Here is a 104506-nt window from a genome sequence, read left to right as displayed (position 1 = left end):
AGGTGATTATAAACGATTTGGCACCAAAAAGCTCAGCTTTTGAGTGATTATTTGAAACAGATTATTCTTTCTGTTGTTATATCTAAATTCCATTTCTTTTAAATAAAGGGGGAAGTGTTGCTTGGAGACACCATGGAACTTTGCCAGCCGTTGTTTTGCAAAGCTCCAAAAGCCTTCAAGGCCATTAATATACACTTTCCCTGTTGCGAACCGTTTCCCATGATCTACTCTCAAATGACGATAGCCACAGAACATCAAGGCATCATAACCTCTGAATTTATCGGTGTAAACGACGGAGCCTCTGCGGACCATTTTCACAGTCTCGTTCAGCAGACTGTCGGCGGTAACATTGCTCACCACCGATACTGTCACTCTACCGTGTCGCTCGAGGATACCGAAGACAGGTATCTTGCCTGCAGCTCCTCGACCACGTCTTCCTTTACGTCTTCCGCCGAAGTACGATTCATCGATCTCGACTTCTCCAGAAAGCCAGAAATCGTTGTCAGAAGCCGCCAGGGCCATCCGTATGACTTGGCAAGCTTTGTGGGCTGTCGGGTAGCTCAATCCGGTCTGCTGTGCAATCTTACGAGCCGATACTTCCAGTTCAAAGAGCTTAATGACCCACAACCATCATCTATTCGTAAAGTCATGAAAGCGATTACCACATCGTTTGCAGCGGTATCTGCCATCACTAATTCGATATATTTTATAGCTACGACAATCGCTGCAAAAAACATGGCCGTTTTTCCAGCAAATTTTCTTGAAATATTTTCGAGCTCTACGCTCGCTTTTCCCTATAGATTCGAAGGTTATTAAGGTCATAGTACAAGATAGTTATTGTACCAAACCTTTTATAATTACCCTTCTCTATTAAATAATAATATGCTTTATATTCCTCTCATGACAACTTCCATTCACAAATGTTATAATAATTGGTCAATCATCATAAGCATAGCCATCATTTTGAAATAATAAAATCAATCAAAGATACAAATCGTTATGGCCTATCTCGAAATCGTCGAGGGCGAGGGCAGGGGAAAAACGGTGCGGCTTTCCGCCGAGACCTCCATCGGCAGGACCGCTGAAAACGGCCTGTGCATCCCGGACTCGAACGTGAGCAGGCAGCACGCCGTGGTCCGCAGGAAGGAGAATTATTTCGTCATCGTGGACCTCGGCTCTGCAAACGGCACGATCGTTAACAAACGCGGCCTGCACCGCCACGTGCCCCAGCCGCTGTACGAGGGCGACGAGGTGGTCATCGGCCCGGCGCGCATGCTGTTCCGCTCCGAGGGACACGACCCGCTCGCCGTCAAGAAGAAAAGCCTGTCCGGCACCGCGACCGTCGCCCTGGGCGGCCAGAGGCGGCCGGGCTTCGCGGGCCTGTCCATGATCGTCACGCCCGAGACCGAGGCACTGTCGGTGAGCGCGACCATGGACGCGTCGCTCGGGTCGCTTGTCATGCGCGAAAGCGCAAAGGCCTCGCAGAAAGACCTGCTCGACGCGGTCCGGCGGCTGCAAGCAATGGTCAAGGTGTCGCAGGACCTCGGCGCGCTGGAGAAACCGGGCGCGCTGCTCGACAAGATCATGAGCAGCATCTTCGACATGTTCCCGCACGCCGACCGCGCCTTCATCATGCTGCGCGACAAGGCGACGGGCGAGCTCGCGCCGGCGCTCGGCCGCTCGCGCGACGCGTCCGCGCCGCAGGGCGAGTTTCCAGTGAGCCGCACCATCATCAACGCCGTCGTGGAGAAAAAACAATCGATATTGTCGTCGGACGCGCAGAAGGACGGCAGGTTCGCCGCGGGGCTGTCCATTGTCAATCTGTCAATCCGTTCCCTCATGTGCGCGCCGTTTGTTTGCAAAGATGAGCTTCTGGGCGTGATCAGCCTCGACACCATGTCGAGCCTGCGCGCCTTCACGAGCGACGACCTTGCCATGCTCACGAGCATCGCAGGCCAGGCCGCCGTGGCCATCAAGAACGCCGAGCTGTACACCGCGGTGGAAAAGGAAACGCAGGTGCGCACGCAGCTGTCGCGCTATCTGTCGCCCGACGTGGTGGAAGGCGTGATCGACGGCACGGTGCCGCTCACCCTCGGCGGCGAGCGCAAGCGCGGCACGGTGCTGTTCTGCGACATCGTGGGGTTCACGGCCCTGGCCGAGAACATGTCGGCGCTTGACGTTGTGGAACTGCTCAACCGGTATTTCCGCATCACCACCGACATCATCACCAAACACCGCGGCACCCTGCACAAGTTCGGCGGCGACATGATCATGGCGTTCTGGAACGTGATGTTTTCTGACGACAACGCGCAGGAGAACGCGCTGCGCGCCAGCATCGAGATGCAGGCCGCGGTGTGGAAGTTCGGGTGCGAGCTCGCGTCAGCGAACCAGCAGCCGATCCACGTGGGCATCGGGTGCAACACCGGCGAGTTCGCGGGCGGCAACATCGGCGGCGAGGACCGCATGGAATACACCATCATCGGCGACAACGTGAACCTGGCCAACCGTATCGAGTCCCTCGCGTCGCGCTGGCAGGTTTTCGCGGCCCAGCAGACCTGGGAGCCTGCCTCACACTACTGCACCGCGGTCGAGCTTCCGCCGGCGCTTGTCAAAGGGAAATCAACACCCATCAAGGTGTATTCGATACGCGGCATCCAAAGCGGCGGCGACATGCTTCTCACCATACCGGTAAGGATTGCACGGCCGGATAAGGGTGGCAAAGTGGACGGCCTGCTTACCAGTTACAGCAAGGAGCGCAAAGAACTTCTTTTGTGCCTGCCGTCAAACGCACAGACTGCGAAAGGGGATAAGCTTGCGTGTGAATTCGATCTGCCTGAGATGAAAAAGGGAATGGCCCTTGCCGCCGAGGTGGCAAGCGCGGAAGACCCGCAGCAGGACATGCCGCATTGCAAAAGCGTAGTGCTGGGGAATATTGACGGAGCGGAAGCAGTGGCGTTTTTCGGGCCCGGGTCGCTCGTGGAGTCGGGGAAGAGCTGGGGGGAGATGGGAAGGCATTGAAAAAATAGAGGGCTTGTAAAGTTGAAAAGATTAGATGGTATAAGTATTGACAAGAGATCAATTGGTTAAGATATAAATAATATAATTGACAAAGGATTCGCTATATGTCAAAAAAGCGAACTTCAAGAAAAAAATCAAGAGATCATAAGACCTTTGGAAGCTGGACTATTAGCTGTGGTGAATTAATAGCCAAACAAGGCAGGCCGGGAAAAAAAGACCAGACGATTTTTAAAGCATTCGGTGAAAAAATTCCCTGGAATACAGTTAATTGGATAAAACATATACTTCAGGAAAACAAACTTGGAACAGAGGGAATTTATATAGCCCATGATTCTATGGGTATACCTAGATATATTGGCCGAGGTGCAATATTTAGTCGCCTTGCAGCCAGGTTTAAGGCGCATCCAATTTAGCTTCAATATTTTTCATTTTATGTCGTTCGCCAAAAAACAAAGGAGCGCGAGATTGAAACTTTATTGATTAGAAATGCTGGATCATTATTAGAATACAACGAAAAAAAGAAACGTGGTGGATTAAAAGTTGGTAGCGTGTTAGATTATGAAGCAGGAACATTTTACTTTGAACGGCAGAAAAAGAAAGGTCGTAAATAAGAATTGAAGAGTAACTGTAATAAAATTTAGTAAATAAAACAAGGAAATAAATTATGGATACTCCTATTGACAATGTGGTACGACAATATTTTAAGTATGTTTTTCTTGATGTGGTAAGTTTTAGTACTAGAAGTGCAGAAGCTCAATCGGCAATTGTCACACAATTAAATTCAATTGTGAAAGAATCGATAGATACAAATCAGGACCATGTTGGGACAAATCTGATTCCCACCGGTGATGGTATGTGCATAGCGTTGTTTGCGCCGAATTTGCAATATGATTCTCATATACAAGTTGCTTTGCAAATTCTAGCATTGTTAGAGGAATACAATTTGTCCGAGAAGAACGAAATGAGACAATTTAAGGTTCGTATTGGAATTCATCAAAATACTGACATTTTCGTCACAGATGTTAATGGTAGGGACAATATTGCGGGAGCCGGGATAAACTTGGCATCGCGAATTGTGGATAAGGCTGATGGATGCCAAATCTTAGTGAGCCATACTGTGCACGAGGAACTTCAGCCAAGCGAAAAATATAGGAATAGATTTAAGAAATTTGATGCAATTGGTAAACATGGCATTCAATTTTCAATTTATCAATATGTTGATACCTCTTGCTTGGGACTTAACTGCGCTATACCTATCGAATTCATTCCTGAAGAAAAAGTAGAGCCTAAGTTATCGTTAATTGCAGCATATTATTTCGCTCATGCAATTAAAGAGAAAGATTTCATTTTGCGAATGTTTCAAAAAGACGTAAATATGTATGCGGCAACGGTTTTATTGTGGTTTCTGTCGCAAGATTCATTAGAAAAACGAGAGGCTACAGATCTGGATCCGTTTGAACCTAAAATTTATGGTGAAGGTAAAAAAAACCTGGATGAGGTGATACAATATTACAGCAATTTACAATTTTATTTAATATCAGAATTTTCAAATTTCGTCGAAATGAAAATAAATAAATACCCAGGTTGCTTTTCCAGTTCTACCTATGGATATTTGCCATTATTCCTAAGTCAAAAAGGGAAAGAAAAATTAAAATCAGATTGGCCTGATATTTATGATGAATTTAAGATAACCTAGCATTATTTGTCGAGTAGGATATTTTTTGATCGTTCTGGCTTATCTTACAAAATATAATTACCCCTTTTCTTATTTTTTGCGTTAGGTGGACCGAAGGGTGAGCAAAAGCGAATTGCCGGCCGACCCTTCGCCGAAGGCGACTTCGGGCGGTCCGGCAACGAGGCCGAAGGCCGAGCCCGGAGGGAGACCGACCCCATGGTGGGGCAATGAGCCCCTCCATGGGGGTAACGCCCAACTCTTCTCTTTTTCTATTTGTTAATTATCTTCCCACCGTTATAAACGCGGCCAGCCCAAACATCACCAGCGCCAGCAGCATCTTGGTGATCACCATGTGCCGCTGCTGGAACGAGGAGAGCCTTTTCCACTTGAGGCCGTAGGCGGTCGCGGTGAGAACGATGAGCAGGGGAAGCACGAACAGGAAATTGTAAATCACGAGCAGGATCCATCCCGCGAGCCTGAACCCGAAGGTGTGGGTCATTGCCATGATCGTGGGCAGGTAGATCTTCGCGGTGCACGCGCCTTCGAGCAGGGTTACGAGAAAGCCGGTAATGATGGCGCCGACCACGATCTTGTTGGTGGACAGGTTGCCGCGGATCACGGTGTGGATCAGCATCTTCACGCTCTTGGGGAGCTGCACCTTCATCTCGCTCGTGTCCTGGGTGCGCCAGTAATGCCACGCGTCCCATATGGAAAGCAGCGCCACCCACAGGGCGACGCCGACCGCGACGACGCGGATGGCGAGCGAGAACCAGTAGAACTTGTCCATGAGCGACAGGATACGGAACGCGCCGAGCCCGAGCAGGAAATAGGTGAGAAAGGTGACTCCGGCGAACGCAAGTCCGATCTTGAGCACGTCGTTGCGCTTGCGGTTCTGCGTGCCCAGGAACGAAATGAGGAATATCATTGACGCGATGGCACAGGGGTTCACGCCGTCAACAAAGCCGATGGCGAACAGGCCGACAAACGACCAGGTCTTCATCCGGTCCTTGATCATGGCGGCCGCGCTCAGCGTGTCGATGGTGCTGTCGCCGTAGGCGTGGGCGTAGCCCCATTTTTCCGGTTTGGCAAGATATGCCTCGATGATCCGCCGTCCGTCCTTCATGATGTCGTCGTATCCGACAAGCGCGGTGTCGGGGAAGAAAAGCTCCTGCGGCGCGGTCTTGGCCACATGGTACCCTTTTTCCATGGCCGTGAGGATGTTCAGGTCTTTTTCCACCTCGATGTCGCGGTAGGTGACGGTCAGCTTGCCGGCATACTGCTTCTCGAGCGGCTTGAGCAGCGTTGTCTTGATTTCCGCGCACTCGCCGCAGGTTGCCGAGCCGAAAAAGGTGAGGCGGAGTGATTTCTGTGTGGATGAAGTTGGCTGACTAAAAATTAATGTTGACAGGAAAAGAACCGTCGCGGCGGATCGTCCGGCAATAGATAAGACGTGTGTGGCGGATGAATTTTTCATGATGATTCTGTCCATTAATAGAGCAGGAAAATATACCTCATACTTTAAGATTTGGCAATTTGAGTGTTTTATCATTTTGTTTTTCAATCGATTGAAAAAATGTTACCCTCTATTATTAGAAGGAGAAAACGGAAAAAGGTTGTTGGAATAATTGAGCTGCTCGATGGCGCCACGCAGGCATCTTGACAATAAGGAATGACGCCGCCGCGTTATTTTTTCGCCCTTCATGGTTCACTTCCACAAGCTATGTGCAAACGAGCCCACCACGAACGGCTTACTCAGCAGACCAATAAGAGAATTGGAAATTGGAAGAACGTCCGGCCGGAGACCGCTGACTGCTGAAAGCTTACCTTCTTTTCATATCAAGTAAAATCAAAAAATTAATTGGATGGCTATTCTTTAATAAATATCCCTTCCACCGCATCCCCCGCGAACGCGATCTTCTTCTTGCACAAAAAATATTCTCTCGCCCAGAAAAGCGGGATCTCCCGGCAGTCCGCGATGCGGGCCTGCTCGTCGATAACGTCGTTGAACCAAATGCTCGAGAGCCTCAGCCGCTCGCTTTGGTCGAACATGGCGCTTTTGGGAACCCAGCCCACGCAAATGCCGTAGTCTTTGCTTGCGAGCGCGGCCTCGTATTCCTCCTGCGTCGCTGCCTTCAGCGCGCATTGGATGCCGCCGCGCGTCAGGTCTGCAACGATTTTTTCGGCAACGATGTCGGAAACCGGATCGTCCGAACGGTACAGCACGGAACAAGGAGCGCTTTGCTTCGGTGGTTGCGGTACGGCCGGCACCGCGGCCGGGGCGGCGCTGTCGCTTTCGATCGCCGTGATCACGCCGCCCTCTGCCTTGACGAAATTCACGAACATGTCGCGACCGTCAATGGCCTTGCGCACGGCCTGTCGCAATTCCTTCGGCTCGAGGTTGCACGAAACAAAGTAGCGGTCTTCGGCGGACACGATCAGGTTCGACTGCTCAAGCGCCTTGCGCCGGGCAAAGTCGAGGTCCTTGAGGGAAAAAAGCGACATGATGTCGTAGTTGCCTACCGAATACGAAAGGATGGGATTGGCGTCCTTGCCGAGCTTGAGGACGCAGGTCGAAAGATACCCCTTGGTCCCGGGAAAACGGCTGTTGGGTGCAAGGATCACGGTGCCCGCATTGTCGCTCTTCACCGCGTATGGGCCCATCTTGAATGACGCGGGCAGTGCGCGCGGCGTGCACATCCGTGCGAGCGCGAGCGGGTCGGCCGGGTCAAAATGAAGCGAAATGGTTTTTTGGTCAACCACCTGGAACCCGGCGATGATGGCCTCCTGGCCATGAATGAACCCGGACAGTCCCTTTACATTACGGAAAAGCGCGGTGCCTTCTGCGGGGTGCCTCTTCACGAACGCGGACCATGCATTGACGCAATCGAACGAGGTGAGCGCCTTGCCGGCGCTGTTTGCCGCCTTGTCGCCGAGGACAAGGGTGATCTCCCGGTCCGAAACGCTTTTCACCTGGAAATATCCCGCTGTCTCCTTGCCGCGAGTGATGGGACAGGCATCATTGTTAAATGGATAGCAGGAAATGAGAGCGGACATGTTCTGGTCAACAAATCCGCGCTGCAGGTACATGGTGACGCTGCCGCCGATCCGCGGTTCGATTTTTTCCTCTTTTACCGGCGCGGGAATCGCCTTGAGCGTCTCGGCAGGGGCGACTTTGGCCTCGCTCGGGCAGGGGTTGTACGAAGATAGTTGCAGTTTGAAAAACCTGTTCTGCACAAGCGTGTCGCGTTTGAACGGGTAGTCCTTGAGCAATTTTTCCAGGGAATTCGAAAACCGTTTCCGTTCGAGTGAATCCTGAAACGAAACGACATACGCCGTGGTGTCGCCCTTTTCCACCTTCACGATGTCGTGACCCTGGGTGAGAGTCATCGTCTGTTTGGTGACCTGCTTGACGCATGACACTAATACAAGCGCCGTGAGGGGGAGAATGATTTGGACTAGTTTGTTCATATAATGCCTCGGATCGGTCATCATTGAAAATATATTTTTGGGATGGAAAATGCTGTTTGATATTCTAGTATAAAAAGGTGGGCGTTACCCTGCGCGGCGGGGTCGGCCGTCTTTCCGGTCCACCCCTTCGGGTCGGGCTGCCCGGCACGAGCCGCTTCACGGGGCGTCCGGGCAGCACCGCGCTCCGGCGACGGCCTCCAGTCCTGCCTAACGCGGTGGAGTTCGCGTTAGTCAACAATTTCAGTGGCGCCGGTCGTGAATTGCAAATGATTTTTTTTAAACAACCGTCGCCCGCGGGTGCGCCCAAAATGCAGTTTTCAGCAGTCAGCAGCCAGAGATCAGGCAGTCAACTAAAATATTGTTGGAGGGCGGTTGTTGAAAAAGGGCAAGGTTGACGGATGCCTATACAATACGTCTTCCTTCCACCGTGTAAACTCTCTATTACCACTATCGGACCGACAGCCACTCGAATGACCGCCGGCCAATGAAGTCCCGGCGCCAAAGAGGGGGTGTGGGTGCAGATCACCGGAGCCGCGCTGTTTCGACACGCGCTACTAAAGTGCCTGCTACTCGACAACCGCGCGGCGACGGAAGCTGCACCCCAGGGGGAGCCTTCCCCCGCATGTGGAATTTTATTATTATCAAGCAATATTCAAAACCTATTTTTAACCTTAACAACAAAATCATTTCATTTCTCAATCCCATCCCGCATGGCAAAGAACAAAAAAAATCCGCCCCGCAAGAAAAGGTCCCTGTTAAAAAGTCTGCTCTATTTTCTTATCGGCCTCACCATCCTCGTTGTTGCGGCCGCCTGTCCCGCCTACCGCATCGGCGAATACTTTTTCAACCGCTATTTCAACGAGTGGGGCAGAAAGCTCGTCAACCTGGAGCAGCGCGGCCTGCTTTCGCGCAAGCTCGGGGCCGCCTGGCAGGACGTTCTCAAGGACGAGGCCATGGAGCAGGCCGCGGGCAAGCTGCTCGGCGCCGACACCGCGGCGAAGAAGAACGCCGCGCTCGTGGTGGACGGCGTGTTTGTCAACGACTACCCGTCGCTGTCGGTCATCGCGCGGCTCAACGCGGTGCAGAACTACGCCAACGAGATCCGCATCGCGGACCGCAGGGACCGCGACATCGCGCGCATACGCACCAACCATACGCGCGCGAAGATAATCGAGTTTCCCCGCACCTTCGTGAACGCGCTGGTCGCGGCAGAGGACGCCGGGTTCTGGAAGAACAAGGAGGGCGTGGAATACGCGAGCATCGTGCGCGCGGCCGCGGGCGGCATTCTCCATAGCCTTATCTCGCTGAGGCCGCGCGCGCCGCGCGGGACCTCCACCATCACCCAGCAGGTGGCCAAGCTCTTCATCTCCAGCGTCGACGAGGCGGGCCACCGCGTGGCCGGCAAGACCATGGACCGAAAGCTGCGGGAGATGCGGCTCGCCAACGCCCTGCGGCAGGTTTACAAACCGGAAGAGATCCTCGAGGTGTACGTGAACCACTGCATCGCGAGCGACAACGGCCTCATCGGGTGCAGGGACATCGCGCGGGCGCTGTTCGAAAAGGACCTCAAGGACCTTTCCGACGCGCAGTGCGTATATCTTGCGCGCATGGTGAAGTGGGGCCGCAACGTGAAACCCAAGATCGCCCGCCAGTGCGCGCTTGACATGCCGCGCATCGGCAAGGCCATGGGCTGGGACGCGGCCAGGCAGAAAAAAGTGCTTGCCGAGGTGCAGGCGCTCACGTTTAAAAAACCGCGGCAGGTGCAGACCGATTTCGGCGCGCTCGTCGACTGCGCGAACGAATACTGGCTCTCGGTGCTCACGCGAAACGGCGCATCGGCGGAGCAGCTCGAGCAGATGAACATCGTGGATCCCAACTCGCTGATCCGCAAGAAGGGCAACCTCTTCATCCGGCTCACGCTCGACCTGCCGCTGCAGCAGGAGCTTGAGCGGCTGGTCAAAGCCCGCGGCTACGGTCCCGACACCGTAGTGATGATGGGAGGCAAGCCCATTCTTGTCACCGGGCAATACTACGCCTACAGCATCATGGATTCCAAAGAGGGCAGGCTGCTCGCGTATTGTTCGAAGGACAAGATCGGCTCGCGGCTGTCGGGACTGCTGCGCAACAGGACGCCCAACGGATCGTCAACGGCAAAGCCGATCTTCAACGCGCTGAATTTCGACCTCGGGACGTTTTCGCCGTACGCGAAATGGAACGACAGCCTCGAGGTGGCCGAGAACGTGCCGTGGCAGCGCAGGTTCCGCGTCAACAGCGAGGGAAAAATCACGGGCGTCACCTTCACGCACAGCGCGGTGAAGAACCGCGGCTACGAGGTGCACAACCACGGAGACGTGTTCGAGGGGTGCCAGTACGTGTTCGACCAGCTCAACGCGTCGAACAACATCCTCGGCGTGGAGACCGTGTACCGGCTCAACCGAACCCTGTTTTCGCTCGACGGCGGCATCAGCAAGGAGGCGTTCCCGCTTGTCCAGTACTTCTACCGCATCGGCGCGTTCGACCGCATCCGGGACGAGCTGCACCTCACGGCCGTGACCGGCGTGCGCGTGTACAAGGAGCTCGCGCGCATCGTGGGCGCCGGCGTCGACTCGGCCGTTTCGGGCCAGAAGCGCGTCCCGATTTCCGACAGCCTGTATTCGGTGGCGCTCGGCACGCTCGAGCTCACGCTCTACGAGCAGATGCACCTGTTCAACGTGCTGTACAACAACGACCTCATCGAGCGGCCGGCAGACCACCCGTCGCTCATCCTCGACAACATCGTGCTCAACGGCGACACCATGGTCATGCGGGACACGATCAAGCGGTATCATCCGTTCGCCGACCCCAACAACCTGCGGCCCACCTACCTGGGGCTGCACAAGCGGCTCGTGACCAATGACGGGCTCGACGCGTTCGACCTGGCGCCCGGCGACACCGCGGGACTTGACAAGAAGGACACATTCGACCGCGCCGTGCTCCCCCTCGAGGGACCGGTGTCGTACATCGCGAAGAGCGGCACCACCGACGACGTGATCAAGCCGTTCGACGCGGCCGCGAAGAGCGGCAGGAAAACAAACTACGGGCTGTGGAACGCGGTGCTGCGGCTCGATCTTTCCAGACTTGCGGCCGGGAAGAACGATCCCGACGTGCGCGACGTCACCGTGTCGTGCATCGGCGAGTGCAATGAGAAATACACGGGCGTGCGCGACGGAAAGACGCTCCATAAATTCCTCACAAAGGGCCTGATGCTGCGCGCGGGCGTGCAGAACCCCAAGGGGTATTTCACGCGCTACGAGGCGTACCTCAGGCGCACGACGCCCAAGGACTCGACAGAGTGCGGAGCAGTAAAAGTTGCTGAAAAGGAAAAGCCGAAGAACCCGTTCGAACAGTTTTTATCAATTTTTAAGAAGAAACCGGACACGACAACAGTGAAGGCTGTGGCGCCAGTAAAGGTGGATTCGGGCGGACCGGTGACGACGGGGAAGCAGGACTAAAAAATATATTAGAATTGGGCGTTCCCCCTTGTGAAGGGACTTGAGTCCCTTCACAAGGGGTCGGTTCTCCTTCCGGGCTCGGCCATTCGGCCTCATTGCCGGACCGCCCGAATCGCCTGCGGCGGGGTCGGCCGACAATTCGCTCTTGCTCACCACTTCAGTCGCCCCTAACGCGTCGGCGGACTTCCGATATGTAAAACGTCCGCCTTGACTCCGATCGGGCAGATGGTTGCGGCCGAAAAGATTTATTAATGCTATTATTATTTTATCCTCATTGCAGTATTTATTAAATTGTGAGGCATCTTTGGGGAATTCAAAAAAAGAATATCTTTTTCACCTGCTTATCATCATGACGGGTATTTTCTTTTTTATTCCCTTCCTCGGCAACGCCTATCTCTTCGACTGGGACGAATTAAATTTCGCCGAGGCTGCGCGCGAGATGCTCGTGACCGGAAACTTTTTGCAGGTGCAGATCGATTTCCGTCCGTTTTTCGAAAAGCCGCCCCTGTTTTTCTGGCTCCAGGCGCTTTCCATGTCGCTGTTCGGCGTGGGGGAGTTCGCGGCGCGGTTTGTTAATGCCCTGGCAGGGATTCTCACACTGCTGGCAGTTTACCGGATAGGAAAAAAGATTTTTGACAGGACCTTCGGCCTGCTCTGGGCGGGCGCGTTTCTCGGATCTTTTTTGCCGCATTTGTTTTTCAAGTCGGGCATCATCGATCCGGTCTTCAACCTTTTCATTTTCCTAGGCATCTACTTCATTTTTACAAGCGAGAAAACGGAGAAAAGCAAAAGCCTCGTCGGCCCGCTCGCGCTCGCGGGCGCGTTTCTCGGACTCGCAACGCTCACCAAAGGGCCTGTTGCGATTCTCGTTGCGTCATTGTGCATGGTTGTTTATTGGATCATGCTGCGGTTCCGGCCGTATCTGTCATGGAAAGGCGTGATCGCCTGCGCAGCGGCCTGCGCCGCAGTGTCGCTGGCCTGGTACGGCGCGGAGACACTCACGCACGGGCCGGGATTCGTCACCGAATTCGTCAAATATCAAATGAGACTCTTGACAACCGGCGACGCAGGCCACGGCCGGCCGTTCTGGTTCCATTTCGTGGTGCTTCTGTTCGGGTGCTTTCCCGCGTCGTTTCTGGCGGTCAGGGCTTTCCGTCCGTCAAGGGCCGATCCCGATGCGCAAAAAAGATTCACCCGGTGGATGCTCGTACTGTTCTGGGTGGTACTGATCATTTTCTCAATCGTAAAGACAAAAACCGTTCTCTATTCGTCGCTGTGTTACTTTCCCGTCACCTTTCTCGCCGCATACCATCTGCACGCGGTGCTGACTGGAAAATTCACCTGGAACCGCTGGCTCACGGTTTCCCTCGCGGTTTTCGGCCTGACGGTCGCGGTCGTGATCGCGGCTTTCCCTGTTGTCATGATGCACACCAAATGGCTTATCCCGCATGTGACCGACCGGTTCGCGCAGGAATGCCTTACCTATCCCGGCCATTGGTCGTATGGGGAAACGGCCGTGGGGCTAGGATACGCCGCCGCGGTTGTTGCCGCCGTTATCCTTGTGACCCGAAAAAAATTTGGTGCGGGCTTTGCAGTGCTTATCCTGGCATCCGCCCTGTGCCTGCAAGCGGCCATGATTCTGTTTGTCCCCAAAGTTGAGAACTACGCGGGCGCCGGGCCGGTGCGGTTTTACAAAAGCCTGCAGGGAAAAGACGTGTACGCCAAGTCGCTGTTCAAGAGCTATGCCGACCTGTTTTATACCAAAAAACTGGCCGGCGGAAATCCCAACGGCAGCGACGTTGAATGGCTGTTAAACGGCGCCATTGACAAACCGGCATATCTCGTGTGCAGGATAGACAAGGCGCCGCAGTACCGGAAGATGCCGCAATTAAAGGAGATCAAGGCGGAGTACGGGTTTGTGTATTTTATGAGGGAGAAGGTGCCGGCAATGTTTGCGCCATAAGATATGCCATGAAAACTAGGATTCAAAAATGGGGACATGATTTTGCACTGGTGATTCCAAAGTCCTTTGCCTTGAAATATCATCTTTCAGAAAATGCAAAGGTTGATGTGATATTTAATGGGTGCGACTTCGAAATCAAACCATTGTCATTAAAGAAATATTCACTTTACGGCCTTCTAAGGCAGGTAAAAAAAGTAATCTTCACAGGGAAATTGATATTGGAATGCCTATCGGCAGAGAAACATTATGACAAAAAGCCCGCATCGAAAATAATCTAAGAAAAAATCATTTGCCGGAAGAATGAAACATTTTGACGGCAGAATGGTCCACAATCTTAATGACTCTCGGCCTCCGGATATCCCACCGTCTGCGCGAAAATGATCCTTTTCTCCGCCGGCAGATTGAGCGCTTTTGTCAGGCCGGCGCGGTCAACCGACCCTCGCACCACCGTGCCCAGCCCCTCCGACGCGCAGAACAGATAAACGTTCTGGCTGATGAAGGCCACGTCCGCGCCCATGTACAGCTGCCTTTCATCGGCAGCGCCGCCCTTCATTTTCGCGGTGTCGGCCGTGAACACCAGGTTGAGCGGCGCGGATACCACGAACTTCTGGGAGCCGGTGAGTTTGCGCAAATCACCTTTTGCGATCACCTTCAGCTTGTTGGCCTTGGCATCGTACAGGTAGGCGCCGTCCTCCATTATTGCGTAAATGTCAACTTCCTGCCAGTTTCTCGTGGAGGGCGCGGTGCGCTTTCCGGAATCGGGCCGGTTGATGCCGAACGCGGCCCACAAAAGGTCGGACACCGTCTGCACCGGCAATTTTTTCGCGCCAAAGGAGCGCTGCGACTGCCGCAACTTGAGCGCCTGCATGAGGGGCTTCCCGCCGGTCACATTGGGCGCGGGCAGGGAAATGTCGGAAAGGTCCTGGGCGGCGGATAAGAATGAAAGGACGATCACCAACATTGATGAAATAGCTATTGTTGATTTGACGCTGGTCATACCGATTGCTCCTTTGCAGAGATTGTTAAGCTTGTTTATGAAATGGATAAAAAAAATAATTCCACCGTCATATAAGCGCAACAAAAGCGGTAAATCACCTTTAGGCGTGAAACCGTCCTATAAATGGAAGGCACCTTCAAACACAATAGCGGAGTCCTTTTGGAGAGCGCCGCTGAATTTCTGTCAACCCTTGTTTAAAAGACGCTCAGCTTTCCACCGAACGGCATGGGTTGCATCTGTCAATATTCATTTACAATCCCCACTTCCTCATCCTGTACCCGATCGCCACCCCCAGCACCCCCAGCCCGTATTTCACGCTCCTCGCAAACCCTATCGACGACGCTTCCTTGAAGTACTTGGTCGGACAGGTCACCTCCGCGATCTTGAACCCCGCAAAACAAATCTGCGCCAGCATCTGGTTGTCAAACACGAAATCGTCGGAGTTCGCCATGAAATTGATGCGCTCCAGCACCTCGCGCGAAAACGCGCGGTACCCGGTGTGGTATTCAGAAAGCTTCTGTCCCATGAGCACGTTCTGGACGAGCGTGAGCAGACGGTTCGAGATGTATTTGTAAAGGGGCATGCCGCCGCGGCGCGCGCCGCCGCCCAGGATGCGCGAGCCGAGCACCACGGGGTAGAGGCCGTTTGCAATGATGCTCGCCATGGCCGTGATGAGTTTTGGCGTGTACTGGTAGTCGGGGTGGAGCATGATGACGATGTCGGCGCCGAGCTCAAGGGCTTTTGTATAGCAGGTCTTCTGGTTGCCGCCGTAGCCTCGGTTTTTTTCGTGCCTGATCACGTGCCTGATGCCGATGCGTTCGGCGAGCTCGATGGTGTGGTCCCTGCTCGCGTCATCAACGAGGATGACGTCGTCAACGACGTCCTTCGGGATTTCGTCGTAGGTGCTCTGCAGGGTCTTTTCCGCGTTGAAGGCGGGAAGCACCACCACCACTTTCTTATTGAGGATCATGGTCCTCCCGTCCGGCAACGAACCTGCCGGCGGGTCTCTTGCGATTAGGGAAAAACAATCTTGTCAGCAGGGGCTCCAGTTTTTCCTGAACGGCCGTCCCTGTTTTATTGTATGCGAAATATGCAAGCGTGATCATGGTGATGCCGAGCAGTCCGCCGAACGCCGTGTCGAGCGGGAAATGCACGCCCGCATACACGCGCGCATAGGCCACCAGGAACGCGGGAACAAAGGCGAGCCAGAACCATCCGCCGAAGAAAAAAGCGAGCACAGCCGCGGCGCAGAACGCGGTATTGGCGTGGCCCGACGGAAACGACCGGGTGGCCAGCGGCTCTCCCACCACATGGACGGTGTAGAGTCCGTTGTGTGAGCCGGGGCACGTTACGCGGTGGGTCACGAAATACCCGATGGGCCGCGGCCGCTGCGCGGCGTTTTTTATTTGGGTGTTGATCGTGCTTGACAAAATGAAACCAGCGGCGGCGAAAATGAAAAAGGCCAGGAATTTTTTACGCGGGACCTTGAGCAGCGAAATCGCAACAAGGATGGGGGTCGCCACCCAGCCGCTGCCGAGCCAGGAAATTGCCGGGAAGAAACCGTCCCAGAACGCCGAATGATGGGAATTGATGATGCAGAAAAGATTGTGGTCGAGGGTGAGGAGAAAAGCCGTCATGTTATTTTTCCAGAACAATATAGGTGATCAGAACGCCGTAGAACACGCCGCCAAGGCACAGAACATAGGGGTTCAGCGACCGGGCGGTTTTTACCCATGCAAGAACGATGAGCGCCGACAAAAGGGCGCACCCGGCCGACACCAGCGTCGCGCCCCGAAGGCGCCATTCGGTGAACAGCATTCCGAACACGATGGGGAAGCAGCTCTGGAACACCATGGCGCCCGTGATGTTGCCGAGCGCGAGCGTGTCTTTGCCTTTTCCCACCCATATGATGGAATTGAGTTTTTCCGGAAGCTCGGTGGCAATGGGCGTGATGATGAGTGACAGGATGAGCGCGGGTACGCCGAGGGAAACAGACAACGCCTGGACATAGACCACGAAATAATGCGCCCCAACAACGAGCAGGACAAGGCTCACGGCCAGCTGCACAATGATTAAAAACAGCGTTGGGCGCAGGCGGAAAATTCCCGAAATGTAAAGATTATCTTTTGTCTCTATTTCATCGTTCTTGCTTTTAATGGTCCACCGCAGATAAAGGGGGTATGACGCGAGCAGGGCAAGCCCCACCATCGCCTTCAAAACCGCGTGCTCATGAAAAAAGGTAGTGCCGATGGCGATGCTGTAATAGATCAGGAAAAAGGTGAGGTCGCGCTCAAGATTTTTAATGTCCGCGGTCATTTCCGGAGTGCGTTTGCCGAGAAGCGCATAGATCAGGACCGCCGAGCCGGCGACGAAAAACGCGAGCGTGCCGAGCATGAACGGCGCCCCGGCGATGGCGCCGATGCCCACGTCTTTGGCGGCTTTTCCGCCGGTGAAAAGAATGGCAATGATGGGGATGACGGTTTCGGGAAGCGCGGTTCCTATGGCGGCAAGGATGCTTCCCACGATCCCCTGGTGTAAATTGAGCGATTTGCCGAAAAGCTCGATCGCGTTGACGAAAATGATGCAGCAGAAGAGGATGAGAAGGAGGCTTGCAGCCAGGAAGACGATTTGAAGGGCCATTGCCGCGTTCCCGCTCCTTTTTCCACGAAGCCATTTATTCGCCCGCAAAACCGGGGACAGCTTGACGGGATGTCAACATCGCTTCAATAAAATATACTCTGTTTTGTCCCCGGTTACTTTATTTTCCCCTGATACCTCATTTATTATTTTTTGTTTTCCAGAAGCCGAACGCACAACATTAATTATATATACCAAAATGTAAAACATGAAAGGAACATGGGCGTTGGAAACAGCGGAAATCATTGCAAAGGCCCGGGAATACATCAGGTTCGAAAAAGACCCGTTTTTTAAAAAACAGGTTGAAGACCTGCTTGCCAGAAAAGACTATGCCGAGCTCTCGGACCGGTTTTACACCGAGCTTGAGTTCGGAACGGGCGGCATACGCGGCGTGATCGGCGGCGGGTACAACAGGCTCAACTCGTTCATCATCCAGAAGACGACCCAGGGGCTCGCCAATTACATCAAAAAGGCCGTGCCTGCCGAAAAAGCCTCGGTCGCAATCGCCTACGATTCGCGCAGGTTTTCCCCGGAGTTCGCGCTTGACGCGGCGCGCGTGCTGTGCGCCAACGGCATAACAACGCACCTGTACACGTCGCTGCGCTCGACGCCCCAACTGTCGTTTACCGTCCGTAAACTTTCGGCCACCGCGGGCATCGTGATCACGGCGAGCCACAACCCGCCCGAATACAACGGCTACAAGGTGTACTGGACCGATGGCGGGCAGATCATCGCCCCGCACGACACCGGCATCGTGAAGCTGGTGAGGGCGGTGGCGGGGGATGAAATCCTTCTCGTGACGAAAGACGAAGCGCTTGAAAAGGGCCTTCTCAAGATGATCGACCGGGACGTCGACGAGGCGTTCATCGCCATGGTCAAGGCCTGCGTGCTGCGGCCCGCGCTGGTGAAGGCGCAGGGAAATCAGCTGAAAGTGGTCTACACGCCGCTCCACGGCACCGGCGCCATGCCGGTGGAGAAGGCGCTGGCCGATGCGGGCATAAAAGTGGTCTTTGTCAAGGAACAGAAGGAGCCCGACGGCGATTTCCCCACCGTGGCGGTTCCCAACCCCGAGGAGGCGTCGGCCATGAAGCTGGCGCTCGACCTTGCGAAAAAGGAAAAAGCCCACCTGGTGCTCGCCACCGACCCGGACGCCGACCGTCTGGGCATCGCGGTGCCGGCCGCCGGCGGCTATCTCCTGCTCACCGGCAACCAGCTCGGCGTGCTGCTGCTCGACTACATCCTTTCCGCGCGGCAGGAGCTGGGCACGCTGCCGGTCCGCGGCGCGTTTGTCAAGTCCATCGTGACCACCGAGCTCGGCAGGCTCATCGCCGAAGACCACGGCATAGAGTGCCACGACATCCTCACCGGGTTCAAGTTCATCGCCGAGAAAATGCGCCAGTTCGAGACACAGACAAACGGGCCGTCGTACCTGTTCGGCACCGAAGAAAGCTACGGCTATCTCGTGAACACGAGTGTGCGCGACAAGGACGCGGTGTCGGCCGCGGTGATGACCGCGGAAATGGCGCTGTACCATGTATCGCAAGGGCGCTCCCTGCTCGACCGGCTCAACCAGTTGTACGAAAAATACGGCTATTTCGAGGAGACGCAGGTGTCACGGTATTTCAAGGGCGAGTCGGGGCTCGCGGTCATGAACGGCCTCATGGAGCGGCTGCGCATGGCGCCGCCCGCGAAGCTCGGCGGCCTGGCAGTTGCAACGGTAAAGGACTACCTCGACGGCACCTCGCTTGACATGAAGGACAAAACAAAAAAGAAGGCCATCGCGCTCCCCTCGTCAAACGTGCTGCAGTTCGTGTGCGGCGACGGCAGCATCATCACGGCGCGGCCGTCGGGCACGGAGCCGAAAATCAAGTTCTACGCCTCGTGCCGGGGGGAGCCGGGCGCGCCCCTTGACCGGGGCCGCGCCGCGGTAAAGGCGAAAATCGAGGCGATCCGGAAGGAGATCACCACCCTAGTCGACGGAGGGACCTGATGCCGGACACAAAAAAAATAAAAATAAACACGCCGGCCGGGCACGACCAGCCCGTGCCGCCGCCCCCGGACCAGTTCATCGGCGCCGCCATCGGCAACTGCCGCGTCATTGAAAAAATCAACGAGGGCGGCACGGCCTTCATTTACAAGGCGCACAACATCCCCTTTGATCTTGACAGGGTGGTAAAGGTCCTCAAGCCGTCGCTTGCCGACGAGGAGGATTTTTTCGCCCGCTTCCGCCAGGAGGCGCAGCTCACGGCGCGGCTCGACCATCCCAACATCCTGCGCGTGTTCGACACCGGCGAGGTGGGAGGCCATTTCTACATCGAAATGGAATACCTTGCCGGCCAGACCCTGCGCGACTACATGCGCGCGAACCCGAAGATCAGCGAGCGCGAGGTGCTCAACATCGCCCTGCAGGTCGCGCGCGCGCTCGACTATGCGCACCACGCGGAGATTTCCGGGCCGTCGGGCGAGGTGATCCACGGCATCCTGCACCGCGACATCAAGCCGGAAAACATCATGATCACGCCGGCAAAGCAGGTCAAGCTCATGGACTTCGGCGCGGCAAAGCCGCTCAGCATCACGAGCAGCACCATGCAGGGCATGATCGTGGGCACCTTCCACTATATGTCGCCGGAGCAGCTCGCGGGCGGAGCGCTTGACATCCGGAGCGACTTTTTCTCCCTGGGCATCGTGATGTACGAGCTCGTCACGGGACGGAAGCCCTTTACAGGAGAGAACCTCACCGCCCTCATCAAGAAGATCAGCGAGTGCAACTACACGCCGGTCAACAAGGTCCGGCCGTCGGTTTCGTCGCTCACCGAGGAGCTCATCGACAAGCTGCTGTCGAAGAACGCGGACCACCGGCCCGGCACCGCACATGAGATCATCGACGACCTGCAGGCGAGCCTCCAGTCGCTGACGAACTGGGGCATCGGCAGGCGGCTCATGGTGCCCTTCTCGTTCAGAAGAAGTTTCAGCGCCATTGCGTTCGTCTTGTCGCTGGCTGCCCTCATCCTGTCGCTCGTCGCCCTGCGACGCATGCACACCATCGAAAGCGCCGCGCCGCATTACACCGAATCGCCCGCGGCCGGGCTGCTTGACCGCGGGAAAATCATGGAGCGCAACAGCCGCTGGGAGGACGCGGAGGGCGTGTATCGGCTCGTGCCGCCGATGGAAAAGGGCGGGCTCGCCAATGAATATCTCGAAGCGCAGATCAGGCTCGCCGCAATTTACCTCAAGCAGGAGCGCCAGTACGACAAGGCGAGGAAAACCCTCGAGCACCTGCGGGCGCACTATTCCGACCCGGCCATCGACGCGTACCTCGGCGAAACCTACCACATGCTCGGCATGTTCGACGACGCAAAGGCAAGGCTCGACGCGGCGCTCGCGTCGCAGGCCGGCTCCGTGGTGCCGTTCACCGCCGACTTCAAGCGCGAGATATTGTTTTACCAGGCGTCAACGCTTGACAAAAAAGCAGCGCTTGACAGTTACGCACAGGCCGAACTCATCGAGGCGGTGAAGGCGTGGAACTATTTCATTGAGTTTTCAGGATGTTCCTCGAAGACCGCCGATGAACAGTGCCAAATTGCTAAAAAGCGTTTGAATGAGCTGGGGAAAATAGACCGCCAGCGGAGAAAATAGACAAACACAAAAAATAAAAACGTGGGCGTTCCCCCGCTTCGCGGGGTCGGCCGTCCTTCCGGTCCACCCCTTCGGGTGCTTCTCCCTCGTCAGGGATTTCCAAGGGTCACAAGGGTCGTCGTCCTTCGGCTCGGGCTGCCGGCCCTTATATGCCTGTCGGCGAGGGGACGGGCACCACCGCGCTCCAGCGCGGCCTCCAGTCCCGCCTAACGCCGGGCATAAAACAATTTCCGGTTTTGGTTTTTTTTCTCCGCCATCAGCGCCGGGGTGTGGGGGTGGAGCCCCCACAACATCAATAGAAAGTAAGAGAAATAGATTTCCCTTTGTAAAATTCAACGTAGCGTAAAAAGATATATTCATTATATGAAAATAGTATCCATTTTAAATCGCAAAGGCGGAGTCGGAAAAACCACCTTCACCGGCTGCACCGCGCAGGCGCTGTCGCTCGTGGGCTTCAAGGTGCTCGCGATCGATAACGACAGCCAGCACAACCTTTCGGCAATGCTGGGCGCGGGCGTGTGCTCGCCGGGCATCCGCGACGTGTACCGCGTGCCCGCGCACGAGGCGGCCGGCGTGTTCCTGCGCTGCGTGCGCTCCACGGAGCTTGCCGGCCTGCACGTGGTGACGTCGTCGCAGGCGCTGTGCGACGCCGACGTTGCCGACGTGCACGGCCTGCGCCGTTGTCTTGACGCATGCGACCTCGGCCGCTTCTACGATTTCGTCCTCATCGACAACGCGCCCGGCATGGGCCGGCTGCAGATCTCCTCGGTGTACGCCTGCGGCGAGATCTTCGTACCCGTTGAACTCAGGCAGTTCGCGGTGGACGGCGTCGTCGAAATGGAGAAAATGCTCTCGCAGGAACATCCCGGGGGCGGCAGGATCACAAAGATAATCCCCAATTTCTACCGCGACACGCTGCGCCAGAACAGCTTTCTCGCCGCGCTGCGCAGGCTGTTCCCCGGCAGGGTCACGGCCACGCCCATTCCCGATGATTCCGTGTTCGACGAGCTCGTCACCGAGAACAAGATCCTCTTCCTGCACCGCCTCGCCTCGCGCGGCGCGGCATATTACCTCAAGCTCATCCATGAGCTGTTCGACCTGGACGAGAAAAAAGTGTGGGAAGTCATGCTTGACAAGAGGGATGAGCGGAAGAGCGAGGAGGCGCGGGAGAGGTATTTGTCAAGGCAGTTAAACGGTAACTAAAAATAATTTTGATGGGGGGAAAGTATCCCCCTCGCTCCGGCCCGGTCGCGCTCCACATCATATCCTTCGAACCCGTTTCCGGAAAAGCACGCTACCGGTCCTCCGCTATCCCCTCCTGGGTGCAGCCAGGTACCGCCCGATTCAAGTCCTAACCATCCGCCGGGAGCACCCTTCGCCGAAGGCGACTTCGGGCGGTCCGGCAACGAGGCGAATAGCGGGGCCCGGAAGAAGGAACGGTGCCGTGACCGGCAGGCGCCATGATTATTAAGGTGTTATGAGATAGGCTGACTTTCCCCGCAAAAAGTCTTTTATTTTTAAACTTTAAAAACACTTTCAGCGACCATAAATAATGCAGGGATGGGGTTTCTGTTTAATAATCGATTAATCCCTGTAAAATGGTGGATAGGGCCGCTTGAAAACAGGCGGCCCTTTTTTTATCCAGCCTTGATGATAAAGGTTGAAAAAGTCCCTTTTTTTAGGTAAATTACTAAGGGGGCTGGGCAGTTCCTTATTCCTATTATAAAGGGAGGCATTTGATGAAAACCGCGCGTAGGGGAAGTGTACTGCTTTTAACCGCTTTAATGTTTTTTTTCCTACCGGGTTATGGCAAGGAGAATGCGGCAACCATCGTCACGCCCAAAAAAGGCATTGCGGCCGCAAAGTACGGCCCGGCCAATCTGGCGCTTGCCGATGCGAGCTGGTATTATGACTGGGGCAGCAGCCCGCATTCAGGTTCCGTGCCCGCAGGCTATCAGCCGATGGAATTCGTGCCCATGCTCTGGGGAACGAACTTCGTGACCGACCAGGCCGTCAGCGCCTTGACAACAGGGAAAAACAACGGCACGTACCATTACCTGCTCGGCTTCAACGAGCCCGACCTGGGCAGCCAGGCCAACATGACCGTGGCGCAGGCCATCAGCCTGTGGCCGAAGCTGATCTCGACCGGGCTCATCCTCGGCAGCCCGGCGCCGTCGAGCCCGGGCACGTGGCTCGACGATTTCATGTCGCAGGCCGCCGCGAACAATTACCGCGTCGATTTCATCTGCCTCCATTACTACGCGCCGCCCAACGCCGCCAACGCGGTGTCGGCGCTCAAGACGTTCCTCACCAACGCCTACAACAAATACCAGAAGCCGATCTGGCTCACCGAATTCGGGGCGCCCGACTGCAAAACGCTTGGCTGGTGCGGCAGCAACGCGGCCGCGCTCACGCAGGCGCAGGTGGACACGTTCGTGCCGCAGGTCATCGCCATGCTTGAAGACCTCTCCTTTGTCCAGCGGTACGCCTGGTTCGTGGACGCATCGCAGGCCGGGTTCGAGTTGTCGGCCCTGTTCACCAGCGCGGGCGCGCTCTCGCAGACCGGCATCGATTTCCGCGACGCGCACGGCAGTTCCACGGTGCAGTGGGGCCGCGTTGTTTCGGGCACCTGCCTCACGCCGTATGTTTTCTACAGCAGGGCGGACGGCAGGCTCGCGTTCAGGCTGCCGCCGACCGCCACGCAGTACCGGGTGTCTGTTTCAGATGCGTCAGGACGCTTCATGTACGGAGCAAGCGGCATAGGCTCGGGCGAGCAGATCATTCCCCAAAATAAAGGGAATTGGTCAGGCGGCGTTTATGTGGGAAGAGTGGACGCGCTGGGGCTGGTGAGGACGGAGCGGATTGTGGTGTGGTAAGAAAGAGTTGGAGCGTTAATGCGTTAGAACGTTACTACCTTGATGAGTTGAGAAAAGACGTGTCATTGCGAGGAGTTCTTTGCGACGAAGCAATCCCTGTTGAGATTAAAACAAGATTCACCGCAGAAGCGCAGAGAAAAGGTGGAGCGTTTGAGCGTTAACGCTTGACGCGGATGTGAATCAGTGAAAATGTCGGCGGGCTGGTACCATAGTATCAGCCTTTTTTATTTCCACGAACTCACTTCATCAAACAAGTCCCCCAACCTCGGAATATTCTTCACAAACTCCTTCACCGAAATGGTGTTGTCTTTATCACACAATGCCTTTTCCGGGTTCGGATGGATCTCAAAGAACAGCCCGTCAACGCCCATGCACACGGCAGCTCGCGCGAGCGGCAGCGCGAGGTCGCGGTTTCCCGACGAGCGCCCCCTGCCGCCGCCCGGCGTCTGCACGCTGTGCGTGGCGTCGAAAATCACGGGCGCGCCGAGCCTTTTCAAAACGGGGATTCCCGCAAAGTCAACCACGAGCCTGTTGTAGCCGAACACGGTGCCGCGCTCGGTGATCCACGCCTTCCTGCCGGCCTTTTCGAGCGAGTATTTCATGTCGGCCGGCGCCATGAACTGGCCCTTCTTGACATTAACGAACTTGCCGGTCTTCGCCGCTGCGACGAGCAGGTCGGTCTGCCTGCATAAAAAGGCCGGGATCTGCAGGATGTCCGCCACGTCGGCGGCTTCGGCCGCCTGCTGCGGAGAATGGATGTCGGTGAGGACCGGAAGGCCGGTTTTCAATTTAACCTTTTCGAGAATCTTGAGCCCGCGTTTCATTCCCAGTCCCCTGAACGACGACCGGGACGTGCGGTTCGCCTTGTCGTAGGACGCCTTGAAAATGATGACGGCATTTTCCTTCGCGGCCGCTGCGGCGAGCGTTTCGGCGATGCCCAGGCACAGGCCCTCTGATTCGATCACGCAGGGGCCAGCGATGAAGAAAAGGCTTTTCCTGCCGGGCTTTTTTGTTGAAAAAGGATAGATATTGAGATTCGGCATGGTGATTTCTTTCTGATTGTTTTGCTGAGAAGAAAATAGCAAAAGGGGAGGGGAAAAGGAAGCGCCCGGGTTTTATTAGGATAAAATGAGGAGGGATATGCGATATGGGCGCGTTACCTTAAAATTCCCCGCGACCGTATTTATAGAACGCACACCCCCATTATTTATCTGCCTTAATTAACGTTCTTCATGATGCTCCTCGTGGTGTCTGAAATGGGTGTCATGGGGATAGCGTTCCCGCGGCAAGCGTATCCATGGCCCTCCCCTTGATCTTGCATAGAACCAGACGCCCCCGTTGTACCAATAGACATAGTCGCCTTGATAGTAATAACCGTCGGGATCCACCTCAACAATCTCCGGAAGCGCAGGCACGATCACTACATGCCCCCTTCGACCGACAAAACCCACGGCGCAATTCAGGAACAAGACGCCGCAAACAAGGGCGATAACGGCTTTTTTGATCATAGGACCTCCTTATTTTTGATACCATAAGAATTCAGCAATAATTGTACCTACTTTGGGTAATCATGTTGGGCGGCTTGGGCTTGCCGCCTCCAAAATCTATTTTTTGGTGACTCGCAAAATGCCTTAACTCAACTATCAACTCAAACGTGCAAAAAGAGAATCGTATGCAACATTTTATGCTCCGCCTTCCACCCTTCCCGCTTCAATAAAAACTGGAATGATTTCTTCGATTCTCATTCTCGGCACCTCCAATTCCGGCAAATCGCCGCTGGGCGATTACATTCAGGAAAAATTCTCCACGCCCGAAAAACGGTATTTCCATTTTGACTTCGGCGGTCAGTTAAGGCGGGTGATTGACGAACCGGGATATGCGGGACTTACCAAGAGTGAGAGTGAATACGTCGAATCAGTGATGAAAGGACAGCTCATTGACAAAGCGCATCTGCCGGTTGCGAGAAAAATATTCAGGCATTTTGTCCAGGCGATAAAATTAAATCCAAGGAATGATATGCTTGTTCTCAATGGATTTCCAAGAAGCATTGTTCAAGCTGATTTTCTGAAAGAGATAAATGTGGCTGTGGAAAAAGTGGTCTATCTTGATTGCCCGGCATCAGTTGCCTTGGCACGCAAGAAAAATGCTGAAGCGGGAAAGGGATTTGAGGACCGGGGCAAACGGCAAGACAGCGAGATGGAAATCTTCAATAAAAAGATCGCGTCGTTTGAATACGAGACCTATCCGCTCGTGGAATATTTCGGCAGGAAGAAGGTGGAAATCCTTGTTGTCAAGGTGGGGGAGAATACCGGGCCGGGGGAAATGGCGGAGCGGATTATCACCACCTAGTTCATGAAAGCCCTCCTTTGGCTGATGTCACCCCGAGCCTGTCGAAGGGTCTCATAAATAAAAAACGGTTCGACAAGCTTTAGTCAAGTACTTTTCCATCCATATGATACGTGATGGCGCATGCCGTCGTCTATAATTTTTTCAAAGTTTCTTGATTATTCGTAATTCGCCTTCAATTTCCATGAGGTGAATGAGGAAGCACAAAGTTTAAAGCAGGGTTTCGCCCCTGCGCTTGGTTTGGAAAAATAGCGGATGACTTTCCGCGCCAGGGGCGACCGGAGGCCGTCGCAAGAGCGCGGTGCTGCCCGGCCCTCGCCGTCAGGCCGGTGCCCTGCCCGGCAGGCGCCAATAATTTCTATATTTTTCTTGATTATTTTATTCAGAAAAAAATCACAAAGTATCCATCAACCTGCATCCCTAAAACTTGACTGCCGCTTCAGTGTGAAAGTATATTTTCACACCTTCTTTGGAAAGCAATAACCCTGAAATTTCACCGTACTCCTTTGACATAAAAAGAAAAGACAACCAAACATAACATATACCTTTTCACAATTAAAATTGGAGGATTTTCATGGCACTTAAAGTTGGCATCAACGGGTTCGGCCGCATCGGAAGGCTCGTGTACCAGGCGATCGCGGACCAGGGGATTCTGGGCAAGGAAATCGACGTCGTTGCCGTGGTCGATGTCACCACCGACGCGAAATACTTCGCTTACCAGATGAAATACGACTCCGTGCACGGCCATTTCAAACACGACATCAAGACTGAGAAAAGCGCTCCCACGGCGGAAGCGGACGACGTCTTTGTCGTGAACGGTTTCAAGACAAAGTGCATCATGGCCACCAAGACGCCGGCCGAGCTTCCGTGGAAGGCGCTGGGCGTCGAATGGGTCATCGAGTCCACCGGCCTGTTCACCGATTCCGAAAAGGCAAAAGGCCACCTTGCGGCGGGCGCGAAGAAGGTCATTATTTCGGCCCCCGGCAAAGGCGAGGTCAAGACCCTGCTCATGGGCGTGAACGAGAACGAATACGATCCCGCCAAGCACAACATCGTGTCCAACGCCTCGTGCACGACCAACTGCCTCGCTCCGCTGGTGCACGTGCTCATCAAGGAGGGTATCGGCATCGAGACCGGTCTGATGACCACGATCCATGCCACGACTGCGACGCAGAAGACCGTTGACGGCCCGTCCAAGAAGGACTGGCGCGGCGGCCGCGCGGCCTCGATCAACATCATTCCCTCGAGCACGGGCGCCGCGAAGGCGGTGGGCGAGGTGCTCCCCTCCACAAAAGGCAAGCTCACGGGCATGTCGTTTCGCATTCCCACGGTCGATGTCTCGGTCGTGGACCTCACGTTCCGCTCGGCGCGCGATTCGTCCATCGAGGAAATCGACGCCGCGATGAAGAAAGCGTCGGAGACCTACCTCAAGGGGTACCTGGGCTATTGCAACGAGGAACTGGTCTCCACCGATTTCATCCACGATGCCCGTTCGTCCATCTACGACTCGCTCGCAACTGTCAAGAACAACCTGAAGGGCGAGAAGCGCTTCTTCAAGGTCGTGTCGTGGTATGACAACGAGTGGGGCTATTCGAACCGGGTGATCGACCTCATCAAGTTCATGGCGAAGAAGAAGTAATTTTTCAAAGTAACAGGTGAGTTGTTGATAAAAGCCAGTGGCGGTGTCCCCGCCGCTGGCTTGTTTTAGTAGAAAAAAATCACCGCAAAGCCGCAAAGAACACAAAGAGGAATAAAATGAATAATGGATTTCTTTGCGACCTTTGCGTCTTTGCGGTGGAGTATTGATTTTCTTGGCAAGGAGAAGCATTATGGCAATTTCTAAAAAGACCATCCGCGACATTGACGTAAAAGGAAAACGCGTGCTCATGCGCGTGGATTTCAACGTTCCCATGAAGGACGGCGTTGTGCAGGACGACACGCGCATCAAGGCGGCGCTGCCGTCGATCAAGTACGTGCTCGAACAGGGCTGCAAGAGCCTGGTGCTCATGTCCCATCTGGGCGACCCGAAAAAAGACGCGAAGAAGGCGAAGGAAAAGGCGGAGAAGGACGGCAAACCGTTTGACGAAAAGAAATTCATCGACGGCAAGTGCAGGATGAAGCCCGTGGCCGAGTATCTTGCCAAGCTGCTCGGCAAAGAGGTGAAGTTCGCGCCCGCGTGCATGGGGCCCGAGACCGAGGCGATTGTCAAGGCGCTGCCCCAGGGCGGCATCTGCATGCTCGAGAACACGCGCTTCCACAAGGAAGAGACCTCCAAGGAGGAGTCCGAGCGCGAAGTACTGGCGGCCGCGCTCGCCACGTACGGCGACGTGTACGTGAACGACGCGTTCGGCACGGCGCACCGGCCGCATGCGTCGACCGAGACCGTTGCGCACCATCTGCCCGCGGTTGCAGGGTTCCTCATGGAAAAGGAGCTCGAATACCTTCAGGAAAAAATCGTGAAGAACCCGGCAAAACCGTTTGTCGCGGTGATCGGCGGCGCAAAGGTGTCGAGCAAGATCGCGGTGCTCGAAAGCCTGCTTAACAAAGTGAACAAACTGATCATCGGGGGCGGCATGACCTACACCTTCTTGAAGGCCAAGGGCGTTTCGGTGGGCAAGTCGCTGGTCGAGGACGACATGGTGGAAACCGCAAAGGGCATTCTTGACAGGGCGGCGGAAAAGAAAACCGAGCTTCTGCTCCCCGCGGACCATGTGGTGACGCAGGAATTTTCTGCCGACGCGGTGTCGAAGGCGTCGGCGGGCGAGGCGATCGAAGACGGTTGGCTCGGCATGGACATCGGGCCGAAATCAATTGAGAAATTCAAGGCGGCCATTGCGGGCGCGAAGACCGTGTTCTGGAACGGGCCCATGGGCGTTTTCGAGTTTCCGAAATTCGCCGAAGGCACCAAGGCCATCGCCCAGGCGCTTGCGTCGCTTAAGGGCGCCACGACCGTCATCGGCGGCGGCGACTCGGTGTCGGCGGTCAATAAAATGGGCCTGTCGGCGAAGATGTCCCACATCTCCACAGGCGGCGGCGCGTCGCTCGAGCTCGTGGAAGGCAAGGAGCTGCCCGGCGTGAAAGCTTTGCTCGACCGGTAGATTTAAAGGACGAATCGCTGCCGTCATTCCCACGGAAGCGGGAATCCATTTTGTTTTCATTTAGGAAGCCTGGACTCCTGCTTTCGCGGGAGTGACACATTATAGAAAATCGTAAATATACACGGGTTACCATAACATATTTTATTTGCCCTAAGGAGAATGTGGTCATGGCACGAAAAAAATTCATTGCCGGCAACTGGAAAATGAATACCACGCTTGACGAGGCGAAGGCGCTCGCAAAAGGCATCGTGGCGAAAATGGGCGCGGAAACGGACGTGGACATCGCCGTATGCCCGCCGTACGTCAGCCTCAAGACGGTTTCCGAAATTGTCAAGGGCACCTCGGTAAAGCTCGGCGCCCAGGACGTGCACTGGGAGGCTAAGGGCGCGTTCACCGGCAAGGTGAGCTGCGCCATGCTCAGGAGCGTGGGCGTGGAATACGTGATCATCGGCCATTCGGAGCAGCGCCAGTATTTCCACGAGACCGACGAGACCGTGAACAAGAAGGTGAAGGCGGCGCTCGCCGCCGGGCTCCTGCCCATCGTCTGCGTGGGCGAGACGCTTGAACAACGTAAAACAGGGAAGCTGTTCTCGGTGGTGGAGACGCAGATCAAGGGCGCCTTTGCGGGCGTCGCCAAGGCCGACGCGCTCAAATGCACCATCGCCTACGAACCGGTGTGGGCCATCGGGACCGGAGAGGTGGCGACACCGGACCAGGCCAACGAAATGCATGTTTTCATTCGCAAGCAGGTTTCCGGGATGCATGATACCGATACCGCCGGCGCAATCCGTATTCAGTACGGCGGCAGCATGAAACCGGACAACGCAAAGGCGCTGCTCGCGCTTTCCGACGTCGACGGTGGGCTTATCGGCGGCGCGGCGCTGAAGGCTGACGATTTTTTGGGGATTGTAAAACCTAAATAATTTTGCAAGAGGTAGTCACAGTATGTCGTGGATTTTCGGAATTCTTATTGCGCTGTTCGTGATCGTGTGCGTCTTTCTGTGCATGATTATTCTGATCCAGTCCGACAAGGGCGGCGGGATATCGGGCACGCTCGGCGGCGGCTTCTCCAGCGCGACGAGCCTGCTGGGCGCGGGCGATACGGCCAACATCCTCACCAGGGCGACGGCGATCTCGGCCGGAATTTTTCTGGGACTGTGCCTGATCATGTCGATATTCGTTTCGCATCCCTCGCAAAGCCAGATCAAGTCCGCGCTCAAGGAGCGCGCCGAGAAGCAGGGCTCGTATTCGCCGTCGTCCGTGCTGCAGGGACAGCAGGGACTTCCGGTCGGAAACCAGGGACAGGGTGAAGCCGGTCCCCAGGGTATGCCCGTCCCTCAGGGCCTGCCCCAGGGCGCGACGCCGAAAGCCCCTGGCCCGACAACGCAGCCGGCACCGGCATTGCCGGCGCCCGCCCCGTCAAGGGGAAAAGGCAAGTAGCACGTGGTAATGCGGTCGTGGTGGAACTGGTAGACACGCATGTTTGAGGGGCATGTGGGAGCAATCCTGTGTCGGTTCGATTCCGACCGACCGCACCATTCTTTTATCCATGCTCTCGTTTTTGGTTTTTCCACTATTTATTTTTTCCATCCAGTCCAATCCGCGTAAGAATTTTCAAATAAAAACTTTGCCCTACGAGCGGATGATATTTTATTCTAACAGGTAAATGCCGGTTGAATCCATTTATTATGACGGGCAAATAAATTCAGGAGTGGTGCTTGACTTATGCCAGGCGTCAGGTGGACCGGAGGGTGCGCCAGAGCGCATTGTCACTTCGTTCCCCGAGGTAAGGTAGTTGCGCTTCGCGCTTTATTATGTCGTTTGCCTCATGCCGGCCGACCCCGCGAAGCAGGGGAACGCCCAGCCTTTTTTGATTTTGCCAATTTTTATTTTTATCAAAAGGGAGTTTCCATGACGACAATCAAGTATTTGCTTGCGGGATCGGTCGCGGCGATCATTCTGTCAACAATCGCCTGCACAAAAACCTCCACCGGCCCGGACACCGGCGGCACCACCGTAAAAGATATCGACGGGAATATTTACACAGCAGTAAAGATAGGCAACCAGGTCTGGACCGCGGAAAATCTGCGGACGACCGCCTACAACGACGGGACGCCGATCCCTCACGCTCCGCTTTTGTCAACGTGGGCGACGCTGTCCACGCCCGCGTACGCATCCTACAACAACACGACCGACGCCGACAGCATCAAGAAATTCGGCCTGCTTTACAACTGGTACACCGTCGGCACGGGCAGGCTCGCGCCCGCGGGATGGCACGTGCCCACGAGCGCGGAATGGGACACCCTGCGGAATTACCTGGTCGCGCACGGATACAACTGGGACGGGTCGGACACGGGCAACGGGATAGGGAAGTCCCTTGCGGCAAAGACGGATTGGAACGCGGCAACCGATTCCGGGGACGTCGGCTGGAACACGGCGGCCAACGACGGCAGCGGCTTTTCTGGCCTTCCGGCGGGCATCCGCTTCTACGACGTTGACTTTAAAAGCATCGGTCAGATGGGGTATTGGTGGACCGCCACGGCGGAGGACGTCGCGCATTCCGATTACCGGATGCTCAGCAGCTCCCATGACTATCTCGACAGTTACCTCATCCTCGACAACACGGGCCTCTCGGTGCGGCTGGTGAAGGACTGACCCATAATTAATTCTTGCTTGATAAAGCGGCACGTTTAACCCTGCCGGATGTCGAGGGCTTTTCCGCAAGGAGATTTACCGATGCGACTCGTGGGGCTCGATAAGGAAATAATGGCGGCATGCAGCATCCTCGTTGTTGGACTATCGTTTGCAACGTGCACGAATTCACCGGTGCGCAGTGCGCCGGCCGCCTTGATCGACCTGCATGTCGCGGCTCCCGCCCCAGGCTGGGTTGAGTCTGCGGGCGCGTTTCAGGAATTCGGGGACACCGACGTATACAACCTCCTTTATGACTCGGTTTATTTGATGAACAACGCCGTCAGGAACGGTTTTCACACCTCGTATGAAAACGCGGCGGAGACGACCACGGTGAACGTTGTTATCATTGACTACGGGACCGCCGCCGATGCATTTGCGGTCTGGGACACTCTCAAACACTCGCGGGCAGACATGAATCACCCGGTGACCATGCCGGATTTCTCGGCGTCCGCAGAGGGATCGCAGACATACAACGGACTCGTGGTGTACTCCTGTTTCGGACGGTTTTATTTCCAGTTGACATTTAATAATTATCCGGACCCGAACAGGGCGGTCGCGGACGCGGAGGCGTTTCTGGGAAAGTACAAGGCGATTGCCGAAAAATAAGAGTGGAACGCCGTTCCGATAAAAAAACCCGTCCGGAACGGGTTTTTTTATGTGCATTTTAAAAAGCGCTGCTAATACTTGGCCACCCGGCGCTGTACCGTTTGTCGGTCAAGCGTCAGCCGTGCGACATATGTTCCTTTCGCCATACTGCCTTCGTCCAGGGTGAAATCGTGGCTGCCGCTTGAAATTGCTCCGGCGTGCAGCACCTTGACGCATTTCCCATGAAGATCATAGATTGACAAGTGCGTCATGGACGATCCTTCCGGCGCAAAGACCCTGAATGTTATTGCTCCCGCTCCGCTTCTGAAACAGCTGAGCAGCTGTTTGCTTTCAGGACCATGATTGCTTTTTGCAACAACCCCCGTGTTCACCGCGCTCACGCTCCTGTGGGCTCCCGGCAGATACTGATCGCCGTCGCCGATGACGGTAAAAACGTATTTTCCGCTGACGAGCGCCAGCTGATCCTGCGTGAGGACCGCGGTCGCCGAATCCTGGCCCGGGGGAATGGTCACGGTCCCGCGCGCCTGTTTCATCAATGACGCGTTGTTCTCGGCCGCATCGACGTTATACACCACGTCGAGGCTTGAGGAGGTGGAACCGCCTTTCCTCGTCACGATGAACTCGTTGGCGTTCGAGGAAGCCGCGACCTCCACCTGGACAAGCGCGGGCAGAATCCCTTTCGCGATCTTCAGTTGCACGGGATTGAACCGCGTGACGAGCACGTTGATCCCGTAGTCCGAGAAGCTTGCGAAATAGAAATTGCCGTTGTTGTCCCACGAATCGTAGCCGATCCAGTATTTTTGGGCGCCCGCCTGAGCGTCAAGATCGCCGGTCGCGCACAGCGTGTTGATCACCTTGCCCGAGGCGATGTCGTACTCCACGATGGTGTTGTTGCCGCTGTAGATTTTCTTCGAATTCGGCGACACCTGGAAAATCCAGTTCGGGTCGTTGGGAAACGGCCTTCCGAGCGACGTCCACGCCGCGGCGGAATCATCGAACCTGAACGTGTTGCCCTTATTGTCCTCCACGTAGCAGGTTTTTCTGTCCCGCGTCCATTGCCCCATCTCAAAGGCGTTGAGGTTGAGTTTCCAATCCGTCAAATCGCCGAAGGTGTTCGTTGACGGCTCGTAGTAGTGGACATGGTTGTAGATGTTCGGGTCCGAGCCCGGCGACCAGTATTCGCTGCCGGCCGTAAAGTAGAGCCTGCCGCGCGAATCCACGAACATGAACCGGTTGGTGTAAATGTACTGCGTGAACGTGGCGGGGCGGCCCACGGTGAACTCCAGGTTTTTCGCGACGTCGTAATACACGATGTCGACCGTGGGGATCACCGCGCCGTACACGCGGTTGTTCTTGGGATCGGGCGCCAGCGTGACCACCTGGAGGTGCGGCGCACCCACGCCGCCCGGGTTGTTCACGCTCATGTCGGAGAACGTGTTCTGGGCCACGTCGTAGGCGTACACGTGGTAGCCGCGCGTTGACAGATACGCATCGCTGATGTCGGAGCGGTCGAGCGAGAACACGTAGACCCTGCCGTTGTGGAACGTGGGCCGGTCGTGGAACTTCTGGCACGTTTCGCCGCTGTCCCAGTTGTTGACCGCCTCGGACGCTGCGGCCGCGTCGCCGAGGTAGCGGAGCGTGTCGTCGCTCATGTAAATGCGGTACAGGGCCGAGTTGGTGGTGTGGTCCATGCCGCCCACGTAAATGTCGCCGTCGGGCGCGTTCCCGATCGAATGCCAGCACGCGTGCGGCCGCATGCCGTCGGGCGTGTTAGGCAGCTGCCAGGTGCGCACCCACGGGTATTTTCCCACATAGCCGCCGGTCTGGGGAACGCCAAGGCAGGAGAGGGCCGTGCCGGCGGAAAGGACGAAACACCAAACGAAAGAAATCCTCTGATTCGCCATGATTCCCCCTTGCGGGAACGGTAAGGAAAATCGGACATTTCGTTAATACAGAACGATTCTCTTGCTCATGGACAAACCGCCGGTCTTTACTTCCGCGATAAAGCCGCCGCTGATCGCAATGCCGCCGCCGGCGCGCTTTTTGAGCGGGAACTCGTACACGCCCGCGCCGAGATGCCTGTTGAGCAGCGTGGTGACGAGCTTTCCGGTCAAATCATAAATGCTGAGCTGGGTCAAAGAGGCCCTCGCGATGTTCAGCCGCACGACCGTGGCGCCGGAAGGGTTCCGGAACGTTTCCATGAGCGCCTTGTCCGCCGGTCCCGTTCCCTGCGGCCGGACCCGGATGGCGGTCAACTGCAGCGGCACCAGGCGGCTGCTTCCCGCAAGGTAGTTGTCGCCGTCGTACTCTACCGAGAAAACAAGGCTGGAAATTCCCGCAATGCCCTGGAATTGCGTTTTGTCAACCGTCACGTCGGCGGAGGCGGCGCCGGCGGAAATCGTCGCGCTGCCGTAGGTCTTCAGGAGCTGATTGTTGTTAGAGTCGGAACCCGTCAATTCGTAAATGACTTTCAGGCTGCCCGTGGTGGCGCCAGTGCGGGTGACCATCACGTCGCCGTTCGGACCGGGTGCGGCGGTCACCGTCACCAGCTCGGGCAGCAGGCCCTTTGCCACCTTGATCTTCACGGGATTGAGGCGCACCATAAGGGTGCCGGCGCCGTCGTCCATGGAGAAATCGGCCACGTAGAAATTACCGGTACGGTCCCAGGAATCGTAGCCGGTCATGAAATCGTATGTCGCCTTGTTGTCGCACTCGGTAATGGTGACGATCTGGCGCGAGGTCTTGGCCGCGAGGTCGAATTCGAAAATCGCGCGGGGCTCGTTCAGACCGTTCTCATTGTCGCAGCGGCCGACGTACAGCTTGTCGCCGTCGGGGGCGACTTCCAGCGTCCACACCTTTTGCACCGGGTTGATGCCGGTTGTTCCCAGGTAGGTCCACGTGGGGCCGCTGTCGGTGAAACAGTACAGGTGCCCGTGGTCGTCGGACCCGTACCATTTCGTGTGCTCCCTGTTCCATCCGCCGCACTCCATGGCGTTGGCGCCCTGGAGCTGAAAATTGGGCAGCTCGCCGAACCCGCTTGCGGGATCGTAATACCACACATGGTTGAAGGTGCTCACCGGCTCGCCCATGTTCCATTGCGCCCGGTCGTTTCCCGCGGTGATGTACAACCTGCTGCGCGAATCCACCCACTGGACGCGGTCGCTGTAAAGGTATGGGGGCGTGGTCCATTGCGAGGGCCGGCCGAGCACCGTGGTCACTTTTTTGGCGATGTCGTAGCTCACTTCCTTGACTTCCGGGATCGTGTTGCCGTACATCACGTTTTTCTTGGGGTCGGGCTGGATGCAGATCAGCTGCAGATGCGGGGCGCCGATGCCGTTGGGCTCGCTGACGCTGAGGTCGCTGAAGGTGTTGGCGGCGGTGTCGTAGCAGTACCAGTGGAACCCGCGCGTTGACAAGAAGGCATTATCGAGCGTCGAGCGGTCCAGCGACGCCACGTAGACTTTTCCATTGAAGAAAATGGGGCGGTCGTGGAACTTCTGGCAGGTTTCCCCGGTCTGCCAGTTGTTCACCGCCTGCGAGGCCGCGCGCGCGTCGCCGAGGTAGCGCAGGGTGTCGTCTTTCTGGTAAAGCCGGTAGAGCATGGAATTGGTGGCATGGTCTTGGCCCGAAATGTAAATGTCGCCGTCCGGAGATGAACCGATACAATGCCATGCCTGGTCGGGCCGCGTGCCGCTCGGCGCGTTGGGCAGGTCCCATGATTTGGTCCCGTTCATCTGCCCGGCATAGCCGCCGGTTCTTGGCGGCTGGGCATGGCTTACCGACAGCAGACAAAAGCAAAGCACGACGCCGATTTTCAAGCTTGTTCGGTTGAAGGGGACCATTAAAGACCTCCTCTAAAGTGTGGTAAAAAGTGTATCGGCTCCGATTAAGCGATTAATAAGCCCCGGCTGTTTTGCAGACGATAATATAAGGAAATAATGCCGTCATTTTAAGAAATTAATCAATGAGTTTTTATGAGATTATGGCGGGGACGGGGGAAAGTCTCGGGGTGAAATCCGAGGAATTTTTTAAGCGCAGTCGGAACAAAAAATGCATTTTGCCGCATGACGCTTCAGCGCCGATGCTGCGGCACCTTTTGCCCGATGCAATTCCCCTCCCCCTCAACGGCTACTAAAATATATTGGCGATGAACGGCCCAAGCATATTTATGAAAAAATTTGTTCTTGAGCCGGATGCCGGAAATGACCTGGCCCGAACAGTCCGATGATATCCCACATTTGTCTTGCGAAAAAGGGAATATCTGGGTATTATTTTGATAGAGCGGGCATTTTAGAAAAGAATTCCAAACCGGGGAGGATAGAAATGTCACATATCCCAATAAAAACGGTCATCACCGTGATAGTATCGCTCGGGCTTGCCTATTCCCAGAACGCAACCGGCATCGTCGCGGCCAGCCGGTCGATCGACTGGGGCAAGGCCGGCGTCGAAGGGGGCGTCCCGAACAGGGCCGCAATTTACACCACGCTCAACCCGGGCGCCACGGCCGACCAGATCAACGCGGCCATCGCGGCGTGCCCGGCCGGCCAGGTGGTGTCCCTGAGCGCCGGAACGTATTCCCTGGCAGGCGGCATCGTGCTCAAGAGCGATGTCACGGTGCGCGGCGCCGGCGCGGACAAGACCTTCCTGGTCTTCACCGGCGTCAACGCCTGTTTCGGCGGCTACGGCGTGGTGTGCTTTACGGCCGAGAATCACGTATGGGGCGGCGACAAAGATGCATGGCCGGGCGGCACCAATGCCGCGGTCTGGACCGCCGGCTTTGCGCAGGGAACCGCGCAAATCACGCTCACGAACGTGGGCAGCTCGGGAATCGCCGTGGGGCAGTACCTCATACTCGACCAGGAAAACGCGGCGGCCGACAACGGCGAGCTTTTCGTATGCGACAACACCACATTTCCCTGCTCACTCGAAGGAGGAAACGGCGGCCGCGTGATAAACAACATCCAGCACGGTCAGACGCAGATCGTGAAGGTCACGGCGATCAACGGGAGTGTCTACACCATCTCGCCGGCCCTGTACGCCCCGACCTGGACCGCCGCGCTTTCGCCCGGCGCGTGGTGGGTGCGGCCGATGCAGAACGCCGGGCTCGAAGACCTTTCCATCAACCACGACAGCGCCGCGGGCGAGATCAACGGCATCAGCATGTACGGCGCGATCAACTGCTGGGTGAAGGGGGTCCGGTCCGTCAACTCCAACCGTAACCACGTGCAGCTGTGCGCCTCGGCGCACAACACCATTGCCGACTGCTATTTTTACGGCACGCAGCACGGCCAGACGCAGAGCTACGGCGTGGAGATATACCTCGGGTCGGACAACCTCGTGATCAACAACATTTTCCAGCACGTCACGGCGCCGCAGCTGCTGCAGCTCGGCGTGGGAGACGTGATCGCGTACAACTTCTCCATCAACGACTACGAGACCGCGTCGGCCGATTTTCTGTACGGCAGCGCCACCGACCACAACGAGGGCAACGAGTTCGACCTGCTCGAGGGCAACGATGGGTCAATGTTCGGCGCCGACCTGTTCCACGGCACCGGCGGCATGAACACGCTGTTCCGCAACCGCTTTACAGGATGGGAAAAGGGCAAGCTGAACAACCTGATCCCGGTGCGGCTCGATTCCTACAAGCGGTACTGCAACATCGTCGGCAACGTGCTCGGCACCGCCGGCATCACCATAAATTATCAGACGCCGGCGCCGTACGGCAGCGGACAGGTGTATGCCCTCGGCGGCGGCAACTCAAACGGCACCGTGACCATCCCGGCAGACCCGCTCGTTCCGGCCACGACCATGCGCTGGGGCAATTACGACGTCGTGAGCGACTCGGCGCGGTGGGAGGCGTCCGAAGTGCCTAGCGCGATCGCCAAGTACGCCAATCCCGTGCCCGCGGGCAAGACGCTGCCCGCCTCGTTTTTCCTGTCTGCAAAGCCGGCGTGGTGGCCGAGCGCGATCGCCTGGCCGCCGATCGGCCCCGATGTTTCCGGCGGCGCGCTTTCGGGCCTGGCGGGCCATGCGCACCAGATCCCCGCGTGCAACTGTTATGCGAACATCATGAAGGGCCCGGCCGACGGCAGCGGGGATCCGCTGACCTTCAACGCAGACAACTGCTATACAACGGCCGTGTCCAATGCTCCTGCGAATTTGATGAGGCAGGGGCCTGTGTCGCTATCCGTCCGCCGGATGCCGGGTGGGCATGAATGGATGATTAAAATGACGGGCGCGGAGGCAAAATGCCGTTTGACAATTTGCGACATAATAGGCCGGACGGTCAGAACGCTTGCGCCGGACCAATCGTCGGCAAACGGGGCGAGGTTTTTCTGGGACGGGAGGGACAATCAGGGGAAAAGTTTATCGGAGGGACTTTACGTGATAGGAATAGCGGGAGGGGTGAGAAAAGTGGTAGGGATATTTTGACCGAAGACGATTGTTTCATTTTTAATAAAAAATGGTAAAGCAGGTAGGGGCTGGCCGCCCCCAAGACCTGCCAAGGAAAATGCTTATTATAACAACCCCCGAACCCCTTGGAAAGGGGGGCTCGTGGGTCTGCCCTATTGTTAGTGATCTATTGTGGAAAAAATGATATGAATTGAGAATGTTTTTTATCAGTTATATCCTGATACCTCCATTAAGTCAATTAAACTCAAAGGCTGGTGATACGGCAGTTGGGTGGCGGAATTGAAAAATCCTGATTGCTTGACATAAAGGATTTGCCGCAAGGAACTTATGTCCGGGTGGAAAAACGGGAGCAATGATGGTGCCCCAAAAGTTCGTTACGATAAAATGATGGAATGTACTAGTAAGATGGACAATGAGGTTCATGAGCCGGGAGATTTAATAAGAAGCGGGTTTATCACTACTCTAATAAAAGGGGGCTGCTTCATGAAACTTTCACTTCCTGTTCTTCTTTTCTGTTCCATTGTTTGTGCCGCCACCTACTACGTCGACCAGTCCGCATCAAATTCCGCCGACGCAAACCCCGGCACCGCGGCGCAGCCGTGGAAGACCATTTCCAAGGCCGCCGCGGTCGCCGTCGCCGGAGATTCCGTGATTGTCAAGTCCGGAACCTACAACGAGCGCATTTCGTTTACTTCCGGTCATTCAGGTTCAATCGGCAAAAAAATTGTATTCAAGGCCGATCCCCGTCGCACCGTGTTCATGCAGGGGTTCAACACGGGCAGCGCGAATTATCTTCGCGTCGAGGGGTTTGACATCACCTACAGCCAAGGCGGCTGGAACGGCGGGGGCGTGTGGATCTCGAGCAGCAACCTGGAGATCGTGGACAACTACTGCCATGACATTCCCGGGCCGGGCATCCAGTCCAACTGGAGCGGCGGGCCGTGGGACTCGGTGTACATCGGCGCCAACCACGTGCACCACTGCCAGTACGGCATCACGGTGACCGGCACCAATTTCCTGGTGGAGGGAAACGAGGTCGACCGCCTGTTCCAGTACGACACCACGGACGACTGCGACTATTCGCGGTTCTTCGGCGACAGCATCATGTTCAGGCACAATTATTTCCACGGCACGGTGTTCAGCGAGGTGGGCAGCGCGCACCTCGACTGCTGGCAGACCTTCGACAACAACGGCGAGCACGCGGCCAACATCACCTGGGACGGCAACTGGTGCAGCGAGTGCGACGAAGGCCTGATGGCCGAGGGCATCTATCATCACAACAACCACGACTTCACGTTCAAGAATAATATTTTCGCGCATTCGGCGGCGTGGGGCCTGTGCGTGAGCGACGGCATCACCAACATTTTCGTGTACAACAACACGTTCTATGACATCAAGTACTACGGCGCGGGGTTCGGCGGGAGCTTCACGTCAGGCGCAATTGTCAAGAACAACATCTTCAGCAAGTGCTACGACCACGCCATCATCGTGAATAACGGCGCCGCGCCGGTCACCGAGGACTACAACCTGTTCAACGCGTCCACCTATGCCGCTACCGGCGGCCATGACAAGATGAACGTTGACCCGCAGTTCGTGGATTCCGCGAACAACAATTTCCGCATCACCTCGACAAGCCCGGCCGTTGACGCGGGAACAACGCTCCCCGTGGCCACGGATTACGACGGCACTGCGCGGCCGTACAACGGCGTTTTCGACATCGGCGCGTTCGAGTTTTCGAATTCCGCGGTACGGGGATTTTCAGGACAACGGGATTTTCAAGCCCTGCGTCCCATGATCCAAAATCCGATCACCCCGGCGCTTCTCAAACGCTGTTTGCAGAACAATGTGGATCTCACGCTTTACGATTGCGCCGGCAAGCGTCTTTTCGCGGACCGGATTGACAGGCAGGGAACGTGCATCGTAAAGAGCAGGACGACAGGCGCGATCCAGAAAATAATTGTGGTCAAGTAAACAGGGAGCGTATGAATGAAAACAGCGGCGTCGTGCAGGATCATGGCTCACCAACCGCGGTTTATCCCGCTTGTCTGCTTTGCACTGTTCGGACTCGCCGGATATTCCTTCGCTGCGGTGTATTATGTCAACAACGCCGGTTCCCCGCCATGCCAGGACGCGGCGGGACGCGGCACCCTGGCGCAGCCGTTCTGCACCATCAGCTACGCTATTTCCCGCATGTCCTCCGGAGACACCGTGTATGTGCGCGCCGGCACTTACAACGAGGCCCTTTACATATCGGGACCGGCGGGAAAACCCGGCGCGAACACGACCATCAGCGCCTTTCACGGCGACACGGTGCTGCTGCTCGGCAGCGGCGTCAACACCGGCAGGTGCAAGATAATCAACACGAGCCACATCACTTTGCGGGGATTCACGATCACGAATTACAACCAGGGGCTTTTTATCGACTCCTCGAGCACTATATCGATAAACAGGTGCACGATCCACCACGTCGGGCAGGAGGGGCTGCACGTCCATCTGAATTCATCGTTCGTGACCGTGGACAGCTGTACGGTCCATGACACAAGGCAGTGGCAGTACAACGGGGAGGGAATTTATATCGGCACGGGCGACGCCGCGCCCCTCGACAACACGAACAACGTGACCGTGCGAAACACCACCGTCTACAACACCACCGACGAGGGCATTGAGTTTAAGATCGGCACGCATCACATCACCGCGGAAGGGAACAACATCTACAATGTCAACCTCGGCTCCGACTGGTCGCAGAACGGCAACGACGTGGGCGCGATAGAGGTGAACCAGTCGGTCGGCGCCGTGCAGAATTACGCAAGCGACCCGCAGCAGGTGGTGCGGGACAATTTCATCCACGACGTGAAGACCGCGATCCGGGCGGGCACGGGAACCACCGTGTACAACAACGTCATACGGCACGTGAGCGGCTACGGCATCTACGTTGACAACCAGTCGAACGATTCCTACACCCGCGCCCTTTACCACAACACCATCGACGCGGCGCCGGGCGGCGCCGTGTTCCACGTCGCCGGCGCGCTGGACGTGAGGAACAACATCGGGCCCGCAACGGGAAAAAACCTGCCGGCCCAGGCCGGCTATTTTGTCGACACGGCCAGCGCCGATTACCATCTGGTCAAGGGCGCCGCGCCGATTGACGCGGGCGACGACCTGACGGCGGTCGTTCCCACGGACAAGGACGGCGTGAGCAGGACGGCGTACGGGCCGCCGGACCTGGGGGCGTATGAATTTGCAAATTCAAGCATGATAGAAGGCCCGGCGGCTGCCGATCAGGCTCTCCCTGATCTGAAATTCATCATTGTCAACCGGAACGGAATTGAGTTTGTTAATCCGAGAGCCGGGCACGTCGAATTGGAAATCCTTGATGTTTCAGGCAGGCGAATCAACACGCTGCTGAATTCTTGGACTGATGTAGGGAGGAATTCAATTTCATGGAATAGCCAAAGCTGTCATGCCGGCGTGTATTTGTTCAAATTGACTTCCGGAAAATCATCCTTTGTACAAAAAGAAATAATCATAAGGTAAACAATTTGATCCATCTGAGGACAGAGCAATCATGAAAAAACCAAAATCCTTTCCAGCCAATCCATGGGGCATCATGATTTACGTGTTGACTATCGGCTTATTCACCGCTATTCACGCCGTAATCATTTCCGCGCCCACCTGTTCCCAAACCGACGTCCAGTCGGCGATAAACGCGACGAAGGCAGGCGACACCGTGGCTTTGCCTCCGGGCAGCGGAACGTGGGGCGGTGTTGTCTCCATGGACAAGGGGATAACGCTGCTGGGCGCGGGAGCGGGGAAGACCGTCATCAACAACGCGATGGCCGGGTCGTACACGGGCCAGCTGGTCTGCGACACCGGCTCCTTCAGGCGGTTTTCCGGCATCACCTTCAACGGGAACGCGGCCGCGGTCACCGTTTACAATCTGGAAGTGGGCGGCGCCGGCGTGTTCCGCATCGACCACTGCGCCTTCACGGTCCCGTCCGGGGGGACCGCGGTACAGCTCTGGGGAGGAGCGCTCACCGGCGTCATCGACCACAATGCGTTCAATGCCGCGGGCAATGCCGAAATAATCCACAACAGCGCCTACGGGCCGAGCGATGCCTCGGGCTGGAGTTACGACATCGTTCCCGGCAGCGGGGACGCGGTTTACATTGAGGACGACACCTTCACGAACAACGCGACGGGCAACCCCGCGTATTTCTGGGGATGTTCCGCGGTGCAGTCGTATTACGGAGCGCGCACGGTGTTCAGGCACAACAGCGTCGAAATGGCGCAGATCGACCAGCACGGCACGGCCGGCATGATCGGCGCCCGGTGGTGGGAGATCTACGAAAACACCTTCAGCACCACCGTGCCGAACGCGAGCCAGTGCTGCTACATCACGCTCCGCGCCGGGAGCGGCGTGGTGTTCAACAACCATCACACCGGCGCGAACCAGGTGACCGGCACCATCGATTTATACGAGGAAGACAGCGGATACCCGGCGCTCTACCAGATCGGGCGCGGGAAAAACCAGGTTTCCGATCCCGCGTATGTCTGGAACAACGACGCTTCCATGTCCGTGGGAAGCCAGACGCCCGCCATGGTCCAAGTGAACCGCGACTATTATCTGAGCGCAAGGCCGGGCTATGTGCCGTACATCTATCCGCATCCCTTGACGGACGGTACGTCGATAACCGGCAGAATGCCGGGCGCGCCGCAGCGTCAAGACTTCTTTGCGGTTTGGAATCCGTTGACTTCTTCAATAGTGTTGACTTTCAATAATGCATATGGCAATGAGCGCATCATGGTTTCTCTTTTTACCTTTGCCGGGAAAAAAGTGCTGGAAAGGCCGATGAACAAGCAGCGTGAGAATTTTCTGGATGGTTCAGGGCTTTCATCAGGGGTGTATTTTGTTGAGGTGCCGGGCAACGGGGGTAATGCGGTTCAAAAAGTGATGGTTGCGAGGCGGGGCAAATGAGAATTATAATCTCTTTCTGCGTCGTGCTGATATGCGCTTCGGCGAACTGTTTTGCAGACACCACTTACTCCTATATTGGTCATGCGACATTGCCGGTAAAGGTGATAAGGGATACGTTGACTGATTCATCGACAGGCTACAAGTACTTTCTTGATTCCGCACAAATAATTATCACTGCCATTGATAAAAAGGGCAAGGTGGTTTGGCGGACCGATCCATGGAAAGACAACAACATAAGGACCTATCGGGTCAAGAGACCGGTAATCGTCAATTTTCACTTTGACAAAGACTATTCAAATGAGAAAAAAGAAGTTGTCTGGATAGTTTACAACAACACTCAATTCGGGGGTGTTGACAAGAAGACCGGCACATTTACCTGGTATGGACAAGATTAGATGAAATGAATTTGAAAGGAGTGCTCCATGAAAACTAGAAACAGTCTTCTCCTGCTGTCCGCGTTTATTATCCTGTCAACCAGCCTTCCCCTTCGCGCCACCCGGGTCATCGCCAACTGGGATATGGTGCCCTTCCAGGTCTTCGACTCCAGCATCAACGTGGGCGTGGTGGCGTTTCACGAGACCGGCGTCGACGTGGAGTTCAAAGTGAATGGAACCTTGGTCCAGCGGGCCACCGATCCCACCTGCAACAGCGCGGTCAATGTTTACGAGTACTGGGTGACCCTCCATGCGGCCGATTATGCAGACGGACCAATAAGCGTGACCGCCACCGCCTTTCCCGACGGAAGCGGCCATACGGCGCGGACGCTCGACACGCTCAGGCTTTATGCGAATTCCCATGGAACTTTGACAAACAGTAATATCGCCTGGGTCGATTGCGACAACGGCAGCGACGCGACCGGGACCGGCGTCCAAACCGGCCCGTACCAGACCATTGAGAAAGGATACAAACTGGTCGGCGCCGGCGGTACCGTTTACCTGAAGGCAAGCAAGAACTACAAGCTAAGCACCAAGCTGGCGAGCAAAAATTATCGATATTGGACCACCATCATGGCCGCGCCCGGCCTGGCCGCCGGCGACGTGGTGATCGCCGGCTACACCGAAGACGGCACGAGCACGGGCAGGTTCGGCGAGAACATGGTGCACTGGAAGAACGTCTCCGTGTACGGCGACAACGCGCCCGGCTACGGGACCATTTTTTATTTCGAAAGCGGCAATGACATCTGGTTCGACGGCGTGACGCTGTACGACAAGCGCGGCCAGTACAACGGCAGCAACCCGTTCGGCGGCAACTCGCCGTACCGGACGTATCTCACCGACTGCACGGTGCGCGACCTGATGAACGTACAGACCTATCCGTTCTTGCGCAACGCCACCATCAAGCGGATCGGCTCCGACATTTACCGTCCCGCGAACAACCTCACGGCGATCAACATCGACATCGACAGCGTGGGGTTCAAGAGCGACAGCACCGGCGCGCATCCGGACTTTGTCCAGTTTTACAACCCGGGAGACACCGTCGACAACGTCATTGTGTACAACAACAAGGCCGTCAACATGTCGACCCAGGGGCTGTTCGGCGCGGACTGCAGAAATTTCGCTGTTGTCAATTTGTTGTTCGAAAAGGACCCGGACACCTCGTATGCCATTTCCCAGATGAGCGGCGTGTGGGACCATGTGCTTTTGTGGCACACCACGTTCGTGGACGGCGGCATCATCCTCATCGACGACCCGGTGACGGCAAAGTCGAATTACAGCGCGCTGGACAACATCTTCAACACGTTCGGGTGCGACAGCGTAAAGACGCTTCCCAATTCCACAATAGCCTATAACCATTTCGACACGCTGTTCTGGAACCAGCCGGTCCCGATGGGAACGAATTTTACGAAGGGTAATCCGGAGTTTGTTGACACGAGCGACGCCGACGATGATTACCGGATCAAGACAACATCGCCGTGCTACCAGAGCGGAACGCCGATTCCGGGCGTGCCGGCGGACCTGAATGGAAACCTGTGGGACCCGGTGCACCCGGACCGCGGCTGCTACAGCACGTATCAGAGCGGGGTGAAAAGCGGGCCGAAAGGTTCACAAATGTTAAAAGGGCCTTCCATGATGATACGCCGGAATTCGCTTCTTTACGGAGGGCATATCGAACTCCTGGCGAATCTTGACCGGAGCCAGCCCGTAAAGATTCTCATCCATGATTGCCAGGGCAGGCTCGTAAGGACGCTGTACAGCGGATGGATGGGGCAGGGGCAGCATGAAATTATATGGGACGGGAAAAATGCAAACGGGATGCCGGTGAGCGGAAGGATATTCTTTGCGGCAATGATTTTACAAAAAGGAATGGTGAATGCGCCGGTAGCAGTGATTCGATAAAGGGGGAGACAGCCAAAATGATCCCATCCCGGCGAAATGGTTTCCAATCCTTATGGATGGCATTCGTCATCTTATTGATACATTCATGCTCCTTTTCAGAGTCATTATGAGAGAGATTTCTCAAGCCAGTCCCCGGAAAGTGAATTCAAATGGAACGGATTTTACATCGCGGGAGTCTGCTTGGCAGTCTCAGGCATTTTTCCCTTGTTGATATTGAATAACAGTAAAAATAACAGTTCGGGTTTTTTTCGGGCGAGCGACATGGAAAACCCACTGTGGACCACCTTCGGCGTATTGGAGGCGAGCGGTGTAATCTTGATCGGCATCGGATATTTCAGGGCAAGGGCAACGTATTCTTTCGGCGGCGGGAACAGTCAGAAGGTTCTATTGACGTTTGATTTTTAACGTGACTAGCGTAATGCATTAATGGCGCTAATTCTTACCATATTTTTTTTCCGGGCTTTCAGCGACACCCGAGAGAAACGGTTTTTTCCGTACCTCTCCCGACTGCATTTTTTTCATACCATTTCCGCCAGTATTCCAACTTATGGGCAATTGTCATGCCGCTGATCTGCCGGTGAATTTTTGCCGCTTTTACTGGAAATATTTACTTGCTCTGCGTTCTCTGCGTCTCTGCGGTGAATTTATAAATAATCCAAGTAAGTTTTGTTTATATTATCCAGTGATGTTCCCCGGAGGTCCTCATGAACCAAAAATCCTTTTTCCTTTTCGCCGCTTTTTCCATCACCATAATTTTTTCATTCTTAACATCATATGCCGAAATTATCCCCTCCTCCCGCCGCGTCATCTGGCAAAACAACATCGGCATCCCCGGCGGCGTTCCAATGAGAACAACCATTTCCACAACGATCAACGCCTCCACCTACGGCAACGGCGCTAGCGACGCGACCTCCGGCATCCAGGCCGCGCTCAATGCCTGCACCGCGAACCAAGTGGTGCTCCTTTCAGCCGGCAGGTTTCTTATCGACAGCACGATACGAGTCCCGAGCAGCGTCACGCTTCGCGGCGCAGGCCCCTCACAAACGATACTCGACGCGCACGGCACGGGCGGCGGCGCCGTGGTCGCGTTCGGCCAGGACGCCACGCCGTACCGGACGAATTCAGTTGCGATCGTTGCCGGGACAACGCAGGGCTCGACCTCCGTCACGCTCGCAAGCGCGGCCGGCGTCACGGTGGGATCTTATCTGCTGATCACCGAGCTCAACGATTCGACGTTTGTCACCATCAAGGGCGGGGAGGGAAGCTGCACCTGGTGCGACGGCGGCATCGGCTGGAACGGCACGCGCGCGCTGGGACAGATCGTGGAAGTGACGTCTGTCAACGGCACCGCCGTCGGCATCGCGCCGTCGCTGTACATCGCGTACGATCCTGCGCTCTCGCCGCTTGCAACGCCGTTCAGCGCCGGCGCAAAGTACGCCGGGCTCGAAGACGTGCAGGTGTACATGAACAACACCGGCTACACCGAAAACATCCTCATGAACGGATCCGCCTATTGTTGGGTGAAGAACATCGAGAGCAATTACACCGACGGCGACCATTTCCGGGCGTTTTGGGCGTACCGCTGCGAGGTGCGCGACAGCTATTTCCACGACGCGTTCCATCACACGCCGGGCCAGACCGACGCCGACGTGTTCATTGCCGACAAGTCAAGCGGCATTCTCGTCGAAAACAACGTCCTGCGGCGCATGCATGTGTCAATCATGCTCAACTGGGGGGCGGCCGGCAACGTGATCGGCTACAATTATTCGGCCAACGACTTCGACGAGACCGCCTACAACGTGGTCATGGGCGATTTTTCCATGCACGGCTCGCACCCCATGTTCAATTTGTACGAGGGAAACATCGCGACCTCGTTCCATCCCGACGGCATCTGGGGCTCCAACAGCCACAACACACTGTTCAGGTCATTTCTTACGGGCACCACGAAAATATGCAACCCCCTTTCGGGCCGCTCTCCCGAGCGAACCGATTCAACCTGGTGGGCGTGCCAGGCGAACCGCGCCGTGAACGTGGACTTTGCCGGACGGTATTACAACATCGCGGGAAACGTGGTGGGCTCCACCGATTTGCTGCAGATCACGTCGTACAACAACGGAAAGAACAAGATTCCCGCCGCGTCAATGATCATTGCGCCGCAATACCGCTCCTACGACGCCACCACCTACAGCTACTGTTTCGGCTACAGCGAGGCCAACGACGACGGCACCTCGGGCACCTATCCTGAAGACAACAGGCAGCCGTACACAACGGCAATACTTCACGGCAACTACGATTACGCGTCGGATTCGACCAAGTGGGACCCTTCCATCGCCGACCACGTGCTGCCCGCGTCCTATTACCTTCCGGGAAAACCGTCGTGGTGGGGCACAATGCCGTGGCCGCCCATCGGCCCGGACCTGAATCCGATGGTGAACAAGATCCCGGCGCAGGTGCGGTTTGAAAATGGAGCCTCTGTAATCAATGACAGGATGCCTGAAATATCAAAAAGCAGTTTACATCTCGCTTTTATCAATTCCGCGGGGATACAATTTGACTTACTTGCGGCATGTCACGTAACGCTGGAAATTTTCAACGCTTCAGGCAGGCGTGTCGTCACGCTTGTCAACGGGCATATTGCGGCGGGAAGCCACACAGTTTACTGGAAAAAGAAAAATTGCCCGGCGGGAATCTATTTCATCAAGCTTGACGCAGGGGAATTGGCGGAGACGAAGAAGCTGATGATGGTGGAATAAGAGAGAACAACCTCACCCCGGCCTTCGGCCACCCCTCTCCTGTGGGAGAGGGGCTGGGGGTGAGGTTAAAGGTGCAGTTAGAAATAAAGTATTTTCTCCCTATGACCTCATCATCCAACAAGCCCAATCTCAAAAACCTTCCCCTCCCCGCGCTTGCTAAAGCCATCACCGACCTCGGCGAACCCGCGTTCCGCGCAAAACAGGTGTACAAATGGCTGTACCAGAAGCGCGTTTCCAGCTTTGACGAAATGGCAAACGTCTCAAGGGAAACCCGCAAAAAACTGGCCGAGCATTTTACGGTTGAAAAGCTTTTCGTCGCGGCGGTGCTGGAATCGGCGGAGAAAGATGCGGTGAAGTTCGGGTTCAAGGTTGCTGATTCGGAATATCTCATTGAAAGCGTGCTTTTGATTGACGGAGCGCGCCGCACCGCGTGCCTTTCGAGCCAGCTCGGCTGCGGCCTGGGCTGCCTGTTCTGCGAGACCGGCGCAATAGGCCTTATCCGCAACTTGACGCAGGCGGAAATCCTCGGCCAGCTCATCGCTATCAACGATTACCAAGCCGGCCGCAAAGACAAGCCCGTCACCAACATCGTGTTCATGGGCATGGGCGAGGCGCTATCGAATTATGAGAATTTTTTATCGTCGCTCGAGATCATCAACGACGAGAATGCGTTCTGCATTGGCGCGCGGCGCATCACGGTTTCCACCGCGGGCGTGGTGCCGTCTGTACGGCGGCTGATGGAACAGGACATCCCGATAGGACTGGCGATTTCGCTCAACGCATGTAATAACGCTGTACGTGATAAGATAATGCCGGTGAATAAGAAATACCCGATTGAATCGCTTGTAGAGATTGCGGGGGAATATTTTGAGAAAACCGGACGGCCGGTCACGTTTGAGTATGTGTTGATGGAAGGAGAAACTGATGGCGATGAAGCGGTCGCGGCGCTGTCGTCGCTGCTCGGCAAGATTGTCTGCAAAGTAAACGTGATATCGCTGAACCCGAGCAGGTACGGCGAAGCTAAGGGGCCGTCGTTTAAAAAGACCGAGGAATTTGTGCAGAAACTTTTCGACAAGGGATTGAACGCGACGCTGAGGAGGAGCAGGGGGCAGGACATCATGGGGGCGTGCGGGCAATTGGCGGGGAGTATGAAGAAAAGTTGGAAAGAAAATTATTTGATCTGATTATTGAAGGATAGAAATGTCTTTCCCGCGAAACTTGTCCCCGCGAAAGCGGGGAGCGGGAATTCAGTCGACAAAAATTATAGAGTTGCATTATTTTTCTGAAGAGGCTATCTTCCCACCTTCACAACCACCGCACCGTTCGCGCCGGTAAATCTATGTAGGTCTAAATATTTTTCATTCTTCAATACAAGCTTACTCAGCATTTTTCCGGCAAGGTCGTACACGGTTGTAACGGCTTTTGTCCCTTGCAAATAAGAAGGCACGAAGAATTTGCCGGTGATGGCTTTAAAAAACATTGGGCCGTTTTGGATAGAGGATTGCAAACGGCTGGAAACGGGATGGGTGAGAGTGGTGCCGTGGAGATGGAAGGTATCGAGGCCGGAGGTGGTGAGGTCGTGAACCCCCGAATTGTTATACGCCCATAGGAAAACCATTTTTATTTGATGTTGGGCACTATCAATGGTGATGAATTTTAATATTCTTATTTTAGCATAGAAGGGCCTATTGCAGCGTGGATCGGTGGCAGTTTTAAGGATGTAAACGTGCCGAAATCCGACGGAAAAAATGGATTTCCGCCCCCGATCAAGTCGAGGGCGAGCTTTCGCGGGAATGACACATCAACCTATCCTCAACAATCGCCGCCAATCCCCAGCATTATTTCTTCTTTACCGATGCTGCATATTTTTCTGAATACATAAGTACCACACCCACCTGCTTCACCGAAACCGACACGGGAGCATTGGGCACGCCCGATGCGCTCTCGGAGACCCGCGCCCATAGGGTGAAATTGTGCATCGCCGTATCGAGCGGCGTGGCCATGGAACTGTAATAGTCCCGGCCGTTGCCGATTGAAAGGGAGTTCTGCGGGTTGAGGTCCGTGGTGCCGGAATCCGGCTGGTAGAACCAGAGGTAGCTGTAGATTTCGGGCTCAAACGCGCCTTCGTTCGTATACGATGAATCGCGGTGGTCGTTTCCCTCCGCGATTCCGCTGTCGCCGGCCGCGTAGTAGGTGAAGCCGGTGTCGATAAGAACGGTGTCGGTGAAACGCTTGGGCCCGGCCACCGCCGAGGTGTCCCGGGCGTACAGACAGAACATCGTGTCGGTTGAGTCCCTTTCGAAAACGGAAAGGAGCTGCCGCTTCCTGTTGCGCACCTTGAGAATGCCGATCCACCACGGGTCGGGGTTTTTGTTGACAAAAACGTACTTGTCATTGCGGACATGAGCGTTATAGCGAACGGTAACGTTGCGCGTGATGGTGTAGCCGCCGTTGACCGCGAGGTGTAAAACGATCTGCCCGGAGAGTAGTTCCGCGAGTTTTTCCGCCTGCTTGGAAAGCGTGCTGTCGGCCGAAGAAAAATCGACGGTGGTCAGAAACGATCCGGCCAGGGAGGCAAGCTGGGCGGGCGGCACGCTGGCCAGCGACGCGGAATCAAGCCCGAACTGCGCCCGCACCGAATTGGGGATCGTCGCGAGCGCGGCGACGACCACTGGGCCCGCGGCCGCGAAAAAATCCTGCGGGATGGTAAATGAAAGCGCGATTGAATCCGGGGTGAGACGCGCCGCGGGGTCGACAAGCGGCTTGAAATTCACCGCCGTATCGGAACCGAACGCGGTGATCGAGTAGCTCGTCGACAGGCTGCAGGCGAACGAGCTAACCGGCTCGCCGGCAAAATACGCGTGCAGATGGAGCGTGTCGCCGGGAGCGCCCTCGGCAAGCGGCGTGAAAACGAACCCGACGGTCTGGACATACTGGCCGCCGATGTACCCGAGCTGCGTCGGGAACTGGGTGCATGAAAGGAACATCCCGCACGCGGCCGCGGCAACGGAGAGGGTTTTAAAACTTTTATGAAACGTCATGGCGGTCGCGTCTCCTTTAGAACTCCGCGGAAAGGCCGAGGGCCGGTTCCGGGATCGCCCCGACCGGCGTTTTTTGATCGTACCGGTAGTTGTACATGTAAAATTCCGGGCTCTTGTACACAAACCAGCTCAAGTCCTGGAAATCAAGGTACGCGGTGAGGATCCAGTTCTTCATCATGAATTTTTTTTCTACCCTCATGTCAAGCTGGAGGAACGGGTCGAACCTGGACGAATTCCGCGGCCCGTACTGCGGGAGAAAACGGCCGTCGGTTTCGTCGTATGTCACGCCCGTGATCGGCGTGGTCGGATCACCCGTGACGTACCGCAGGCGGCAGCCTATTTCCCAGAACTTGGGAAGCTTGTAACTGCCGATCAGCTGCAGGTTGTGGGTTTCGTCCTTGGAATACAGCGACCAGATGCCGGTATGGGGGTCCCTGCGTTCGCTGCGGGAGAGGGAATAGGCGATCCAGCCGAAAAACCGTTTGCCCTGGTCGTGCCGCAACAGTACCTCGAGCCCGTACATCCGGCCGAGCTGGTCGGCATAGAATCCCTTGGGCGTCCCTCCGGCGGATGCGTCCTGCGGGGTGGCCATGCGCGGAATGTCCCACTGGTTGTTGTAATAGACCTGGACATCCGCATTGTCAAGATCGGTGATTTTCCATTCGTACCCGCCGACGTATTGCACGGCCTTTGTCGCGGGGAGGTGCGGGTCGCCGTATTGTTTTATGATCGTTTCGCCGAGCGGCTGCGGCGTCTCGCTGTAATTTCCCACGGCGGCCTTGAGGGTGTGCGAGGGCGCGAGTTTGTACCGGGCCGTGACCCGCAGGGACGGCTCGCCCGGTGCCCCCTGGTGATTGTCGATGAGGCCGTAGTTCCAGAAGGCGGGCACGATGCCGCCCCGGTAATCGAGTTCGGGAAAATAGTCGTAGCGCAGGCCGGGGATGATTTCAAGCCGATCGAACGGCTTCCAATCGAGGTTGAGGTAGGCGCCTATGTCCCCGAACACCCAGTTGCGTATCGTGTCCCGGAAAACCGTATCCGCCGAGGTCGGCATGATCAATTCGAGGTTCGCCGGATAGACGAGCGCGTCGAGGCCGGCGTTGACCACCGCGTTCTTGGCGACGGTGATGCTCGCCTCGTCGCGGAGATTGTAATACCAGGCGTTTTCGTCTTCCTTGACCATGCCAAAAAACGACGAATACTGGTCGCCGTAGGTCAATGAGAACGTCGCGCTGTTCTTTATGTTCGGCGAGATGTTCCAGTTCCATCCGAGAATGCCCATGTTGAACCACGTCCGCTCGTCGGCTTGGTCGGTCGGGTCGTTGGTGACGGTCGCCCCGCGGCCGCCGAACGAGGGCGCCACCACCTTGAAATAGTCCGACGAGCCGAACAACGTCAGATACAGCTTTTGGTCTTTTGTCGGGGTGTAATCGGTGCGCCAGATATAGTCCCAATAATACGGTTGGATGGAAACCGGCAGGTCGATCTTGGTGACGGCCCAGCTGAGGATGTCGCCGATATAGCTCCGCCGCGCGGTGAGCAGCGTGGAGACGTTGTCTGCGACGGGCCCCTCCACCATGAACGATGCGTCAATGAGGTTCGCATCCACGGTGGCATGGATGCGGTCGGTCTTCGCGGGCCTGCCCTTGATTTCAATGACGCCCGCGGTAACGTCGCCGTACCGCGTGCCGAACCCGCCGGGGTAAAAATCGACTGACTCGAGGGCGTCGGAATTGTAGGTCGACTTGAGGCCGCCGAAGTGAAACAGGACCGGGATTTGCACGCCGTCAAGGTAAAACTTGGAGTCGGCCGTGCTTGCGCCGCGGACCACGATCTGGTTTCCCAGGAGGGAGGTCCGCGCAACGCCGGGAAGCGCCTGCACCACCTTCACCGCGTCGCCGCCCAGTCCCGGCACTTTTTTTACCTCGTTGAGCGTGAGCGTGTAGGTGGCGACCTCCTTCTTTTCGGCCTTGCCGTACACCACGATCTCATATTCGCCGTACGAAAAACGCTGGATGTGGTAGGTGATCTCCTTTGCCTCGCCGTGCTTGATGGTTTCGTTCTCCACGAGCTGCTCGTATCCCGGGCTGATCACCTTGAGCGTGATGGGGCCGCAAGGCAGCGAATAGAACGCGAATCTTCCCAGCGAGTCCGCGATGGTGACCACAGAATTCTCCTCGCAGTGCTGGCTGCCGAACCCGCAGATTTTTTTAAGGTATGCGCCGAACGGGAGCCCGAGCGTGGTGTCGGCAAGGGTGTCTTTGAAGCTCACCACCACGGTCGCGTCGCGCACGGGCGCGCGCGTGCCGCGCTCGAGCAGCCGGCCCTTCAGGTTCACGTACCGGCCGATTTTCTCGGTCACGTCCTGCAGGGAGAACCGGTACACGTATTCCATGATCACCGGCACCGGCCTGCCGCCGGCTTTCGCGGGCGTAAAGTTGAACCGGGACGCGACCGCGGCCGCGCTGGAGTCGAGCCGCGGGTAAAATCCTTTGACAATAGCGACACTGTCGACCTTGCCCAGCGTATCGACCACGAGGTCGAGCACCACCGCGCCCTCAATGCCTTTTTTGACCAGGTCCGGCGGGTAGTCGGCCTTGATGAATTGCAGGAGCCGCGGCATGGAATCGATGGGAGGGAGGCTGTCCTGTGCAACGGTGCCTATCGTGTCTTTCGACGCGGCGGGGGCGTTCGGCGCGGTTTCGCTGATCTGGCCGCTCGCCGGCAGCAGCGTCGCCCAAAGGAGCAGGCATGTTGCGGTTGTCAAGACACGGAGCCGTTCCGGTCGCATGCTCACTCCTGCAAAAGCACGTAGCGTATCGAAAAGGTGATCCATGTCGCGACGGGCTTGCCGTCGCGCATGGCGGGATCGAACTCAAGCTGGAAAAATAACTCACGGGCGCGCTCCCGCGTCCCGTACCCGAGGTCGTTGAGCATCTTGACCTCCTTCACCTTGCCGTCCCCGCCCACGAGCAGCTCGGCGCGGATCACGCCCTCCACCTTGGCCTCGATCATCTCCTTGGTGTATTCGGGCTTCACTTCCTTCCGCACGCGAGGCGCCGAGGTGACGGTCGAGATCGACACGAGCGGCCCGGCGAGGTCTTGCTTTGTGGGAGTCACGGTGTCCACGGCCTTGTCGAGCGTGTTGCCCAGCTTGCCGATCACCGCCTCCGACACCGCGCCGCCCGCCCCGAGGCCGGTTGAGAAAACGCGCCTGAGGCCGTACACGGGCTTGGCAGCCGGGGCGGTCTGCGCGGGGGCCGCCTGCGGTGCGGTGAAATCCTCTTTCTGCTTGAGAAGGGGCGATTTGGTGAGGTCGATCACTTCCTTTTCCTTCGGCTTTACGGGCTTGGGCGGCTCCGGCTTTTTCTGCTCCGGCACCACGAATTGAGTCTCTATTTGCACCATCCGTTTCGTTTCTTCCTTTACCGGAAGCGGCTTAACGGTTTTAAGGTACAGGCCCGCGCCGATGAACAGGGCGAGGGTGACGACAAAAATCACGCCGAAGCCGTTGTTGCGGCCGCTTTGCCGCGGGGCGGAAAGGAGCGCGAGCGTGGTGTCGTTCATTGCGCCGGGCATTATTTATCCTCAGTTGACCTAAAACGATGAAAACAAGCCGGAAGTTGGAGGTTGAACGTTGAAAGTAACGATACAAATAAAACACATTCAACTTTCAACTTCCAACTTTAAACTGTTGGTTTCTCTTCTTCACCTGCGTATATGCGGTTATTCTTCTATGACAAGAACCGAAAAATCGGTGAACCCCGCCTTGCTGCACGTGTACATCACGCGCTTGACAATGTTGAATTCTATGTCGCGGTCGCACTGGATGATGATCCGTTTCTGTTGCGCCGCGGTTTTGTTTTTCTTCCGCACGAGCCAATCGTACACGCTTATCACGAGCAAGTCCGCCGATGCCGCGAACGATTTGTTTTCGGCGAGCTTCCGTCCCTCGGCCACCACGCCGTCGCGCGTCACCTCGAGCATGAGGCTGGGGCTCGGCTGCTTCTTGGACGATGAGAGCGGGAGCTGCAGGTCGGCCGACGGCGTCACGAGGGTGCCCTCGGCGTTGAAGCTCTGGATAAGGAACACGAGCAGGAGCGTGAGGATGTCGATGAGCGACGTCATCTGCGGCTTGATAAGATCGGAAATGGCGCCGAAGCCGGACGACAGTTTTTTCTTCTTCAAGTTCATGTCACTGGCCGCTGCCGGGGTTTTCGGTGGCGCTCGCGAGGCTGACCTTTTCGAACCCGGTCTTCTTGCACGCGTCCATGATGCGCACCACGTACTTGAATTGGATTTTGTCGCGCGGCGCGACGATGACCTCGTCCTTTACCTCGGCCGCTGCCCGCCGCGCGGAAAGTTTTTCCGCGAGCGCGGCATAGGGATAGTCGCCGCCGCTGCGCGGGAGAGAATCGAGCAGGGACTCGCCCAGCGTGATCGCGCAGAACGTCTGCGCCACCACCACCGTGATCTTGAGTTTGGGCTTTTCGCTTGCCGCGCCGACGCCCGCCGCGGCGGTCACGTTGGGCGGCAGCGACATGTCGATCACCGCGAGGTTGGTATAGACCGCCACCGACACGAGGAACGGGATGAGGATGATGAGCACGTTCATGATCGGCTTGACGTCGATGTCGATCTCGCCCTCGATCGCCTCTGAGGGCAAAAAACCTTTTTTTCCGACGGAAAGCGTTTTCACTGTTTGAGCTTTTTCATGAAATTGAGCGTCTTGACAACCGAGTCGTCTATCATTTTTGTCAACTGCGCCTGTTTGTTGTAGAGCCAGGTGTATGCCACCATGCACGGCACGGCCACCATGAGGCCGAACGCGGTGCAGTTCATGGCCTCGGCGATGCCCGCCGCGAGCATGGTCGCCTTCTTCGACGCCTCCACCGCGGCGAGCGACGAGAACGACGCCTGGAGGCCGGAAATCGTGCCGAGAAGGCCGAGCAGCGTCGCGATGTTTGCGAAAAGGGAAAGGTAGTTGAGGCGCTGGATCATGCGCGGCATCTCAATGATCGCCGATTCCTCGATGCCCTCCTCGACCTCGCGCAGGTCCATGCCCGCGCAGAAGCGGTCCACCGCCGTGCGCAGCAGCACGGTGATGGGCGCGCCGCCCTTTTCCACAATTTTCTTCGCTTCGTCACTTTTGCCGGACCGCAGCAGCGCGGCGAGCTTGGCCACGAGCGCGGGACCGCTCACCCTGCAGACGACAAAGTAGAAGTATGCCCGCTCTATTACGACAGCGGTTGAGATGGCGAGCACGATGAGGATCACCCACATGAACGGCCCGCCCGAGTTAAAAAAGGTGGCAACGGCATGAATCATGGTTTAACAACTCCTTGGAGAAAAGAACCTTTGTTGGGACTGGTAAAAAACCTTGGCGTGGGAAACGGAATTTTTGCCCGCGCAAAGCGTCCTGTAAAATAAATTATTTCTTCATGCCCAAATCTGCAACCGCGATTCCGCAAACTGCACCAAGCGTCGGTGAAGCGCACAAGCGCGCGGGGCCCGGCGCGCACGCCGGCGGCGGGCGCGGCACGTGTTTATCGATGCACGCTGGTGTAAAGCGCCAATATGGTGGAAAGGGTAATGGCAATTGCCGAAAGAATGGGAATAAAGACCATGGAAAGGAACTTGTACTGCTGGGAATCGGGGACCACGATCACATCACCTTCTTCAAGCTCGCCGTTTTCCTTCTGCTGCGCAAGACTCTCGTAATAAGTGACCACAAAAACGTTTGACCGGTCGGCCCTCGATGAATACCCGCCCGCCTGGCCGATGTAATAGTCCCTGCCTTTGCCCGCCGCAAAGGCATAGGCGCCCGGGTGGCATACGCTGCCCGACACATACACGCAGTATTCCTTTTGCGGGACCACGATCTCGTCGTTGGCCTCGAGCAGCAGCCCGTTTTTGCAATCGCGCAGCCTGATGATTGAATAATCGCCCGACAGGTTCATGTGAAAATACCCGGCGTTGATTTCGGGACGCACCGAATGCTCCGGCGGCGTCCCCGACGCCGCCGCCTTGGATCCGTTGCCCTGCTTCAACTCTTCGGCGGGAATTTTCTTGTTGCGGATCACAAAGGCCCGGTCGATGTTCCCGGTTTTCGTGGGCCCCCCGGCCAGGTCCAGCACATCGCTGGCCTTTGTCACGTTCATGACAAGAGGATAGGCGCCCGGACGTTTCACCTCGCCCTTCACCGAAACCGCCGTGACCTGCGGGTAGTTTTCTTTTTCCGAAACGATCACCAGATCGCGGTCCCTGAGAAGAAAGGGCTCGGGCCGCGCAAGGGAATAGACGGCGTTTTCCGCCGGGGAACGCTGCACCATGATGCGGCCGGAATCCGCCGAGGCGTCAAACGTGAAAAGCGACAGAAACTCGGCGAGCGGCTCATCTTGCTTAATGGGAACCGGCCCGGCAACGGGGTTCTTGACCGAGCCGAGCAGATACACCCGGCTTTTGGCGTATGACAGCAGAATGTTGTCGCCCGGATACACGTAGGGATTCTGGGTCAGGTCGTTTTTAAAGAGGAATTTGAACACATCGCACAGCCGCAGCGAATCTCTGTTGCGGCATTCCACTTCGCGGTAATCGTATTCGGTGAGCGACGGCAGCTCGCCGTTGTTAGCGGTTTTAATGGCGTCGAGCAACCGGAAGGTCCCGGAGAGCCGGTAGGTGCCGGGCGCGGAAACGGCGCCGGAAACGGTCAGCACCGCGGTTTTCGTTTTAACCAGGGAAACGTACACGTCATATTTTTTACTGAGCTTGGATCCGACGAAATTCGCGATTGTTTTTTTCGCCCGGGAAAGCGTGGTTCGGCCGATCTTGATGATGCCGAGGTCGGGGATGTATACGTCGCAATTTTCGTTGACAGTTCCGGAATACCGCACCGACGGCAGCTCGACCACCGAGATCTGGAACGCGTCGCCGCCGCCGATCTGATAGGTCTCGGGATCAATCGAGTTGTCGGCCTGGAATTCCGGAACGCGGACCTGCTCATCGGGCAAAACGCCGGGGAGCATCTTGGAGGCGGATTTCAGATCGGGAAGATCAACGGCAAAAGCGCAGAAGAAAGCCCACAACAAGGCAAAACCGGCGAGGGGATGGATGCGGCGAAACAAGCTGGCGCAGCGCAGAGATTTTTCTCCCTGTTGAAAATCCATTGACACCGTCGGGTGCGCACGGCGTAAAGCAAAATCAGAATGGTAAAATAGTTTACGGCACGGTTTGCGCATAAAAAATGGAATAACGGCCGCTTTCATGAACTAATTTATCTTATACTTATAGAATAGGCAACCGCAGGCAAGATTTACGGATGATGAAGCAATTTATTGCGAAAATCGTGTCCCACGCCCAGGTCTCGGATTGCTTCTACGAGCTGACGTTTGAATGGGACGGCCGTGCCGGCGTCCCGCTGCCCGGACAGTTTTGCACCATACGGGTATCTCCCTTGTCAACCCCGCTTCTCAGGCGGCCGTTCGCTTTCTCCGCCTACGACCCCGAGACCGGACACGCGACGATTCTCTATAAGATAAGAGGCCCTGCCACCGAACTTCTCGCAGCCAAAGCCGCCGGCGGTGAGCTTGATGTGATAGGGCCGCTCGGCACGGATTTCTTCAGCGCGTCGGACGGCGCGCTCGAATCGCCGTTGTGCGTGGCGGGCGGCACCGGGTTCGGCCCCATGCTGTTCTTGTTCTCCGAATGCAAAAAGAAGGGTGGAAAACCCGCCCTGGGTTTAGGGTGCCGCACCGCAAGCCAGCTTCCGGCGTTGAATGCCACGACCGGCCTTGCGCCTTTCATCACCACCGACGACGGATCGCGCGGAAAAAAAGGCACGCCCCTGGAATATCTTTCGGAATTGCAAAAGGAGAATCCCAACATTGGGGCGCTCTGCGTGTGCGGGCCGGTCCCGCTCATGCAAGGGTGCCACGAATGGTCGCGGAAGCAGGGACTTCCGTGCTATGTGTCGTTCGAACAGACCATGGCGTGCGGCGTGGGCGCCTGCATGGGCTGCGCGGTGAAGACGGCCGGCGGCGGGTATGCGCGCGCCTGCACCGACGGCCCGGTGTTCGAAAGCACGAGGATCGCATGGACCTCAGCGTAACCATCGGCGCAAACAGGCTCGCCAATCCGGTGGGCGTCGCGTCCGGCACCTTCGGGTATGGCGGCGAATACGAGCAGTTGGTTGACTTCTCGGCAATCGGCGCGCTATACACCAAGGCGGTGACACCCGAGCCGCGCCCGGGCAATGACATTCCGCGCATCATCGAGACGCCGTCCGGGATGCTCAATTCCATCGGGCTGGCCAACGTGGGCGTGGACAAATTCATCGCGGAAAAGCTGCAGCAGTGCTTCACGTATCCGTGCGCCATCGTGGTGAACGTGGCAGGCGCGGCCGCGGCCGATTATGCCGCGGTGCTTGACAGGCTGGAGCAGTGCCGGGGAATCTGGGGCTACGAGATCAACGTTTCGTGCCCCAATGTCAAGCACGGCGGCATGGCCTTCGGCACCGACCCCTCCCTGGTGGAAACGCTCACCAAGGATTTGCGGCGCCGCACCAACCGGCCGCTCATCGTGAAGCTCACCCCCAACGTCACGGACATAAAAGCGGTTGCCAGGGCCGCCGAGGCCGGCGGCGCCGACGCGGTGTCGTGCATCAACACCCTGGTGGGCATGGTGATCGATGTCGCGGCAAAAAAGCCGGCGCTGCCGCTCGGGACCGGCGGCCTGTCGGGCCCCGCGATACGTCCCGTGGGCGTCGCCGCGACCTATGCGGTGAGCAGGGCGGTCTCGATCCCCGTCATCGGCATGGGCGGGATAACGAGCGCGAACGACGCCCTGCAATACCTGCTCGCCGGCGCCTCAGCTATACAAATAGGAACCGCGAACTTCGTCGACCCCTCCACAGCATCAACGGTGCTTGCGGGAATAAAAGACTTCTGCGAGAAGGAAAAGATTGCAAGCATCAAGGACCTGCACAAGTACATCCAATAAAAGAGTCACAAAATCAAGATTAATGGTGGACTTGTTGATTTACTTTATGGCCCGGTACCCATGCCATTTTGTCACTCCTTTTTCCCCCACTATTTCCGCTGAGCATAGTACAATTAGAGCATGAGAAGCGTTTTGCTTCATGATAATTCCTTCTGCGGGAAGGGTCTATTTTTTCATGTGCTTGTTCTATCCCTATCCACACTGATGTTTCTTTCCGGCTGCGCGCCGTCGCGCATTGTGTCAAGGGGAGAAGGCGGGTGTCTCGGCCCGTGCGAGGGCATGGCCAGCTACTACGGCAGGGAGTTCAACGGCAGAAAGACCGCGAGCGGCGAGCGCTACGACATGCACGCGATGACCGCCGCGCACCGTACGCTGCCGCTCGGCACCGTGGCGCGGGTGACGAACTTGTCAAACGGGAAAGCGGTGCGGGTTAGGGTCAACGACCGCGGACCGTTCAAGCGCGAGCGGATCATCGATTTGTCCTATGAGGCGGCACGGCAGCTGGGGATGATCGGGCCTGGGTCGGTAAGGGTGAGGATAGAGATAGTAAAATAAAAATAATCCGGTGGGGGAAGTTTCCCCCTCGCTCCGGCCCGGTCGGGCTCCGCGTTTTTCAACTATTTCGTACTCGTAAAGCACGCCCGGCCCTTCGCTATCCCCTCCCGGGTGCGGCCGGGCACCTGCCGGTGCAGGCCCGTGCCTTCCGCTGGCCGCACCCTTGATGCGGTCGATTACCAAGTAATCCCGTAAAAAAGATCAGATGTAAATGTCCAATTTTTTAATATACCGATAGGTACTTGTCAAGTGCTTAATGGAGTGGATGACTTTTCGCGCCAGGGGCGACCGCAGGCCGTCGCTAGAGCGCGGGCCTTCCCCCGCGATATTTCCATGAAATAAAAACAAAACTATCTCTTAATTAGATTATGGTATATTTCCTCCATGCGGATCCTTCCTTTATCCCATTATCTTCCCACGCTCAAAGGCCTGTTTCACAACTTCATCCATCGCGAAGCGGTCTATCCCTTTTACGCCTCGTTCAAGGTCACCTCGCGGTGCCATTTCGCGTGCCCGTTCTGCAATGTCAAGAACGACCGCTTGCCCGACCTTCCCACGGAGAGCGTGAAGAAAATCCTGGACAACCTTTCCCGCTCGCCCGTACTCATGACGAGCTTCGAGGGCGGCGAGCCGCTGCTGCGCGGCGACATCGGCGAGCTCCTGCATTATGCGCGCGAGCGATGCCGCTTTTACCTTTTGTTCACCACGAGCGTCAAGACCATCCTCGACTATCCGCTCGAGGAATACGGCCCCTGCATTGACTTTTTCCACATCTCGATCGATGAGGGCCACGCCAACATGGAATTGTACGGCGCCTTGCCCGAACTGGTGCGGAGGCTTCCAAGCCAGGTGTCGGTGCAGGTGGTAGTGACGCGGCAGACCATCGGCGGCCTCGAGGAAAAAGTGAAGCGCTGCTTTGACGCCGGCGCCGCCATCGTGGTGATCCCGGCAACGCACATGGATGATACCGAGGATTTCTTCCCTGATATTTCGGAGCTGGAGGCCGCCGTTTCCGCGCTGCGGAAGAACTATCCGAACACGATCCACACGCCGCAGGGCTATTTCAGGGCGTTGCGCGAGGGACGTTGCTCGTCGGCGTCCATCATCATCGCGCCGGACGGCAGGGTGTATTATCCCTGCCACATCCGGGCCACCAAGGGGCCCAGCCTTGTTTCGACAGACCTGTCCGAATGGCTGCACACGCGCGAGGCGAAGGTCCTGCGCGGCCATATGAAAACGTGCAAGCGCAACTGCGGCTGGTACCAGTACTATTCGATAGAGTCTTATACGTCAATTGCTTCGGTATTTGATGCCCTGGGGCCAATGCTGTTTCAGAAAAGACAAAAGGCGAACCAATCACTTCGGTCGTAAAAGGATGATTTCATGGGTGCGGGGTTGATACAGGAAGTTTTTCTGTATCTCTTCAATCACGAGGGGTACCGGCAAGCAAAACGCAGGAAAAATTCCCAAAAGGAATATCGGGACTGGCTCGCAAAAGGCAGGCCCGTGCCGCCCCCGCATATTGTCAAGCAGATGGCGATAAAGGAATATGCCGGGAAATACAAAATCGGCGTATTCGTCGAAACCGGCACGTATCTGGGCGAAATGGTCGAGGCGATGGCGGGCACCTTTACCGCCGTTTATTCGATAGAGCTCAACAGGGAATTCCTAGACAAGGCGCGCAGGCGGCTTTCGCGTTTTGCAAATGTCACCCTGCTGCTGGGCGACAGCACGGTCCTGCTTCCCCAGGTTCTGGCACGCGTCACCGCGCCGTGCCTGTTCTGGCTCGACGGCCATTATTCGGGCGGCAACGTGAAGGGGGAGAAGAACACGCCGATCATGGAGGAACTGTCGGCCATCATGGCCCATCGCGTGGACGGCCATGTGGTGCTCATCGACGACGCCCGGGAGTTCACCGGAAGCAACGATTATCCCACCGTTGAAGCGGTTGCTGCAAGAATCGCTTCGCGGCGGCCCGAGTTGCGGGTCTCCGTCCGCGACGACATCATCAGAATTTGCAAACCGGAATAATTACTTTTTCAGAATCTGCAGAAGCGCCCGCAGTTCCCTGGACACTTCCTGCAGCACATGCCCGTTGGATTGCTGCTCCTGCGGCGGGGTGGGGAGCGGGAGCGCGAATTCCTTTGATTCGGCGAGCTTCTTTTTCGCGCCGGGGATCGTGAATTGATCTTCATAAAGCAGGTGCTTAATATAACGGATGACCTCAATGTCCTTGTCGCGGTACGCCCGGTTGCCGGCCCGGTTCTTCTTGGGCCTCAGCTGCGCGAATTCACTCTCCCAGTACCGCAGCACATGCGGCTCGAGCCCGGTTTTTTCACACACCTCGCTGATGGAATAATATGTTTTTTTATTGTCGAGCATTGACGCGAACCCTAAAATGTTTTTATGCCGCCAATTAGAGCGTTCTTGTGAGGTATATCATTAAGATAAAATTATTATACTATATGACAATTTAAAATGCACATAAAAATATAAAAAAGTCGTTTTTGTAAAAAGCTAAGGTTTCCGAGGGCTGGTCGGCGCTGATTTCGGGCAAGAAACATCTGGGGATAAAAAGTTGTCTTTCTTTTATCGTTTGACCGCACCCCCGCCCAATCGGAGAGGGGAGCAAACTCTTCATAAAGAAATAATGGTACTGAAAATTATGTTCGACTGGCGCCACAATGGCATATTGACTAACTGGAACTTCGCCGCCGCGTAGCGGCATAGCGCCGTGGCGGCCCGAGCCGAAGGACGACGACCCTTGTGACCCTTGGAAATCCCTGACGAGGGAGAAGCACCCGAAGGGGTGGACCGGAAGGAGGGCCGACGGGGGAACGCCCAAATTTAATTTTTAAATTGAAAGTAAATATTATTATCCCCACCGCTCCGGCCGGTGCTCCCGCAGCATCAAATTCTTTATCGTCTCTTTTACCGGCGTGCCTTCGAATAGCACCTTGTACACTTCCTCGGAAATCGGCATCACGATGCCGTATTTTTTCGCCAGCTCGTGCACGGAGCGCGCGGTCTCCACACCCTCGGCGACCATGATTGTCCTGGAAAGAGCCTCCTTGAGCGACAGCCCGGACGCGATGAGCTCGCCCATGGTGTGGTTGCGCGACAGTGTGCTGGTGCAGGTGGTGATGAGGTCGCCCATGCCGGCAAGGCCGAAAAACGTCTGCTCCTGCGCGCCCATTTTTATTCCGAGCCTCACGATTTCGGCCATGCCGCGGGTGAGGAGCGCGCCCTTGGTGTTGGCGCCGAGGCCGAGGCCGTCGCAGATGCCGGCCGCCAGCGCGATCACGTTCTTGATGCTCGCGGCAAGCTCAACGCCCTTGACGTCGGTGTTGGTGTAGATCCGGAAGGTGTGCGTGGAAAACTCCTTCTGGATGATTTTCGCGAGATCAAGGTTTGTTGACGCGGCCACGACCGTGGTGGGGATGCCGTGCGAGACCTCGGCGGCGAGCGACGGGCCCGAGAGCACCACGATCCGGTCGGCCGAGAGCCCGGGGATCTCGTCGACGAGCACCTCGCTCATGATCTTGAGCGTGCCGCATTCGATGCCCTTTGACGCGATGATCCAGCCTTTTATTTTGTCAAGCGAAGCCTTGTCCATGGCCGCGACCAGCGTTTTGCAGGTGTTCCGCGTGGTCTGCGACGGCACTACGCACAAAACGTATTCGGCGGACTCAAGCGCCTCGCGGATATCGTTGGTGACCGCGACGCTGGGCGGGATTTTGATGCCCGGCAATTTTTTGGGATGCTCGCGCTGCCGCGCAAGCATGGCCGCGTCATTTTTGTCGAATTCCCACATCCGCACGGCGTGGTTTTTTCCCGCAAGCAGCACCGAGAGCGCGATCGACCAGCTTCCTCCGCCGAGAATTGCGATATTCACTGAACATCATCTCCTTTCAGGGATGGCCGGAATTCCTCTTCCTTATTATAACGCGCGCGCTTGCGGATGGGTACAAAATCCACCACCACCGGGCATCCGTTGAAATCGTAGGTGTTGTACAGCTTGTTGGCGATGAAGCGCTTGTAATTGGGAAGCCCGTTTCGCGGATTGGTTGCAACCAGGTGGAACAGCGGAAAAGGCGCATCCGCTTGTACGCAGGTCTCTATGATCACCTGCCTGTTCGCCGTGGTGGGATGCGGGTGCTCGGAAACCCACGAACGCACGAGGTCGGCAAGTTCCTTTGCGTCAACGCGCAAGCGCATGCGGCTTTGGATTTCCAGAACCCGGTCGAGCACCGCGGTCACGCGCCGGCCCGTGAGCGCCGACGCCGAAACCATGGGCACATGCGTCAGTTCCATGTACTGCGCCCGCACAGCCGCGCTAAGATGGTCAAAGGTGGAATGCGTTTTGGGCACAAGGTCCCACTTGTTCCAGCACAAGAGAAGGCCCTTGCGCGTGTCAACGATCTGCCGCACGATGCGCAGGTCCTGCTCGTGAATTCCCAGGACCGCATCCACCACGAGAACCGCCACGTCGCACCGGCCGATGCTTGCGATGGCGCGCAGGTTGCAGTAGTATTCGAGGTCTTCCTTCACATTGGCTTTTTTCCGCAGGCCCGCCGTGTCGATGAGCACCATCGGGCGGCCCCGATGGGTCATTTCGGAGTCGATCGAGTCTCGCGTGGTGCCCGGATCGGGCCGCACGATCATGCGTTGCCGGCCGAGCAGCTTGTTTACAAGCGAGGATTTTCCCGCGTTCGGCCTTCCCACCACCGCCACCTTGACAAAATCGCGGTCATCGCGCAGCGCCCGGGAAGGCGAGCGTTTTTTGCCCCCGGCCTTGAGCATGGCCGTCACGCGGTCGAGCAAATCGCCCACGCCGTAGCCCTGCAGGGCCGAAACGGCATGGCCTTCGCCGAGGCCCAGTGACACGAACGCGCCGGTGTCGTACTGCGTCTGCCTTGATTCGCATTTGTTAATAACGAGCACCACCCGGTCGCCCGCCTGTTTGCGCAGGCCGCGCGCAACGGCAAGGTCGTCGGCACAAACGCCGCCGCGCACGTCCACCAGAAACAATATCACGTCCGATTCCTCGCAGGCAACGGCAACCTGTTTCGCGATGTCCTGGGCCATGCCGTCCTTCGAGGCGGGGATGAGCCCGCCCGTGTCGACGAGCGAGAAGGCGCAGCCGTTCCAGGCGGTCCCGCGGTAGTTGCGGTCGCGGGTGACGCCGGGCACGTCGTCGACCACTGCGGCCTTGACGCCGATGATCCGGTTAAACAGGCACGATTTGCCGACGTTGGGACGCCCGACGATCGAGACGATGGGAAGGATTGAGTGATCTTGCTTGAGTGATTCCATGGGAAATATGGGATGAAAGTTACGTTATTCTTTTATAATAGTCAATGATATCAAAATACAAATCATTTTGCGGGGGAGGTCTCCCCCTGGCCCCCGGCTTCCACCGCATCCCGAATGTAAAGCAAATATGCGTTGCCGGGATGCAGCGGCGATCCGGGGGCACACCCCCTCCGTGGCGCCGATACTCCCATGGCCGGCGGGCATTCGGGTGGCTGGCGTTGCGGCCGTGGTAATAGAGAGTTTACACGGCGGAAGAAGAGATATTATAAGGGTATAAGTAGAAGTGCCGTTTTCGATTAAGTAATTTCCGGAGTTGTTAATCGGAAAATAGGTAACGTGCATTTTTCGTGTCATTCCCGCGAAAGCGGGAATCCATACTACTGAGTACTGACCACTGAAATCTGTAATTAGGAGGTGGTTTCGGGCAGAAAACGGTTTTTAAAATAAGGTTTGATTTTGGGGAGATTTGGGTATATTATATAGATAGAAATAAGGTAGATGGTTAGGGGAAAAAGGATTTGTTATGATAGGGCGGTAAGTTTGGACGAAGAAGAATGATGAAAAATTTCTGGAAAGTAATTCTCCGACTAAAAGAAGAATAACATGAAACACAAAGTTCTGGCAATTTGCCTATTGTTGCTCGCTTGTAGCAATAAGATCAATGGCCCGGTTCTTCCGGCTCTTGTAAATTTCATGCCTGCTATCACGGTTGGCGATACTTGGATTTATTCAGTCAAAGGCACAGGTACTGAGAATGCATGGTGGAATTCAAATTTTACGAAAACAATCGTGGTGATGAAAGTAACTAGACTTGACAGTATTACTACAATGTTTGACGTAACCATCCGCGATAGTGGCCTAATATATTGTATATCCGATACATGTCCTCCATCTACGGCCTGCTATCCTAATTGCCCTCCATCCGATACAACCTACTTAGTTGACTCTATTATCGAAACACCCGATACCGTCATAGATAAAACTGGATACTTCACCCTTTCAACAAGAACAACTTCATCCTGGGGACTCGAAAGCCGCGGAACATACAAAGAGAATTTCGGCTATTACAGACCGTTTCAAAATCTCGTTGAATACATACAAATTAGCGGTCAAGACGACTTTACAATTGGTAGTTTCGATACTACCGTTTTCCTTGAAAATGTTGGTTTGGTATTTAAATATCACCACGATTTTGATGAGGATCTCCCGTTTTGGTATATATATTCGATTGCCTTAGTAAGTTTCAATGGTAAAACCCCCGAACAAATCTCCCAAGAACCAAGATAACATAGGAACCAAAGTAGTTGTCGCGAGTTATATTTATCCTGCGTATTTATAAAAACCCGGAGCCTGACATGTCACGAAAACTCATTACATCATCAGTATTATTTTTACTCTTCGCCGTCTCAGCTTTTTCCCAGCCCATTTCCCTCGACACCGTCATCCAGCGCCTCTCCGCCACCTACGACAAAATCACCTCCTATTCAGCCGACGCGGAGATTTACAAATACTACTGCACCTGAGGCCACCTTTCGCAAAGTACCGGTCGGTACTATTATTCCGCCCCGTCCCATGTCCGTCTCGACGCCATCGCCCCCGAGGGCAATGTGCCGTTTCCCGGCGTTTACCTCGCGGACCAGGCGTTCGGGCTTTTCGAGCTCGGGATTGCCACGCTGCGGGAGCCGCTGCTCTCGTCGGCCGTGATTCGGGGGTGGAAGGACAAGGGCGCCGCGGTGAGGCGGGACACGCTTGACACGTGCGTGGTATCGTACGCAACGACCGCCGATTCGAGCTGGGCCTATACCATCGACAAGAACAGGTGGGTCATCACCGCGCTTCTGGTGCACCAGAGCAGCCCGGATTCGAATGTGTTTAACGGCATTTTTTTATACGGCGACAGCGGCGGCGTTCCGCTGCTCGAGAAAATCGCGCTCATGAGGGACACATCCATGAACCACGGCGGATATGTTTTCTCCAATATCAAGATCAACGAGCCGCTGCCTGATTCGATGTTCAATAGCGCGGTCATTCATGCAAGAAGGCCGGTTGAAGCTGGGAGGATCGGGATTTCGGTCAATCCATCCTCTGTGATGTTTGAGTTTCCAAAAGAAGCGGGCATCGCAAGCGCGGCGGTGTACAATGCCGCGGGCAGGAAAATAAAATCGCTTGACGTTGACAGGAATTCAAGCAACTATGTCTGGCGGTACGGGAATTCTTTACAGACGGGATTCTATTTTGTGCACGCTAGAGGAGAGAAAAGGGAATATTGCGAGAGGTTTCTGATAACGAGGTAGGATGATGTTGTTCAGAATCTCTTGACCTCATCCCCTGGCCCCTTCTCCGAATCGGAGAAGGGGAGAAAGAATTAATAAGACGAATCTTTCCCCCTCCGATTCGGAGGGGGATACAGGGGGCGGTCAAATAAACATGGCTCTAAAAACAGAAAACATAAAATTAAAATATTCCGGCGTGGTTCAGCTCCAGAGAATTTCCAAAGGCAAGGTTACTCTTGCCAGAATATATCGGCAAAACATGACTCCGGCCGAGGCCATGCTATGGTCCAGGTTGAGAGGCAAGAAATGCGGTTGCCTTAAATTCAGGCGCCAACAGATCATTGAAGGTTTTATCGCCGATTTTTTCTGCGCGGAAAAAAATTTAGTGATTGAGGTTGATGGGTCGATACACGATGATGAAGAACAGAAAAAGGTTGACAAACACAGGAATGAAGTTTTCAGCACAAGGGGAATCCGGGAACTACGGTTCAAGAATAGTGAGATCGAACATGACATCGATGATGTTATTGACAGAATAAATAACGCTGTGAACGATATTTGACCTCATCCTCCGGCCCTTTTCCGAACCGGAGAAGGGGAGAAGGAATTTACAAAAAAAATCGTATTTTCCCCCCTCCGATTCGGAGGGGGATAAAGGGGGAGGTCAAACGATCGTGGCAAATAATAAATCCTATCTTTTAAAACCTCATTTCTCACAAACAGGCATTATGCTCACACGGATTTTAATCTCTATTTTTCTTACATGTTCAATTCCCCTTTCCCTTTTTGCAAGCGGCGACACCGTCCATGTCTGGATGACCGCTTCAACCGATTCCTCCATAACGTCGGGGCTCGCGCCCCGGGCCGACGCCGTGTTCAGGCCCGACACGACTTCGGTCGCAGCTATGACCGTCATAGGGGTGGACGCCGACACGCAGTACCAGACATGGGAGGGCGCGGGCGCGTCGTTCACCGACGGGGCCGCCTGGCTTGTCAACCGCGTGCTTTCCCCGGCCCTGCGGGATTCGGTGATGACTGCGCTGTTCGACACGGTAAAGGGCATCGGCGCGAGTTTTCTGCGCAATCCCATGGGCTCGTCCGACCTCACGCGCGAGCGCTACACCTACGACGGCGACTCCACCGACATCAACGACACGACCCTGCCTCATTTCAGCGTCAGCCACGACACCATGGACGTTTTGCCCTTGACAAAATGGGCGCGCCGGCTCAATCCCGGCCTCACGCTCATGATGAACGCGTGGAGCCCGCCCGCCTGGATGAAGACCAACAACAGCGTGGTGGTGGGCGGGGTGCGGCCCGAATGCTTTCCGCACCTGGCGCGCTATTACGTCAGGACCATCCAGGCCTACGAATCGCTCGGCGTGCATATCGATTACGTGTCGCTCAACAACGAGCCCACCTGCTGCCCGGGCCTCGATTACCCGTCGGTGGAGGACATCACGGCGGCCGACATGCAGACCATGCTCCGAAACAACTGGCTCCCGCAGTTTGCGGAGAAGGACCTCATTACGAAAATCCTGCTCCTCGATTTCAACTGGTACGATATCGTCGCGGTCGAGCCATTTCTCACCGACACCCTGATCACCCGCTCGCCGCACGTGGGCGGCGTCGCCTTCCACGGCTATTTCGGCGATCCGGCCACTCAGACGCGCGTCCACGACCAGTACGGGCTCAATGTTTACATCACCGAGCGCTCGTCGCAGGCCACGCTATCCACGCGCGCGCAGCAGCAGCAGAACTTCGTCGACATGGTGTACATGACCAGGAACTGGGCGCGCTCGTATGTCAAGTGGCCGGTGGCGACGGACGAGAACTGGGGCCCGCACATCGGCGGGTGCAGCACGTGCATGGGCATGGTCAGGGTGCACGCAAGCGACGCGAAGGCCGGCCAGTTCGACTACCTTATCGACTATTACACCATCGGCCACCTGTCCAAATTCGTGCGCAACGGCGCGCGCCGCATTTTTTCCACCGCCGACTCCACCGTGCTCAATGTCGCGTTTGTAAACACCAACGGCTCGATCGCGCTCGTCGCCTACAACAACGACAGCCTCGCGGCGCACGTTTTCAAGGTGCTCTGGGGCTCCAAGTCGTTTACCTACGGCATCCCGGCATCGGCGAGCATGACGTTTTTCTGGGACGGACCAGTTCTTTCGGCGCGGGACAAGGCGGTAAGGACAGTTGCGGCGGGAATGCCTGAAGTGATTTTGAGGGGGAATACTCTTTTGGTGAAGCAGAAAGTTGCCGGGAAAATATCGGTGGAATTGTTGACGGTGCAAGGCAGAAAGTGCCGCGTCGGGGAGAATGAAAATGGAAATGTGATGATGAGTCTAAAAGGATTATCCTCGGGTCTCTATTTGTTAAAGATCGAGAATAGATTCGGACGCTGTTGGAAAAAGATTGGGGTTGGATCCCAGTGACCTCATCCCCCGAATTGCTTCATCCTGAAATAATCCTTCATTATCTCTTTATCCGGCGGAAGCCAGTCAAGCGCATCCGCCTCTTTCATATCTACCCAGCGCACTTCATCGTGCTCAAGCGCATGGGCAGTGGCCTCAGTTATTTCACAAACGAGCGGCACGAGCGTCACGCTCTTGTCGGGATATCTGAAAGACACATCTGACAGTTCATTAATCACCCGGATGCCGCAGCCGAGCTCTTCCCTGATTTCGCGGACGATTGCGGCGTCGGGATCTTCATCCTTCCCGATTTTCCCGCCTGGAAATTCCCACTTTCCGCCGTGTGGTTGGGCGTCGCTCCTTTTTGCGGCCAGGATTTTCCCGTTATTTTCGATGATGGCGCAGGCGACAAGGATGTGGGGTAGTTGGTCCATGGTTTTTTCTAGTAATAAAATAATAAAAAAACCGGGCGTTCCCCTCCACCTCGCAAATGCTCGGTGTCGGGTCGGCCGTCCTTCCGGTCTCGCCTTCGGCTCGGGCTGCCACGGCCCGATGGCGGAAGACCGCCGGGGTCCGGGCAGCACCGCGCTCCAGCGCGGCCTCCAGTCCTGCCTAACGTGGCGGCGGAATTCTTGTTAGTAAAGATGCTTTCGCCTCGCCGATCGGGCAGCAGTCAATTAAATTAGATCTAACCTCTTTATCTAAACAATTGCCGCCACAAGGGTGCGCCCAGCCGAAGGTACGGGCTTGCATTGGGTGGTACCCAGCCGCACCCTGGAGAGGGGAGTGCCGAGTATCCCGCAGCCCGATAGGGCGAGGAGACCGAGGCCGGGGGAGACGACCATCGGAAGTACCCGAAGGGGTATACCTCTCCCCCATAAAATTCAAAATTTTGAATTATAGCATCTATAAAATTCAAAACCCGCATTTACAATCTTAACTTATATTCTATACATATTATAATTACAGCCGTTCAAACCATTTTCCATTCCAACCAGCGAGATTCATGAACACCGTTTTTCCGCGCTATCCGCAAAAGCTCTCCAAAGAAAAATTCTGGCCGCTCGCGTATTCCTGGATGTTTTTTTCGAGAAAATTCGAGGAGAAGCTGGTCGAGCTTTTCCGCAAGCGGTATGTGAAGGGCACGGTGACGCTGGGCGTCGGCAACGAAGCAACTGCCGTGGGCATGAGCTTTCCCTTCAGGCCCGCCAAAGACGTGCTGTCGCTTCTGCACCGCGACATTTCCGCGCACATGATCATGGGCGACACGCCGTACGAAATCATGTGCCAGTACATGGCCAACGCCGACAGCCCCACGCACGGACGCGAGGGCAACGTGCACCACGCGAACGTTCAATACCGCCGCTTTCCCATGATCAGCCACCTTTCCAACATGCTCAGCACCGTGGTGGGCGGCGTGTGGTCGGCGCGCCAAAACGGCGAGGACATTTTCGGCCTGGCCGTGATCGGCGACGGCGGCAGCAGCAAGGGCGAGTTCCACGAGTCGCTCAACATCGCGTCGGTGCGCAAATCGCCGGTGCTTTTTTTGGTGCAGAACAATCATTACGCCTATTCCACGCCCACGCGGCTGCAATACGCCTGCGCGAAAATTTCACACCGGGCCGCGGGCTACGGCATCAAGGGAAAGACCATCGACGGCACGGACGCATGGGAGGTTTATTGCGCGGTGTGCGATGCGCTTGACGAAATGAGCAAAACATCGATGCCCTATCTTCTCGAATGCATGACCCTGCGGCTCCTCGGCCACGCCGTGTACGACAACGCCGAATACGTGACGCAGCAGGAGCGGGACGAATGGCTCAAACGAGAGCCGGTGGTGCGCGGCCGGAAATCGCTGCTCGACTCCGGCGCCTCCGAGACATCCGTCGCGGCCATGGAAAAGGAGGCCGCGGCGCTTGTTGACGAAACCGTAAAGCGCGCGCTCGAGGTGCCGCGGCCCGATCCGGGCATTTCATTCGGGCCCGTGTTTGCAGAACGGAAACAGGCGTCCGCGCTCGACGCATTCAAGGCGCAAAAGGTGAAGAACCTCAACGCCGTTACCCTGGCGCTCGACTACGTCATGTCGCGCAACAAGAACGCCGTTCTTCTGGGCCTTGACGTGGGGCCGTACGGGTCCGCATTCAAGACCTGCAAGGGGCTGTTTGACAAGTTCGGTCCCAACCGCGTGCTCGACATGCCCATGGCCGAATCCGCGATCGTCGGTTTTGCGCTCGGCGCTTCGCAGACCGGCATGCGGCCCATCGTGGAATACCAATTTGCCGATTTCTCCACCGAGTCGGCGACCCAGTTGGGATTGAATTGCGGCACATGGTATTTTCGTTGCGGTAAGGAAGTGCCTGCGCTGTTCCGGCTTCCCTGCGGCGGCGGCATCACGCTCGGCGCGTTCCATTCGGGCGAGTTCGAAGGGCTGTGGTCGCGCTTCTGCGGGCTCAAGTTGCTTTATCCCTTTACGCCGCAGGAGACGTTCGAGGCGATCGTCGCCGGATTTTACGACCCGAACCCCTGCCTTGTGTTCGAGCACAAGTTGCTCTACGGCACCAAGGGCGGCGATATTGACTTTGACGGCGATCTCAACCGGATATGGCGCGAGAGAAAATACGCCGACGGCAACGAGTGCACCGTGGTGGGCTTCGGCGCCATGCTCGACCCGGTGCTTGCAGCATGCGCGGAAGTCAAGGCCGGCTTCGACATATTCAACCCGTTCGTGCTTGGTCCGCTCGCGCCCGCGCGGATACTTGAATCGGTAAAGAAGACCGGCCGCCTGTGCGTGGTGCAGGAGAGCACCGAAATCTCTGGCCTCGGCGACCGCATCATCTCGATGGCGTGCCGTGAATGCATGCCGCACATGAAGAAACCTCCGGTGCTGGTGTGTCCGCCGGCCATGCCGGTACCGTTCGCGTCGGAACTGGAGCAGCTTTACAGGCCGGACAAAGACCGGGTGAAAATGGCACTTGAACAACTGATGGGAGATTGACCGTGAGCGACACTGTTTTCAAGATTCCCCTGTATCTGCCGTCGCAGGCGGCGGCGGAGACCGAGGCGACCATTACAAAGTGGAATGTCGCGGAAGGCGACGCATTCAAAAAAGGCCAGATCCTTGCTGAAATAGAAAGCGCCAAGGCCGCGTTCGACTTCGATGCGCCGTGCGATGGAAAAGTGATCAAGCTCATCGCGACCGAAGGCGACACGGTGTCCTTTGAGGAACCGGTCATGGAAATCGAGACCAGCGATGTTTCCATGAAGGAAGCCATTCCCTCGGCGCAGGCGGCAAAAGGGCCGGGGAAAAGCATGCCGCTTCCCAGCTTCGGGCCCGCGGCCGCCGCGGGAAACGGCGTTCACGCGAGCATTCTCGGCATCGGCGGCTACCTTCCCGACCGCGTTGTTCCCAACAAGGAGCTGCTGCGGGATTTTCCCGCAGTCACCGAAGATTACATTTACGGCGTCACCGGCATCCGCGAGCGGCGCTGGGCCAGGGACGGCGAAAAACCGTCCGAAATGGCTTATCACGCCTCGGTGGAGGCGATACGCCGCAGCGGCCTCGTGGGCAAGGACATCGGCGCCATCGTGCTCGCCACCACCACGCCCGACGTGGTGATGCCGTCCACCGCGTGCATCCTCCAGGACCTGCTCGGCCTGCACGGCATTCCCTCGTTCGACATCAACGCGGCGTGCTCGGGCTGGCTCTACGCGCTGTCGGTGGCGAAGGGGCTCGTCGCCACGGGCGTCGCCGACAACATTTTGGTGGCGGGCGTGGAGATGCAGTCGCAGCTTCTTGACAAAACAGACATGGGCACCTACTTTCTGTTCGGCGACGGCGCCGGCGCCGCCGTGGTGTCGGGCGCGCGGCAGGGCCACGTGATCAAGCAGGCGGTGCTGCGGGCCGACGCCAAGGGCCTCCAGCTTGCCAAGCGTGCTGTGCCCGGATATAAAATTCCGCTCGGTCTCGAAAACCTCAACCCGTGGCTCAGGCTCGACGGCCACGCCATGTTCCGCTTCGCCACCGGCGGGTTCGCGTCCATCATCCAGGAGGTGACCGCCCGGAGCGGCTGGAAGCTCGAGGAAGTGAACAAGGTGGTGCCGCACCAGGCCAACGGGCGCATCCTCAAGGCCGCGGCGCAGAAATGCGGCATCCCGTTCGAGCGGTTCCACGTCAACATCGGCCGCGTGGGCAACACGTCAAGCGCCAGCATCCCCCTCGCGCTGCTCGATCTCGAAAAGGACCTTTCGCGCGGCGACAAGCTCGTGCTCTGCTCCGTGGGCGCCGGCGTCACCATCGCCGCGCTCTCCGTGGAATGGTAAGGCAAGGCGGGCGCCCGTGACGGCCGGCGAACACCACGGGCACCGGGAACGCCTGCTTTCCCGTTTCGAAAAGGCCGGGCTGGCCTCGCTCGCCGATTACGAGATCGTGGAGCTCCTCCTTTCCTGCGTCATCCCCCGCAAAGACACCAAGCCCCTTGCCAAAGCGCTTCTCGCCCGGTTCAAGACCGTGAGCGGCGTGCTCCACGCAAGCGCGCCCGAACTCGCGGAAGTCAAGGGCATCGGCCGGCGCTCGTCGCTGCTGCTCGCGCTCATGCGCGAGCTGATGGCCTACTGCATGAAGGAGAAATACGAGAAGCGGCCGCTCGCGCACCACCGCAGGGACGTTGAGGAATATCTCAGGTTCGCGTTCGGCCGGCGCGGGGACGAATACGTGGCCGCCCTGTACCTCGACGGCGGCCACAACATCATCGCCACCGAAATCGTGAGCGAGGGCACGGTGAACCAGTGCGCCGTGTATCCGCGGCAGATCGTGGAGAAGGCGGTGCAGTGCAAGGCCGCGTCGATCATCCTCGCGCACAACCACCCGGGCGGCGCGGCCGGCCCCAGCGAGGCCGACTGGAACATCACCGAGCGGCTTTTCAAAATAGGAAAGCTCATGGAGATCCCGCTGCTTGACCACGTGATAGTGACCCGCGACGCGGCGGTGAGCCTATGCGAGATGCCGAGATGGCCGAAGTAAAGAAGATTGCCGCCGAGGCACAGAGAAAAATAGCGATTAAAGACTAAGGGTACAACGTGGTTTGTCATTGCGAGCGAAGCGAAGCAATCTCACCTGAAGGGAGAAGGGGCGATTGCTTCGTCGCTCTGCTCCTCGAATGACAGGGGAGTAAATTTAGCGATTCTTCATGATTTTTTTTTCGGTTCATATTCTTCTCTGCGCTCTCTGCGGAGAATTTTAAAAGATCAGGGATAAGAAGCCAATTTTATGAAACATTGCTGCCCGATCATCCTGTGTGTCATTATAAATGTTGTATTGGCCCAGGCCGGCGGCATCACCGGCGTCGTGACCAATGCCCAGAGCGGAAAAAAAATCGTCGGGGCCACCATCATCATCACGGGATCCGGCAGAATTGCCCAATCGGACAGCACCGGCGGCTATGCGTTTGATTCCGTCGCGCCGGGGAGCTACAACCTTCAGTTCGCTCATCCCGCCTTTGAATCGCTCGCCGTTTCCGACGTGTACGTTTCCGGCGATGCCGTAAAGCGCTGCGACGCCGACCTGAATCCCCGCAAGGCGGCGGTCGACCGCATGACCGTGCGCGCCACGTCGTTTCGGCGACCGCCCGACATGACCTCGTCGACCAAGATCATCTCCGGCGACGAGCTGCTGCGCGCGCCCGGGGTCCTCATGGACGTGCAGCGCGTGGTGGCAAACCTGCCGAGCGTGAGCTCGGGCGGCGACAACACCAACGAGATCGTGGTGCGCGGCGGCGCGCCGGGCGAGAACCTGTTCCTCCTTGACAACATAGAGATCCCCAACCCCAACCATTTCGCGGAGCAGGGCACGGGCGGCGGCGTTATCTCCCTTGTCAATCCACTGCTTGTCAAGGGGCTCACGTTCAACGCGGGCGCGCCGCCCGCGCAGTACGGCGGCAAGGCCTCGAGCGTGCTCGACGTGAAGCTGCGCGACGGCAGCACCGACATGGTGCTGGGCGGGGTTGACCTGGGCATTGCCGGCGCGGGCGTTCACTTGGAAGGCCCGCTGTTTTCCAAGCAGGCCAACTTCATGTTCTCGGCCACAAAGAGCTACCTCGATTTCATTTCGCACACGTCCTTCAACAACCAGACCGCCGCCGTGCCCGAATACTGGGGGCTTGAGGCAAGGGTCGCGGACAACACGGCCGACCACAAGATATACGCCAATGCCATTTACGGCGACAACGGCATAACCATTGATTCGGCGAGCGAGCGCTACGGCACCAAGGGCTCCACCCTTGTGTCGGGCGGCTACGTGTATGCGGGCGGCGTCACCTGGGAGCAGTTCGTCACGTCCCGGCTTTCCACCATGGTCACCGTCTCGGGCACGGGCAACACGTTCGACCGGCTCGAATACACGGCCTCCGACACGTTTTTCAAGAACACCTCCATCGAGCAGGAGCAGGAGTGCAAGGCCCAGGCGTCGCTTGACTTCGAGGGAAACAACCGGCTCACGGTAGGCGCGTTTGTCAAACGGGCCGACTTTACCGTCAACATGCACGACTGGCCCGACACGCTCAGGCAGTACGCGGGCGCCGCCGACACATTCAAACCCGAGCCCCTGGCCGGCCCGCCGGTGGTCTGGGAAAGGTATGTTGACGAACGCGACATCGGCTACAAATACGGCGCGTTCGCGTCCGGCATCTGGCGGCCCGCGCCGCGGCTGCGCGTGGTGCCCGGCCTGCGGTTCGATGCGTTCACCATCAACAAAAGTTACACCGTGTCGCCGCGGCTCAGCGCCTCATGGGCGATTCTGCCGCAGCTCGAGGCCACCACCGCCGCGGGCGTGCAGTATCAGGACCCGGACTACGCCGACCTTGCGGCATGTGCATTCAACAAGGCGCTCAAGCCCAAGCGGGCCGCCACCGGCATCGGCGGCCTGGAATACCAGTTCGGCGCGTCGGGCGTCAAATGCGCCGCCGAGGGGTTTTACAAACGGTACGACGATATGCCCGTCGATTCCTTCCTGCTTTCGTCCACGCCGCCGGTCCCGGACAAGTTCAATCATTCCCTCGCGCGCGTTTCGATAGGGAAGGGCCGCAGCTATGGCCTTGAACTGTTCGCCGAGAAAAAATTGACAAAAGAGTTTTCCTGGAGCGCGGCGTACTCGCTGTCGAAATCGGAGGACCTCGACCCGCGTCCCGGCCACGAGGGCCAGTGGTATCGCGGCGATTTCGATTACATCAATTCGCTCACGCTCACCGGCGGCTGGAAAAAGGAACTGCTGCACTACGTCTGGTACAAATCGCTGGCCGGGAAATTGTGGTTCAAGATCCTCTCGCCCGTGATGCCCGTCGCTGACCGGAATGAGGTTTCGGCAAGGTGGCGCTACCTCGGTCCGCGGCCGCACACCTCGCCTGAATACGACACGGTGTATCACCGCTGGTTCATCAACAGCGCCGCCGCGCTCAACAGCGACGTGTACGGCGAATACCACAAGCTCGACCTCCGGTGGGAGCGCAGGTTTGGCTTTGGTTTTCTGCAGATGATTTACTATTTTGATTTACAAAATGTGTACGACCGCAAAAACATCTGGACTAGGCTGTACACCGACGGCAGGAGCGGTCCCGCCAACGTGTACCAGCTTTCGTTTTTTCCCGCAGGAGGAATCATAATTGGTTTTTAGACCCGAACTCTCATGGGAATTTCTGTCGGCCGACGAGATCGAAGCGCGCTCGGTGCGCGCGATGCGCAACCACGTGCGCCACGCCAAGGAGGTGTCGCCGCATTACCAGAACGCGCTGTTCGATGTGTTCCCCGACGACATCAAGACAAGGGACGACATCCGAAAGCTGCCCTTCACCGAGAAATCGGACGTGGTCGAGGACACGAATATGTTCCTGGGCGTCACGCCCGAGCAGATCGTGGAGACCGTGGTCACCAGCGGCTCAACGGGAAAGCCGCTCGTGTTCTCCATGACCGCCAACGACGTCGACCGGCTCGCGTTCAACGAGGCTTTGTCGTTTTACGGCACCGGCGTGACGCCCAAGGACCGGGCGCAGATCCTCGTATCGCTCGACCGGCTCTTTATCGCGGGCATGGCCTATTACCGCGGCCTGTCGCTTTTGGGCGTGAACACGGCGCGCATCGGCGTGCTGCCGTTTGACATGCAGAAATATTACATCGATCTGCTCAAGCCCACAGTGGTAGTTGGCGTACCGTCGTTTCTGCTGCGGCTCGCCAAGGAGCTTGCCAAGCTGTCGTTTGACACAAAAGGCTCGTCCATCGAAAAGCTCGTCTGCATCGGCGAGGCAATCCGCGGACAGGACATGGAGCTCAACACCGTGGGCAGGGCGCTTGAAGAGCTGTACGACGCAAAGGTGTATTCCACCTATGCCTCCACCGAGCTCTCGTGCGCCTTTTGCGAATGCACCACGCAGTACGGCGGCCACGCGCATCCCGAGCTTGTGTACACCGAGATAGTTGACGAAACCGGAAAAGAGGCCGCCGACGGCCAGGTGGGCGAGCTTGTGGCCACGCCGCTCGGCGTGGAGGCCATGCCCCTTTTGCGGTATAAGACCGGCGACATCACGTTCAAGGTGCCGGGAAAATGCGCATGCGGTCGCAACTCCCTGCGCGTGGGCCCCATTCTCGCGCGTAAATCGCAGATGATCAAGATAAAAGGCACCACCGTGTATCCGCTCGCCATCACCAACGTCCTCGATTCCCTGGACGGCATCGAGGACTACATCATCGTGCTCGAGGACGACGAGAGCGGCTCCGACCGCGTCACCATCCACGCCGCCACCATGCCCTCCAACCTCGACAAGATCGGCTGCCAGCTTCGCGCCCAGGCGCGCGTGCAGCTGCCCGTGCTCATCTCCAACATCACGACCATCCAGCATTTTCGGGGGAAGAGCGCGAAGAAGGTAAGGGTTGTGGACAGCAGGAAGAAAAAAGCCAGATAAAATTAAAGATGTATGGGCGGGGGAAGTTTCCCCCTCGCTTCAGCCCGTCCGCGCTCCTCCCTGTTGCGACAGATTTCCTATCAAGCAATTGCGCGGCCGGTCTTCCGCTCCCCCCTCCTGGGTGCAGCCGTCAACTGTCAACCGTCAACTATCAATTATCCTTGAATTATTGCGCCCCGTTCGGATACGCCGTATACGTATCCGTCCATGTTATTCCCGCTCCCGGAGCAAGGTCTACCGGCAGGTACGGCTCCGGGCACACCGAGCGCGGCGAGGCCCAGAAATTGTATTTGTACGGCGCCGCGTCGCCCTGGATCTTGAGCGCCGCCTTGCCCGCGGTCTCCTGCACGATGGCGCTGTTGTCCGCAACGGTGCCCGTGAGTCCGCCGAAATTCGCCCACAGGTAATCGGATCCGTTGAGCGTGGCGGTGATGGTGATCACCTTGCCGCTCACCGTGGCCATGGAGCTCCAGCTCCCCGGGGAGGAGGTCTGCCCGGCAAACGTGGGCGAAAACCCCAGCGTCACTTTATAATTGCCGGCGACCTGTTTGTCGTCGATCAGGGTGAAATTATGCGTGTAATGGTCGGTGATGAAGGGCTTCGCGCCGGTATTCTTGAGGTCGTAGTAAATCGAATATACGGGCGCCGCGGTGTCGAGGGTGATAAGCTTGACATAAGCGTAATCGTACCCGTTGACGGCCGCGATCTGGTGGGAGAACTGCACCCAGTATTTTCCGCGCGTAACGGCCCACGCGCCGGGATCGAGAATCTGGTAATTGGTGCGGAAGTTGTAGGTGCCGCCGGTGCCCTGCAACTTGCCCACGCCGATCTTGAGAAACGGCTGGTTGCCGTAGCCGTTTACCGAATCGATGCCGAATTCTCCGGCGGGGCCGGTGGGTTCCGCGAGCGGATCGTGCGCGCCGGTCTGCATACCACGCGTGTCCGCCGCTGGTCACCCTGCCGATGATGCCCGACCGGTCGAAACGCGACCCGCGGCAATAGCCCGTCAATGGATCCGGTTTGTAAATCATCATGACCGTCGCCGCGTTGTTGATGATCATGCGGGGATAGCCGTCGGTGGTCGTCAAATACACGCTCGGCATGGTGTCGGTGAGCTTGCCGAGGCAGATTTTTACGGTGTCGAAGCCGGATTTTATTATGCGCATGGTGTCAATAATAACATCGGCGGAGGCTTTTTGCATGGGTGAACCGGTTTCGGCGGGATCATGGTGTGATTGGACAAAAAATCCTCCGTTCACGGCCGTGACCTTGAAATCGTACCGCATTTTGCCGAGAGTGACGGAGAAAATTCCGCATGACGAGCAGAACCTTGACAGCGGAATATTCAGGTCATGATATCCGGTCGGCACAACGGACGGCGGAATGAGCAAAAGGCATTTTCCGTCAAGGGAGAAAAGCGCCCCGCTCACGCGTTCCGGAGCGGCGCAAAAAATCGTGAGCCGATTTTTCGTCACAGAAATGATTGGATTATCGTCATTCGACCTCGGTGCCGCGGTTATCGCCGTCGGCCCTAAATGATACGTGCCGTTGTTGTCGGATACCGTTGCGGCGCCGTTGATCATCAGCGAGACCGACGCGCCGGGAACAGCGGCGGCGTTTTCGTCGACGACCTTGCCGGAGAGGTCGATGGTTTGTCCTGTAATTTGTAAAACAGGCAGACAAATAAAGAATAATGTCGGAAAAATTCTGTTATTCATGCTTCCCCCAATAAAAAATTAAAAGACATGCCGTATTTTTGAACGTCCGCGGCGATTCTATTGCAGGCCTCTCAGCGAGAAAAAGTATGGACGCAACCCCATTCCGCAGCGTATCTTAATTCAAAATAAACTTAAATCCTTTCAATCAAAATATCTTCATGATGGATTCAGAAAAAGAAAAATCTCCGGGCTCAACCACCATCCGCCCTGTCGCCGTAATCCCCACCTACAACAACGCCGGAACAATTTTGTCCGTCATTTCAGAGACGAAAAAACTTATTCAGGACATCATCATCATCAACGACGGCTCCACCGACGACACAAAAACCATCCTTCAGTCTCCCGGGCCATCATCTGGCAAAATCACCGTCATCAATTTTGACAGAAATTCCGGCAAGGGGTCCGCGCTCCGCGCCGGCTTCCGGAGGGCATCAGAGCTCGGCTTTACGCATGCGATAACCCTTGACGCCGACGGCCAGCACGATCCTGCCGACATCCCCGCGTTTCTCGGCAGAATAGCGGCCGAGCCAGAAACCCTCTGGATCGGCGACAGGGTCTTGGTAAAGGAACCGACCGAAGAGCCGGCCCGCTCGGCCGCGGGAAGGAAATTCGGCGCGTTCTGGTACAAATTCATCACCGGCATTGACATCCGCGATACGCAGTGCGGGTTCCGCGCGTACCCGCTCTCGGCGGCGCGGGCGCTCAAATGCGCGGGCGAGCGGTACGAGTTCGAGCAGGAGGTTCTGGTAAAGGCGGCGTGGAGCGGCATACCGGTGAAACCTGTTCAGGTACATCTTTTTTACGCGGCCAAGGGAGGGGAGGTTTCGCATTTTAGGCCGGTTCGTGATTTTCTGCGCATCTTCAAGGTGAATTCAAAGGCGGCGCTGATAAAACTGTTTGTCCCGTTCCTTATCCTGGAAAATCCCGGCGCCACGTGGCGGCAGAAGGTGGTCGCGCTGTTCAGGCACGAGCTGCGGAGGAACACGACGCCCCGGCAGGCCGCGTTTTCGCTCACGCTCGGCGTTTTTGTCGGGATACTGCCCATTTATTTTTTCCAGGTCGCCTCGCTTGTCGTGCTCAGTTTTTTCACGCGCATCAACCGGCCGCTCGCGTTTCTCGGCGTGAGCGTCTCGTCCCCGCCGTTTCTGCCCGTGCTGATTCCCTTGACAATTGCAACGGGAAAGCTCGTGGTTCCCTTGTCGTGGACCGGGGCGTTTTCGCGGTTCCATTACAGTTATCTTGTCAAGTGGGGAATCGACTGGTTCTTCGGCAGCATCATCCTCGCGTTTGTTTTTGCCGGCGTATGCTGGGCCGTAAGCTATCCCCTTTTTCTGCGCCTCAGGAGACCGGCCGGCGAATCGCGTCGTTGACGGAACGGTATACCGAATACGGCGGGTGAGAGCGGTAAAAGTCGGGCATGCCCGGATTCCCCGGCAAATCGTTGTCAATAGCCTCGTTGCGGTATAAAAAAACTTCTGCAGGAAATTCCCACTAAACATTTGACTTTAAATATTTTCTTATATACCATATATTATATATTTTTAATCTTCACGCCATATTTGCCTTTAATTAATGAAAAAACAGAACCTTATTTTATAGAGACGTGGAAGGAGTCTTATCTATGACCAGGAGTCGCCATCACATCCGCTACATTGTTTCCGCACTGATTCTGCTTGCCGCCACCTTCGCCTATTCCGACGAGCAATTTGACAAGTTGATTGAGGCGAAGAAATACACCGAGGCGCTCGCCTATGCGGAAAAGAACATTCCTACCACGGCGCGCGACGCGGCGACATGGGTCAAGGTCGGCCGCGCCAACCTTGAGACGGGCCTTACCGAGAAGGCGCTCGCCTGCTATCTGGTGGCGACCCGGATGGACGCGAAGAATTACGAGGCCTACCTCGGCATCGCAAAGGTGTACAATTCCCTCAACCAGCCGGCCCAGGCCGCGCCCATGGCGAAAAAGGCCCTTGAGGTGAACTTCACGGCCGACGCGAGCTGGGAATACGCGCGCGCGTGCATCGCGCTCGGCAAACCCGCCGAGGCCAAGAAGGCGCTCGAAAAGGTCGTTGAGGCCGATCCGTCGAACATCACCGCGGTCAAGGAGCTCGGCGTCATTCTGTACAACGAAAAGAACTATCCCAAGGCGGTGGAACTGCTCAAGATGGTGTATGCAAAGCAGCCCGACCCGGTGCTGGCGCTCAAAATCGGCGAGGTGAGCCCGCCCGAATCCGCCGTCGTTTATCTCAAGCTGGCAAAGGAGAAAAAGCCAACGTCGGTCGACGCGAGCTTCGACCTGGCGAAAATTTATTACAACGAACAGAAATTCGGCGAGGCCGCCGCTGAGTTCGAGGAGGCGTCGTCAAAGCCGCAGTTTGGCGCGCAGGAATACTACATGTGGGCCACCGCGCTCTCCAAGTCCAATGCCGACCCCGAAAAGATCGCCAAAGCATACCAGCTCTTTCTTGACAAAGTAGGACCCTCGAAGGCCAAAGAGGTGCTGGATGCGCACAAAGTGGTGGGCACCTATCAGCTCGATAAAAAGAATTACCAGGCCGCGGTCGTGCATTTCGAGGCGATCGACGCAATCGATTCGACCGGAAAAATCGTCCCGGGCATCAATGTCCTCCTCGCCCGCTGCTACGAGGGGCTCGACGTCCCGAAAAAGGCCATGGTCTATCTTGAAAGGGAGCTCGAGGTCAACAGCACGGACGTCGAGGCCTACGCGAGGCTCGGCGAAATGTACACCAAGGCCGGGATGCTTGAGAAGGCCAAGGTCGTCTATGAAAAAATGCTCGCGCTCAACCCCAACAATCCCAAGATCCAGCTGGCGCTCGGCGACTACAACCTGAAGGCGAAAAAATACCAGGACGCCGCCAAGTATTTCCAGAAGAGTTACACCCTCGAGCGCTCGGCGCCGGCCGCGCAGGGCATGGCCATGGCCGCCTATGAGCTCAACCAGCCCGACATGGCGCGCGACGCGGCCGAGTCCGCGCTGCACCTCGACGCCACGCTCTGGGAGCCACGCGTCATTCTTTCCAGCATTTACATGAAGGACAAAAACTACAAGGAGGCGAAGGACCAGTTCGAGTTCATGGTGCGCAAGCAGCCGAACAACAAGGAATATTGGGAACAGCTCGCGATATGTTATGAGCAGCTCAACGAGCCGGCGCGGCTCGCCGAGATAGACCGGAAGATCCTCGCCCTTGAGCCCCGCAACATCCAATCGCGCCAGCGGCTCGCGCGCTACACCCTGTCGCAGGGCGACACCAAGGCCGCGCTCGAGGAGTTCAAGGAGCTTGCGCAGCTCTCGCCGCGTGACGCGGAGATCTTCAGGAACCTGTACGACATCGCAATGAAGATGAATAACACCACCGAGGCCGCCGGCTACCTCAGGTCGTATGTCGCCATCAAACCCGGCGACGCCGCCGCGCAGAAGGCGCTCGGCGACCTGCTCTACGAAAAGAAGGAAATGGCCGGCGCGCTCGCGGCCTACCGCGCGGTGGTCAAGATAGACCCGGCGGCGAAGGGAGTTTACAAACGGTATGCGGAGCTGCTCGGGCCCAATGCCGAGCCCGCCGAGCTCACCGCGGCGCTCACCGGCGCGGTCACCACCGGCGAGGCCGACGCGCAGACCTATGCCTCGCTCGGCTCGCTCTATCTCAAACAGGGATTCTGCCCCAAGGCAATCGAGATGTTCCAGAAATCCATCCAGCTCGACCCCAGGAACACCGCGGTGCTCAGCATGCTCGCGCACTGCCAGGCCAAGACCGGCAACGCCAAGGAGGCCATCGTTTCCTACGAGCAGGCCATCGCCATGAACGACAAGGCCGTCGACGAGCTCAAGGCGCTCGGCGACCTGTACCAGCAGCAGAACAAGACCGCCCAGGCCGTCGGCGTTTACAAACGCTACCTGGCCAAGAAGCCGGGCGAATACCGCATCGCGAAGCTGGTGGCCGACTACGAATTCGGCCAGAAGGACTACGAAGAGGCGAACAAATACTACGCCATGGTGGGCGGCGCCGAGGCAAAGGACGGCGAGCTGATGTTCAAATACGGCCAATCGTGCTATTACGCGAAGAATTTCAAGAAAGCCAAGGAGCTCCTGGCCCAGGTTGCGGTGCTTAATCCCAAAAACGCCGAAGTGTACCGGCTCCTGTTCGACATCACCTCGAAGGACAGCACCGAGCGCACCGAGGCGTCGCAATACCTCCAGAGATACGCGGCGCTCAAGCCCGGCGACGCCGAGGCCCAGAAAAACCTCGGCGACATGATGTACGACATCAAGAATTATTCCGGCGCACTCGCCGCGTACCGGGCGGCGCTCACCGCCGACCCGTCGCTCAAGGGCTTTTACAAACGGTATGTCGAGCTCGTGGGCGCTCAAGGCACGCCCGAGGAGCTTGTCAAGGCGCTCACCGGCGCGATCAACGCCAACGAGGCGGACGCCGCCATGTACAGCTCGCTCGGCAACGTGTATCAGAAGCAGGCCGCGTGGGCCAAGGCCATCGAAATGTATCAAAAGTCAATGCAGCTCGACCCGAAAAACGTGGCCGTGCTTTCGTCCATGGCGTTCTGCCAGGCCAAGAGCGGCAACGTCAACGAGGCCGTGATCTCCTACGAGCAGGCGGTCGCCATGAACGACAAGGCGGTTGACGAATACAAGGCCCTCGGCGATCTGTACATGCAGCAGAAGAAAACGAACCAGGCCGTCGCGGTCTATAAAAAGTTCCTGGCCAAGAAGCCCGGCAACCGGTCCATCGCAAAAACCATCGCCGACTACGAATATTCGCAGAAGAACTACGACGAGGCCATCAAGTACTTCGCCCTGGTCACCACCGCCGAAACGACCGACACCGACCTGCTGTTCCGCTACGGCCAGGCGTGCTATTCCGTCAAGGACTACAAGAAGGCCAAGGAGCTCTATGTCCGCCTCGCGGCCCTCACGCCGAAGAACCCCGACGTGTTCAGGACCCTGTACGACATCGCCTCCAAGGACGGCAGCCCGAAAACCGAGTCCGCGTCGTATCTGCAGAAGTACGCGGCGCTCAAACCGAGCGACGCTGCGACGCAGAAGGACCTCGGCGACATGATGTATGAGGCGAAAAACTACGCGGGCGCGCTTGCCGCCTACCGCGCGGCGCTCGCGGCCGATCCGACGCTCAAGGGCTTTTACAAACGGTATGTCGAGCTCGTGGGCGCGCAGGGCACGTCCGAGGAACTCGTCAAGGCGCTCACCGGAGCGGTCGCGGCGGGCGAGGCCGACGCGGCGATGTACAGCTCGCTGGGCAACGTGTACCAGCGCCAGGGCGCCTATCCGAAGGCCATCGACATGTACCAGAAGGCGCTGCAGTTCGACCCCCGCAACATCGCCATCCTCACGGCGCTGGCGAGCTGCCAGGCCAAGAGCGGAAACGTCAACGAGGCCGTGATCTCCTACGAGCAGGCCGTGGCCATGAACGACAAGGCGGTTGACGAATACAAGGCCCTCGGCGAGCTGTACGGCAAGCAGAACAAGACGTCGCAGGCCGTGGCCATGTACAAGAAATACCTCGAGAAGAAGCCGACCGATTTCGCCATAGCAAAATCGGTGGGCGACTACTCGCTCAGCCAGAAAAACTACGACGACGCCATCAAGTATTACGGCATGGTGGGCGGCGCCGAGGCGAAAAACGCCGACTTCCTTTTCAAGTACGGACAGGCGTGCTACTTTGCGAAGAACTACAAGAAGGCCATCGAGGTGCTCACGAGGCTGACCGTGCTCACGCCGGCGAACGCCGACATCTATAAAATGATGTATGATATCACCAACGAAAGCGGCGGCGCCAAGACCGATGCGGCTGCGTATCTCAAGAAGTACGTCGCGCTGCGGCCCGGCGACGCGGCGGCGCAGAAGAACCTCGGCGACCTGCTGTACGAACAGAAGAATTTTGAAGGCGCCCTTGCCGCGTATCAGGCCGCGCTCAAGGCGGACCCGGAAATCAAGGGCTTTTACAAACGGTACGTTGAGATCGTGACCACGCTCGGCCTCACCAAGGAGATATTCCCGGCCATGCGCGGTGCGATCGCCGCGGGCGAGGCCGACGCGCAGATGTACGAGACCATGGGAAACACCAATGCGAAATCAGGCGCTTGCGCAAAGGCGATCGAATACTACCAGAAGGCGCTGCAGCTCGACCCGAAGCGGGTGAAGATCCTCTCGTCCCTCGCGCAGTGCCAGGCCAAGATGGGCAACACCAACGAGGCCGTGATCTCCTACGAGCAGGCGGTCGCCATGAACCCGGACGCCGCGGAGGAATACCGCGTGCTCGGCGACCTGTACGAGCAGCAGAACAAGACGAGCCAGGCCATTTCGATGTACAAGAAATATCTTGAAAAGCGGCCGCAAAACTCCAAGATCGCGCTCATCGTGGGCGATTACCTCAACAACCAGAAGAATTATGAAGAGGCGATGAAATATTTCGGCATGGTGAGCGGGGCCGAGGCCGGCAGCGCCGACTTCCTGTTCAAATATTCCCAGGCATGCTACAACGCCAAGAATTTCAAGAAGGCCTCAGAGGTGCTGCTTGCGCTTGCCAAGCTGACGCCGCTCAATCCCGAAGTGTTCAGGATGCTGTACGATATTTCCTCCAAGGAAGGCGGCAACAAGAAAGACGCCTCCGTGTACCTCAAGAAATACCTCAGCCTCAAGCCGGCCGACGCGGCGGCGCAGAAGAACCTCGGCGACATTTTATACGAAGAGAAAAACGCCGACGGCGCGCTCGCGGCCTACAATGCAGCGCTCCTCGCCGACCCGTCCGCAAAGGGCTTTTACAAACGCTATGTCGAACTGGTGACCGCAAAGGGCGTGCAGGCCGACATCGTCAAGGCGCTCAAGGGCGCCATTGCGGCGGGCGAGGCCGACGCCGCGATGTACATGACCCTCGGCGGCGTGTACAAGAACGCGGCCAATTACTCGAAGGCCATCGAGATGTACACCAAGGCGCTCCAGCTTGACCCGCGCAACAACGAGGCGCTGTCGGCGCTGGGATTCTGCCAGGCCAAGAGCGGCAACGTCAAGGAAGCCACCATTACCTACGAGCAGGTGGTCGCCCTCAATCCGTCGGACATCAAGGAATACAAGATGCTTGCCGACCTGTACAGCAAGCAGAACAAAAACGACCAGGCCATGAACATGTACAAGAAGGTGTTGGAAAAGAACCCGAATGACACCAAAACCGCCATGGCCGTGGGCGAATACGAATACAAGGCCAAGGACTACGATGAGGCTGTAAAATATCTTGCCATGGTGCAGGGCCCGGAAGCCAAGACCGCCTCCTACCTGCTTCTCTACGGCCAGGCGTGCTATAAGAGCAGGAATTGCACAAAGGCGGCAGATATTTTCAAGGAACTCGCGGTGCTCACGCCCACAAATCCCGATGTGTTCAAGACCCTCTACGACATCGCGGTGAAGGCGGGCAATAATGCCGACGCGGCCCTGTATCTCAAGAAATACGTGGCGCTCAATCCGGCCGATGCCGCGGCGCAGAAGAACCTCGGCGACATGCTGTACGAGCAGAAGGAAATGACCGGCGCGCTCACCGCCTACCGCGCGGCGCTCAAGGCCGATCCCGCCATCAAGGGATTTTACAAACGGTATGTCGAGCTCGTGATGTCGAAAGGCCTGCCCGAGGAGGTGGGCAAGGCGCTTGCCGGCGCGGTGGCCGCGGGCGAGGCAGACGCAACCATGTACGCGTCGCTTGGAGCGATCTACCAGAAGCAGGGATCGTATGCCAAGGCCGGCGCGATGTACCAGAAGGCGCTCGCGCTCGACCCGAAAAACGTGAGCGTGCTCTCCTCGCTGGCGCAGTGCCAGGCGAAGAACGGCGAGGTCAACGAGGCCGTGATTTCCTACGAGCAGTCGATCGCGATGAACCCCGACGCCACCGCCGACTACAAGGCGCTCGGCGAACTGTACACGAAGCAGAACAAGGCCTCACAGGCGCTTTCGATGTACAAGAAGTACCTTGAAAAGAACCCGAAGGACGTGACGGTCGCCAAATCGGTGGGCGAGGCCGCGTTCAACGCGAAGAACTACGACGAGGCGGTCAAGTACCTCGCCATGGTGACGGGTGAGGCGTCAAGGACCATGGACTTCATTTTCACCTACGGCCAGGCGTGCTATTACACCAAGGACTATAAAAAGACCATCGAGCTGTTCGAACGGTTCCGTGAACTCAACACAAAGGCGACCGAGAAGAACCCGGGCGTCGTCACGGTGATGAAGCTGCTCGCCGATTCGTACGATAAAACCGGAAACGCGGCAAAGGCGCTCGAGGCCTATACGGTGTACACGAAGTTCACCAGCGTGCATGACGCAGACGCCTCGCTGCGCAAGGCCCAATTGACGGAAGCGACAAACCCGGCCGCGGCCGCGAGGATGTACGAGGAAAACACGGTCAATTTTCCCAGGGACTACAAGAGCTTTCTCGCCGCGGGCCTCTACTATGCCAAGCAGAAGGCGACGCTTGACAAGGCGCTCACGTTGCTCAAGAAGTGCTCGGCGCTCGCCGACACCATCCCGGCCATGTGGTACGAGATGGGCCAGGTGTACGGCAAGCTCGGCAAGGACAAGGAGGAGCTCGACGCGTACCGCAAGTTCATTCAGCTCGACCCGCAGAACGCGGACGCGGCGGGGAAGATCGGCGAGCTCCTGCTTTCAAAGCACAAGGTCAACGACGCCATGGTGTTCCTCGAAATGGCCAATTCGCTCAAGCCCAACGACCCGGCGTTCATGGTTCCCCTGGCGCAGGGCTACATCGAGACCGATCGTTCGCGCGAGGCAACCGACCTGCTTGAGAAGGCCGACCGCCTCAAGCCCGACGACGAGAACATCAAGATGACGCTGTTCGAGTTGTACAAGTCAACGGGCCAGTCCAAGAAGGCGCTCGACGTGATGTCGGCCATTGTCCAGAAGAAACGCGACAACAAGACGCTGCTCAAATACGCCGAGGCGCTGTACCTGGCCGGCGTGTACGCGCAGGCGGAGAGCACGATCAAGGACATCACGGCCACCGACCCGGAGAACATCCCGGCGCTCATGCTCTACGGCAAGATCCAGTCGATCCAGGGCAAGTGGGACGACGCGGTGGAGACCTATAAGGAGATCTCGTACATCAACCCGAACTACGCGCCGGCGATGTACGAGCGCGCCGAGGTGTACCTGATGCAGTCGAAGCTGCCGTGGGCCAAGACGTTCTACGACCGCGCGCTCAAGGCCGACCCGAACTACGCGCTCGCGGAGCTCGGGCTCGCCAAGCTCGCGAAGGTCCAGAAGAACATGGCCGATTACCAGCTCCATCTTGACAAGGCGCTCAAGCTTGATCCTAACAATAAGGAGATTCTTGAGGAGTCGGGCAAGAAGAAGAAATAAGGTTTTATAAGACGGTTATTGGAAGGTTAAGCCCCTTCTCCCGAAAGGGAGGAGGGGCATTTTTATTTCATGTTTTATATTTTGTAATGATATGGTGGGGGAGGTCTCCCCCTGGCCCCCGGCTTCCGCCGCATCCCAGATGTCAAGTAGAATGTGCGGCGGGATGCGGCGGTGATCCGGGGGCACACCCCCCTCTTTGGCGCCAATACTCCCGTGATTCGCGGATACGAGAAGTGGCTGGCGAGACGACTGTGGCAGCGCGCGCTATTATTCTGCGGAAAAAGACAATTATAATAGCCGAGGTTGATTACTTTCGAACTCCATTATTGCCTTCTCTGTGCTCTCTGTGTCTCTGTGGTGAATTTTATCTACTTCTCGTACAAAAGCTTTTTCGCGTCAGCTATGATTCTGTCAAGCGGGAGCTGGTTGGGACATCTCGTTGAGCAGGTTCCGCAGGCGGTGCACTTGTCAAGCTTAAGAGAAGCCTCCCATTGCTTTTCTTTAAAGGCCTTCTTTGCATGCGGCAGCTTCATATACTTATAGATATTATAATAGGAAAGGCAGGAACCAAGATTAATGCCCTGCGGGCAGGGCTGGCAGTATCCGCACGCGGTGCACCGCGGCTCCCGTGCGCCGATGAGGGTGTCCACTTTTTTCAGTATCTGTTCAGCGGTCTGCTTGTGTTCCGGCGAGGTGTCGAGGATCCATTTCGCATAGTCAACCTCGTTTACCGCAGAGAATCCGATCAGGATATGCACGTTTGGCAGGGCCATGAGATAACGCAGCGCGAGCTCCTTGAGCCTTGAATTTGCCGCGCAGAACCCGCCGGCGAGCGGGTTCATGGCGATCACCGGAATGCCTTTTTTGGCGCAATAGTCAACCGTCTTGAGCCGCGTGAGGTCGATCACGTTGAGCGGCATGGTCACGGTCTCGAATTTCCCGGTCTCCAAAAAAGCGATGATGGTGTCCGGGTCGGCGTGCGTGGTGATGCCGAGGTGGTCGAACATGCCTTTTTGTTTCTGTTCCATCACGCCGTCGTACCAGCCGCCCGGCTGCATGGCGGCCTCGAACTGCTCCCTGGTGTGCGTGGTCCACAAGTGGTAAAAGTCAAGCCGCGGCAAGCCGAGCCGGGCAAGCGATTGTTTGAACATCTGCGCAAGGTGCGCCGTGGTGCGCACGCCGAACCCCTGGCTCGCCACGAAAGGCCCGAGCCCCCTGCCGCCGTCGCCCGGCGCGCATTTCGTTGACACCATCACGCGCTCGCGATAGCCGGCCGTTGCAAGCGCCGCGCCCACCCACGCCTCCGAATTCTCCTTCTCGCTTTTATAACAATAGCACGGCGACGTGTCGATGTAATTGAAGCCGCAGTCAATGGCCTTGTGGATGATTTCAGCGGCGCTCGCGCGGTCTTTGAACCTCATGGCGCCGATGAGGATTTTGGAAAGCTTCATGGTTAATGAAAAAATAATTCTTGTGGAATGATACTGAAGACAAAGAAAAAAATACGGGCGTTCCCCCAATGGCTGGCGCAACAAATTGCGCCAGCCATTGGGGTGGGTTCTCACTCCGGTCTCGCCTTGGGCTCGGGCTGCCACGGCCCGTATGCTTTTTGCTTCGCAAAAAGCCGGGTCCGGGCAGCACCGCGTTCCGGCGCGGCCTCCGCTCGCCCCTAACGCGTCGAGAAAGATTTGATGGGTAAAAGTGCGGTAGTGACTCCGGACCTGGTTTTAGTTTGTTGCGGAGGTGTATAAGTTGAAGTTTTGTCTTGATAATGGAAAAGATGAGTTGACTTTGGGGAAGGGGTGTGGGTGCAGATCGCCGGCGCGCTTTGAACATTTCAAGCTATCCGAGGCGCGCCGGAAGCTGCACCTCAGGGGAAACCACGAAGTGGTGTCCCCACCAGATTTGTGTTTTCTTATTATACACATCATATACATCTATAAAGTATCTCCAAAATTCATCCTCCTTTTTCCATTAATTATATTATTTATACAATATCTTGTATCGCCTTTGCCAACGTGCTACAATATATATAAAAAGACCTATGCCAGACACTCGCCTCAACATCCCGGTCTACGACGAAAAAACAATCAAGACCCTCAGTTCCCTCGAGCACATCCGTTTACGTCCGGGAATGTACATCGGCCGGCTGGGCGACGGCACCAACCCGGACGACGGCATCTACGTGCTGCTCAAGGAAGTGATCGACAACTCGATCGACGAGTTCATCATGGGGTTCGGCAAGAAAATCGAGGTCGCCATCGAGGAGGGGATCGTTTCGGTGCGCGACTACGGCCGCGGCATCCCGCTGGGCAAGGTGATAGAGTGCGTGTCGGTGATCAACACCGGCGCCAAGTACAACGACGACGTGTTCCAGTTCTCGGTGGGGCTCAACGGCGTGGGCACCAAGGCGGTGAACGGCATGTCGTCGCATTTCCGCGTGGCGTCGTTCCGCGACGGCGAGTATTTCGAGGCCACGTTCTCAAAAGGCAAGCAGGTGGGCAAGCGCAAGGGCACGGTGAAGGGCGAGCACAACGGCACGCTCATCGAGTTCACGCCCGACCCCGAGCTGTTCGGCGAATACGCGTTCAACCACGAATACGTGGAGCGCAGGCTCTGGATCTACTCCTGCCTCAACACCGGGCTCAAGCTCATCTTCAACAAGCAGACGTTCGAATCGAAGAACGGCCTTCTGGACCTGCTCAAGGACGAGGTGGGCGACAAGATCGTTTACGGCATCGGCCATTACAAGACCAAGTACCTCGAGTTCGCCTTCACGCACAACACCTCCTACGGCGAGACCTACTTCTCGTTCGTCAACGGCCAGCTCACGAGCGACGGCGGCACGCACCTCTCGGCGTTCCGCGAGGGCTTTCTCAAGGGCATCCAGGAGTTCTACAAGAAGGACTACTCGGGCCTTGACGTGCGCGAGGGCATGTCGGGCGCCATCGCGGTCAAGCTCAAGGCGCCGGTGTTCGAGAGCCAGACCAAGAACAAGCTCGGCAACACCGAGATCCGCGCATGGGTGATCTCGGAAGTAAAGTCGGGCGTGGTGGACTTTCTGCACAAGAACCCCGAGAGCGCCAAGGCGCTCGAGAGCAAGATCGTGCAGAACGAACATTTGCGCAAGGAGCTCAACGCGGTCAAGAAGGAGGCCAAGGAGGCCGCCAAGCGCATCGAGATAAAGATCCCGTGCCTCAAGGACTGCAAATACCATCTGGGCGATTCCAAGCACGGCGAGGAATCGACCATCTTTCTCACCGAGGGGCAGTCGGCGGCCGGGTCCATCGTGTCGGCGCGCGACGTGCAGACCCAGGCGATCTTCACGCTCAAGGGCAAGCCCGAGAACGTGTTCTCGCGCAACCGCGCGGCCATCTACCAGAACGAGGAGCTCTACAGCCTGATGATGGCGCTCGGCATCGAGGAGAACATGGAGACCCTTCGGTACAACAAGATCGTGATCGCCACCGACGCCGACGTTGACGGATTCCACATCCGCTACCTGCTCATGACGTTCTTTCTCACGTATTTCGAGGACGTGGTAGTGTCGAACCACCTGTACATCCTCGAGACCCCGCTGTTCCGCGTGCGCAACAACAAGGAGACCCGCTACTGCTACAGCGAGAAGGAGCGCGACACTGCGGTGAAGGAGCTGAAAGGCGCGGAAGTCACGCGCTTCAAGGGGCTCGGCGAGATCTCGCCCTCCGAGTTCGGCCAGTTCATCGGCGAGAACATGCGGCTTGTGGAGGTAAACGTCAAGTCCATCAAGAACGTTCCCGAGACGCTCGAATTCTACATGGGCAAGAACACGCCCGAGCGCAAGGACTTCATTATGGAGAATTTGGTTTAATGAGCGTCTTTCTTGATTCTAATCCTAATGACCAGTTTGTCATTCCCGCGAAAGCGGGAATCTATTATTGCTTTTTGGCAAAATGGATCCCGATCGGGTCGGGGATGACAGAACCACATCCAGAGCCAAGGTGCCCTAATGGCGTTCGTCCCCGCATTATATAAAAACTATTTCATCGAGTACGCGAGCTACGTCATCAAAGACCGCGCCATCCCGGACCTGTCGGACGGGCTCAAGCCGGTGCAGCGCCGCATCCTGCACACGCTGCATGAAATGGACGACGGCAAGTTCCACAAGGTGGCCAACGCCGTGGGCCAATGCATGAAATACCACCCGCACGGCGACGCGTCGATCTTCGCCGCGCTCGTCGGCCTTGCCAACAAGGACTTGTTTATTGACAAACAGGGAAATTTCGGCAACGTGCTCACCGGCGACGAGGCGTCGGCCATGCGTTACATCGAGTGCCGCTTAACGCCGCTGGCCAGGGAGACGCTGTTCAACCCGGAGATCACCGATTTCGTCGATTCCTACGACGGCCGCAACAAGGAGCCCGTTGCCCTGCCCGCCAAGGTGCCGGTGCTGCTGGCGCAGGGCGCCGAGGGTATCGCCGTGGGCATGGCCACCAAGATCCTGCCGCACAACTTCATCGAGCTGCTCCAGGCGCAGATCTCCTACCTCAACAAGGACACGTTCTCGCTCAGGCCCGACTTCCCGTCGGGCGGCATGCTGGACATATCGGAATACAACGAGGGCAACGGCAAGGTGCGCATCCGCGCGCGGCTCGACGCGAGGGACGACAAGCGCATCGTGGTGCGCGAGATCCCCTACGGCACCACCACCGAGAGCCTCATCGCGAGCATCGAAGACGCGGCGCGCAAGAACAAGATAAAGATCGCGGGCATACAGGACTTCACGTCGGAGCAGGTGGAGATCGAGATCCACCTCGCGCGCGGCGTTCACACGCAGGACACCGTGGACGCGCTGTACGCCTTCACCGACTGCGAGGTCTCCACCACGGTAAACGTCGTGGTGATACAGGACAACAAGCCCGTCACCATGAGCGTGTCCGACGTGCTCAAATATAATGCGGACCGGCTCGTGGAGCTCTTGCGCCGCGAGCTCAAGATCGAGGACGGCCACCTGCGCGACCGGCTCCACGCCAAGACGCTCGAGCAGATCTTTATCGAGAACCGCGTCTATAAAAAAATCGAGGACAAGAAAACGCAAGAGGGCGTGGTCAAGGCAGTGATTGACGGACTGGAACCTTTCCAGAAGGACATCAAGCGTGAGGTCACGCCCGACGACGTCGAGACCCTGCTCAAGATCCCCATACGCCGGATCTCCGCCTACGACATCAACAAAGCCCAGCATGAGATGGACGAGATCAAGACGCGGCTCAAGGAGATCAAACATTCGCTCGACGACATCATCGACTACACCATAGGGTTTCTGCAGGATCTGATCCTCAAGTACGGCAAGCAATACCTGCGCCGCACCGAGGTCGTGTCGTTCGAGCGCGTTGACGTGCGCGAAGTGGCGCAGCGCAACCTCAAGCTGCGGTACGACCGCGACAACGGGTACCTCGGCTACGAGGTGAACGGCGTTGCCCTGTTCGACGTGTCGCTCTACGACCGCATCCTGGTGATCCGCAAGAACGGCGTGTACTCGGTGATCAACGCGCCCGACAAGCTGTTCGTGGACAAGGGCATGCTCCACTGCGGGTTCCCGGACAAGGACCTCGTTTTCTCGCTTGTCTACAAGGACCCCGAGAACATGTGCCCCTGCATCAAGCGCTGCCGGATCGAGCAGTTCATCATGCAGAAGGCCTACCAGCTCGTGCCCGAGGGCGCAACGGTGCAGATGTTCACCACCGAGCCCGAGGGCACCATCCAGGTGGAGTACAAGCCCAAACCGTACCTGCGCGTGCTCGAGGAGCAGTTCAACCTCAAGGACTACCTGATCAAGGGAGTGAAGGCGCAGGGCGTGAGATTGTCGAACAAGGAAGCAAAGACGGTGAAGATGCAGAGCGTGCTGAAGCTTTCCAATTAAAATTCTTTTTTCAATTTAATTTCCTCAAATAAAAACTTCTGGAGGGGGAGGTCTCCCCCTGGGGTGCAGCTTCCGCCACTCCCTCATAGTAAAATCAATCTGGACAAAAGGGAGTGGCGGTGATCTGCACCCACACCCCCTCTTTGGCGCCGGTACCATAGTGATTTGCGGGCGATAGCAGTGGCTGGCGACACACTCGTGGCAGCGCGCGCTTTACACGGTGGAAGAAGGGAACGTTATAACTTGAAAGTTGGTCTGAAAACAAAATGTTTTTATTCGGGATGTCTCTAAGTAAACAAACGGAATGATGTTTCGCGCCGGTGCGGACCGGAGGGTGAGCCAAAGCGAATTGCCGGCCGACCCCTCGCCAAAGGTGACTCGGGCGGTCCGGCAACGAGGCCGATAGGCCGGGCCCGTAAGGGGGCGCGGAGTCGTGACCGGCGGGCGCCATGAATATTTTTACCTATATAAATTTCCTTGCACTAGTCCTTTCTTCTCCATCACTTCATGTAAAAACTTTATCGCCTTCCCCTTCTCCGCGCTCCACGTCGGCGCAACGAGGCCGTTTTTCACACTTGAATCCGCCATGATCCTATGGATCAACTGGTCGGGCCTCACATAGGACAAAAACTCGCACAGAATGTCGGCATATTCCTCAATCGTCAATGCCTTCACTTTCCCTTCCTTATACCATTCATGCGCTTTGGTTCCGGCTATAATCATCAGTTGATGGATTTTAATGCCGTTGACGGGAAGCGAGGCGAGGAGCTTCGCGGTATTTATTGTCTGGCCGCGCGTTTCAAACGGCAGCCCAATCATGACATGGGCCACGGCCTCGATTCTCCTTTTGGAAAGCTCACTGACAGCGTTGATGAACGACTCGGCATCATGCCCGCGATTATTGCGCTTGAGGACTTCACCGTTGCCGCTCTGTAAACCAATTTCAATCGAGAGATAAGTTCGCTTCGATACATCTTCAAGGTAGTCTAAAACACCTTCTGAAAAACAATCCGGCCTTGTTCCAACCGCAAGCCCGATAATCCCTGGATATTTGATAACGGGCTCATACACTTCAGCGAGCCGTTTCCTGTCGCCGTATGTGTTGGAGAATGGCTGGAGATAAGCGATATACGCGCTGTGCCTGCCGTTGTCCCGGTCGATCGCGCCTTGCAACTGGTCAATGATGGAAGCGGCGGTCAAGGCGACAGGGGAGAACGACCGGTTGTCGCAGAACGAACATCCTTCCGCGCTTATGGTGCCGTTGCGGTTGGGGCAGGAGAACCCCGCGTTGAGCGGAATTTTAAGCACCGGTTTTCCAAAGCGCTTTTTAAGATGGGAGCGGTATGAGTTGTAACGGAGCACTGGCGACGTTCTTTGTACGGTGATACGACAATGGGTTTACGGGTCAACGCATGGTGTTCGGCCCTCGTCAACCCATAAACCCATCAGCAATTGCCCTCTTGACGATCTTACTTTGCCGCCGACTTTTTCTTGGCCTCTTGGCGGAGGTCGAGCGCGTTGCCGGTGTCCTTGCTCAGCTTGTCGAAATCGGAGCCGACGTCGACTGGCTGCGCGTCAATGTGCTTTGTCTCGCCCTTTCCTTCATTGTGCAGCTCGCTCTTGAGCTGCTGCATCTGCTCTTCACTCTGCTGCGCCGCCTTTTCTCGGTTCGCCTTCGCGTCAGCCTTGCTGGTGGTCGAGGCGGATGTCTCATGGCCTTCAAGCTTGTCGATGTGCCGCTGCACCTCTTCCTTCTTCATCGCGTCGTTAAGATAGATGAGGTACTTTTTCCAGGTGGCCAGCGCCTCGTCCTTTTTTCCCATGTCATCCTGGAGAAGAGCGAGGTTTTCATAAAAGATCTGCGAGTTTTCATCGAGCTTGACCGACGTTTCGTATTCCTTGAGCGCCTCGGCCTGCTTGTTCTCCTTTTTCCAAAGGATGTTGCCGAGCTGCCAGTGCGCGTCGGCGTTGTTCGGATCGTTGGCGATCGCCTCCTGGCAGTATTTCTTCGCGCCCGCGATGTTGCCTTTTTCGGTCATGCAACGCGCGACGCCGCTGTAGGCGTCCCCGCGCTTGGCGTCGGTCTTGATGGCCGCCTCGTAATGCGCGATCGCCTTGTCCCACGCGCCCGCGTTCTCGTACATGGCCGCGAGGTTCATGCGCGCCTCCACGTTGCTCGGATTGAGCTCCACCGATTTGGAAATGCAGTCCGCCGCTTTGCTTGACTTTCCGGTCTTTTCATACGCGAAGCCCAGGTTCGCCCAGCATTCTGCGTTCCGGGAGTCCAGCGAAATGGCCCTGTTGTATTCCGCGATGGCCTTGTCGTATCGTTCGGCCTGGAGATAGGCAAAGGCGAGGTTTGCCTGCGCCTCGAAGTTTCTCGGCTCCTTGGCCAGGATTTTCTTGTACACGGAAGCTGCCTCGGTGGATGCGCCGTTCTTGAGCAGGTTGTTTCCCTGCGACATGAGCTCCTCAACCGAATTCTGGCCTTGCGCCGGCACCGCGAGCATCACCGCGCCATAGAGAACCGACAGAATAAAGGTGAAGGTTGCTTTTTTCATAAAAACGCTCCCATTTAAAAAGGTATTGAGGATTATTCCTAATTAATAGATTAAAATAGCAATGTAGGACGCTTCTATCAAGTTTTATCTGAAATTATCTGTTTTTTACAATCCCAGTTTTAAGGGCTGCATATCAATAAACTATATTAAAAAGTTCTCTCGCTCCTTATAAAGCGGCCGCGAGGTTCACCCCTTATTACGGTTTGGACATGGATTTTTTGACATTAAAATTCAGGGATTATCATGAATAAAAAAAACAATTCCACGACCGCTCTATACAGCAATCCGCTGCTGGAACGCTATGCCGGCAGCGAGATGTCGTATGTCTTCTCCCCTGATTTCAAGTTCGGCACCTGGAGAAAATTGTGGGTCGCGCTTGCCGAATGCGAGATGGAGCTCGGGCTTCCCATCAAGCAGGAGCAGGTGGGCGAGATGAGGGCGCACCTCACCGACATCGACTACGAGGCGGCCAAAAAATATGAAGCCAAGACCCGCCACGACGTGATGGCCCACATCCTCGCGTTCGGCGACCGCTGCCCTGCGGCAAAGCCCATCATCCACCTCGGCGCCACGAGCGCGTTCGTGGGCGACAACACCGACCTCATCCAGATGAAAGAGGCGGTGCTCATCCTGCTCAAGCGGCTCGCCGCCGTGATCGCCGCGCTCAGGAAATTCGCGCTTAAAAACAGGGCGCTTGCCACGCTCGGCTTCACGCATTTCCAGCCCGCGCAGCTCACCACGGTGGGGAAGCGCGCGAGCCTGTGGCTGTACGACCTGTGCATGGACTTCGAGGAGCTCGAGCGGTTCTGCGGCACGCTCCCGTTCCTGGGCGTCAAGGGAACCACGGGCACGCAGGCCAGCTACATGAGCCTGTTTAACGGCGATGCGGCCAGGGTGAAGAAACTTGACAAAATGGTAGCTCGCAAAATGGGGTTCGACCGGGCCGTGCCGGTGTCGGGCCAGACGTATTCGCGCAAGATCGACGCGTCGGCCCTCGCGGCCGTGTCGGGCATCGCGCAGACGTTCCATAAAATCTCCAACGACATCAGGCTGCTCATGCATTTGCGGGAAATCGAGGAGCCGTTCGAGAGCGGCCAGGTGGGCTCGTCGGCCATGGCGTACAAGCGCAATCCCATGCGGTCCGAGCGCATGACGTCGCTTTCGCGCTACATCATTTCGCTTTCGTCGTCGCCGGCCAACACCGCGGCCGAGCAGTGGCTCGAGCGCACGCTCGACGATTCGGCCAACAAACGCCTGTCCATTCCCGAGGCGTTCCTTGCCGCGGACGCCATACTCATCATCGGCCTCAACGTGCTTTCGGGGCTGGTGGTTTACCCGCGGGTGATCGCGCGCCACGTTGCCGAGGAGCTGCCGTTCATGGCCACCGAGACCATCCTCATGGAGGCGGTGAAAAAGGGCGGCGACCGGCAGGCGCTGCACGAGCGCATCCGACGCCATTCCATGGAAGCGGGGAACAACATCAAGCTCCACGGAAAGCCCAATGACCTGCTCGAGCGCATCGTGGCCGACCCGGCGTTCAGGCTGAAGAAAAAGGACCTCGACAGGATCCTCGACGTGTCCGCGTTCGTGGGGCGCGCGCCGCAGCAGGTAGATGAATTTGTCAAGGAATATGTCGATCCGCTGCTCGAAAGAGGCAAAAAACTGGGATCAATCAAAAAGAAGGATTTAACGGTATAGAAGACAAGGCGCCTCACCCCCATCCCCTCTCCACCGTGTGGAGAGGGGTGGCCAAAGGCAGGGGTGAGGCGCTTTACCAATAGGAAGAAGATGCTTGCGTGATCTCCGACTACCACGTCCACACCCCCTACTGCGGGCACGCGCAGGGGAAAACCATCGATTACATCGAGACCGCCGTCGGCCTGGGCATGAAAGAAATCGGGTTCTCCGACCATCTCGGCCGCTACTATCTCGGCAAAAACCAGAAGAAACGGTACTGGGACTGGGGCATGCGCGAGCGCGACATGGCCCGGTATTTCTCCGAGCTCCTTGATTTAAAGGAAACGTACGGGGACCGCATCGCGGTGCGCATCGGCCTCGAGATCGACTACATCGAGGGCGCCGAGCACCTTGCCGAGGAAATCGTCTCGCAGTATCCCTTCGACTATCTCCTCGGCTCCATCCACTGCCTGCCCATACTCGGCTGGCGCCACCTTTCCGAATATGTCAAGGTTGACGCGAAGCGCGTGTACGAGGCGTATTTCGGCGCCGTGAAATCCGCCGCGCGGTCGGGTCTGTTCCAGTCCCTGGCGCACATGGATTTTTTGTGGCGGTACGTGGCCTGGCCCGACGCGCCGGCGTCCCGGATCGAGGAATATATTTCGGAGTCGGTGGCGCTGGCCGCCGCGCACGGGACCTGCATCGAGGTCAACGCGAACGGCTTCTTGTGGTCGCAGATGGAGGAATTGAAGAAATTCGATCTTTTCGACGTCCTCCTTGAACAGGTAAAAAAGCATCAAGCCTGCATCACCGTCGGCTCCGACGCCCACACGCCCGAACTGGTGGGCAAGTCGTTCCCGCAGATTAATTCTCTTCTGCAAAGCAAGGGATTTCAGTGTTATTCGGTGTTTGAGCAGAAACAGCGAAAACAGGTTAAACTAGGATAATAAAATAGTTTGGTGGGGGAAGTGCGCTTTCCGCCCTTTCCGTTGGGCGGGCGCAATCCCTGGCCCCCAGCTTCCGGCGCCGCGCGCCGGCGATCCGGGGGCACACCCCCTCCTGGGTGCGGCCGGGTACCGATAGTAGCAAGATTCATCCTTCTGCTGGGCGCACCCGCGAGCGGCGATTGATAACCTCACCACCAACCTGCCTCTGCTTTCCCGAAGGTGCTTTTCCTTTAATATTACCTAAACACCGATACCCATTGACACTACTACGGAAATCCCGTATATTATCCCTGTGGACATCGTATTTATTGAGACGCCGGAATTCATCAGGAAAGTTGACAGGCTTGCCGATACGGTAGAAATGTTTCAACTGCAGGACGAGTTGATAAAAAACCCGTGCAAAGGCAGGCTTGTGCAGGGCACCGGCGGCGCCCGTAAAATCAGAATGAGGATCCGCGGTTCCGGAAAAAGCGGAGGTGCCCGGGTAATATATTACTTTGTCGATCTGCGCGGCGAAGTCTGGTTCCTGGACATCTATTCAAAAAGCGAAAAAACAGACCTTAGCGAACTGGAAAAGAAAAGGCTCTATCGTTTTATCAAGGAGACAATACTATGAAAAACTCTCAGAAGTATCGTGTTACCAGGGTGTCCCGGAAGGGTAATCGCCGCGTTTCGCTCATGACCGAAAAACAGCTTCAGAAATTCAGGGCGCTGAGGCTGAAATCCATCCGTAAGGAAGATCTCGGATTGACGCAGAAGGTCTTTGCCGAGGCTGTCGGCGCCAATTTACGGACCTTGCAGGACTGGGAAACCGGTCGAAGCGAAATGCCCAAACCCGTTGAAATTCTGCTGGAACTTATGAGAGAAATGCCCTCTGTCCGCAAGCGCCTTATGACTGCCGCCCATCCGAATTTACATTCTCAATCAAGGCCTTATGCAGCCTGAGAAATAGTCTTTCTCCCGTGGAGAGGGGTCAGGGGTGAGGCGACACCCTCACCACAAACACGCCCCTTCCCGCCCCGAATTGCCGCAAATCAATTACCCTGCCGGTTCCCGCGCTCACACGCGCGAGCTGTTTGCCGGACAGGTCGTAGATGGAAAGAAACGCGCCGGGGCTTTGCAAGGCAAGGGGGATGAAGAATTTGCCTGTGGCGACTTTGAAAACCGCAGGGGTGAGGGGGCGGTTGGCGCTGGTTGCGGAAAGGGAGTTGTCTTGGGTGAGAGTGGGTGTGCCGTCGAGATGGAAAGTGTCGAGACCGGAGGTGGTGAGGTCGTGGTAACCAGTAATATTTGCAGCCCATAAAAAAACCATTTTTATTTGGTGTTGAGCGCTGTCGACAACAATAAATTTGATGATTTTGATCTTTGCATAGTAAGGATAGCCATCCCGAGGATCGGGGGCGGTCTTCATAAGGTAGACGTTGCCGATGCGGGAGGAGAGGGAGTCGACAGGGATATCATCTCCGTGACCATTTGGCTGTAAATAAAAAATACTGTCTGATGGAGCGGCTTTTATTGAATCGAGATTCATTTTATCCATATTTATGCAATATGCGGGGCCATTTTGATTATCAGGCCATAATGACAACAAATATTTAGTTGCTAGATAAGCATTAATTAAGAAATGGTTTACACATTTATAAGGCGCTATATTTATTGAAGTAGTGCAACAGGTTTGCGTCACAAAATCAAATCCCGTTTGTTTTGGTGTGCTAATGGTATCAAGACCAGAAAGTATTAATCCACCTTCCGTTTTTGCAAC

General features: G+C 56.7%; 79 protein-coding genes and 1 tRNA gene (1 of these 80 running past the window's edge). 51 read left to right on the top strand and 29 right to left on the bottom strand.

The genetic code is table 11. The annotated features are described in order from the left end of the window. Positions 1-6: 6 nt before the first annotated feature. The gene (locus VLX68_04535) at positions 7-627 is read right to left on the bottom strand and encodes an IS1595 family transposase (protein HUI91498.1); all 621 of its coding nucleotides are present in this window, start codon (positions 625-627) and stop codon (positions 7-9) included. A 372-nt stretch (positions 628-999) separates the two neighbouring features. Between VLX68_04535 and VLX68_04530 the strand changes: the two genes are divergently transcribed. The 3 genes from VLX68_04530 to VLX68_04520 all read left to right on the top strand — a co-directional run bounded on the left by VLX68_04530 (position 1000) and on the right by VLX68_04520 (position 4714). Next, positions 1000-3018, top strand: coding sequence for an adenylate/guanylate cyclase domain-containing protein (locus VLX68_04530; protein ID HUI91497.1), 2019 nt, complete (start codon positions 1000-1002; stop codon positions 3016-3018). A 104-nt stretch (positions 3019-3122) separates the two neighbouring features. Then, positions 3123-3431, top strand: a complete 309-nt coding sequence (locus VLX68_04525; protein ID HUI91496.1) for a hypothetical protein — start codon at positions 3123-3125, stop codon at positions 3429-3431. Between the two features lie 251 nt (positions 3432-3682). Continuing rightward, positions 3683-4714, top strand: coding sequence for an adenylate/guanylate cyclase domain-containing protein (locus VLX68_04520; GenBank protein HUI91495.1), 1032 nt, complete (start codon positions 3683-3685; stop codon positions 4712-4714). An 81-nt stretch (positions 4715-4795) separates the two neighbouring features. Here VLX68_04520 and VLX68_04515 read toward each other — a convergent pair whose 3' ends face one another. The 3 genes from VLX68_04515 to VLX68_04505 all read right to left on the bottom strand — a co-directional run bounded on the left by VLX68_04515 (position 4796) and on the right by VLX68_04505 (position 8161). Further along, the gene (locus VLX68_04515; protein HUI91494.1) at positions 4796-4921 is read right to left on the bottom strand and encodes a hypothetical protein; all 126 of its coding nucleotides are present in this window, start codon (positions 4919-4921) and stop codon (positions 4796-4798) included. Between the two features lie 52 nt (positions 4922-4973). Further along, positions 4974-6167 carry a hypothetical protein gene (locus VLX68_04510; GenBank protein HUI91493.1) on the bottom strand — a complete coding sequence of 398 codons (1194 nt, stop codon included), beginning with the start codon at positions 6165-6167 and terminating at the stop codon, positions 4974-4976. A 392-nt stretch (positions 6168-6559) separates the two neighbouring features. Continuing rightward, positions 6560-8161, bottom strand: coding sequence for a hypothetical protein (locus VLX68_04505; protein ID HUI91492.1), 1602 nt, complete (start codon positions 8159-8161; stop codon positions 6560-6562). A gap of 710 nt (positions 8162-8871) precedes the next feature. Between VLX68_04505 and VLX68_04500 the strand changes: the two genes are divergently transcribed. The 3 genes from VLX68_04500 (at position 8872) to VLX68_04490 (ending at position 13893) form a co-directional block, all read left to right on the top strand. Then, the gene (locus VLX68_04500) at positions 8872-11652 is read left to right on the top strand and encodes a transglycosylase domain-containing protein (protein HUI91491.1); all 2781 of its coding nucleotides are present in this window, start codon (positions 8872-8874) and stop codon (positions 11650-11652) included. 349 nt (positions 11653-12001) lie between these two features. Then, positions 12002-13615 (top strand): glycosyltransferase family 39 protein, encoded by a 1614-nt coding sequence (locus VLX68_04495; protein ID HUI91490.1) that lies wholly within the window; start codon positions 12002-12004, stop codon positions 13613-13615. Positions 13616-13623: 8 nt separating this feature from the next. Then, on the top strand, positions 13624-13893 hold the full coding sequence (locus VLX68_04490) for a hypothetical protein (GenBank protein HUI91489.1): 270 nt from the start codon (positions 13624-13626) through the stop codon (positions 13891-13893). 56 nt (positions 13894-13949) lie between these two features. Here VLX68_04490 and VLX68_04485 read toward each other — a convergent pair whose 3' ends face one another. The 4 genes from VLX68_04485 to VLX68_04470 all read right to left on the bottom strand — a co-directional run bounded on the left by VLX68_04485 (position 13950) and on the right by VLX68_04470 (position 17252). Beyond that, the gene (locus tag VLX68_04485) at positions 13950-14612 is read right to left on the bottom strand and encodes a nitroreductase family protein (protein HUI91488.1); all 663 of its coding nucleotides are present in this window, start codon (positions 14610-14612) and stop codon (positions 13950-13952) included. A gap of 250 nt (positions 14613-14862) precedes the next feature. Continuing rightward, positions 14863-15582 carry a glycosyltransferase family 2 protein gene (locus tag VLX68_04480; protein HUI91487.1) on the bottom strand — a complete coding sequence of 240 codons (720 nt, stop codon included), beginning with the start codon at positions 15580-15582 and terminating at the stop codon, positions 14863-14865. Continuing rightward, positions 15569-16249: a phosphatase PAP2 family protein gene (locus VLX68_04475; protein ID HUI91486.1), complete on the bottom strand. Its 681-nt coding sequence runs from the start codon at positions 16247-16249 to the stop codon at positions 15569-15571. The genes VLX68_04480 and VLX68_04475 overlap by 14 nt, the downstream gene beginning before the upstream one ends. Before the next feature lies 1 nt (position 16250). Further along, positions 16251-17252, bottom strand: coding sequence for a hypothetical protein (locus VLX68_04470; GenBank protein HUI91485.1), 1002 nt, complete (start codon positions 17250-17252; stop codon positions 16251-16253). Positions 17253-17475: 223 nt separating this feature from the next. Between VLX68_04470 and VLX68_04465 the strand changes: the two genes are divergently transcribed. The 4 genes from VLX68_04465 to VLX68_04450 all read left to right on the top strand — a co-directional run bounded on the left by VLX68_04465 (position 17476) and on the right by VLX68_04450 (position 23761). After that, positions 17476-19239, top strand: a complete 1764-nt coding sequence (locus VLX68_04465) for a phospho-sugar mutase (protein HUI91484.1) — start codon at positions 17476-17478, stop codon at positions 19237-19239. Further along, positions 19239-20885, top strand: a complete 1647-nt coding sequence (locus VLX68_04460) for a protein kinase (protein HUI91483.1) — start codon at positions 19239-19241, stop codon at positions 20883-20885. The genes VLX68_04465 and VLX68_04460 overlap by 1 nt, the downstream gene beginning before the upstream one ends. Before the next feature lie 363 nt (positions 20886-21248). Next, complete coding sequence (locus VLX68_04455) at positions 21249-22088, top strand: ParA family protein (protein HUI91482.1); 840 nt, start codon at positions 21249-21251, stop codon at positions 22086-22088. Positions 22089-22624: 536 nt separating this feature from the next. Beyond that, positions 22625-23761 carry a glycoside hydrolase family protein gene (locus VLX68_04450; GenBank protein ID HUI91481.1) on the top strand — a complete coding sequence of 379 codons (1137 nt, stop codon included), beginning with the start codon at positions 22625-22627 and terminating at the stop codon, positions 23759-23761. A 224-nt stretch (positions 23762-23985) separates the two neighbouring features. Here VLX68_04450 and kdsA read toward each other — a convergent pair whose 3' ends face one another. Beyond that, positions 23986-24804: a 3-deoxy-8-phosphooctulonate synthase gene (gene kdsA, locus VLX68_04445; GenBank protein HUI91480.1), complete on the bottom strand. Its 819-nt coding sequence runs from the start codon at positions 24802-24804 to the stop codon at positions 23986-23988. A 177-nt stretch (positions 24805-24981) separates the two neighbouring features. Then, entirely contained in the window at positions 24982-25269 is a 288-nt protein-coding gene (locus VLX68_04440; GenBank protein HUI91479.1) for a hypothetical protein, read from the bottom strand. A gap of 217 nt (positions 25270-25486) precedes the next feature. On the opposite strand from VLX68_04440, the gene VLX68_04435 reads away from it, so the two are divergent. From VLX68_04435 to VLX68_04400, 8 genes are all read left to right on the top strand, one after another. Next, positions 25487-26110 carry a nucleoside monophosphate kinase gene (locus VLX68_04435; protein ID HUI91478.1) on the top strand — a complete coding sequence of 208 codons (624 nt, stop codon included), beginning with the start codon at positions 25487-25489 and terminating at the stop codon, positions 26108-26110. A gap of 571 nt (positions 26111-26681) precedes the next feature. Further along, positions 26682-27746, top strand: coding sequence for a type I glyceraldehyde-3-phosphate dehydrogenase (gene gap / locus VLX68_04430; GenBank protein ID HUI91477.1), 1065 nt, complete (start codon positions 26682-26684; stop codon positions 27744-27746). A 196-nt stretch (positions 27747-27942) separates the two neighbouring features. Further along, complete coding sequence (locus VLX68_04425) at positions 27943-29205, top strand: phosphoglycerate kinase (GenBank protein HUI91476.1); 1263 nt, start codon at positions 27943-27945, stop codon at positions 29203-29205. Between the two features lie 167 nt (positions 29206-29372). Next, positions 29373-30128 carry a triose-phosphate isomerase gene (tpiA, locus tag VLX68_04420; GenBank protein HUI91475.1) on the top strand — a complete coding sequence of 252 codons (756 nt, stop codon included), beginning with the start codon at positions 29373-29375 and terminating at the stop codon, positions 30126-30128. A 22-nt stretch (positions 30129-30150) separates the two neighbouring features. Then, on the top strand, positions 30151-30645 hold the full coding sequence (secG, locus tag VLX68_04415; GenBank protein HUI91474.1) for a preprotein translocase subunit SecG: 495 nt from the start codon (positions 30151-30153) through the stop codon (positions 30643-30645). 11 nt (positions 30646-30656) lie between these two features. After that, positions 30657-30743: transfer RNA gene (locus VLX68_04410), tRNA-Leu, on the top strand. Between the two features lie 373 nt (positions 30744-31116). After that, positions 31117-31860: a fibrobacter succinogenes major paralogous domain-containing protein gene (locus tag VLX68_04405; GenBank protein HUI91473.1), complete on the top strand. Its 744-nt coding sequence runs from the start codon at positions 31117-31119 to the stop codon at positions 31858-31860. 81 nt (positions 31861-31941) lie between these two features. Then, positions 31942-32505 carry a hypothetical protein gene (locus VLX68_04400; GenBank protein HUI91472.1) on the top strand — a complete coding sequence of 188 codons (564 nt, stop codon included), beginning with the start codon at positions 31942-31944 and terminating at the stop codon, positions 32503-32505. 71 nt (positions 32506-32576) lie between these two features. Here the strand turns inward: VLX68_04400 and VLX68_04395 are convergent, their stop codons facing one another. Both VLX68_04395 and VLX68_04390 read right to left on the bottom strand, forming a co-directional pair. Next, positions 32577-34409, bottom strand: a complete 1833-nt coding sequence (locus tag VLX68_04395; GenBank protein HUI91471.1) for a FlgD immunoglobulin-like domain containing protein — start codon at positions 34407-34409, stop codon at positions 32577-32579. 42 nt (positions 34410-34451) lie between these two features. After that, on the bottom strand, positions 34452-36347 hold the full coding sequence (locus VLX68_04390) for a T9SS type A sorting domain-containing protein (protein HUI91470.1): 1896 nt from the start codon (positions 36345-36347) through the stop codon (positions 34452-34454). A gap of 481 nt (positions 36348-36828) precedes the next feature. Between VLX68_04390 and VLX68_04385 the strand changes: the two genes are divergently transcribed. The 9 genes from VLX68_04385 to rlmN all read left to right on the top strand — a co-directional run bounded on the left by VLX68_04385 (position 36829) and on the right by rlmN (position 50167). Continuing rightward, a complete protein-coding gene (locus VLX68_04385) occupies positions 36829-38937 on the top strand; it encodes a FlgD immunoglobulin-like domain containing protein (GenBank protein ID HUI91469.1) in 2109 nt (702 codons plus the stop codon). Positions 38938-39402: 465 nt separating this feature from the next. Next, positions 39403-40890 (top strand): right-handed parallel beta-helix repeat-containing protein, encoded by a 1488-nt coding sequence (locus VLX68_04380; protein HUI91468.1) that lies wholly within the window; start codon positions 39403-39405, stop codon positions 40888-40890. A gap of 15 nt (positions 40891-40905) precedes the next feature. Then, on the top strand, positions 40906-42453 hold the full coding sequence (locus tag VLX68_04375) for a right-handed parallel beta-helix repeat-containing protein (GenBank protein HUI91467.1): 1548 nt from the start codon (positions 40906-40908) through the stop codon (positions 42451-42453). Between the two features lie 31 nt (positions 42454-42484). Further along, positions 42485-43894: a T9SS type A sorting domain-containing protein gene (locus VLX68_04370; protein ID HUI91466.1), complete on the top strand. Its 1410-nt coding sequence runs from the start codon at positions 42485-42487 to the stop codon at positions 43892-43894. Beyond that, complete coding sequence (locus VLX68_04365) at positions 43891-44289, top strand: hypothetical protein (protein ID HUI91465.1); 399 nt, start codon at positions 43891-43893, stop codon at positions 44287-44289. Before VLX68_04370 ends, VLX68_04365 begins: the two co-directional genes overlap by 4 nt. Before the next feature lie 27 nt (positions 44290-44316). Further along, positions 44317-46230, top strand: coding sequence for a FlgD immunoglobulin-like domain containing protein (locus VLX68_04360; GenBank protein HUI91464.1), 1914 nt, complete (start codon positions 44317-44319; stop codon positions 46228-46230). 261 nt (positions 46231-46491) lie between these two features. After that, entirely contained in the window at positions 46492-46635 is a 144-nt protein-coding gene (locus VLX68_04355) for a hypothetical protein (protein ID HUI91463.1), read from the top strand. Positions 46636-46934: 299 nt separating this feature from the next. After that, positions 46935-48983: a glycosyl hydrolase family 28-related protein gene (locus VLX68_04350; GenBank protein ID HUI91462.1), complete on the top strand. Its 2049-nt coding sequence runs from the start codon at positions 46935-46937 to the stop codon at positions 48981-48983. Between the two features lie 101 nt (positions 48984-49084). Beyond that, complete coding sequence (rlmN, locus tag VLX68_04345) at positions 49085-50167, top strand: 23S rRNA (adenine(2503)-C(2))-methyltransferase RlmN (protein HUI91461.1); 1083 nt, start codon at positions 49085-49087, stop codon at positions 50165-50167. A 107-nt stretch (positions 50168-50274) separates the two neighbouring features. Here the strand turns inward: rlmN and VLX68_04340 are convergent, their stop codons facing one another. The 8 genes from VLX68_04340 to VLX68_04305 all read right to left on the bottom strand — a co-directional run bounded on the left by VLX68_04340 (position 50275) and on the right by VLX68_04305 (position 59190). After that, on the bottom strand, positions 50275-50601 hold the full coding sequence (locus tag VLX68_04340) for a hypothetical protein (protein HUI91460.1): 327 nt from the start codon (positions 50599-50601) through the stop codon (positions 50275-50277). A gap of 220 nt (positions 50602-50821) precedes the next feature. Beyond that, positions 50822-52024 carry a hypothetical protein gene (locus VLX68_04335; GenBank protein HUI91459.1) on the bottom strand — a complete coding sequence of 401 codons (1203 nt, stop codon included), beginning with the start codon at positions 52022-52024 and terminating at the stop codon, positions 50822-50824. 16 nt (positions 52025-52040) lie between these two features. Continuing rightward, entirely contained in the window at positions 52041-54815 is a 2775-nt protein-coding gene (locus tag VLX68_04330; GenBank protein ID HUI91458.1) for a TonB family protein, read from the bottom strand. A gap of 2 nt (positions 54816-54817) precedes the next feature. Continuing rightward, positions 54818-55603 (bottom strand): energy transducer TonB, encoded by a 786-nt coding sequence (locus VLX68_04325; GenBank protein HUI91457.1) that lies wholly within the window; start codon positions 55601-55603, stop codon positions 54818-54820. A gap of 147 nt (positions 55604-55750) precedes the next feature. After that, complete coding sequence (locus VLX68_04320) at positions 55751-56218, bottom strand: biopolymer transporter ExbD (GenBank protein ID HUI91456.1); 468 nt, start codon at positions 56216-56218, stop codon at positions 55751-55753. Between the two features lies 1 nt (position 56219). Further along, on the bottom strand, positions 56220-56723 hold the full coding sequence (locus tag VLX68_04315; GenBank protein HUI91455.1) for a biopolymer transporter ExbD: 504 nt from the start codon (positions 56721-56723) through the stop codon (positions 56220-56222). Then, complete coding sequence (locus tag VLX68_04310) at positions 56720-57352, bottom strand: MotA/TolQ/ExbB proton channel family protein (protein HUI91454.1); 633 nt, start codon at positions 57350-57352, stop codon at positions 56720-56722. Before VLX68_04310 ends, VLX68_04315 begins: the two co-directional genes overlap by 4 nt. Positions 57353-57570: 218 nt before the next feature. Continuing rightward, positions 57571-59190: an SLBB domain-containing protein gene (locus tag VLX68_04305; GenBank protein HUI91453.1), complete on the bottom strand. Its 1620-nt coding sequence runs from the start codon at positions 59188-59190 to the stop codon at positions 57571-57573. Between the two features lie 152 nt (positions 59191-59342). On the opposite strand from VLX68_04305, the gene VLX68_04300 reads away from it, so the two are divergent. The 5 genes from VLX68_04300 (at position 59343) to VLX68_04280 (ending at position 63607) form a co-directional block, all read left to right on the top strand. Continuing rightward, positions 59343-60131: a dihydroorotate dehydrogenase electron transfer subunit gene (locus VLX68_04300; protein ID HUI91452.1), complete on the top strand. Its 789-nt coding sequence runs from the start codon at positions 59343-59345 to the stop codon at positions 60129-60131. After that, positions 60116-61021, top strand: coding sequence for a dihydroorotate dehydrogenase (locus VLX68_04295; protein HUI91451.1), 906 nt, complete (start codon positions 60116-60118; stop codon positions 61019-61021). Before VLX68_04300 ends, VLX68_04295 begins: the two co-directional genes overlap by 16 nt. Positions 61022-61198: 177 nt before the next feature. Continuing rightward, positions 61199-61576, top strand: coding sequence for a septal ring lytic transglycosylase RlpA family protein (locus tag VLX68_04290; protein HUI91450.1), 378 nt, complete (start codon positions 61199-61201; stop codon positions 61574-61576). 384 nt (positions 61577-61960) lie between these two features. Further along, the gene (locus tag VLX68_04285; protein HUI91449.1) at positions 61961-62947 is read left to right on the top strand and encodes a radical SAM protein; all 987 of its coding nucleotides are present in this window, start codon (positions 61961-61963) and stop codon (positions 62945-62947) included. A 12-nt stretch (positions 62948-62959) separates the two neighbouring features. After that, positions 62960-63607: a hypothetical protein gene (locus VLX68_04280; protein HUI91448.1), complete on the top strand. Its 648-nt coding sequence runs from the start codon at positions 62960-62962 to the stop codon at positions 63605-63607. Here the strand turns inward: VLX68_04280 and VLX68_04275 are convergent, their stop codons facing one another. The 3 genes from VLX68_04275 to der all read right to left on the bottom strand — a co-directional run bounded on the left by VLX68_04275 (position 63608) and on the right by der (position 66892). Next, a complete protein-coding gene (locus tag VLX68_04275; GenBank protein HUI91447.1) occupies positions 63608-63958 on the bottom strand; it encodes a MerR family transcriptional regulator in 351 nt (116 codons plus the stop codon). Positions 63959-64451: 493 nt separating this feature from the next. Further along, the gene (locus VLX68_04270) at positions 64452-65471 is read right to left on the bottom strand and encodes an NAD(P)H-dependent glycerol-3-phosphate dehydrogenase (GenBank protein HUI91446.1); all 1020 of its coding nucleotides are present in this window, start codon (positions 65469-65471) and stop codon (positions 64452-64454) included. Further along, a complete protein-coding gene (gene der / locus VLX68_04265) occupies positions 65468-66892 on the bottom strand; it encodes a ribosome biogenesis GTPase Der (protein HUI91445.1) in 1425 nt (474 codons plus the stop codon). The genes VLX68_04270 and der overlap by 4 nt, the downstream gene beginning before the upstream one ends. 603 nt (positions 66893-67495) lie before the next feature. On the opposite strand from der, the gene VLX68_04260 reads away from it, so the two are divergent. The 5 genes from VLX68_04260 to VLX68_04240 all read left to right on the top strand — a co-directional run bounded on the left by VLX68_04260 (position 67496) and on the right by VLX68_04240 (position 71606). Beyond that, positions 67496-68179, top strand: coding sequence for a hypothetical protein (locus VLX68_04260; GenBank protein ID HUI91444.1), 684 nt, complete (start codon positions 67496-67498; stop codon positions 68177-68179). A 68-nt stretch (positions 68180-68247) separates the two neighbouring features. Continuing rightward, positions 68248-68415, top strand: coding sequence for a hypothetical protein (locus VLX68_04255; GenBank protein ID HUI91443.1), 168 nt, complete (start codon positions 68248-68250; stop codon positions 68413-68415). Between the two features lie 84 nt (positions 68416-68499). Further along, on the top strand, positions 68500-69186 hold the full coding sequence (locus VLX68_04250; protein HUI91442.1) for a T9SS type A sorting domain-containing protein: 687 nt from the start codon (positions 68500-68502) through the stop codon (positions 69184-69186). A 133-nt stretch (positions 69187-69319) separates the two neighbouring features. Continuing rightward, positions 69320-69727, top strand: coding sequence for an endonuclease domain-containing protein (locus VLX68_04245; GenBank protein HUI91441.1), 408 nt, complete (start codon positions 69320-69322; stop codon positions 69725-69727). Positions 69728-69893: 166 nt separating this feature from the next. Continuing rightward, the gene (locus tag VLX68_04240) at positions 69894-71606 is read left to right on the top strand and encodes a glycoside hydrolase family 30 beta sandwich domain-containing protein (GenBank protein HUI91440.1); all 1713 of its coding nucleotides are present in this window, start codon (positions 69894-69896) and stop codon (positions 71604-71606) included. A 2-nt stretch (positions 71607-71608) separates the two neighbouring features. Here VLX68_04240 and VLX68_04235 read toward each other — a convergent pair whose 3' ends face one another. Then, positions 71609-72019: a (deoxy)nucleoside triphosphate pyrophosphohydrolase gene (locus tag VLX68_04235; GenBank protein HUI91439.1), complete on the bottom strand. Its 411-nt coding sequence runs from the start codon at positions 72017-72019 to the stop codon at positions 71609-71611. 572 nt (positions 72020-72591) lie between these two features. On the opposite strand from VLX68_04235, the gene VLX68_04230 reads away from it, so the two are divergent. From VLX68_04230 to VLX68_04210, 5 genes are all read left to right on the top strand, one after another. Then, positions 72592-74580 carry a thiamine pyrophosphate-dependent enzyme gene (locus tag VLX68_04230; GenBank protein HUI91438.1) on the top strand — a complete coding sequence of 663 codons (1989 nt, stop codon included), beginning with the start codon at positions 72592-72594 and terminating at the stop codon, positions 74578-74580. A 2-nt stretch (positions 74581-74582) separates the two neighbouring features. Beyond that, complete coding sequence (locus tag VLX68_04225) at positions 74583-75905, top strand: beta-ketoacyl-ACP synthase 3 (GenBank protein HUI91437.1); 1323 nt, start codon at positions 74583-74585, stop codon at positions 75903-75905. A 16-nt stretch (positions 75906-75921) separates the two neighbouring features. Next, positions 75922-76605: a DNA repair protein RadC gene (gene radC, locus VLX68_04220; GenBank protein ID HUI91436.1), complete on the top strand. Its 684-nt coding sequence runs from the start codon at positions 75922-75924 to the stop codon at positions 76603-76605. 246 nt (positions 76606-76851) lie between these two features. Further along, positions 76852-79248 carry a TonB-dependent receptor gene (locus VLX68_04215; protein HUI91435.1) on the top strand — a complete coding sequence of 799 codons (2397 nt, stop codon included), beginning with the start codon at positions 76852-76854 and terminating at the stop codon, positions 79246-79248. Then, the gene (locus VLX68_04210) at positions 79238-80530 is read left to right on the top strand and encodes an AMP-binding protein (GenBank protein ID HUI91434.1); all 1293 of its coding nucleotides are present in this window, start codon (positions 79238-79240) and stop codon (positions 80528-80530) included. Before VLX68_04215 ends, VLX68_04210 begins: the two co-directional genes overlap by 11 nt. 166 nt (positions 80531-80696) lie before the next feature. Here VLX68_04210 and VLX68_04205 read toward each other — a convergent pair whose 3' ends face one another. Continuing rightward, the gene (locus VLX68_04205; GenBank protein ID HUI91433.1) at positions 80697-81461 is read right to left on the bottom strand and encodes a hypothetical protein; all 765 of its coding nucleotides are present in this window, start codon (positions 81459-81461) and stop codon (positions 80697-80699) included. A gap of 146 nt (positions 81462-81607) precedes the next feature. On the opposite strand from VLX68_04205, the gene VLX68_04200 reads away from it, so the two are divergent. From VLX68_04200 to VLX68_04190, 3 genes are all read left to right on the top strand, one after another. Further along, complete coding sequence (locus VLX68_04200; GenBank protein ID HUI91432.1) at positions 81608-81886, top strand: hypothetical protein; 279 nt, start codon at positions 81608-81610, stop codon at positions 81884-81886. Positions 81887-82406: 520 nt separating this feature from the next. Further along, positions 82407-83618, top strand: coding sequence for a DUF2062 domain-containing protein (locus VLX68_04195; GenBank protein ID HUI91431.1), 1212 nt, complete (start codon positions 82407-82409; stop codon positions 83616-83618). A 251-nt stretch (positions 83619-83869) separates the two neighbouring features. Beyond that, positions 83870-91660, top strand: coding sequence for a tetratricopeptide repeat protein (locus VLX68_04190; GenBank protein HUI91430.1), 7791 nt, complete (start codon positions 83870-83872; stop codon positions 91658-91660). A gap of 368 nt (positions 91661-92028) precedes the next feature. Here the strand turns inward: VLX68_04190 and VLX68_04185 are convergent, their stop codons facing one another. After that, positions 92029-93111, bottom strand: coding sequence for an aldo/keto reductase (locus VLX68_04185; protein ID HUI91429.1), 1083 nt, complete (start codon positions 93109-93111; stop codon positions 92029-92031). A gap of 593 nt (positions 93112-93704) precedes the next feature. On the opposite strand from VLX68_04185, the gene VLX68_04180 reads away from it, so the two are divergent. Together VLX68_04180 and VLX68_04175 are read left to right on the top strand one after the other, a co-directional pair. Next, the gene (locus VLX68_04180; GenBank protein HUI91428.1) at positions 93705-95510 is read left to right on the top strand and encodes a DNA topoisomerase IV subunit B; all 1806 of its coding nucleotides are present in this window, start codon (positions 93705-93707) and stop codon (positions 95508-95510) included. Positions 95511-95648: 138 nt separating this feature from the next. Then, on the top strand, positions 95649-97559 hold the full coding sequence (locus VLX68_04175) for a DNA topoisomerase IV subunit A (protein ID HUI91427.1): 1911 nt from the start codon (positions 95649-95651) through the stop codon (positions 97557-97559). A gap of 459 nt (positions 97560-98018) precedes the next feature. Here VLX68_04175 and VLX68_04170 read toward each other — a convergent pair whose 3' ends face one another. Both VLX68_04170 and VLX68_04165 read right to left on the bottom strand, forming a co-directional pair. After that, positions 98019-98921, bottom strand: a complete 903-nt coding sequence (locus tag VLX68_04170; protein ID HUI91426.1) for a TIGR01212 family radical SAM protein — start codon at positions 98919-98921, stop codon at positions 98019-98021. Between the two features lie 107 nt (positions 98922-99028). Continuing rightward, positions 99029-100120 (bottom strand): tetratricopeptide repeat protein, encoded by a 1092-nt coding sequence (locus VLX68_04165; GenBank protein HUI91425.1) that lies wholly within the window; start codon positions 100118-100120, stop codon positions 99029-99031. Between the two features lie 243 nt (positions 100121-100363). Here VLX68_04165 and purB point away from each other — a divergent pair, with 243 nt between their 5' ends. From purB to VLX68_04145, 4 genes are all read left to right on the top strand, one after another. Next, on the top strand, positions 100364-101818 hold the full coding sequence (gene purB / locus VLX68_04160) for an adenylosuccinate lyase (protein HUI91424.1): 1455 nt from the start codon (positions 100364-100366) through the stop codon (positions 101816-101818). A 98-nt stretch (positions 101819-101916) separates the two neighbouring features. Next, the gene (locus VLX68_04155; protein ID HUI91423.1) at positions 101917-102744 is read left to right on the top strand and encodes a histidinol-phosphatase; all 828 of its coding nucleotides are present in this window, start codon (positions 101917-101919) and stop codon (positions 102742-102744) included. Between the two features lie 292 nt (positions 102745-103036). After that, the gene (locus VLX68_04150; GenBank protein HUI91422.1) at positions 103037-103360 is read left to right on the top strand and encodes a hypothetical protein; all 324 of its coding nucleotides are present in this window, start codon (positions 103037-103039) and stop codon (positions 103358-103360) included. Further along, positions 103357-103689 carry a helix-turn-helix domain-containing protein gene (locus tag VLX68_04145; protein ID HUI91421.1) on the top strand — a complete coding sequence of 111 codons (333 nt, stop codon included), beginning with the start codon at positions 103357-103359 and terminating at the stop codon, positions 103687-103689. Before VLX68_04150 ends, VLX68_04145 begins: the two co-directional genes overlap by 4 nt. Before the next feature lie 28 nt (positions 103690-103717). Here the strand turns inward: VLX68_04145 and VLX68_04140 are convergent, their stop codons facing one another. Beyond that, on the bottom strand, positions 103718-104506 hold the 3' portion of the coding sequence (locus tag VLX68_04140; GenBank protein ID HUI91420.1) for a hypothetical protein. It continues 54 nt past the right edge of the window; the window shows 789 of its 843 coding nt (coding positions 55-843); the start codon falls outside the window, past its right edge; its stop codon occupies positions 103718-103720.

It is taken from the genome of Chitinivibrionales bacterium (genome assembly GCA_035516255.1).
GTDB lineage: Bacteria > Fibrobacterota > Chitinivibrionia > Chitinivibrionales > FEN-1185 > FEN-1185.
This window is presented reverse-complemented; position numbering and strand designations above follow the sequence as displayed.

Bases quoted from the DNA above. Each gene is read 5' to 3' on its own strand.
- VLX68_04390 (HUI91470.1), bottom strand. From the start codon at position 36,347: ATGGTCCCCTTCAACCGAACAAGCTTGAAAATCGGCGTCGTGCTTTGC.
- VLX68_04520 (HUI91495.1), top strand. From the start codon at position 3,683: ATGGATACTCCTATTGACAATGTGGTACGACAATATTTTAAGTATGTT.
- VLX68_04195 (HUI91431.1), top strand. From the start codon at position 82,407: ATGATGGATTCAGAAAAAGAAAAATCTCCGGGCTCAACCACCATCCGC.
- kdsA (HUI91480.1), bottom strand. From the start codon at position 24,804: ATGCCGAATCTCAATATCTATCCTTTTTCAACAAAAAAGCCCGGCAGG.
- secG (HUI91474.1), top strand. From the start codon at position 30,151: ATGTCGTGGATTTTCGGAATTCTTATTGCGCTGTTCGTGATCGTGTGC.
- VLX68_04255 (HUI91443.1), top strand. From the start codon at position 68,248: ATGTCACGAAAACTCATTACATCATCAGTATTATTTTTACTCTTCGCC.
- VLX68_04320 (HUI91456.1), bottom strand. From the start codon at position 56,218: ATGAACTTGAAGAAGAAAAAACTGTCGTCCGGCTTCGGCGCCATTTCC.
- VLX68_04375 (HUI91467.1), top strand. From the start codon at position 40,906: ATGAAAACAGCGGCGTCGTGCAGGATCATGGCTCACCAACCGCGGTTT.
- VLX68_04235 (HUI91439.1), bottom strand. From the start codon at position 72,019: ATGGACCAACTACCCCACATCCTTGTCGCCTGCGCCATCATCGAAAAT.
- VLX68_04510 (HUI91493.1), bottom strand. From the start codon at position 6,167: ATGAAAAATTCATCCGCCACACACGTCTTATCTATTGCCGGACGATCC.
- VLX68_04435 (HUI91478.1), top strand. From the start codon at position 25,487: ATGATTTCTTCGATTCTCATTCTCGGCACCTCCAATTCCGGCAAATCG.
- VLX68_04385 (HUI91469.1), top strand. From the start codon at position 36,829: ATGTCACATATCCCAATAAAAACGGTCATCACCGTGATAGTATCGCTC.
- VLX68_04180 (HUI91428.1), top strand. From the start codon at position 93,705: ATGCCAGACACTCGCCTCAACATCCCGGTCTACGACGAAAAAACAATC.
- VLX68_04305 (HUI91453.1), bottom strand. From the start codon at position 59,190: ATGGATTTTCAACAGGGAGAAAAATCTCTGCGCTGCGCCAGCTTGTTT.
- VLX68_04260 (HUI91444.1), top strand. From the start codon at position 67,496: ATGAAACACAAAGTTCTGGCAATTTGCCTATTGTTGCTCGCTTGTAGC.
- VLX68_04530 (HUI91497.1), top strand. From the start codon at position 1,000: ATGGCCTATCTCGAAATCGTCGAGGGCGAGGGCAGGGGAAAAACGGTG.
- VLX68_04360 (HUI91464.1), top strand. From the start codon at position 44,317: ATGAAAACTAGAAACAGTCTTCTCCTGCTGTCCGCGTTTATTATCCTG.
- VLX68_04495 (HUI91490.1), top strand. From the start codon at position 12,002: ATGACGGGTATTTTCTTTTTTATTCCCTTCCTCGGCAACGCCTATCTC.
- VLX68_04165 (HUI91425.1), bottom strand. From the start codon at position 100,120: ATGAAAAAAGCAACCTTCACCTTTATTCTGTCGGTTCTCTATGGCGCG.
- gap (HUI91477.1), top strand. From the start codon at position 26,682: ATGGCACTTAAAGTTGGCATCAACGGGTTCGGCCGCATCGGAAGGCTC.
- VLX68_04190 (HUI91430.1), top strand. From the start codon at position 83,870: ATGACCAGGAGTCGCCATCACATCCGCTACATTGTTTCCGCACTGATT.
- VLX68_04405 (HUI91473.1), top strand. From the start codon at position 31,117: ATGACGACAATCAAGTATTTGCTTGCGGGATCGGTCGCGGCGATCATT.
- VLX68_04185 (HUI91429.1), bottom strand. From the start codon at position 93,111: ATGAAGCTTTCCAAAATCCTCATCGGCGCCATGAGGTTCAAAGACCGC.
- VLX68_04330 (HUI91458.1), bottom strand. From the start codon at position 54,815: ATGCGACCGGAACGGCTCCGTGTCTTGACAACCGCAACATGCCTGCTC.
- VLX68_04470 (HUI91485.1), bottom strand. From the start codon at position 17,252: ATGGCCCTTCAAATCGTCTTCCTGGCTGCAAGCCTCCTTCTCATCCTC.
- VLX68_04340 (HUI91460.1), bottom strand. From the start codon at position 50,601: ATGGTTTTCCTATGGGCGTATAACAATTCGGGGGTTCACGACCTCACC.
- VLX68_04440 (HUI91479.1), bottom strand. From the start codon at position 25,269: ATGATCAAAAAAGCCGTTATCGCCCTTGTTTGCGGCGTCTTGTTCCTG.
- VLX68_04175 (HUI91427.1), top strand. From the start codon at position 95,649: ATGGCGTTCGTCCCCGCATTATATAAAAACTATTTCATCGAGTACGCG.
- VLX68_04205 (HUI91433.1), bottom strand. From the start codon at position 81,461: ATGCAGACCGGCGCGCACGATCCGCTCGCGGAACCCACCGGCCCCGCC.
- rlmN (HUI91461.1), top strand. From the start codon at position 49,085: ATGACCTCATCATCCAACAAGCCCAATCTCAAAAACCTTCCCCTCCCC.
- VLX68_04400 (HUI91472.1), top strand. From the start codon at position 31,942: ATGCGACTCGTGGGGCTCGATAAGGAAATAATGGCGGCATGCAGCATC.
- tpiA (HUI91475.1), top strand. From the start codon at position 29,373: ATGGCACGAAAAAAATTCATTGCCGGCAACTGGAAAATGAATACCACG.
- VLX68_04230 (HUI91438.1), top strand. From the start codon at position 72,592: ATGAACACCGTTTTTCCGCGCTATCCGCAAAAGCTCTCCAAAGAAAAA.
- VLX68_04300 (HUI91452.1), top strand. From the start codon at position 59,343: ATGATGAAGCAATTTATTGCGAAAATCGTGTCCCACGCCCAGGTCTCG.
- VLX68_04505 (HUI91492.1), bottom strand. From the start codon at position 8,161: ATGAACAAACTAGTCCAAATCATTCTCCCCCTCACGGCGCTTGTATTA.
- VLX68_04280 (HUI91448.1), top strand. From the start codon at position 62,960: ATGGGTGCGGGGTTGATACAGGAAGTTTTTCTGTATCTCTTCAATCAC.
- VLX68_04295 (HUI91451.1), top strand. From the start codon at position 60,116: ATGGACCTCAGCGTAACCATCGGCGCAAACAGGCTCGCCAATCCGGTG.
- VLX68_04335 (HUI91459.1), bottom strand. From the start codon at position 52,024: ATGACGTTTCATAAAAGTTTTAAAACCCTCTCCGTTGCCGCGGCCGCG.
- VLX68_04350 (HUI91462.1), top strand. From the start codon at position 46,935: ATGAACCAAAAATCCTTTTTCCTTTTCGCCGCTTTTTCCATCACCATA.
- VLX68_04450 (HUI91481.1), top strand. From the start codon at position 22,625: ATGAAAACCGCGCGTAGGGGAAGTGTACTGCTTTTAACCGCTTTAATG.
- VLX68_04480 (HUI91487.1), bottom strand. From the start codon at position 15,582: ATGATCCTCAATAAGAAAGTGGTGGTGGTGCTTCCCGCCTTCAACGCG.
- VLX68_04310 (HUI91454.1), bottom strand. From the start codon at position 57,352: ATGATTCATGCCGTTGCCACCTTTTTTAACTCGGGCGGGCCGTTCATG.
- VLX68_04460 (HUI91483.1), top strand. From the start codon at position 19,239: ATGCCGGACACAAAAAAAATAAAAATAAACACGCCGGCCGGGCACGAC.
- der (HUI91445.1), bottom strand. From the start codon at position 66,892: ATGGAATCACTCAAGCAAGATCACTCAATCCTTCCCATCGTCTCGATC.
- VLX68_04365 (HUI91465.1), top strand. From the start codon at position 43,891: ATGAGAATTATAATCTCTTTCTGCGTCGTGCTGATATGCGCTTCGGCG.
- VLX68_04245 (HUI91441.1), top strand. From the start codon at position 69,320: ATGGCTCTAAAAACAGAAAACATAAAATTAAAATATTCCGGCGTGGTT.
- VLX68_04380 (HUI91468.1), top strand. From the start codon at position 39,403: ATGAAACTTTCACTTCCTGTTCTTCTTTTCTGTTCCATTGTTTGTGCC.
- VLX68_04490 (HUI91489.1), top strand. From the start codon at position 13,624: ATGAAAACTAGGATTCAAAAATGGGGACATGATTTTGCACTGGTGATT.
- VLX68_04285 (HUI91449.1), top strand. From the start codon at position 61,961: ATGCGGATCCTTCCTTTATCCCATTATCTTCCCACGCTCAAAGGCCTG.
- VLX68_04355 (HUI91463.1), top strand. From the start codon at position 46,492: ATGGAAAACCCACTGTGGACCACCTTCGGCGTATTGGAGGCGAGCGGT.
- VLX68_04395 (HUI91471.1), bottom strand. From the start codon at position 34,409: ATGGCGAATCAGAGGATTTCTTTCGTTTGGTGTTTCGTCCTTTCCGCC.
- VLX68_04485 (HUI91488.1), bottom strand. From the start codon at position 14,612: ATGACCAGCGTCAAATCAACAATAGCTATTTCATCAATGTTGGTGATC.
- VLX68_04370 (HUI91466.1), top strand. From the start codon at position 42,485: ATGAAAAAACCAAAATCCTTTCCAGCCAATCCATGGGGCATCATGATT.
- VLX68_04500 (HUI91491.1), top strand. From the start codon at position 8,872: ATGGCAAAGAACAAAAAAAATCCGCCCCGCAAGAAAAGGTCCCTGTTA.
- VLX68_04455 (HUI91482.1), top strand. From the start codon at position 21,249: ATGAAAATAGTATCCATTTTAAATCGCAAAGGCGGAGTCGGAAAAACC.
- VLX68_04325 (HUI91457.1), bottom strand. From the start codon at position 55,603: ATGCCCGGCGCAATGAACGACACCACGCTCGCGCTCCTTTCCGCCCCG.
- VLX68_04240 (HUI91440.1), top strand. From the start codon at position 69,894: ATGCTCACACGGATTTTAATCTCTATTTTTCTTACATGTTCAATTCCC.
- purB (HUI91424.1), top strand. From the start codon at position 100,364: ATGAATAAAAAAAACAATTCCACGACCGCTCTATACAGCAATCCGCTG.
- VLX68_04525 (HUI91496.1), top strand. From the start codon at position 3,123: ATGTCAAAAAAGCGAACTTCAAGAAAAAAATCAAGAGATCATAAGACC.
- VLX68_04475 (HUI91486.1), bottom strand. From the start codon at position 16,249: ATGACGGCTTTTCTCCTCACCCTCGACCACAATCTTTTCTGCATCATC.
- VLX68_04145 (HUI91421.1), top strand. From the start codon at position 103,357: ATGAAAAACTCTCAGAAGTATCGTGTTACCAGGGTGTCCCGGAAGGGT.
- VLX68_04275 (HUI91447.1), bottom strand. From the start codon at position 63,958: ATGCTCGACAATAAAAAAACATATTATTCCATCAGCGAGGTGTGTGAA.
- VLX68_04215 (HUI91435.1), top strand. From the start codon at position 76,852: ATGAAACATTGCTGCCCGATCATCCTGTGTGTCATTATAAATGTTGTA.